The sequence below is a fragment of the Fodinicurvata sediminis DSM 21159 genome (assembly GCF_000420625.1).
GTDB classification, from domain to species: domain Bacteria; phylum Pseudomonadota; class Alphaproteobacteria; order Kiloniellales; family DSM-21159; genus Fodinicurvata; species Fodinicurvata sediminis.
Window position 1 is genome coordinate 53,935 of the sequence record NZ_ATVH01000015.1, and the last position, 114,381, is coordinate 168,315.

Here is a 114,381-nt window from a genome sequence, read left to right on the forward strand (position 1 = left end):
GAGGTCTACCAGGCTGGGGTGATCCTTTCAGGTGCGGCCTGGATCGGTGCCTTCAGCCTGTTCCTTCTGGCCTATGGGCCGATGCTCCTGCGGCCACGGGTGGATGGCAAGCCGGGTTGATCTGCTTCAGCTATCAGCTACTGCCGGACAGCGCCTGCAGCCGAGTGAAATCCAGCAGGGCGACTCGGTAGGTTTCACGGACCTCGATGATCTGCTCCTGGCGTAGGCGAGAAAAGCTGCGGCTGACGGTTTCCAGGGTCAGTCCCAGGTAATCGGCGATGTCGCCGCGGGTCATGGGCAGGGTAATGCAGCTCTCGTCGCTGTCATGACGCAGCTGGCGTTGCCGCACGTCCAGGAGGAAGGAGGCAACGCGTTCCTGTGCCGTTTTCCGTCCAAGCAGCAGCATCTGCTCCTGAGCGGCATCCAGTTCACCGCAGGCCATTTCGTAGAGGCGCTGACGCAGGTGCGGGTTGTCGTCCGACAGCTTCTCCAGGTCATCCAGAGCGAAGCTGCAGCTGTCCGTGGCCGTGATTGCCTCGGCACTGAAGGTGAAGCTGTTGCGCCGTGTCAGGCCGATGAAGTCTCCGGTGAAAAGAAAACCCATGACCTGGCGCCGGCCGTCTTGAAGCAGGCGGCTGAGCCGGACCGCACCTTCGGTGATATTGTAGGCAAAGGTTATGGGGGTGCCTTCGCGGACCAGTGTGGCGCCGGCGGGCGTATGGTGTCGCCGGGTAATACTGTCCAGGCGTGAAAGTTCGCTTTCTTCGAGGGCGCCGCAAAGCGACAGGGGGCGCACCTCACAGCTGTGGCAATCCTGTGCCGCACAGGACCTGGGCGCGCCTGGGTCAGAAGACACTGCCGTGTTCTTCCAGCCGGGCTGGCCGCGCTTTGCCCGGACCCGGTACAGGTCTGGTGCCGGCATGACAGCCTCTCCATAGGTGAAGTGCGAGCTGAGTTGAAAGCGTAAGGTAGAGTCAACCGCCTGTCCAATGGAAAGATGGATGCAATATACAACAATAATGCAAACGATTTTCAGGCGCAGAGCTGTCTGATCCAGATCAATGCGTCCGGCTGGCGCTGACTTATGATGCCTACAGAATGCATGAAACTTCAGGGGTCGGGACCACACATGACAAGTGCCACCGAAGGGGACAGGACGCCGTCGGGACAAACGACAGCCCTGGTGATGAGCACCACGGCCTTCACGGTCTGCTTTGCGGTCTGGACCATCTTCTCAATCATCGGAATCCGCATTCGCGAGGATCTGGGCCTGAACAGCACCGAGTTCGGCCTGTTGATCGGCACGCCGATCCTGACCGGTTCGCTGTCGCGCCTGTTCCTGGGCATCTGGGCCGAACAGTATGGCGGGCGGCGTGTCCTGGCCCTGGTGATGCTGGCAGCGGCCTTTGCCACCTGGGCGCTGACCTGGGCGGACAGCTATGGCACCTACCTGATCGCCGCCCTGGGTGTGGGTCTGGCGGGCGGCAGTTTCGCCGTGGGCATCACCTACGTGTCCAAGTGGTATCCGCGTGAACGCCAGGGTACCGTGCTCGGCATCTTCGGCATGGGCAATGTCGGCACGGCGGTCACCAAGTTCCTGGCGCCCTTCCTGATGGTCTCCTTCGGCTGGATGATGGTGGCACAGATCTGGGCCATAGCCCTGGCCGTCATGGCCGTGATCTTCTTCGTGACCACGCGCGACGAGCCCCAGTTGGCCGCCCGGCGGGCCAGCAAGCAGAAGCCCGATTCATTCCTGACCCAGCTCGAGCCGCTGAAGAACCTACAGGTCTGGCGCTTCTCGCTTTACTACTTCTTCGTTTTCGGGGCCTTCGTGGCCCTGGCCCTCTGGTTGCCCAGCTATTACGTGAACGTCTACCAACTGGATGTGGTGACAGCGGGCCTGCTGGGGGCCGCCTACTCCGTTCCGGGCAGCCTGTTCCGTGTGCTCGGCGGCGTGCTTTCGGATCGCTGGGGCGCACGCCGGGTGATGTACCTGACCTTCCTGGTCTCGCTTGGCTGTACCTTCCTGCTGTCCTATCCGGCCACGGACTACGTGGTGCAGGGGATCGAGGGGCCGATCGAGTTCACGCTCGCCATCGGTTTCATCCCCTTCACGATCCTGACCTTCATCCTGGGCTTCTTCATGTCGCTGGGAAAGGCGGCCGTCTACAAGCATATCCCCGTCTATTATCCGGACCGCGTGGGCGCCGTGGGCGGTGTCGTGGGCATGATCGGCGGCATTGGCGGGTTCGTCCTGCCGCTGGCGTTCGGGGTCATGAACGACCTGATCGGGGTCTGGACCAGCTGCTTCATGCTGCTGTTCGCGCTCATTGCCGTGGCGCTGACCTGGATGCACTTCGCCATCCGCCGCATGGAGATGCGGGAATCGCCCGAGTTGGGCGGACCCAAGTACCTGCCCGAGCTTTCGGGCAATCCGCCGCCGGCAGATCGGCCTGCGGCCAGTGGATCAGACACGTCTGCCACGCCGACGCGCTGGTCCCGCACCAAGGGAGGCGGTTCATGAGCGATGCATCACCCAAGCCCGGCAAGACCTGGCTGGAGCGCTGGGAACCAAACGACGAGGCCTTCTGGCAGGAGCAGGGCCGCAAGTTTGCCTGGCGCACCCTGATCCTGACCACGGCAAGCCTGGTCATGGCCTTCATTGTCTGGTTCGTTATCTCGGCCCTGGTGGTGCGTTTGCCCAATGCCGGATTCGATTTCACCAGCGGGCAACTGTTCTGGCTGGCCTCCATGCCGGGATTGGCCGGTGGAACACTGCGCGTGGTGCATACCTTCCTGACGCCGATCTTCGGGACGCGCCATGTGGTCACCTTCTCGACCCTGTCGCTGCTGATCCCTCTAGTGGGTTGGTTCTTCGCGGTCCAGAATCCCGAAACCCCCTTCTGGATCCTGATGGTCCTGGCCTTTCTGGCGGGATTGGGTGGGGGCAACTTCTCGTCCTTCATGCCGTCCACCAGCCTGTTCTTTCCCAAGCGCTTGCAGGGTACGGCGCTGGCCATCCAGGCAGGGGTCGGGAACTTCGGGGTCAGTGTCGTGCAGTTCCTGACGCCCTGGGTCATCGGCTTCGCCCTGTTCGGCAGCATCTTCGCCGCACCGCAGATCGGTCCGGATGGCGAGAAGATCTGGCTGCACAACGCGCTATTGATCTACGTCCCCTTTGTCGTGGTGCTTTCAGCGCTGTGCTGGATCTACCTGCGCAGCGTGCCGGTTCGGGCCAACCTGCGCGAACAGTTCGACATCTTCGAACTGAAGCACGGTCTGATCATGACGATCCTTTACATCATGACCTTCGGGTCCTTTGCCGGGCTGGCTGCCACCTTCCCCCTGCTGATCCGCGAAAGCTATGGAGGCTTTTCCGATTCCCCGGATCCTCTGCTCTATGCCTTCATCGGGCCACTGCTGGGCTCGATCATGCGCGTGGTCGCCGGGCCGATCTCGGACCGCTATGGCGGCGCCAAGGTCACACAGGTGGCCGGCCTCGGCATGCTGGCCTGCGCCATCGGGGTCAGCTTCTTCCTGACGCCGGAGTCGATGGAGACCTTTCCACTGTTCCTGGGGTTCATGCTGGGGCTGTTCTTCTTTTCCGGCATCGGCAACGCCTCGACCTTCAAGCAGATGCCCATGCTGTTCCCGGCTCGCCAGGCCGCCGGCGTGATCGGCTGGACCAGTGCCATGGCGGCCTATGGGCCCTTTGCCGTGGGCATGTTCTTCGGGGTCTCGCTGTCCCTTTTCGGGCGCACCACCGAGGTCTTCTATCTGCTGGCCACCTATTACGCCGCCTGCATCCTCATCAACTGGTGGTACTACGCCCGCCGCAACGCCCCCAACCCCTGCTAGGCCGCGCTGCAAGGAGAGATTCATGAGCCATTTTCTCGACAAACTGATCTACTTCCGCCGTCCCCGGACGGACTTCTCCAACGGACATGGCGTGACCACCCACGAGAATCGTTCCTGGGAGGAGGCCTATCGCAAGCGCTGGCAGCACGACAAGGTCGTGCGTTCCACCCACGGCGTGAACTGCACCGGCTCGTGCAGCTGGAAGATCTACGTGAAGGGCGGGCTGGTCACCTGGGAAACCCAGCAGACGGACTATCCGCGTACGCGCCCCGACCTGCCCAACCATGAGCCGCGCGGCTGTTCGCGCGGTGCCAGCTATTCCTGGTACCTCTATTCTGCGGCCCGCGTGAAGTACCCGCTGGTGCGCAAGCGCTTGATCCGCCATTGGCAGGAAGCGCGCGAGACCATGGAGCCGGTAGCGGCCTGGGCGTCCATTGCCGGTGATCCCGAGAAGATGCGAGAGATCCGCAAGGTGCGCGGACGCGGCGGTTTCGTACGTGCGGACTGGGACACGGTGAACGAAATCATCGCGGCGGCCAATATCCACACGGCCAAGACCCATGGGCCCGACCGTATTGCCGGCTTCTCGCCAATTCCGGCCATGTCCATGGTCAGCTATGCGGCCGGCACCCGCTACCTTTCGCTGATGGGTGGCACCTGCCTGAGCTTCTATGACTGGTACTGCGACCTGCCGCCCTCCTCGCCGCAGACCTGGGGCGAGCAGACCGACGTGCCGGAGAGTGCCGACTGGTACAACTCCACATTCCTGGTGATCTGGGGGTCCAACGTGCCGCAGACCCGCACACCGGATGCGCACTTCTATACCGAGGTGCGCTATCGCGGCACCAAGAGTGCGGTGATCTCGCCCGACTACAGCGAGGCCTCGAAGTTTGCCGATCTGTGGCTGTCGCCGAAGCAGGGCACGGATGCCGCGCTCGCCATGGCCATGGGGCACGTGATCCTGCGAGAGTTCCATCTGGACCGCGAGGTTTCCTATTTCCGCGAATACTGCCGCAAGTATTCCGACATGCCCTTCCTGGTGCGCCTGAACGAGCAGGAGGGGCGCCTGGTCCCGGACCGTTTCCTGCGTGCCAGCGACCTGGCGGATCAGGGCGGCGAGAGCAACAATGCGGAATGGAAGCCACTGGCCTTCGATGGCAAGACCGGCAAGCTGGTGGTGCCCCAGGGTTCCATCGGATTCCGTTGGGGCGAGAAGGGCAAGTGGAACCTGGAGGAACGCACTTCGGCCGAAAAGGATACCGAGCTGTCGCTTTCGCTTGCCGACAGCCGAGACGATGTGAAGTCGGTGGCCTTCCCCTATTTCGGCGGGGGAGAGAACCCGCACTTCGAGGGCAACCCGATCAATGGCAATCCGGGGACAGACGTGCTGGAACGCAACCTGCCGGTGCGCCGCATCGAAACGGCGGAAGGCCCGGTCTGGGTGGCCTCTGTCTTCGACCTGCTTTGCGGGAATTACGGGCTGGATCTTGGGCTGGGCGGTGAGAGTGTCGCTACCTCCTATGACGACAACGTTCCCTATACCCCGGCCTGGCAGGAGCAGATCACGGGTGTGCCGCGCCAATCGGTCATCGCGCTCGCCCGCGAGTTCGCCCGCAATGCCGAGGAGACCCACGGCAAGTCCATGGTGATCCTGGGGGCCGGGCTGAACCACTGGTACCACACGGACATGATCTATCGCGGCATCATCAACCTTCTGGTCCTGTGCGGTTGCGTCGGGCAGAGCGGTGGCGGCTGGTCGCACTATGTGGGACAGGAGAAGCTGCGCCCGCAGACCGGCTGGTTGCCGCTGGCCTTCGCGCTCGACTGGGGCCGGCCGCCGCGCCAGATGAACAGCACCAGCTACTGGTATGCTCACACCGACCAGTGGCGTTACGAGAAACTGGCGGTGGACGAGGTGCTCTCGCCGCTGGCCGAGCGGGCGAAGTTTTCCGGCAGCCTGATCGACTTCAACGTGCGCGCCGAACGCATGGGCTGGTTGCCGTCCTCACCGCAGTTGGAGGAGAACCCCCTTGAGTTGACCCGCAAGGCGAAGGAGGCGGACAAGGCACCGGCGGACTATGTGTCCGGCCGCCTGAAGGACGGCTCGCTGCGCATGAGCTGTGAGGATCCGGACGACCCGCGCAATCATCCCCGCAACCTCTTCGTCTGGCGCTCCAACCTGTTGGGGGCCAGCGGCAAGGGGCACGAGTACTTCCTGAAGCACCTGGTGGGTGCCGATCATGGCGTGCAGGGCAAGGAGCTGGGCGCCGAAGGCGAACTGAAGCCCGAGGAGGTCGCCTGGCACGACGAAGCGCCGGAAGGCAAGCTGGACCTGCTGGTCACCATCGACTTCCGCATGTCGACCAGCTGCATGTACTCGGACATCGTCCTGCCCACAGCGACCTGGTACGAGAAAAACGACCTCAACACCTCGGACATGCATCCTTTCATCCATCCGCTGTCGGCAGCCGTGGACCCGGTCTGGCAGGCACGGACGGACTGGAACATCTTCAAGGGCCTGGCCCGCAAGGTCTCCGAACTCAGCCCTGGACATCTGGGAGAGGAGGAAGACCTGGTGCTCACACCACTGATGCACGATTCCCCGGGCGAGTTGTCCCAGGCGCTGGACGTGAAGGACTGGAAGAAGGACGAGATCGAGGCCGTCCCGGGCAAGACCATGCCGGCCATGACGGTGGTCAAGCGCGATTATCCCAACCTCTACCACCGCTTCACTTCGCTGGGCCCGCTGATGGAAAGCCAGGGCAACGGCGGCAAGGGCATGGCCTGGAAGACCGACGAGGAGGTCGAGTTTCTCAAGCAGCTCAACGGCACGGTGCGCGATCCCGTCAGTGGCGAGGAACGTGCCAGGATCGAGAGCGACATCGATGCCTGCGAGGTCATCCTGTCACTGGCACCCGAAACCAATGGGCATGTGGCAGTCAAGGCCTGGGAGTCGCTGAGCGGCACCACGGGCCGGGATCATGGGCATCTGGCCCTGCCGCGCGAGGACGACAAGATACGATATCGCGATGTGCAAGCACAGCCGCGCAAGATCATCTCGTCGCCGATCTGGTCGGGTCTGGAATCCGAGAAGGTCAGCTACAATGCCTGCTACACCAACGTGCACGAGCAGATTCCCTGGCGCACCCTGACCGGACGTCAGCAGCTCTATCAGGATCATCCCTGGATGCGGGCCTTCGGCGAGGCACTGGCCGTCTATCGTCCACCCATCGACACCCGCACGCTGAAGGGCTCGCACGGCGTGCGCGAGAACGGAAACAAGGAAGTTGTGCTGAACTTCATCACGCCGCACCAGAAGTGGGGCATTCACAGCACCTATACCGACAACCTGCTGATGCTGACCCTCTCGCGCGGCGGACCGATCGTCTGGATCAGCGAGGTCGATGCGGCCAAGGCCGACATCGAGGACAACGACTGGATCGAGTTGTTCAATGCCAACGGGGCGCTGACCGCGCGGGCCGTGGTCAGCCAGCGGGTCAAGGAAGGCATGTGTCTGATGTACCACGCCCAGGAGAAGGTGGTGAACGTCCCAGGCTCGGAGATCACGGGCCTGCGCGGTGGCATCCACAACTCGGTCACCCGTATCGTCACCAAGCCGACGCACATGATCGGTGGCTATGCCCAGCAAAGCTATGGCTTCAACTACTACGGCACGATCGGATCCAACCGCGACGAGTTCATCGTCTGCCGAAAGATGAAAACCGTTGACTGGATGGAGGCCGAGGGCCTGCCCGGTCGCACCACCGCCACGCCGGCAGCGGAATAGGGAGAGCACGCCATGAAAATTCGCGCACAGGTCTCCATGGTCCTGAACCTCGACAAGTGTATCGGCTGTCACACCTGCTCGGTCACCTGCAAGAACGTCTGGACCAATCGCGAGGGCATGGAATACGTCTGGTTCAACAACGTCGAGACCAAGCCGGGCGTCGGCTATCCCAAGGACTGGGAGAACCAGGATCGCTGGAAGGGTGGCTGGCAGCGCAAGAAGAACGGCAAGCTGGAGCCGCGCATCGGCGGGCGCTTCCGGGTCCTGGCCAAGATCTTCGCCAATCCCGACCTGCCCGAGATAGACGACTACTACGAGCCCTTCACCTTCACCTACGAACACCTGCAGACGGCGCCGGAAAGCCCCACTATGCCCACGGCGCGGCCGGTCTCGCTGATCAGCGGCGAGATCATGGAGAAGATCAACTGGGGGCCGAACTGGGAGGAGATCCTGGGTGGCGAGTTCTCGAAGCGCTCCCAGGACTACAATTTCCGGGACATCGAGAAGGAGATCTACGGGCAGTTCGAGCAGACCTTCATGTTCTATCTGCCGCGGCTGTGCGAGCACTGCCTGAATCCCACCTGTGTCGCTTCCTGCCCCTCGGGGTCCATCTACAAGCGCGAGGAGGACGGCATCGTCCTGGTGGACCAGGAGAAGTGTCGCGGCTGGCGCATGTGCGTCAGCGGCTGCCCCTACAAGAAGATCTATTACAATTGGCAGTCTGGAAAGGCCGAGAAGTGCACCTTCTGCTATCCGCGCATTGAGGCCGGGCAGCCGACGGTCTGTTCCGAGACCTGTGTGGGGCGCATCCGTTATCTGGGGGTCATTCTCTATGATGCCGATCGCATCGAGGAAGCGGCCAGCACACCGGATGAGAAGGACCTTTATGAAGCACAGCTGGATATCTTCCTGGATCCACACGATCCCGAGGTGATCCGCGAGGCGCGTGAGCAGGGCATTCCGGAGGCCTGGCTGGAAGCGGCCCAGAACTCCCCGGTCTACAAGATGGCCATCGAGTGGAAAGTCGCCTTCCCGCTGCACCCCGAATACCGCACGCTGCCCATGGTCTGGTACGTGCCGCCTCTCTCTCCGATTCAGGGGGCGGCCGAGGAAGGCCACATCGGGTTCGACGGCGAGATTCCCGATGCCCGCAACCTGCGTATACCCATGCAGTACCTGGCGAACCTGCTGACCGCGGGCGACGAGGAGCCGGTTCTGAACGCCATCCGGCGCATGTTCGCCATGCGGATCTTCATGCGGGACAAGCATGTGCACGGGCGGCTGAACAATCACATCGCGGGCGAAGTGGACCTGCTGCCCGAACAGATCGAGGAGATGTACAAGGTCATGGCGCTGGCCGCCTATGAGGATCGCTATGTCATCCCGACCACGCATCGCGAGGAGGTCGAGGACACCTACGACCTGCAAGGCGGCTGCGGCTTTTCCTTCGGCAACGGCTGCTCGGAGGGGGACAGCAGTGATGTGCGGCTGTTCGGCAAACCGAACTCCATACGGGGCGCCTTGAAGAAAGCGAGCCTGTCATGAAAAGCTTCCGCATCCTGGGCCTGCTGCTGACCTATCCCGAGCGGGAGATGATCGCTGCACTGGACGAAATGGAGTCGGTCCTGCAGGCCGAGTGCCTTCTGGGCCGCAGGGAGCTGGACAGCCTGCAGCCGCTGTTCACGCGACTGCGCTCTCAGGACCTGCTGGACCTGCAGGCAGACTACGTCCACCTGTTCGATCGTTCACGCCAGCTGTCCCTTCACCTTTACGAGCACCTGCATGGCGACAGCCGCGGCCGGGGCGAGGCCATGACGACGCTGTCCACGGTCTACAAGCTGAACGGCTTCGAACTGGCGGCCAACGAATTGCCGGACTATTTGCCGCTGGTCTGCGAGTTCGCCTCGCTGATCGAGGAGAAGGCGGCGCGCGCCCTGCTGGCCGATGCCGTCGATACCCTGGCGGCCATGGAGCGCTGTGCCCAGGCACGGGAGACGGATTACACTGCCGTCTTCTCGGTCCTGATCGCACTGTCCGCCCGCACGCCCGACGAGGAGGAAATTGCGGCCGTGCTGGCCGGCATGGCCAGCGAGCCGGAGTCTCTCGACGAACTGGATCGCGACTGGGAGGAAGAGCCCGTGACCTTCGGGCCAGGGGCCCCTTCCTGCTCGGGTCTGCAGAACCATGGCCCATCGACCATGCCGGGACAGGAGCCCTGAAGCCATGAGTGAATACCTGAACTATGCCGCTTTCGGCCTGTATCCCTATATCGCGCTGGCGGTCTTCCTGATCGGCAGCCTGGTCCGCTATGACCGCGACCCCTACACTTGGCGGTCGGGGTCCAGCCAGTTGCTGCGCAAGCGTCAGTTCGCCTGGGGCAGCTACCTCTTCCACATCGGTATCATCGGCCTGTTTCTGGGACATCTGGTCGGCCTGCTGACGCCGATCGTCATCTTTGATGCGATTGGAATATCCCATGCCGCCAAGCAGATGCTGGCGATCGTGGCGGGCGGAATCTTCGGGATCATGTGCTTTGCCGGCCTGACCCTGTTGATTCACAGGCGGTTGACCGATTCACGCATTCGCGCCACCAGCACGAAGATGGATATCTTCATCCTCTTCCTGCTCTATGCTCAGCTGATCCTGGGCTTGATCTCGATCCCGATCTCGCTGGGCCATCCCGAGGGGGACCAGATGATGGCTTTCATGCTCTGGGCCCAGAAGATCGTGACCTTCCAGGGTGGGGCCGCCGAATTGGTCACCAGCGCGCACTGGGTGTTCAAGCTGCACATCTTCCTGGGCCTGACGGTCTTCCTGGTCTTCCCCTTCAGTCGCCTGGTCCATATCTGGAGCGCGCCGTTTGGATATCTGACACGCAACTATCAGGTCGTGCGCAGCCGCAAGGCGGGAGGTGCAAGATGATCCGGGTCAATGGCAGCGAGATCAGCGAGGAGGCCATCGGCCGCGAGATGCAGTATCATCCAGCCGACAGTCGCGAGGAAGCCTGGGAGGAGGCCGCCCAGGCACTGGTGGTGCGCGAGCTGCTGATGCAGCAGGCGGTGGAGCAGGAAGTGGTGGTTCCCCCTCAGGCAGACGAGGAAGACGAGTCCACCGAGGAGGAGCGGCAGATCGATGCCCTGCTGAAGCAGGAGCTGCAGATTCCCCAGCCGGACCGCGAAGCCTGCCGGCGTTTCTACGACAACAACAAGAACCGCTTCCGAAAGCCGGATCGTTTCCAGGTGGCGCATATCCTGTTGCCGGCTGCACCCGAAGACGAGGCTGCCCGTGAAGCGGCCCGGGTCCATGCGCAGGAGCTGCTGGATATCCTGCTGGAAACGCCCGAGCGTTTCGGGCCGCTGGCCCGCGAACACTCCGCTTGCCCCTCGAAAGAGGAAGACGGCGACCTGGGATGGGTCGTGAAGGGCCAGACCGTGCCGGAGTTCGAGACCTTTCTCTACGAGGGGCGGCCCGGAGAGCTTATCCCGACGCCCGTGCCGACCCCCTATGGCTATCACGTGGTTCACCTGAAGGCCCGGGAAGGCGGCGAGGAGATTGCCTTTGAGGAGGCGGAGGAAACAATCGCCGCCTATCTGCAGGAACAGACCTGGCGGCGTGCCGTGCGGCAGTACATCTCGATCCTGGCCGGCCAGGCGGAGATCGAGGGACTGGAGATCGAGGCGGCCGGCTCGCCCCTGGTTCAGTAGAGGGGCTTTCGGACATGATGGGCGCCGGCTGGGAGAAGGGGACGGGAAACAATCCGGCCGCTCCAGGCGCGCTGCTGCTGATGCCGGTGGACACCAGCCTGTTCGAAAGGCCTCTGGATCATCTGGCCGCCGAGAACGCGCGTCTCTTGAGGGTCTGTGCCCAGCTTGAAATCATTGCCCTAAACGCATCCCGTCTGGCCCAGCACAGCATTCCCGTCCTGGTGCCCTATCTGCGCTGGGACTACCCCGCGCATCTGGACTGGCTGGAACGCAGTTTCCTTCCCCTGCTGGAGGCGGCCTGCTTTGTGGGGGATACCGTGAGCGAACCGATCGCGCAGTTGAGCCTGGAACACGGCCAGGACCGCAGCAAGGCTGTACGCCTGGCCGGCCTGCTGGCGGACTACGGCCAGGGTTCGAGCGAAGGTCTCGAGACGAAGGTCAAGCTGGCCAGCGAGACCTTTGCGGATACGCAGAAGCGCCATGTGGCCTGGCTGGAGATGACGGTCTTTCCCCTGGCCCAGGAGCGCTTGACGGCAGAGCAGTTAAAGGAGCTGGTGCGCAGCCTGGAGGAACACTACAAGCGATAGGGGACGGCTGGGCGGACTCCTGTCGCCAGGGCCTGGGTCCGGGTTAGTTCACCGGCATGATGAAGCCGGTCTGACGGTCGATCTCAAGCTTTTGGACGAGGGAACCGTCCTGGGTGACGATCTCGGCTGTGATGCGGTTGTCGTCCGCCTGCTCGATATCGCCAAGCTTGATGTTGGGGTTGCCCTGCCAGGCGAGGCGCTGTTCCAGCATCTGCCGCACATCCCCTGTGGAGAGTGGTTCGGTCAGGGGCTGGCCTGTTCCGTAACCGGGGCCCATGCCATAGCCGGAACCCATTCCGTAGCCTGGCCTCATGCCATAACCAGGGCCCATCCCGTAACCAGGTCCGGGACCAGGTCCGGGACCAGGGCCATAGCCTTGCCCATAGCCAGGACCAGGCCCGTAGCCCTGCCGGGGTCCGTAGCTGCGTCGATCATCGTAGCCGGGGCCCATGCCATCGCCCATCATGGGATGCTCGTACCAATCCTGTGTGCCGTGATGCGGGCCCCAGTGATACATGCCGGAGTAACCATGGGGCCTTGCCTTGGTATCATGCGCCAGGGCTGCTCCAGCAGTTGCTGCCAGGCCGGCGGAGATCATTGCGGCCACCAGAGTTGTCTTGATCGTGTTCGTGTTCATTGCGCGCTCCAGGGAATGTCGTTGTTGCACGGATTACGCGTCCAACTATGAGAGCCTGCGCGGGACCTGCCTTGATGCAGGTTAACGCAAGGGCATGTTGTCGGGGCTTGAAGTGCGTCCCCATATGACAGGGAAGCGCAATGCGGCAGGAGAGGAGACAGGGTCATGAAAGTGGAGAAACTGGAGTTCACGGGACATACGGGCGAGGCCCTGGCCGCACGCCTGGATCGTCCGGAGGGGGAGGTGCGGGCGGTTGCGCTGTTTGCGCACTGCTTCACCTGTACGAAGGACCTGGCTGCGGCCCGGCGCATCGCCGCGCGGCTGGCGGCCCTGGGCATTGCGGTGCTGAGGTTCGACTTCACCGGACTGGGCCATTCCGAAGGCGAGTTCGCAAACACCAATTTCTCGTCCAATGTCGAGGATCTGGTGCTGGCGGCGCGGGAGCTGGAGGAACGCGACCTGGCGCCCGATCTGCTGATCGGTCATTCCCTGGGTGGGGCTGCGGTCTTGAAGGCGGCCGCCGATATCGCCTCGGCCCGGGCGGTGGTCACGATCGCCGCACCGACTGCCCCCGAGCATGTCCTGCGTCATCTGGGGGCCGACCTGGAGCGGATCCGCCAAGAGGGTTCGGCAGAGGTCCAATTGGGAGGACGCCCCTTCGTCCTGACGAAACAGTTCATCGAGGACATCGAGGAAAGCGTGCTTGCCCGGTCCATCGCGGACCTGGACCGTCCCCTTCTGGTCCTGCATGGCCCACGGGATGCGGTCGTCGGTATCGAGAACGCCAGCGAGATCTTCCTGGCCGCAAAGCATCCCAAGTCCTTCATCACCCTGGATGACGCCGACCACCTGATCAGCAAGGCCGACGATGCGGAGTATGTGGCCGAGGTGATTGCGGCTTGGTCACAGCGCTACCTGAAACTGCCGGCAGAAAAGCCGGCGGCCAACGCACCGGAGGGCGTGGTGCGTGTCAGCGAGGCCTCAACCAGCGGTTTTCGCCAGGATGTCGTGGTGGATGGCCGCTACCAGCTGACGGCCGACGAGCCCGCTTCTCACGGCGGCACCGAGGCCGGGCCCAGCCCCTATCAGTTCCTCTCCACGGGACTTGGTGCCTGCACGGCCATGACCATACGCATGTATGCGCGCCACAAGGACTGGCCGCTGTCGCATGTGTCGGTGGATGTGAGCCACGACAAGCGGCACGCCGAGGACTGCGCGGAGTGCGAAACGCGAGAGGGGAAGGTTGATGTCTTCCGCCGGAGGGTGTGGCTGGAAGGAGATCTTTCGGACGAACAACGCCAGCGCTTGCTGGAGATTGCGGACAAGTGCCCGGTGCACCGGACACTGCATTCCTCGTCCGTGATCAAGACCGAGCTTGCGGACGAGGAATGAGGGTGTCTTGTCGGGTGGGGGACGTTACGCCACCCACTCGCTGACAGGTGCGTTGGCCTCGTGCAGGGGCTGCGTGATGACGTCGACCAGGGTCGGGCCGTCGGCCTCGAAGGCGGCCTTCAGGGCACCGCGCAGGTCTCCGGGCTGTTTCACGGACCAACTCTTCAGTCCGAAGGCCTCGGCCACCCTGGCATGGTCGGTGCGGTCGAAGTCCACCGAGAAATAGCGTTCGCCGAAGCCGCTCTTCTGGCCGGCCTTGATCCAGCCATAGACGGCGTTGGAGGCCACCACCACGGTGATCGGTGCCTTCATGCGCACGAGGGTTTCCAGTTCGCCGGCGTTGAAGCCGAAGCTGCCGTCGCCCACGAAGGCCACGACACGGGCGTTCGGGCGCGCATAGCAGGCGCCCAGTGCGCCCGGCATGGCATAGCCCAGTGCACCGTGAGCGCGGTTCGAGATGAAACGGCGCCCTGATTCTTCCAGCCGGTAGTAGGCCGAGATATAGGGGCAGGGCGTGCCAGGATCGGCCACGATGACCGAATCCTTCGGAAGCAGCGCCTGCATCTCATGCACGATGCGTTCGGGCCGGATCAGGTCGTCTTCCAGGGCCGCCAGGCGGTCGAAGTCGGCAAAGCGCGCCTTCCAGAGTTCGGCGGCACGTCGCTCGGATGCCTGGCGCCGTTCGGTGCGGTCGCCGGCCTCGGCCTGCACGCGGTTCAGGATTTCCTTCAGCGCCGGCCGGGCATCGCCGATGACAGCGACATCGGTTGGATAGTTGGCCCCGATGACACCGGGATCGGCGTCGATGTGCACGATCTTGCAGCTGCCCGCCTGGGGATGGCGCCAGCGCTCGGTGGTGACCGATCCGGCGCGGCAGCCCACCAGCAGGATCAGGTCGGCCGCGTCGATCACCTCGCGCGCCGCCATCGTGCCGCCGTTGCTTCCCACGACCCCCAGGGCCAACGGGTGCTGCTCGGAGATGACGCCCTTGCCGCTGATGGAGGTGGCCACAGGCGCGCCCAGGGCTTCGGCCAGGGCCGTGAGTTCGCCGCTGGCGCCGGCATTGAGCGGTCCGCCACCGCAGATGATGATCGGGTTCTTGGCCTTCACCAGCAGTTCGGCAGCCGCATCCAGGCTGTGACCGTCCGGCGTCTGGGGGGCGGCCGGATAGTGCCCGAAGGTGTCGTCGGCCCAGACGGAGGCCTGGTTGACCGGCTGCTTCTGCACGTCGAAGGGCAGGCCGATATGCGCGGCCCCGGGCTTGCCGGTGGTCATCTGCCGGAAGGCCTGGCGCAAGGTGTTGGGAATCTGTTCTCCCTGGTCGATCACGCTGTTCCACTTGGTGACCGGGCGGAACAGGCTTTCCTGGTCCAGTTCGGTGAGCGTGTACTTGCCACGTCCGCCGACCCCGATGTCGGTGGTGACGCCAAGCACGGGAATCGAGGATTCGTCCGCTTCGACCAGACCCGGCAGGATGTAGGTCGCGCCGCCGCCGCTGGGGCCTTCACAGACGCCGACTCGTCCCGACAGGCGTGCATAGACATCGGCCATGTAGGAGGCTGAACGCTCGTCGCGTGTCAGGATGTGCGTCATCCCGTGGTCGAGCTGGTACAGGGCATCGTAGAGCGGCAGGCTGGTATCGCCACACAGCCCGAAGATGTGTTTCACGCCATGCTGTTGAAGTACGCGCACGAAGGCTTCCGCCCCCGTCATCCGGTTCGTCTTGTTGTCCGTGGTCAAGGGTCCACTCTCTTCTTGTTATGGGTCTTTCACTCAGCCGTGGTTCGCAGAACCGTTCATGGCCTGTGTCACGTAGATGTAGGCGTAGCCGCGCTTGAGCATCTCGACGATCTGGTCCATGCGCCGTGTGATGTGCTGGCGCATGACGACCGCGGCGGCTTCGGCTTCGCCGTCCAGCAGGTGTTGCACCACCTGGCGGTGCTCGCCCTGGGTGACATCGCGGCGCGTGTCGGTCATGTCCACCCAGCGCACGAAGTAGATGCGCGTGTTGATGCTCTTCAGGGTCTCCAGCATCTGCCGATTGCGGCTGAGCTCTGCCATCCACTCGTGGAACTTCATGTCCAGCGCCACCATGCGGTCCACATCCGTGGGGTCCGGCAGTTCCGCTGTCTCGAGCAGGAAGGCCTGGACCTCCTCCAGCTCCGCCCGGCTCGCCCGCTCGGCCACCCGGCGCACGATGCCAACCTCAAGCTCCTCGCGCAGCTCGTAGAGATCGAAGATCTCCTTGGTATCCAGTTCGCGGCAGGAGAAGCCCCGGTTCACCGAAAAGGTCAGCAAGTCCTCTGCCGTCAGGCGGTTCAGCGCCTCGCGCAGCGGCGTGCGGCTGACGTTCAGCTCCTTGGCCAGTTGAAGCTCGTTGATCCGCTCCCCAGGCCGAAGCGCAAAGGTCATCGCACGCTGGCGAATCTCGGTATACGCCCGCTCAACAGACGCACCGCGCGTCGAACGTGCCTCGCTATCCTTCGACATTGTCCTCAGTACGCAATAGTGTATGCAATATGCTGATAATCCTGCAACTGCACCCCGGTCTTGTCAACTTCCTTCCGCCCTCTTCAAGCCTCGTAATTTCAGGCGTCGCCTCGTTGATACAGGTGCCCGACCTAAGGGTACGCGCCCCCAGAATGGCATGCCATTTGAGGCTGAAGGGAAATCCGTGATCCGGCTGGTCAGATGGATTATGCCTGTTCGGCAAGCTGACCTGAAGATCAAAAACGACACTGGGGACACATCGGTCTTGGACGTCAACTGGATGGATTTCACCTACCTGATCGCCGCACTGGCCGCAGCCGGGGTGGCGGCGGGTATACTGGCCGGCTTGCTAGGGGTTGGTGGCGGCATCGTCATCGTGCCTGTCCTTTTCAGCAGCCTGCTTCTGGTCGGGGTGGATCCTGCCATCTGCATGCACATCGCAGTGGGCACCTCCCTGATGACCATTGTCGCGACCTCCCTGTCCTCGGCCCGGGCACATCATCGCAGGGGCGCTATCGATTGGACCCTGGCGAAGCGTTGGGCCCTGGCCATTGCCCTGGGCGCCGTGGCCGGCGGCCTGGTCGCGCGTTTCCTGGACAGCCAGGAGCTGTCGCTGTTCTTTGCGATCGTGGCGATGGCGGTCGCCATCTACCTGACGGTGCGCAAGGAAGGCTCACAGCTCTTTGCAGGACTGCCCAAGGGGGCGAAGGCACAGCCAATCCCGCTGCTGATCGGTTTTGTTTCCTCCCTGATCGGCATTGGGGGCGGTACCTTCACCGTCCCGGTGCTCAGTTCCTGTGGCTATCCCGTGCGTAACGCCGTGGCCACCTCATCCTTCTTCGGCCTGCTGATCAGTCTGCCCGGCGCTCTGACCTTCATGGCCTCTGGCTGGGGTGACCCGCGCCTGCCGCCCTTGTCGCTGGGGTATGTCAGCCTGTTGGGCTTTGTCATCATCGCGCCGCTGACGACCTTGGCGGCCCCCTGGGGGGCCAGGATGGCCCATGTCGTTTCGCCCAATATACTGCGCCGCCTGTTTGCCATCTTCCTGGCGCTCACAGCCATAAAGATGGGCTACAGCGCGCTGGCCTGATTTTCCGTCGATACCTGTTGTGCCGCGTTTCACCGGAAAGGACCTCACCCCATGACCCAGTTGCCCGCCCGCAATCAGATCTTCCTGGATCATGTTGCTCATTTTGTTCCTTCACTTGAGGATGCCAGTGCTGCCATGGAGGCCGCCGGCTTCGTGCTGACGCCCTTCACGCGTCAGCAGAACCGTACGCCCGAGGGTATGGTGCCATCGGGCATGGCCAACCGCTGCATCATGCTGGACGAGGGCTACATCGAACTGTTGACCGCAGTGAGTGAGACAGAGTTGTCCCGGCAGTTTCAACAGGCCGTGGAACGCTATGTGGGCCTGCACCTGATCGCACTGGCCTGCGGCGACGCCGAGGCGGCTCATGCCCATCTGGAGCGCGAAGACTTCGCACCCAATGAGCCGGTCAATCTGACGCGCCCGGTCGAGGGAGAAGAGGGCGAGGAGATGGAAGCCCGATTCACGGTCCTCCGCGTGAATCCGGGGATCATGCCCGAGGGGCGAATCCAGATCCTGGAGCACCATACCGAGAAGGCCGTCTGGCAACCGCGTTTCAAGGCACACGACAATGCCGTGCGTTCGCTCAAGGCCGTGCTTCTGGTGGTCGAAGACCCCCAGGAGGCCGCCGTTCGCTTCGGTCGATTCTGCGGCCGTCCCTCCGAGGCCTGTGGCGACGGGAAATTCAGGCTGGAGCTGGATCGGGGCAGCTGTGTCTTTCTGAGCCGCGAAGCGGCCAGCGCGCAATTACCCTGGCTGAAGGAAGGGCTACAGGCGCCCTGGATGGCCGTCCAGGCCCTTGGCTCCAGCGATCTTCCCAGGACGGTCGAACGCTTTTCGGCCGCCGGGTTTACCGTCATTGCCGGATCAGTCGAGAGCGGCGAGGTGACCTTCCGCCTGCCGGCTGCCCTGGGCGGCTACCTGAGCGTCGTTGCTCATGACGCTCAGCCTTCCTGGGCTGCCTGAGAGCGCCGGCTGGCGAACCACAGCCAGCCGGCCAGTACGGCAAATATCGCAAGGCCGACAATGGACGCCCAGAGGCTGGGGTGCAGCAATCCCCCCGCCGCCGGCAGCAGCAGCAGGCGTTCGACCAGGTGCAGGCGGCGGAACAGGAAACCTTCCAGCATCACGTTGAGGGCGATCACCCCGAACAGGGCCATGGCGGAAACCACCAGGGCATCCAGGATATTGGCATCGATGCCGAGGATCTCGGGATGGACCGCGAAGAGGAAAGGCAGCACGAAGCCGGGCAGTCCAAGCCGCACGGCCATGAAGCTGGTTCGGAAGAAGCTGCCGTCCGCGATCTTCGAGGTCACCAGACAGCAGATGGCCACCGGCGGTGTGATGGCCGAGACATTGGCGAAGAAGAAGACGAAGAAGTGGGCTGCCAGCAGCGGCACGCCGAGTTCGACCAGCGCCGGTGCGCCCATCAGGGCCACCAGGATGTAGGAGGCCGAGGTCGGCAGGCCCAGCCCGAAGGCAATACAGGCCAGGGCCGCCACCATCAGCAGCAGCGCAAGGTCGCCGCCAGCCAGCTCGAGCATCCAGAAGGAGAGTTTCTGGGCGAAGCCGGTAACGGTGAGGACCTCCACCAGCACGCCGATCACCGCGACGACGATGCCGATCTGGGCGCCACGCAGGGCCGCATCATAGGCGGTGCGCGCGCCGAGCTTGATGATGTTGACGATGATGTTGGCCAGGCCACGCCAGTGGAAGGCAAGTTCGCGCAGAACATAGAGCCCCAGCAGGATGCCGGCTGCGTGCAGGGAAACGCGCCCCGGCAGGTTGGTGATCAGCAGCATCGTGATCAGGTAGGCGATAGCGATGAAGAAGTGGGCATTCCACAGGCAGGTGCGCCACATGGAATGCTCCACCTCCAGTTCCTTCTGCATGGTCTCGTCGGCCGAGGCATCCAGGTCGAACTTCACGGCACGCAGGTGCACCGCGAACATCAGGTAGAGGTAGTAGATCAGTGCCGGGAAGGCGGCGGCGATGATGATTTCGCCATAAGGGATGCCAGTCAGTCCGACGATCAGGAAGGCGGCCAGGCCCATCATCGGCGGCGTGATCTGTCCGCCGGTGGAGGAGACCGCCTCTACGGCGCCCGCGAATTCCGGCTTGAAGCCGACTCGCTTCATCAGCGGTATTGTCAGCGCACCGGTGGAAGCGGCGTTGGCCACGCTGGAGCCCGAGACCATGCCCATCATGCCCGAGGAGATGATGGCAATCTGCGCCGGTCCAGCGCGGGTCTTTCCGCCGATACGGAAGGCCACCTGCATGATGAAGTCGATGCAGCCGGTCATCTTCATGGCGGCGGCCATCACCATGAAGGGAAAGATCGTTCCCGCCGAAAGCTCGGCCAGGCTGCCCAGCAGGCCGCTGAAGTAGGGAATCGAGGTATAGCCGATCAGGCGCTTGAGCGTGATGCCGCCATGATAGAGCAGGCCCTGGGGCAGGAGATCTCCGAAATAGCCGTAGAGCAGGCCCACGACGGCGATCGCGCTGACCACCCAGCCCCACTCGCGCAACGAGGCATAGAGACATATGCCCAGGAAGACCCAGGCGACAAGCATGTCGGTGCTGTTGGGCAGGAAGGAGCGCTGGCTGGTGAGCGCATGATGTTCGGTGAAGATGTAGAAGATCGCCACCGCTGCCACGATGGCGAGCAGCAGGTGGACAATCTTCGAAACCGCGCTTTTCGTATGCGCGGCGGCAAAGAGGAAGATCAGGGCCGCAGCCCCACCCACGTGCGCAATCTTGAACTGGCCGGACGGCAGCGTGTAGGTGAGTACCTGCACCACATGCGTCAGCACGAAGACAATCGCGGCCAGGCCGAAGAGCAGCGTGATACGCGGGTCGCCGGCATCCTCATCCGTGAAGATGCCGGCGAGACGCTGAAAGGGTCCTTTCATGTAGGGTCCTGCGGTCCTGTTTCCTTGAGCGAGAGCGTTATTATTCCGCTTCGGTCATGGAGTCGGACCAGAGGTCGTTCTCCTTGTAGTACTTGGCAGCGCCTTTGTGGATGGGGAAGCCGTCCACAAGGTACTGGGCACCGAACTCCAGGTTGATGTCCTTGAACTGGACGCCCAGGTCCTGGACCGAGTCGGTGTTCTCGAAGATGGCCTGCATGATTTCGTAGCCCACCTCCTCGGAGACATCCGGAGAAGCGGCGAGTACGCCGGAGAAGGAAGCCCCCTGGATATCCTCGTCGATACCTTCGGCGGAGCCGGCCGGGATCGTGCCGAACATGATGCCCGGGTTCAGTTCCTTCGCCTTTTCCATGACCTCGTCCGGAATCGGCAGGATGCGCACCTCTGTGGTCGAGGCCAGCTCGGAAAGGATCGGCGACGGACGACCGTTGGTCAGCAGCGAGGGGATGCAGTCCACGGAATCGCCGCGCAGGGCATCGTAGCTTTCACGCCAGGAGCCGTAGGTCCACTCGATATCGTCCAGGATACCGGCGGCCTCGAAGAGGACCCCCCACATGGTGGCCGTGGAACTGCCGGCCGGCGAGGGCATGCAGCGGCGCCCGCGCAGGTCCTCCAGGGTGTGGATGTCACTGTCGGCGCGTACCATGGGCGTGCAGTTGAACAGGGTATAGGCGAACATCTGATGGACCGTGATGGGCTCCGGATAGGGGTCGTTGCCCTCGAAAGCCGGCTGCCAGTCGGTGGAGGTCGTCTGGCCCATCTGGATGACGCCCTCATGGAACAGCTGCATGTTCTCGGTGCCGCCGCTGGTGGACATGGAGGCGTTCTCGATGTCGGTGTTGCGGTTCACCGTGTTGGCCAGGCCCTCGATGATGACATAGCCGGTCGAGCCCTGGGAGGACGAACCCCACTGAAGACTCTGCTGGGCGAACACGCTGGTGGTGTGCAGGCCGAGGCTACCGGCGGCAGCGCCCGCAGCGCCGAGGCGCAGCGCATCGCGACGGGAAAGCTCGGAAAGATTAAATCGGTTGGATTGGCGTGACATATATAGTCTCCCTATTATTGTGGATATACTTGTCTGTATACAGGAAATTATGCAGCATGAAGAGCCGGACGCAAGCCTAAATGCCATAGAGCATACCCCCGAATCTTCCTTCGATGCCAGTCCGGAAGCGGCGACTGAAAGCCAGTGGTTGCGGCGGACTGGAGGCCAATTCAACAATGACGAGACGAGAGAGCATAGAGCAATGACACGGCCAGGAGACTTCACGACACGTCCGGAACTGCGCGGCACCTTCGGTGTTGCCGGCTCCACGCACTGGACAGCCACTGCCGTGGCCATGGGTGTCCTCGAGCGTGGGGGCAATGCCTTCGATGCGGCCGCGGCCGGGGGGTTCGTGCTGCAGGTAGTGGAACCGCACCTGAATGGCCCTGGTGGCGAGGTGCCGATCCTGACCTATTCCGCCAACCGGGATAAAATCGAAGTCGTCTGCGGCCAGGGAACGGCCCCCGCCGCGGCTTCGGCCAAGGGTTTTCGTGACATGGGCCTGGACCTGGTGCCCGGCACCGGTCTTTTGCCCGCCACCGTTCCCGGCGCCTTCGGGGCCTGGCTGCGGATGCTGGCCGATCATGGAAGCATGCCGCTGCGCGAAGTGCTGGAACCCGCCATCTTCTATGCCGAGCAGGGCTTTCCGCTGGTGCCCAAGATCGTCAACGCGCTGCGTGCCGTGGAGCCGCTGTTCCGCAATGACTGGCCGAGTTCCGCCGAGGTCTATCTTTCATCCAACGGTCATCCGCAGGAAGGCGACCTGTTCCGCAATCCGGGCCTGGCGGCCACTTACCGCCGTATTGTCGAGGAAGCGGAATCTGCTGGTCGCGATCGTGAAACCCAGTTGGAGGGGGCACGCAAGTGCTGGTACGAGGGCTTCGTGGCCGAGGCCATCGACAGCTTCTACCGCACGCAGGAGCTGAAGGATTCCACCGGGGAACACCATAGCGGCCTTTTGACCGGCCAGGATATGGCCAACTGGCAGGCGACGGTGGAAGCGCCCGCGACTTATGACTATCACGGCCTGACGGTCGCCAAGTGCGGGCCCTGGAGCCAGGGGCCCTTCATGCTTCAGCAATTGGCCCTGCTGCGTGACCTGCCGTTGGGTGACCTGCCGCCGGACGGGGCGGACTTCATTCATACGGTCGTGGAGGCGGCCAAGCTGGCCTTTGCCGACCGCGAGGCCTGGTATGGAGATTCAGCCGGAGAAGTGCCGCTGGAGACCCTGCTCTCCGATGCCTACAACGCCGAACGGCGCAAACTGATGGGCGAGCGGGCTTCTGAAGATTTCCGTCCCGGTGCGCCGGATGGGCGCCGGCCGGTGCTGCCGGACTACGAGGTGGCCGGCGAGAACAGCATCGACGTGAACGCCATGCTGGGTGTTGGCGAGCCGACGGTCTCGAAAGCCGGCGAGGAGGAAACCGACAGCACGGGGGCACTGCGCGGGGACACCTGCCACATCGACGTGATCGACCGATGGGGCAACATGGTGGCGGCCACGCCCAGCGGCGGCTGGTTTCAGTCCAGTCCGGTGGTGCCCGAACTGGGGTTCTCACTGTCCACCCGCGCGCAGATGTTCTGGTTGCAGGACGGCCTGCCCAGTACGCTTGCGGGCGGCAAGCGCCCACGCACCACGCTGACACCTTCCATGGCGCTCAAGCACGGCAAGCCTTACCTGGCCTGGGGAACACCCGGCGGCGATCAGCAGGACCAGTGGTCGCTGAGCTTCCTGCTGCGCCATTTGCATCACGGCTACAACTTGCAGGAGGCTATCGATGCGCCCTCCTTCCACAGCGAACACCCGCCCAGTTCCTTCTGGCCGCGCCTGGCCAAGCCGAACGTCCTGCTGGTCGAGGGCCGCATGCCCAGGGCGACCGTGGAAGAGCTGAAGCGGCGCGGACATGACGTGAGTGTCGGCGAGGACTGGTCGGAAGGTCGCCTGTCGGCCTGTTCCCAGGAGACACGCAACGGCATGCGCTACCTGCGGGCCGGGGCCAATCCGCGCGGCATGCAAGGCTATGCCGCCGGCCGGTAAAGCCCCTAAGAGACTGACGTTATCACGAAAAGGAGCAGACAATGGATTTGGGACTGAAGGACAAGCGCGCCCTGGTTTTCGCCTCCACCAAGGGACTGGGCCGCGCCATTGCCACCGCCCTGGCAGCAGAAGGGGCGCAGGTGATCGTCTCGGGGCGCTCCGATACGGAGCAGGTGGCCCGCGAGATTGCCGCCGAGACCGGTGCCCAGGTGCAGGGCATTGCCTGTGATCTGCACGAGCGCAGCCAGGTGGACAGCCTGATCGACCAGGCGGAGCAGGCCATGGGCGGCATCGACGTACTGGTTCTGAATGGCGGTGGACCACCGCCCAAACCGGCCCTGGGCGTCGAGGACTCGGAATGGTCGCTCTGGTTCGAGCGCATGGTGGGGAACTTGATCCATGCCGCCACACGCTGCCTGCCGGACATGCGCGAACGCGGCTGGGGGCGGCTGTTGACCGTGGCCTCCTCGGCGGCGGTGCAGCCGGTGCCCAACATGGCGCTGTCCAACAGTCTGCGTGCCTCGCTGCTGGCCTGGAACAAGACGCTTTCGTCCGAAGTCGCAGCCGATGGCGTGACCTGTAACGTCATCCTGCCCGGACGCATCGACACCGATCGCGTGGCACAGCTGGATGCCGCCCGCGCGGAACGCGAGCAGCGACCCCTGGACGAGGTGCAGAAGAGCATCCTGACCGAGATTCCGGCGCGTCGTTACGGCCAGCCCAAGGAATTCGGCGAGGTTGCGGCCTTCCTCTGTTCCGAACGGGCCAGTTTCGTCACCGGTACCACACAGCGTGTCGACGGGGGGCAGATCCGGGCCATCTGAGCCCGGGCCTGCGCCGCAGCCGCCTCCAACAGATCAGAACGAAACGGATTCCATGAAGACAGTCGGACAGCTCGTCGTCGATTCCCTGGCCGCCCAGGGGATAGACCGCCTTTTCTGTGTGCCGGGGGAAAGCTACCTGGGCTTGATGGAAGCCCTGCACGGGCATGACCAGATCGACACCGTGGTCTGTCGCCACGAATCCGGGGCCGGGTTCATGGCCCTGGCCGATGCGCGCATGACCTGTCGGCCCGGCGTGGCCTGTGTCAGCCGCGGTCCCGGAGCCTGCAATGCGGCCATTGCCGTGCACACCGCCCAACAGGACGGCGTGCCCTTCATCCTCTTCGTGGGGCAGGTGGCCAAGGACGACGTGCGCCGCGATTCCTTCCAGGAAATCGACTACGGCCAGATGTTCGGGCGCATCGCCAAGTGGACAGCGGAAGTGACCGATCCGAAGCGCATGACGGAGACCCTGCTGCGCGCTTTCCAGGTCGCCACCACGGGCCTGCCGGGACCGGTGGTGATCGCCGTGCCGGAGGATGTGCTGACGGCCCAGGTGGAAGCGGCCACGGTTCAGCCGCAGGCCAGGGTTCAGGCCGCGCCGGACCCGGCTGCGCTGGAGCAACTGCGCGGCTGGCTGGCCGAGGCCGAGCGGCCCCTGCTGCTGGCCGGCAGCGGCCTGGAGAACGAGGCCGGGCGGGTGGCCCTGAAGGAACTGGCCGAGGCATGGAACCTGCCGGTGCTGGTCTCCTTCCGGCGCCAGGACCTGTTCGACAACGACCATCCGCTCTATGCCGGGGACATGGGCCTGTCCAATCCACCCAGCCAGCTGGAGCTGCTGCGGCAGTCGGACCTGCTGGTCACTCTGGGAGCGCGGCTGTCCGACATCACCAGCCAGGGCTACAGCTTTCCCGAGATGGTGCGGCCCGAGATGCGCCTGGCCCATGTGCATGCCGATCCTGATGTGCTGGGCATCCATTTCGCGGCCGACCTGGCGCTCGCTTGCGATCCAGTGATCTGTGCCGAGGCCCTTGGAACGCCGGCCGCCGAACTGCCGGACCGGCAGGACTGGCTGTCGGCTCTGGCGCGCGAACGCGCGAGGATCCGGGCCGTGACGGACAGCGAGCAGCCGGACGGCATCCCCTTCGCCCGGGTGGTGGAGACGGTCGGCACGCACCTGGGTGAGGATGCCATCGTCACGGTGGATGCGGGCAGCTTTGGTGCGCCGATCTATCGCGCCATTCCCTTCAGGCCGCCGCAGCGCCTGCTCTCGCCGATCTCGGGCGCCATGGGCTTCGGTGTGCCGGCGGCTGTGGCGGCGGGCCTGCGCATGCCCGAGCGGCCCATCGTCTGCTTCGTGGGCGACGGCGGTCTCTTGATGACCGGCAGCGAGCTGGCCGTGGCGCTGGAGCGCAAGCTGCCGCTGAAGGTGATCGTCGCAGAGAACAAGGTCTATGGCTCGATCCTGCTGCACCAGGAGCGGGACTACCCCGGCCACTGGACCGGCACCACCTTCACCAACCCGGACCTGGAGGCCATCGGCGCTGCCTATGGCTGCGAGGTGACGCGTCTGGAGAACCTCTCCGACTTGGAGCACCTGCCCGAGCTGATCGCCCGGCCCGGACCGCAGTTCATTGTGGTGACCAGCAGTGTGGAGGCCCTACTGGCCCCGGTGCGGCCGGGTGGGAAGCACGAGGGGTAGCCATTCGATCACCCGTTGCTCAAAGCGCTTGGCAAGGTTTGTGTATCCTGGGCAGACTGCACTGATTCGTCGTTCCGAGCTGGGACGCCATGGTTGGGTGCAGTGTGATCGGATCGGAGTGGTATAGTGAATAGCAGTCAGGTTTCTCGTAGCGAGGCGGCCTACCAGAAGCTGAAGGATGCCATCAAGAAAGGCGGCATGGCGCCCGGCACCCGGGTGCGGGAGGTCGAGATCGCCGAGCGTTTCGGGATCAGCCGGACGCCGGCTCGCGAAGCGATTCGCCGTCTCGAGTCCGAAGGTCTGATCTCCATCGAGCCGCACAATGGAGCTGTCGTTTCCAAGCTGGATCATCAGCAGACCATGGAACTTTACGACATGCGCGAGGTCCTGGAGGGCACGGCCGCCAGCTTTGCGGCGCGTCACGCGTCAACGGCCGAGTTGGAGGAACTGGAGGACCTCATCGCTTCGGAAACCGAGGTGGCGGAAGACCCTGATCAGTTGGCCAATCTCAACCGCCTGATCCATTCCGCGATCTACCGCGCCGCGCACAACCGTTTCCTGGAGAAATCCCTGCTGGGCCTGCGCGATTCCATGGCCTTGCTGGGCGGCACGACCCTGAAGGTCGAAGGGCGTTTCGAAGCCGCACATGCTGAGCATCTCGCCATACTTCAGGCCATTCAGAGCCGTGATGAGACCCGGGCCGAACAGGCCGCCCGCGCCCACATCCGCAATGCCCAGCGCATGCGCCTCAAGCTGATGCGCCAAGACCTGGTGCTGGGCGAGGAGGAATAGGAGCCTCACCCGGCGCTTATTCGCGACCTCAACAGTTCTCATATTTTCCGCAGTGGTGGTGCCGTCTCGAGGCGCAGTCTCGGGCACTGCAGGCCCGGGTTTGACTCTTAATGAATGCATTCGTATACATCAGAATTCATTCCCTAATCGCTTCCGCCATTCACCAATCAGAGGTAATCAGATGTCCGACGTCGAATCTCTTTCCCGGCAGGACTGGGATGTCGTTGTCGTGGGCGGGGGCAATGCCGCGCTCTGTGCCGCCATCGAGGCGGCCGAGGCCGGGTGTCGCGTGCTAATCCTGGAAGGGGCTCCCGAGCCCTATCGTGGAGGCAATTCTCGGCACACCCGCAACTTTCGCTGCATGCATCAGGAACCTCTGTCCGTGCTGACGGACAGTTATGGGGAAGAGGAGTATTTCGATGACCTGATGCTGGTCACCAAGGGCGAGACGGATGAGGATCTGGCGCGCCTGGCGATCCGGTCCTCGGAGGACTGCCTGCCCTGGATGGAGGCCCATGGGGTACGCTTCCAGCCCTCCTTGTCCGGGACACTGTCCCTCAGTCGTACAAACGCCTTCTTCCTGGGCGGCGGCAAGGCGTTGGTTAATGCCTACTACAACACGGCCGAGGATCTTGGGGTGTCTGTGGTCTATGAAGCCCAGGTGAAGCACGTCGAGGTGCGTGACGGCCGCTTCGAGGCTGTGCAGGCGGAGATCGCCGGCGCGCCCTGCCGCATCTGCGGACGGTCCATCATCCTGGCTTCGGGCGGATTCCAGGCCGACATCGACTGGCTGGCCCGGGCCTGGGGTCCGTCGGCGCGGAACTTCCTGATTCGGGGGACGCCCTATAACAGGGGTGTCGTTCTCAACGACATGCTGGAGCAGGGGGCGGAAAGCGTGGGCGATCCCACCCAGTGCCATGCCGTGGCCATCGATGGCCGGGCGCCCAAGTTCGACGGCGGCATTGTCACGCGCCTGGACTGCGTGCCCTTTTCCATCGTGGTGAACCGCGAGGGCGAGCGCTTCTATGACGAGGGCGAGGATGTCTGGCCCAAACGCTATGCCATCTGGGGACGCCTAGTGGCGGCGCAGCCCGACCAGGTTGCCTATTCCATCATCGATTCCAGGTCCATCGACCTCTTCATGCCCTCGGTCTTCAAGCCCGATCAAGCCGATAGCATCAAGGAACTGGCCGAGAAGCTGCAACTGCCGCCGGACAAGCTGAAGGAGACGGTGGCCCATTTCAATGCGGCCTGCAGGGAAGGGGATTTCTACCCGACCGAGCTGGACGGCCTTGCCACCCAGGGGATTTCACCGGCCAAGACCAACTGGGCGCGCCCGATCAGCGAGCCGCCCTTCTATGGCTATGTCCTGCGGCCCGGCGTGACCTTTACCTACCTGGGCCTGAAGGTGGACAGGACGGCCCGGGTCTCGGATGCACAGGGGCGGTACGACAACATCTGGGCCGCCGGCGAGATCATGGCAGGATCGATCCTGGGGCAGGGGTACCTGGCCGGCTTCGGCATGACCATCGGAACCGTCTTCGGGCGTATCGCGGGGCAGGAGGCCGCAGCTCATGTCAATTAATATCGTGCAGGGGGTGGAGACCGACCAGGAAACGGACGCGATTCAGGAAGCCCGGCGTCAGGTCGAGATCTGCAACGCCTGTCGCTATTGCGAAGGCTATTGCTCGGTCTTTCCTGCCATCACGCGCCAGCGCCTCTTTGCCGAGGGGGACCTGACGCAGCTGGCGAATCTCTGCCACAACTGCCGTGGCTGCTATTACGCCTGCCAATACACCGAGCCGCACGAGTTCGCGCTCAACATACCCAAGGTCCTGGCCGAGGTGCGCAGCGAAAGCTGGGAGACCTTTGCCTGGCCTGGCGGACTGGCACGCCGCTTCCAGGAAAGTGGCGTGGCCATGGCCTTTGTGCTGACCGCAGGGCTCGCTCTCTTCTTTGCTCTGATTCAGATTCTGCAGCCCGAGAGTGGCCGAGGTTTCTATGCCTATCTTTCCCACGGCCTGATGGTCGCGCTTTTCGCGCCGGCATTCCTGCTGCCGCTTGCCACGATTGCGATCAGCCTGAGGCGTTACTGGCATTCAGTGGGCGGGACGAGGGTGCGCTTGTCGCAGCTGAAGACCGCGTTCCTGGATGCCGCCCAGCTGCGGAATCTTTCCGGTGGCCAGGGACAGGGCTGCAACTTCGAGCAGGGTACGCGCTACACGGATCGGCGGCGCTGGTTGCATCAGGCTGTCCTCTACGGATTCCTGCTGTGTTTTGCATCCACCTCCTCAGCCACCCTGATGCACTATGTGATGGGCTGGGAGGCGCCCTACGGCTTCTTCACGCCACCGAAGCTGCTGGGTGTGCCCGGCGGCATCCTGTTGATGATCGGTACGGCCGGGCTTGCCTGGCTAAAACTGCGTGCAGCGCCGGAGCTGGGGGCCATGCGCGTTTGGGGGGGCGAGATGGCCTTCGTCCTGCTGCTGTTCCTGGTGGCAGCCACCGGGTTGGCGCTCTATGCGGCGAGTGGAACAGTGGCCGTTTCCCCTCTGCTGGCAATCCACCTGGGAGCGGTGCTGACCTTCTTCCTGCTGATGCCCTACTCGAAGATGGTGCATGGATTCTACAGGTTGGCGGCGCTGGTGCGCGATGCACAGCAGAAAGAAAACGCCTTATAAAGGAAGTACTGCCCGGTTTTGCGCCTGGGATCATGGTAGGGTGTTGCGCTCAGTAGAATAGTGTTCTATTTCTGAGACTCTATTATATCTTATTGGACAAGGAGCGAGTGGAATGGCACAGGCGCGTATCGGCTTTATCGGCCTCGGCGTGATGGGGGAGCCGATTTGCCGAAACATCATGGTCGGATCAGGTCAGCCCTTTACCGTCTTTGATCTGGCAGATGCGCCGCTGCAACGTATGGCTGGCCATGGGGCGAAGGTTGCTGCCAGCGTCCGTGAGGTCGTTGAAAACAGCGACATCGTTTTCCTGTCCCTTCCGGGCGGCCCGGAAGTGGAGCAGATCGTCCTGGGCGAGGACGGCGTGCAGGAAAACGGCCGCGAGGGCCAGCGTGTCATCGACCTTTCCACGACACCGGTGGACCTTACGCGGGACTTGGCAAACAAGTTGGCGGAGAAGGGTCTGCGCTTTGCCGATGCGCCGGTGGCCCGGACGCGACAGGCGGCCGAGGACGGTACGCTGAGCATCATGGTGGGAAGCGACCAGGCCCTGTTCGACGAAATCCGCCCCTATCTGGCGCATACAGCCTCGGAAGTTACGCATTGCGGCGCCGTGGGCTGCGGACAGGTGGTGAAGATACTGAACAACATGGTGCTCTTCGAGACTGTGGTGGCACTGGCCGAGGCCCTCAATATCGGCGAGGCGGCAGGGGTGGAGCGCACGACACTGTTCGAGACGCTCTCGAAGGGCTCGGCCGACAGCTTTGCCCTGCGCAATCACGGCATGAAGGCCATGCTGCCGGACAACTTCCCGCAAGGCGCCTTCCCGACCGACTACGCCATCAAGGACTGCAGCTATGCCCTGGCGCTTGCCGCGCATGTGAACATGAAAGCACCCGGTGCCAGTCATGCGCTGTCCATGCTGAGAACCGCCAGCGAGGCAGGATTTGGCAAGGAGTACTTCCCGGTTCTCGCGCGCGTGACCGGAAAGGCTTGAGTGCGAGCCAACCGGTGTACCCAAGCGGACATTCGAAAAACGGGTTGCATTCCCTTTCAGAATGCGGTCTATTTAACAGAATAAAGTTCTGACTAACGGAACACACGGGGGAGGACATGCCCGAGAACCCACAAGCGCTGTGCAAGCAGGCGCTTGTCTCGATACCTGAGCGGCTGGAGAGGGATACGCACCTGCAATGGCAGGGACGGCGCCTGACCTGCTGTTTCCTCGTGGGAGTCGACGAGACACCGTTCTATTTCGACGTCGAGCAGGGGCACATTGCCACCGTGACTCAGGGCCCTGTGCTGATGCGGTCCTGGGACTTTGCCCTGAAGGCGTCGGCCGAATCCTGGCTCGGCTACTGGGCAACTATCCCGAAGCCCTGGTACCACGACCTCCTGGCGCTCTCGAAAGCGGGAAAACTGACCCTCGAGGGCAATCTCCATCCCCTCATGTCCAATCTGCAGTACATCAAGGATCTCCTCGCCCTGCCACGCGGATCCGTGCCGGGAGGTGAGTCTTGACCGCCTATGTCGAACCCGTTGTCGGGCGTTACCTGCACCTGGAGATCGACGGCCGGCCGCAGCGCCTCTATTACGAGGAGGCGGGCGAGGGTATCCCCCTGCTCTGCCTGCACACGGCTGGTGCCGATGGTCGGCAGTTCCGCGCGCTGGTGAACGACGAGGAGATCACCCGGCATTTCCGCGTGATCGCCTTCGACCTGCCCTGGCACGGAAAGTCCAGCCCGCCGGTAGGGTATCACAAAGAGGAATACCGCCTGACGCGGGAGCTCTACGTCAAGACGATCTTGGCTGTTAGCGAGGCTTTAGGGCTGGATCGTCCCGTTGCCATGGGCTGTTCCATCGGCGGGCGCATCGTCCTGAACCTGGCAGCGGATCATCCTGAGCACTTCCGTGCCCTCATCGGCCTGCAGTCCGCAGATCACCAGACTTCCTGGTACGACACCGACTGGCTACACCGCAGCGACGTGCACGGAGGCGAGGTCTGTGCTGCCCTGGTTTCCGGCTTGATCGCGCCCGGCGGCTCCGAGGCCGACTGCCACGAGACGCTCTGGCATTACCTGTCCAGCGGTCCCGGCATATTCAAGGGTGACCTGTACTTCTACCGGGTTGACGGCGATCTGCGCGAGGTGACGCCGCGCATCGATACGGCGCGCTGTCCGCTGTACCTGCTGACCGGGGAGTACGATTTCTCCTGCACCCCGGAGGATACGCAGCGTACAGCCGAGAGGATACCCGGCGCCCGCGTGACGATCATGGAGAAGCTGGGTCACTTCCCGATGAGCGAGAACCCAGAACAGTTCCGGCAGTACCTTATGCCCGTGCTGCAGGAAATCCGTGCCGGTACTGATGCCGGTTCGTGAGTGTGAGAAGTCCCGATAATCAATCCCTGGGAGGAAACCGAAAATGAAGTTCAAGAGTACACTCGCGCTGGCCGTTGGAGCGGCCATTGCTTTCTCTGCGCCACCGACCGTGGCGCAGGAGAACAAGACCCTCAAGGTGGGTGCCTTGGTGACCCTGTCCGGCGCTGGCGCCAGCTGGGGCCGTGGTATGCTGGAGGCGACGGAGCTTGCCGCAAGCAAGTACAACGAGGCCGGTGGCATCGAGGTCGGTGGCGAGACCTATGACATCGAGGTCATCGCCTACGACGACAGCTACAAGGCCAACGAGGCCGTGTCGGCCGCCAACCGGCTCGTCTACGACGACGAGGTGAAGTACATCATCGGCACGGTTGGCTCGGCCCCGATACTGGCGATTCAGCCGATCACCGAGAAGGAGGGTGTCATCACAATGACGCTCGGCTTCACCAGTGAAGCGCTGTCTCCGGAGAAGCCCTATACCTTCCGCCCGAACCTGACGACGGCCGAGGTCGCACAGCCGCAGATCGATTGGATTGTGGAAAGCCAGGGTATCGAGACGGTCGGGGCCCTGTTCCCGAATGACGAAACCGGCGAGCAGATCGCCAAGGACGTTTCCGCTTCCTATGAGGAAGCTGGAGCTGAGATGTCCGCCATCGAGTTCTTCGAGCGTGACCAGGTGGACTTCGTGCCGTTGCTGACCCGGATCATGTCCCAGGGCGTGGATGCCATCGAGCTTGATGGAAACTCACCGGAAACTGCGGGGCAGATCGTGCAGCAGGCCCGCGACATCGGCTTCGAGGGGGCCATCATTCGCACGGGTGGCCCGGCCACAGCCGAGATCGTCAACGTGGCTGGAGCCGAGGCTGCGGAAGGCATGTTCGTTCATGCGGGACTGGATCCAAGCAAGGATTCCGTGAATGCCTACATTACGGAGTACGAGGAAACCTTCGAGCACTCCATGAACGGCTTCAGTCCCTTCTTCTACGATGGGGCGAACATGCTGTTCCAGGCCATGCAGGAGGCCGGTACCGTCGAGGACACCGATGCCGTCCGCAAGGCGCTGGAAAGCATCGAATCCTACGAAGGCGTTCTGGGTGAACTGTCCTGGACGGGCAAGGATCGCTACGGCATCGCCCATCAGATCGATGCCCCTTTCTATATCGCGCAGGTGCGTGACGGGAAGGAAGAGATCGTTGCGACCTGTGACATCGAGGGCTGCGAGTAAGTCCTGGTCTTGGTGAAACCGGCCACCGGGTGAAGTCCACCCGGTGGCCCTTTGCAAGGGCGTGCCACCGTGAGTTTCCTGATTATCCAATCCCTGGTGAACGGGGTCATCCTGGGGTTGCTTTACCTCCTGATGGCAATCGGATTCACCCTGGTTTTCGGCATCATGCGCGTGGTGAACTTCGCGCATGGCGAGTTCTACATGCTGGGGGCCTTTGCGGCCTATTTCGCCTTCGCGGTGGCCGGCCTGCCCTATCCCGTTGCCGTGGCGGGTGCCTTCGGCGGCGCAATCGTCCTGGGGGCAATCATCGAGCGTGTGGTCTTCAGGCCATTCCGGGGAGATGAACTGTCGGGCATGATCGCCTCGATAGGACTGGCATTGATCCTGCAAAACTTGGCGCTGATCGCCTTCGGCCCGGATCCTCTGTCCATGCCCAGCCTGGTGTCCGGCGCCTACAACTGGGGCGGCATCATCCTGCCGAAGTCCCGGGTGGTGGTGATCCTCGGCTCCATGGTGATCCTGGCCATCTTCTATTACTTTCTCATGCACACCCGGACCGGACGTGCGCTGAGGGCCCTGGTCCAGGACCGCGAAATCGCGGCTGCCTATGGCGTACGCGTGGAGTTGATGTATCCGCTCGGCCTGGCACTGGGCGCCGCGCTGGCAGCCATGGCCGGTGCCTTCATGGCACCGCTGTTCGGGGTTTCTCCCTTCGTTGGCGGTACGCCGCTGCTCAAAGCCTTTATCGTCGTTATCCTGGGCGGATTGGGCAGCATCCCGGGCGCCGTGATTGCCAGCATGCTGCTGGGCCTGATCGAAAGCACGACGAGCACCTTCTTTGGTGCCTCGACGGCGGATATCGTGGTCTTCGCACTCGTCATCGCCGTGCTACTGGTGCGTCCATCGGGCCTGCTTGGTCACAAGGAGGCCTGATCCATGGAAAAAAGCACAGCACAGACAGGCGTGACGCAGGCATCCTTCTGGACAGTGGGTCGGGGCGCGTTCGCGCTGGCCCTGCTGGCTGCTGCCCTGTTCCCTGTGATCAGCGGCAGTACCTTTCATTTCCACATCGCCATCATGATCTGCCTGGCCATCATCGCGACAATGGGTCTGGGCGTCATCGCACGTGTCGGGCAGCTGTCGCTCTGTCACGGGGCCTTCGTCGGTGTCGGCGCTTACACCTCCATGCTGATGGTGATGCGTCTCGATCTGCCCTTCATGGCAGGGGTCGTCGCGGCGGTGGTCGTTACCTCGCTGGTGGCGGCCCTGATCGGTGGTCCGCTGCTGCGTCTGCGCGGTGTCTACTTCGTGCTGATCACCTTCGCACTGAACGAGCTGTTCCGCCTGGTCATGCTGGAGTTCCCGGGCTTGTCGGGTGGCTCCAGCGGGATCGCCAACATTCCTGCGGCCAGTTTTGGCAGCCTGGTGCTGGACGAAAAGGCCACCTTCTATCCCCTGGCCCTGATCTCGGCCGTCCTGGTGGTGGCGCTGGTGGCGTTGGTGGATCGCAGCATGATCGGACGGCGTTTTTCGGCCGTGGAGGAAAACATTACCCTGGCTGAATCGACCGGGATCGCCACGGCCCGGACTCAGAACCTGGCCTTCATTATCGGCAGTGGCATTGCCGGTTTTGCCGGAGCCCTGATGGCGCATTACATTGGGTTCCTCTCTCCGGAAACATTCCACTTCGAGCTTTCGGTTTCCTACATCATCATGCTGGTGGTTGGTGGACGTCTGGCACTCTGGGGCCCGGTTGTCGGGGCGCTGATCCTGACACCGCTACCGGAATTCCTGCGTGGGGCCATGGAATTCCAGCACGTTTTCTATGGCGTGGCCCTGATCGTTATCCTGAGTTTCCTGCCCAATGGGCTGGTGTCGCTTCCCGAGAGGCTTGCAAGGTTGGGAGGTCGGAAATGACAACACCTATCCTTTCCGTCCAGGGCCTGACCAAGCGCTTCGGCGGTCTGGTGGCTTTGTCGGACGTTACCTTCGAGGTGCCGCCCGGTCATATCACCGGACTGATTGGCCCGAACGGGGCCGGCAAGAGCACGGCCTTCAACCTTATCAGCGGAACACTTCCAGCCACCTCGGGACAGGTCGCTTTCCAGGGTGAGACCATAACCGGAATGTCGCCGCACAGGGTTGTCGAGAAGGGTCTGGTGCGCACCTTCCAGGCGGCCACGATCTTTCCGCGTTCGAGTGTCCTCGACAATGTCATCCGGGGCGCATTGGTCCGTCATGCCGTTGGCTTCTGGCCTCAGCTCTTCATGACTGCCGCTGCGCGCAAGGAACTTGCGCAGGCCAGGACGGAAGCCGAAGCGATCCTGGAAAGCATGGGACTGGCCCAGCTGAGGGATGCCGAAGCAGGGACCCTGGCCTATGGCCACCAGAAACGCCTGGGTGTGGCGATCGGCCTGGCGACGCAACCACGGCTGCTGCTGTTGGATGAGCCGGCCGCCGGGCTCAATCCCGAGGAGGTTGACACCTTCAGTCGGATCCTGGGGCAGGTCCACAAGAGCTATGATCTGACGCTGCTGGTGGTGGAACACCACATGCGCCTGATCATGGAGATCTGCGACAAGGTCGTGGTGCTGGACCATGGCACGAAGTTGACCGAGGGCACACCAGCCGAAGTTCAGAACAATCCGAAAGTCATCGAGGCCTATCTTGGGAAAGAAGATGCTGGGACAGCTTGAGGTCAGCAACCTGGTCGTACGTTACGGTCCCGTCGAGGCCGTACGTGACTTGTCCTTTTCCGCTGACGCGGGCCAGATCGTGGCCCTTATTGGCGCCAACGGGGCTGGCAAGAGCACGACATTGAAAGCCATCATGGGCTTGTGCGAGCGCCAGCAGGGCAGCGTGCGCGTGGACGGAGAGGACGTGCGTCCCCGGCCCGGCGCAGCCCTTGCGCATGGTGTCGCTTTGTCTCCGGAAGGCCGGCGGATGTTCGCGCGCATGACCGTGCAGGACAATCTGTTGATGGGGGCCTATTCCGGACAGGGGCAGCGCCCGCAAAAGGAGGTTCTGGAGCAGGTCTACCAGTACTTTCCACGCCTGAAGGAACGCCGCAAGCAGATGGCGGGTTCGCTTTCCGGAGGCGAGCAGCAGATGGCGGCCATCGGTCGCGCTCTGATGGCCCAGCCGCGCATTCTGATGCTGGACGAACCTTCTCTTGGGATCGCACCGATCATTGTTGCCGACATCGCGCGGATTATTCGCGAGATCAACAAGGATACAGGCGTGACCGTGATTCTGGTCGAGCAGAATGCGCAGATGGCTCTGCAGCTTGCCTCTCGCGGCTACGTGCTGGAAAGCGGCCAGATCGAACTCTCAGGCACAGGGGATGAGCTGCTGGCCAACCCGGACGTCCGCAAAGCTTATCTTGGAACTTGATGGATAACGACAGAATGAGTGTGACAACAGCGCAACCAGATGCGGTGCGTATCGAACTGGGCCGTGACGAGATCTACCCCCTGTTGCTGGCTGGCCGCTTCATGGCAGGCGAAGCCACGGAGATGGAAGTGATCAATCCCGCCAATGGCCATGGTATCGGACGGGTGGCAACAGCCTCTCAAGGCCAGATCGACGAAGCCATAGTAAACGGTCGCAAGGCGGCGCTGGCACCCAATGGCTGGGCAGCGCGCCTGCCGCATGAACGGGCAGGGGTCCTTTATGCCATCGCTGATGACATCACCCGCAATGTGGACCGTATTGCCGAACTGCAGATGTACGAGAACGGCAAGACGCGCAAGGAATCGCGCGGCCAGGCGCTGAGTGCGGCCGGGACTTTCCGTTACTACGCCGGGGTTTGCGAAAGCCTGAGTGAGGAGATGCCGCCGGCACGTGGAGACTATTTCAACATCACGGTGCACGAGCCGTTGGGCGTAGTGGCTGCACTGACCCCCTGGAACTCGCCGCTGACCATGGCGGCGCAGAAGATTGCCCCAGCACTGGCTGCCGGCAATGCCGTGGTTCTGAAGCCTGCTGAGTCCACTTCACTCGTGACCTTGGCATTGGCCGATTGCTGCGTGGCGGCCGGCTTGCCCGAAGGCTTGCTCAGCGTTCTGTTGGGCGGCCGCGAGGTCGGCGAAGGCCTGGTCAACCACCCACGGGTGGATTGCATTTCCTTCACAGGCGGGACCGAAACGGGCCAGGCCATTGCCCGCAACGTGGCCGATCGGCTGATACCGTTGATTCTGGAATTGGGGGGAAAGTCCCCGCACATCGTCTTTGCCGATGCAGACCTGCCGGCGGCAGCAAAGGCCGTGGCCTCGGGCATCTTCGGTGGAACGGGTCAGTCGTGTGTGGCGGGTTCACGCCTTTTCGTCGAGGCATCTGCGGAGGATGAATTTCGTGAGCTGCTGATCGCCGAGGCAGAGAAGATGGTTGTGGCGCCGCCGGATACACCAGAAGCGGTCATTGGTCCCTTGGCTTCCTTTGCCCAACGCGACCGGGTGGAGTCCTATGTGAAGCTGGGCCTGGAAGAAGGTGCAAGAGTGAGTTTCGGGGGCAAGCGCCCGCAGGGGCCGAAGTACGCCGAGGGCGCTTATTATCTGCCCACCATCCTGGAGGGCCTGGACAACGCGGCGCGTGTGGCCCAGGAGGAGATTTTCGGCCCGGTTCTCTGCATGATGCCTTTCACCGACGAGCAGGACCTGGTTGCCCAGGCCAATGACAGCGCCTATGGACTGGCCAGTGGCATCTGGACCGACGACTACAAGCGCGCCTGGCGGGTGGCCCGTGGCCTCGAGGCCGGAACCGTATGGATCAACACCTACAAGCAACTGAGCATCGCCGCGCCCTTCGGCGGCTTCAAGCTGAGCGGCCTGGGCCGCGAGAAGGGCATCCAGGGCGTGCGCAGCTATCAGCAGAGCAAGTCCATCTACTGGGGTCTGTGAGAGGAAGGAATCTGCCTGGCTTTCGGTTCAGGCCGCGACCTGGGGGTAACGGCCTCCGAGGGATTCGGTGATCTCCTGTACAGCTTCCATCAGAAGGGGACGCATCCGGGCGACATTCTCCTCGGTGAAGCGCTCGCGAGGGCCCGACATGGACAGTGAGCCGACAAGACCGCCGTCGGCCCCGAAGACCGGTGCTGCGATTCCGGCGCAACTGGCGTCGCGTTCGCCCAAGGATAGAGCATGGTGTTGGGCGCGGATGCGCTCGGACTCTTCGCCCGCCTGCCCCTCGAAAGCCAGGATGACCTTCCCCGCCGCACCGCGGTTGAGGGGCAGGATATCGCCCACATGCACACGGTCAAGGGTCGAGTGATTGGAGTTCAGTCGGAAGAGGCACAGCCGGTTCTGGGCGTCGTGGCGGATGTGAAAAGAGGGGCTCTCGGTCCCGTCCTCCACCAGACGCTGGAAAATCGGAAGTACGTGTTCGCGTAGGGGATTGCGCCGCTCGTAGGCCATGCCCATGCGGTAGACCGTGGGGCCCAGGGCATAGCGTGTCTCAAGGATGCGTACGACATAGCCGTAGGCGTGCAGCGTCTCCATCAGGCGCAGGATCGTGCTCTTGTAGAGACCGGTCTTGCGGGAAAGGTCCGAGAGGGTCAAAGGCTCAGGTTCGCTCTCTAGTGCGGACAGGATCGACAGGGCGCGGTCGACGGCGGCCACACCCTTTTGAGGGACCCCGCGCTCTTCACCCTCTATGCTGCTGTCCTTCCGTGCCGACGACTTGTTCATAAGTTATTCCCGTAATACCGAAAGGGATTCGAAAAAAGTCAGGCGCAATGTCCCACTTCCCTCCTGGATTGGCGCGACAGGCCTGTTGCATGGAAGGGCGCCAAAGATAGCGATCCTTGCTGTTACGCTAGCAGAAACAGAATGTGCGTTCTAGCAAATAGAATGTATATACACAGTCTCTCACCTATACCTGGACTGGTATTGCTTGATGGGATGATGGCACCTTATTCCTGCCCACTTGATTATAGAAACCCTTGTCGAGCATGAAAATGACAGGGAGCGAAGCTTGCAGCTTCCGGGGCCTCACCATTACGCCTCCGGTCAGTGTCTCTGCATGGCAGGGATGAAGAATTCGCCCGACCGGGACCTTCCATCAGACGATAGGGTGTTTGCCAAGTGCATGGGGGATCCGTCCCGCCGTGCCCCGCGGCGTGAACGGGAGAGGACTGCTGGAACGTATCCGGATCGTCTGTGTGCTCTGTGTGGCTGCCATGCTGAGCCAGTTCTACCGCGCGGCCAATTCCGTACTGGCCGGTCCGGTGATGGGTGAGTTGGGGCTGGAGCCGGCGGCCTATGGCACGATGACGGCTGTCTTCTTCCTGGCTTTCATGGTCATGCAGGTGCCGGCTGGCGTGCTGTTCGACCGTTATGGTCCGCGGCTGACGGTAAGCGGCCTGCTGCTCTTCGCGGTGGTGGGTGCGCTGGTCTTCGCACTGGGCAACAGTCTGTGGGTGCTGATGCTGGCCAGGATCCTGTTGGGTCTCGGTTTCGCCGCGGTCATCATGGGTGCGTTCATTGTCATCTCGACCTGGTTCCCTCCACGCCACTTTGCCGTCGTCTCCTCGATCATCGTCTCGACCAGTCACCTGGGAAATCTGTTGGGCACGGCGCCGCTGGCCTATTCCACTGAAGCCATCGGCTGGCGGGCCAGCATCGCCGTCCTGGCCGGCGTGACGCTGCTGTTGGTTGTGCTGTTCTATCTGCTGGTCCGTGACAGTCCGGACAAGCGCCGGGATGGGGAGAGTCAGATACCCAGTTGGCGCGACCTGGGTCAGGGACTGATGGAGGTCCTGCGCATGCGGGACATCCAGCGCGCCTTCATCTTGGCCCTGGTGGGCTACCCCAGCATGATCACCATCCTGGGGCTCTGGGGCGGGCCTTATCTGTCGGATGTCCATGGCCTGGATTCCGTTGGGGTGGGGCAGGTCCTCTCCACCATGCCGGCCTTCGCTCTGGTCGGCGCCCTCTGTTTCGGACCGCTGGACCAACTGTTCAACTCGCGCAAGCTGGCGGCCTTGTCGGGTATCCTGCCCATGGGCCTGTTCCTGTTGGTGCTGGGTTTCCACCCCCACCCGCCGCTCACCCTGGTCGTCGTCCTGCTGGCGGCCATTGCCTTCTTCTCGGCTTCCAGCATGCTGATCATCGCGCATGGCCGCGGCCTGCTGCCCGACCACCTGGCCGGACGCGGCATGACCAGCATCAATGCCGGCGTCATGGGGGGCACGGCGCTGTTCCAGCTGACGACCTCGTTCCTGCTGTCGTTCTTCGTCGGTGCGGATGGTGCCATCAGTGAAAACGGCTTCCGCCTGATGTTTCTTGCCATGGGCACATTGGTGATGCTGGCCGTACTGGTCTATCTGCCCAGCCGGGATGTCCGGCCCCGGGAGGCCCGCTTCCAAAGCGCTGGCTCCAGGACAGGTGAATAACGCGGGTGGGGGTCCGCGACCATCTGCCTCTGGTATTTACAGTTACCTGTAGGCAAATGGAGGGGCGGAACAATCACACGACAGGTAGAAAGGAACAGGGCCCATGTACAAGACGATCCTCATTCCCGTTGACCTGACCCACCAGGACCGGGTCCCGTCCATGATGCAGGCCGCCCGGCAGATGGCGGACGACACGGCCTCGATCACCCTCGTGAATGTCATCGAGGATGTGCCCGGCTATCTGGAAGGCCAGTTGCCGCAGGGCGTACTGGACCGCCTGGTGACCCAGGCGCAGGGCGAGCTGGAGGCAATTGCCGGCAAGGTCGCGCAGGGCGTGGATCTGACCGTACGCTGTGGCCAGCCGGCCAGCGAGATCCTGTCCCTGGCCAAGGAGACGTCGGCCGACCTGATCGTCATCGCCTCGCATCGGCCCGGCTTCGGCGATTTCCTGATCGGCTCGACCGCGGCCCGCGTGGTGCGCCATGCGGATTGCTCCGTCCATGTCATGAGGTAGACTTCCCCCGTCAAGCGATTGCCTCGGGCGTTGCCCTGTCTGCGTCGGAACAAGTCGATCCGGACCGGCGGCGCCTGCAGGCCTGTCCTATCACCGGGAGCGGCAAAGGATGATGCAGCTTCGGCATCTGGCCCTGTTCTTCGTGTCCGCCGGCGCGATCCTGGCCCTGATCGTCTTTGCCGCTTTCTGGGGCGGGCTGGCCGAAAGTGTTTTTGCGGAGCTGCAGGCCTGGTTCTCGGCCACCACCGGCTGGCTGCTGATCCTGATCATGAACGCCGCCCTGCTGTTTGCGGTCTACCTGCTGTTCAGCCCCCTGGCTCGCATCCGCCTGGGCGGGCCCGAGGCCACGCCCGAGTTCAGCCGTCTGGACTGGTTCGGCATGCTGTTCGCGGCTGGCATGGGGATCGGCCTGCTGTTCTACAGCGTGTCCGAGCCGTTGCAGCACTTCACCGCCTTTCGCCCCCACCTGGACAGCGACACGCGCACGGCCCAGCTGTCCATGGAGGTCACCTTCCTGCACTGGGGCCTGCACCCCTGGGCCATCTATGCACTGGTCGGCCTGACCCTGGCCTTCTTCCACTTCAATGCGGGCCACGACCTGAGTTTCGAGGCGCCGCTGCGCGAACTGCTCTCGCCCTTCCGGGCCAAGGTGCTGGGCTGGCTGGCCAACCTGGCCGCCGTGATCGGTACGGTCTTTGGCGTATGCACCTCCCTGGGGCTTGGCACCAGCCAGGCTTCGGCCGGCCTGGCGCGCCTGACGGGGCTGGAGGCCGACCTGGGCCTGCAACTGTTTTTGATCGCGGTGGTCTGTGCCGTGGCGCTGCTCTCGGTCCTGACGGGCCTGGACAAGGGCGTGCGGCGGCTCAGCCGCATCAATCTGGTGCTGGCGGGCATCCTGATGCTGTTTGTCCTGGTCATGGGCGAGACCGTCTTTGTCCTGAAGGCCATAGGCGAGCACATGGGCGGTTATCTGAACGACCTGCTGATGCTGTCCACCTGGAACGAGACCTACAGCGGAACGGACTGGCAGTCGTCCTGGACGGTCTTCTATTGGAGCTGGTGGATTTCCTGGTCGCCCTTCGTGGGCATGTTCATCGCGCGGGTGTCCAGGGGGCGAACCATCCGCGAATACCTGCTGGGCGTGCTTCTGGTGCCGAGCTTCTTCAATTTCGTCTGGATGACGGTCTTCGGAGCCAATGCCCTGCACCTGGAGCTGTTCCAGGACACCGGCTTTGCCGAGATGGTGACCGCCGCGCCGACCGAGAGCCTCTACAGCTTCCTGGACTTCCTGCCCTTCAGCACGGCCCTGATCGGTCTGGCCGTGCTGGTGGTCCTGGTCTTCTTCGTGACCTCTGCGGATTCCGGTTCGCTGGTGGTGGCGACCCTGACCTCGGGCGGGAAGGACCCCAGCTGGCGGCAGCGGTTCTTCTGGATGGTGACGATCGCCGTGATCACCTCCGTTCTGCTGCGGGCCGGCGGCCTGGAGGCCCTGCAGTCGGCGACCATTGCCAGCGGCTTGCCCTTCGGACTGCTGCTGCTGACCTTCATCCCGGCGTTGATCATCGCGCTGAAACGCCCCTACATGAAGCCGGAACCGGTGCCGGCCAAGGCGGCCGAATAGTCCGCTGCGAGGGCGGTGGTCATCCGCCTTCGCCCGGCGTCAGGACGAGGCGGCCGACCACCTGGCCGCTGCGCAGCTCTTCCAGGGCGGCCTGGGCTTCGTGCAGGGGGCGGCATTCCACGGGCAATTCCGGCAGGCCCGTTTGCCGGACCAGTTCCACGAGTTCCTGCAACTCGGAAAGGTTGCCGTTGTAGCTGCCGCAGATGCTGAGTGCGCGCATGGGCAGATAGGGAATGGGCAGGTTGATGTCCCCGCCCATCAGGCCGACCACCACCACCTGTCCGCCCTTGTCCAGAAGGTCCAGTGCCAAGGTCAGGGACGCCGTGCTGCCCACCAGGTCCAGCACCGAGAGCACCTGGCTGTCCACCGCCGTGCGGATGGCGTCCGCGGCGTTCTCGTCATTGGGGTCCAGGGCCGCCTGGGCGCCGGCATCCAGTGCGGCCTGCCGCCGCCTGGCGTCGGGTTCGACCACCACGGCACCGGCCGCGCCCATGCGCTGCATCAGAGCCAGGGCCATCAGCCCCAGGCCGCCGGCGCCCATGATGACCGTGGGCGCCGTTTCGAGCCGTGCACCGAACTTCCTCAGCGCGCTGTACGTGGTCAGTCCGGAACAGGTCAGTGGGGCCGCCCGGGCCGGATCCAGGCCGTGGATATCGACAAGGTGGCGCGAGGCGGGCACCAGGATATGGTCGGCATAGCCGCCGTCGCGATTGACGCCGATGAAATCGGGTTGCAGACAGAGGTTTTCCTGGCCAGCCCGGCAGACACCGCACTGGCCGCAGCCGATCCAGGGGTAGGCCAGGACCGAATCGCCAGGTGCCACATCCTTGGCTTCGGGGCCCAGGGCCACCACTTCCCCGGCCGTTTCGTGGCCCAGCGTCAGGGGAAAGTGGATGCGTTCGCGGAACGAGAGGCTGCGGCCCTGACCCAGGTCATAGCCGCCCTCCACGATGTGCAGATCCGAATGACAGACTCCGGCACCGGTGACCCGCAGCAGCACTTCTTCGCCCTGCGGTTTCGGCAGGGGGTGCGTGCGGGTTTCGAGGGGCTGACCGAACTCCATGAGTTGGCAGCATTCCATATGGCTTTGTGTCATGGGTTTTCCTTGAGAGGCGGGTTTGGTTCAGTTTGCCGCCAGAGGGCCGTGACTCTCAAGGCACGTAAAGCATCAAAGCCTGTGGGAATCGCACTGACAGGGGCCTGCAGCGCAGGAATGGACGTCGATTGATTGTCCTGAATTAACGTGCGCACCACTAGAATCTGCACTTTTTGGCACTCCAGTTTTGACTGTGACGCGGGAGTCGGTATGATCGGCACCCTGCTATTGGCAGTAACACACAGGGAGGAATGACAATGAAACACCTGATGCTATCCGTCGCCGCGGGCGCAATGACCCTCGGTCTGGCCAGCACGGCCACGATCGATTCGGCCAGTGCCCAGGACAAGACAGAGGTGCGCTGGGCAACCTCGTCCACCGGCTCCTCCGGCTTCCGGGCCCTGACAAGCCTGGCCAACATGCTGAACAACCAGATGGACACGCTCGATATCACCGTCATGCCGACGCCGGGTGCGGCGGCTTCGGTGCGTGGCTTCGCCGGCGGACAGTTCGACGGCTACTACGGCGCCGACGTGGCTTTCCACGAGATCGCCAACAACGGCGGCCGTTATGAAGGTTTCGCCGACCAGGAGCACGAGCAGCAAATGACCCAGTCCTTCTGGGCCTATACCCTTGAGGTCGGCCTCGGCGTCCTTGCGGATGACACGGACGAGCTCCAGTCCTGGCAGGACCTGAACGGCAAGCCGGTCTTCACCAGCCCGGCTCCCTGGGACACCCGCGCGGCGCTTGAGCGTGCCATGCGGGCGGCCGGCGTCGAACACGAGTACGTCGAACTGGATACCGGCCTGGCTGGCCAGTCGCTGGAGGACGGCACGATCGAGGCCATGATCATCTATACCGCCGGCGAGACCAGCCCCTCGCCCTGGATTCAGGAAGCCATGATGTCGGCTGACATGGACGCCCTGAATCCCAGCAGCGAAGAACTGGACATGCTGGACGAGGCGGGGATCGGAACGGTGGAAGTTCCGGCCAGCGTCTTCGACGACCAGGTCGCCAAGCCGGCCATTTTGGTCCCTTTCTTTTATGGCTTCCACGTAGGCACCAACTTCTCCGAGGACGAGGTCTACGAGATGCTGGTCACCATCGAGGAGAATGCCGAGGAACTGGCCGAATCCGATCCCAGCTTCTCGCAGGTCCGCGACGACATGATCGAGATGCAGCTGCGCGGCATCCGCTCGGCGGGCGAGACCATTCCGATCCATCCGGGCCTGGCCAAGTTCCTGCGCGAGAACGATGCCTGGAATGCGGACTGGGATGGCCGTATCGCCAGCATGGACTGACATGACAGGCGATTTTCGCGCCTGAGTCCCGACGCCGTCGCGGTCTGCCGCGGCGGCGTCGCTCTTCGCCAGTCCCCCGTCAATTTGCGAGCACATAATGGCTGAGATTCTTCCTGCGGAAGACGTCGAGCGGACCCCGCAAACCCCGCTCGAGGCGCGTCTGCGTCTGGCCGCGGATATTCTGTTCTACGCCTTCAGCGTAGGCTTCTTTGCCTATCTCTTTCGCTATTACATGGCCGGCATCGGCGGGCCGACTCTGCTGGCCGTCTCGGCCGTGCCCATCGCGGTCTGTATCGTCTATCTGAACGACCTGAGAAAAGGGGGGCTCTATCCCGCGCTGGGGCCGGTCATCCCCTGGTTCTTTGCGCTCGCCTACATTCTTTTCAGCCTCTATTCGGTCTATTACCTCGTTACCGAATTCGACAATATCCGCATCTATCGAATCGGTATCTGGAACAACCATGACTTGGCCGTGGGTGGTGGCATGGCGCTGCTGATTCTGGAATATGCCCGCCGGCGCTATTTCGCGCTGTTCGTCATCAACATCATCCTGCTGCTCTATACCGTTTTCGGCTATCTGGTGCCGGGGACCTTCCACCATCCGGGCATGTCTGTGCGCCGCGTCGTGGGTGCCGTCAGCGTCGAAATGTCCACCGGTGTCTTCGAACGGCTGGCCCAGCTGGGCCTGACGCTCATCGGCTCGTTCATCCTGGTCCTGGCCGTGCTGCGCGCCTTCGGCTGTATCGATTCCATTCTGCGCGCCTCCGAGCGGATCGCGGCGCGCTCCCCCAGGCTGTTGCCGCAGGCCGCCATGATCGGTTCGTTTGGCGTGGCCGCCGTTTCGGGCTCCGGTGCGGCGAACGCGGCGACCACCGGCACGGCGACGATTCCCGCCCTGATCAAGGCTGGTTTCCCGCGCACCACGGCCGCGGCGGTGGAGACCGCGTCGTCCCTGGGCGGACAGCTGATGCCGCCGCTGATGGGCATTGCCGCCTTCCTGATGGCGGAGTACCTGCGCGAGAGCTATTTCGAGGTGGTGGCCCGCGGCTTCGTGCCGGCCATCGTCTATTTCATCGGGGTGGCCTTTGCGGTCTACCTGTTGGGCATGCGCTACCAGCACCGCGCGGTGGTGCCCGATGTCGGGCCCATGAGCTTCATGGACAAGGCGAACATCGCCAGCTATTTCCTGGCCGTGGCGGGGTTGATCTACCTGATGGGGATCGAACGCCACGCGGCCATGAGTTCGGCCCAGAACATTTTCCTGGGGCTGTTCGTGGCGTTGACCGCGGCCTTCGTCATCCGGCTGTTCCGACGGCGTGATTTCTCGGTCAAGACGGTCAGCCACCCCTTCCTGAAGCTGGTCGAGGCCTTTTCGAACATCACGGCGGATCTGACGATCCTGCTCGCTACGCTGGGCATTCTGACGGCCAGTTTCACCATCACCGGCGTGCCGACCAAGGTGGGCGTGATCCTGATGGAGGGTGCGGGGGTCAATCTGGCCGTCATGGGCCTGGTGGCCTTTGCCTTCGGCTATGTGGTGGGCATGGGCCTGCCGGTGGCGCCGACCTATATCATCACCGCCGTAGTTATCGCCCCCTTCATGATCAAGGCGGGCATGGACCCTTGGGTGGTGCATTTCTTCGCCTTTTTCGTGGCCGTGTTCGGCGAGCTTTCGCCCCCCACTTCGGTGGTGGCGGCCGTGACTTCGCGGATTGCCGAAGCGCCCTTTGTCCGAACGATGATGTATGCGCTGCTGCTCTGTATGCCCTTGATGGTGATGATGGCCGCGCTCTTCACAAAGCCGGACCTGGTGGCCGTGCCCGGACTGGCGCAGATCCCCGCCTTTCTGCTGGTGGTGGCGGCCACCCTGGCGCTCAGCCTGGCCTTTCAGGGGCGCTTTTCCCAGAACGACATGACCAACTGGGGTGTGCGCCTGGTGCTGATCGTGATCGCGCTGGTCACCATCCTGTCGCCCGACCGCACGATCTCCACCATTGCAGCCGTGCTGTCGGCGATCGCCACGGTGCTGGCCTTCCTGGCCATGAACCGCCTGGCCAAGGGGCCCGGCGTCATGCCGCAGCCGAAGGGTGAGGGGTAGGTGGTCCCGGTCGAGCCTTTCTCCCGCTCGAACCTTCGAAGGGGGCCCTGCTACGATCTGATCGGTGACATTTACGATTCCGCCGGCATGACCCGGCTGATGCGCTGAAGCACAAGCCGGATCGGGATGCCTATCTCCAGGCACTGGAAAGCGCGCAGTAGCAACTGAACTGTAGGCCGGTCACGGCCCTTGTCGCGCACGTCTCCATCTTGCAATCGACGGGCGTCAAGAGGGCGGGGAATCAGATCCCTACCTATGAGGTGTGCTGTGACACGCAGCTCAGCAGCTCACACATGGTGTCTGAAATTATGTCGCACGCAGAGATACAGCAGGCGGCGGCGTTTGCGGCCATGCAGGGTATCTCGCCGCCAGGCGCCCGGCGTTCTGCGCCTTGACGAGAAGCTCTTGACTCAAGGGCGCACATGAATGTTCTCTATTTGTTCCTATTCATGGAGAGAGCATCATGCGCAAACCGGAGACCATCGAGCGGCTCTACCTGGATTTCGACGGCTTCTTTGCGGCCGTCGAGCAGCAGGCGGACAGGCGCCTGCGTGGCCGGCCCGTGGGTATCGTGCCCTTCGATGGCACCGACCAGACGACGGTGATCGCCTGTTCACGGGAAGCCAAGGCGCAGGGCGTCAAGAATGTCATGCCGGTGCGGGAAGCCAGGCGGTGCTCTCCCGGCCTTGTGTTGGTGCCGCAGAAGCCGGACCTGTACCGCCGGGCCCACAATGCCCTGCTCTCGGAGATCGAGACCGTCATTCCCATCGACGCGGCCAAGTCCATCGACGAGCTGACCTGTCGCCTCGACCAGGCCGACCGGGAGGATCCGATCGACCTGTCCCGCCGGATCAAGGCCGCGATCCGGGACAACATCGGGCCCTGGATTACCTGTTCCATCGGCTTTGCGGCCAACCGGCAGCTGGCGAAGATCGCCTGCAAGGAAGGCAAGCACGGCAACGGCCGCTATGGCGATGGGCTTGCCATCTGGCATCCCAACGACATGCCGGATCCGCTGTTCTCGGTACCGCTCAACGACATCCCGGGCGTCGGCAGCAACATGAGGGCCCGGCTTCAGCGCGCCGACGTCTTCACCACGGAAGAGCTCTATGCCCTGCAGCCCAAGCAGATGCGCAAGCTGTGGGGCAATGTGACCGGTGAGCGCCTGTGGTACGCGCTGCACGGCTATGACATCCAGGCCCAGCCGGCCGCGCGCGGCATGTTCGGCCACGGCCGCGTTCTGCCGCCGGGCTCGCGCACGATCTCGGCCGCGCGCGAGATCTCCCGCCTTCTGCTCACCAAGGCGGCGCGCCGCCTGAGGCGCGAGAACTACTATGCCGGCGGGCTCTGGCTCTGGCTGTCGACCCGAAGCGGCCCCTGGCTCGCCAAGACGGACCTGCCCGTGGTGCGCGACGACCAGGCCATCCTCTCCGCCCTGGCCGGACTCTGGAAGCGGGTGGAACAGGCCTATCCACGGGGCGTGATGATCTTTCGTGTGGGCGTGACGCTCTATGACCTGTCGCCGGCTGGCGAACGGCAGCTTGACCTGCTGCTGCGCGACGACCGGGCCCGACAGCGCTGGGAGGACATCAGCCGGGCCATCGACGAACTGAACGCCCGCTATGCCGGCACCGTGGTCAGCCTGGGCCACTGGAACCCGCCCAAGGGCGGCCATGTAGGTGGAAAGATCAGCTATACGCGTGTGCCCTCGGCGGAGGACTTCTGGTGAGCGGCTGGAAGGAGAACATCCGTGTCGGCGACCTGGCCGACGCGCAGAAGCTGGAGGCGCGCTGCCGGCGGTGCGGGCATACGCACTACCTGACACGCGCGGTCATCTGCGTGTCGCCGGAGCGGGACTTCCTGACGATTGCCGAACTGGAGCAGGAGACGCCCTGCAAGGCCCGCGGCTGCCGCGGCCGGGTGCGGCTGTCCCTGGTGCGCCAGGACGACCTGAGTGGCTTTGTCGGCGGGCTTGCGTGAGTCTGGTGACATTGGAACGGATCCCTCTTTGATCGCTTGACCTGAGAGTTCCGTTTGTGGGGCGTGTGGCCCAAGCGTTCATTTTGGTCGTGGAGGAACAGCCAGAATATCGCACTCCACTTCCCTTAGAACAGCATCGGCAATGCTTCCGAGAAGGATGCGCTTTGCGCCAGATAGGCCACGCGTACCAATGATAAGCAGGTCAGGTTGTTCTTTGTCGATTGCAGACTTGATGGACTGGAAAGTTGGGCCATCTTCCAGGCGCAGATCGTATTGCAGGTCGCCGAGTTCGTTCTTGGAAATGAAGTCAGCAATCTTCTGGCGCGTTCTGGAAAGTTCCTGGACTATATGCTCTTCGATTTTCTCACGATCAATGTTTGCATGGATCATCATGCCCCTTGCCAACGGCTCGAATGCATGGATGAGTGAGACGGTAGCCTCATCAAGAAAGCCGAGTGCTTTCGCAGTTCTTAATGCATTTGCCGAAGCATCGGACATGTCGGTGGCCACCAGGATACGGCGATAGGGGCTTTCGAGCTCGCTGTTGACCATCAGCACCGGATGGTTGCCTGTACGCATAACGCGTTCAATTGTAGTGCCAACAAAAACATCGCGCAGGATTCGTTTCCGGTGTGCGCCCATCGCAATGAGGTCAGCACCGTTGTCCGACGCTATCCGGACAATTTCTTGGAACGGATCGCCGGCCTTGACGATGGCTTTGGGAGGGATATCCAGTCCAGCAGAGACTTCTGCTGCCATGCCCTCAAGAAATGATCTCGCTTGTTGGGTTTCCTGATCGACGACACTGGCTGGTTGATCGTCGTCAACTACGTGCAGCAATTGAAGCTCGGCATTGAAATGCCTGCAAAGCAAGGCCGCGCGATTTACCGAAAGCTCGGAACGAGTAGAGAAATCTGTTGGCGCCAAGAGTCGCCGCAATTGCATGTTAAGGCTTTCTTTGCTGACTATTGCATGTGGAAGTATGCGCGGAACCTTCTGAAAATCAAAGAAATTCGATAGAAGGTAAGAGCAACCAAGGTTAAGCTATCAACCTTATGAGAGGCGGGAATTGCGACTTCCATCGCTTGTTGGAGTTCAGCAAAGGCAAGAGGCTTTTACCGCCCTGGAGGGACTGTCCCGGTAGGGCTCGCTTTTACCGTTCCTTATTTCCCTGTTTTCCCGGGCAGAAATCGGCTAGTAGCTTGTGAGAGTTAGAATTTCTACTGGAGATACAGCTGACATGGCGGCGGTTGGGGCGGAATCGGCAGGCGCGGGTCAGGCTGTCACGGGCAACTCCGGCAAGACGGAGAGCCTGGCCGAGCGCGCCTATCGCCTGCTGGAGGAACAGATCGTCACGCTGCAGCTGAATCCGGGGCAGGTGATATCCGAAATGGAGTTGAGCCAGTCCCTGGGCGTTTCGCGCACGCCGCTGCGCCAGGCCCTGCAGCGGCTGGCCAGCGACAACCTGGTGGTGATGATGCCGCGCCGCGGCCTGTTCATCAGCGAGATCCACCTGAGCGACCACCTGAACCTGCTGGAAACGCGCCGCGCGCTGGACAGCCTGCTGGTGACAAGCGCCGCCAGGCGCGCCCTGCCGCAGCAGAGCCGTGCGATGCAGGACTGTGCCCAGGACATGCGCCGGGCTGCGCGTGCGGGGGATACGGCAAGCTTCATGCGTGCGGACAAGCGTTTCGACAGCCTGTTGATCGAGGCCGCGCGCAATCGCTTCGCCGCGTCGGCCGCCACGCCGCTCCACGCCCATTGCCGCCGTTTCTGGTACCTGCACCGCGTGGACAGCCACCTGCAGCAGGCGGCCGGCCTGCACTGCGCATTGATCGAGGCCGTTGCCGCAGGACAGGCCGATGCGGCGGAGTCCGCCAGTCATGCCCTAATCGATTACCTGCTGGAACTGTCGCAGCAGGCGCTGGGTGCGGCACAGGCATAGGAGGGACGCGCGGCAGGGACGGCGCTTTCTCCTTGATTTGATTGTATACAATCGCTACCCCTAGAGAACCGCATAGAGGGAGGAGACAAGCATGAAAAGCGACTGGACCGGTGTTTTCCCGGCTGTCACCACGAAGTTCCATGTCGACGAAAGCCTCGACATGGCCGAGATGGAGAAGAACTTCCGAGCCCAGGTGGAGGCCGGGGTGGACGGACTGATCGTCTGCGGCTCGCTGGGCGAGGCGAGCACGCTGGAGCCCGACGAGAAGCTGGAGATTGCAGCCCTGGCGCAGAAGGTCAGCGGCGGCCGTGTGCCGGTTCTGCTGACCGTTTCCGAGCGCCGTACGAAAACAGCCTGTGACGTTGCGGCCCGGGCCGAGGCCCAGGGCCTGGATGGCCTGATGGTCCTGCCGGGCATGCAGTACGTTTCGGATGCGCGCGAGACCATGGCCCACCTGCACGCCGTGGCGGATGCCTCGAAGCTGCCCATCATGGTCTACAACAATCCCGTCGCCTACAAGGTGGACGTCAGCGTGGAGATGTTCGCGGAACTGGCGAAGAACGATCGCTTCGTCGCCATCAAGGAATCCTCCGACGACGTGCGCCGGGTCACCCGCATCATCAACGCCCTGGGTGACCGCTACCGCATCTTCTGCGGGGTCGACAACCTGGCGCTGGAGGCCCTGATGATGGGGGCGGATGGCTGGGTCGCCGGCCTGGTAGATGCCTTCCCCGCGGAAACGGTGGCCATCTATCAGCTGTTCAAGGCCGGGCGCATCGAGGAGGCGCGCGAGATCTACCGCTGGTTCGTGCCGCTGCTGGAACTGGATGTCTCGACCAAGCTGGTCCAGAACATCAAGCTGGCCGAGGCCAAGGTCGGCCTGGGCACGGAGCATGTGCGTGCGCCGCGCCTGCCGCTGGTCGGTGAAGAGCGTGTCTATGTGGAAGCCGTGATCGATGCCGCACTGAAACGGCGCCCGAGCTTGCCGAAACTGGCGGCGTGAGCGCGGAAGTGCGGAGAAAGCGGGAGGATCAGGCTGAAGCCGAGGCGGCCGCCTGTTCTTTCTGTTCCCGGATGACCTGTGAGCGACGCTTCTTCTCGCTGTCGCTCTTCAACTGGCCACAGGCGGCAAAGATATCGCGGCCGCGTGGCATCCGGATCGGCGCGGAGTAGCCGAGCGCGGCCAGGCGGTCGGAGAAGGCCTCGATGGCTTTCCACGATGAGCACTCGTAGGACGTGCCCGGCCAGGGGTTGAAAGGGATCAGGTTAATCTTGGCCGGAATATCCTTCAGGATCTCCGCCAGGCGCTCGGCTTCCTCGAGGGAATCATTCACGCCGTCGATCATCACGTACTCGAAGGTGATGCGCCGGGCGTTGTGAACGCCGGGATAGTTGCGGCAGGCGTCCAGAAGCTGTTCCAGCGGATACTTCTTGTTGAGCGGGACCAACTCGTTGCGGGTCTCGTCGTCCGTGGCGTGCAGGGAGACGGCCAAGTTCACCCCGATCTCCTCGCCGCAGCGTTGCATCATCGGCACGACGCCCGAGGTGGACAGCGTGATGCGCCGGCGCGAGAAAGCCAGGCCATGGGAATCGGTAGCGATTTTCAGGGCCGTGGCCACGTTGTCATAGTTATAGAGCGGCTCGCCCATGCCCATCATGACGATGTTGGTCAACTTGCGGCCTTCCTTGGGCGAGGGCCACTCGTCCAGGGTGTCGCGCGCCAGCATGATCTGTCCCAGCACCTCGCCGGCGCTGAGGTTGCGCACCAGGCGCTGGGTGCCGGTATGGCAGAAGCTGCAGGTCAGCGTGCAGCCGACCTGGCTGGAAACGCAGAGCGTGCCACGGTCTTCCTCGGGAATGAAGACCATCTCGGCCTCGTTGCCGTCGGCGAAGCGCAGCAGCCACTTCCGGGTGCCGTCGGTGGACAGCTGGTGCGAGGTTACGTCGGGACGGCTTACCGCCATGTGCTGCACCAGCTTCTCGCGAAATCCCTTGGACAGCGAGGACATCTCAGCAAAATCGGTGGCACCGCGATGATAGAGCCAGTGCCAGAGCTGCTTGGCCCGGAATTTCGGCTCGCCCAGTTCAAGTACGGCCGCCTCGAGCTGATCGTAGGGCAGGCCGATCAGTTCGCGCGGAACTGCGTCGATGTCCGAGCCCTTCTGCAGAGCCTCAGCCGCCTGGTTTCGCGCAGGGGACAATGAGGCCCCTTCGCTTGGGGCAGCTGTTTCAGGCCGAGTGTTCATGGGCTCTACCTACGCTTCCTCTGCCCTGCATTCAAGGGGCCAGCATTCAAGGCTTCCAGGCTGCAAGGCAGCTGTCAGGAATTCGGGCAGGTGTTCTGCATGGCCTGATACGATGCGGTGAAGCCGCGCAGGGAATAGGTATCCGTGGTGAGGGTGCCGCGGTTCGATGTGCCCTTGACCACCATTTCCAGGCCGTTCTTCATGGCCTCGATCATCTCGTTATCGGCGTTGGGCTCATTGGGCAGCCAGGCGGCGTCATCCTGGGTGAAGAAGCGGAACTGTTGATTGCCGTCCAGTGTCACCTCGACCGCGCTGTCCTCCTCAAAGGTATAGCCGGCAATGAAGGAGACTTCGGGATCACGGTTGTCTGCGGGCCTGAGCGTGACGATGGCAAAGGCATTGCCGCGGCGGGTGTAGTTGCCCTCGGACTTTGTCGGCACGCTGGCAACAAAGCAAACCGGATTGCCGTTTTCCGTCGTGGAGTAGGCCGACCAGTCCCGATAATCTCCGATTCGCTTGACCGACTGGGCCGCGGCACCGCTCGCAAGGCTGGCGCTCGCCAGGGCCAGTGCGGCTAGGGTGAGCAGGCTGTTCCGTAGTCTCGCAGTCATCATCATCATCATGCCTGTTCCGGTCTATTGGCCTTTATATACCAGGACATTCCTGCCCCAAGGTTTGGATGCTTCGGCGCGTGAGCGCAAGCCCTTTCAGCGTCCTGCCAAAATGAAACCAAATTTCAAGCAGCCTGCAAGGCATCTTGCCTAAAATGCCGATCAACTGCGATTTTTACGACCTGTCGGTCTGGGGTAAAAAATGAAATTTTCGCCCCGCCCCGATTGATCCAGGCCGGTCGCCTCCACGTAGAAACCGACATGGAAGCGAGCCTCGATTTACTGGAGCGTCCGACGGAGTGTGTGCGGGACGGGATCAAGCCGGCGGTTGCAGCGGCGGCTGGAATAGATTTTCATGGCAGCATGAGTCTTTCCGACCCCTCTGCCGTCATGCGCCGCGATCACCATGCCGCCCTGATTCGTGCGGTGGCCGATCATGGCGACCGGACGGCATTCGCAGAGCTGTTCGATCACTTTGCACCGCGGGTGAAATCCTACCTTATCCGCCTGGGTGCCGATGACGGTCAGGCGGAGGAGCTGGTCCAGGAGGTCATGATCATGATCTGGCGCAAGGCGGCAAGCTTCGATCCCGCCCAGGCTGGTGTGAGCACCTGGATCTTCACGATCGCGCGAAACAAGCGGATCGATTCGCTGCGGCGGGATCGGCGCGGCGAGCTAGACAGTGAGGATCCGGCCCTGCATCCGGAAGCGGAACCGTCCGCTGACAGCCGGGTCGAGGCGCGCGAGGATAGCGAGCGCATTCGTACCGCGCTGGATCAGTTGCCGCCCGAACAGGCGGACTTGATCCGCATGGCCTATTTCGAGGACAAGGCCCACGGTGCCATCGCCCTGGAAAGCGAGTTGCCGTTGGGGACCGTGAAATCACGCCTGCGCCTGGCCCTTGGACGGCTGCGCAAGGCCCTGAAGGAGGATGAGATAGAGTGACGATGCCGGTTCATCACGCACCGGAAGAGCTGCTTTTCGATTATGCGCGCGGCGCGCTCAATGCACCGGCCTCTCTCATGATCGAAACGCATCTGGCCCTGGACCCGGAAAGCCGCAGTCATGTGGAAGACTATGACTCTATCGGCGGCCTGCTGCTGGAAGACCTGGAGCCGGAACCCGTCAGCTCGGATTGTTTCCAGCATGTCCTGGCGCGCCTGGAGCGTGAAAGCGAGCAGTCCCGCCAGGAGCAGGCAGGAACATCGCCGGCGGACGACCAGGAGGAGGGCGCTGCGAACAGCCTGCTGCCGCGGCCCCTGCGCCGCTACATCCGCAGCGATCTGGAAGATCTGTCCTGGCGGCGTGTGATCAATGGCCTGGAAGAGGCCGACCTGGATGCCGGCGAGGAAGACGGTAAGCAGTGGCGCCTGCGGCTGATGTGGATCGCACCGAATACCAAGATGCCCAAGCACACCCACAAGGGAACCGAATACACGCTTGTGCTTCAGGGTGCCTATCGGGATGAAAATGGCCGTTATGGCCGCGGTGACATGCAGGTGGCCGATGCGGGAATCGATCATCGCCCCGTTGCCGAGCCAGGCGACCCCTGTCTCTGCCTGGTGCTGACCGATGCACCGCTTCAGCTGACCGGGGCCTTCGGGCGGCTCCTCAACCCTTTCATCCGCTATTGAGGCCGGCTGCTTGCCGTCACGCCAGCCGGGTGTCGGCGAAGACCTGAAAGATTTCTGTCGGTAAGGAGTTCTTCACTTGCCGGCAGCTAGTATTCCAGCGATGACATTGCGCTATTATCTTGCCCTCTTGAGCCTGCCGGCCCTGGACCTGCTGCTGTCCGGGGCCTTCGTCCTGCTGGCAGGCATGCCGGGGGCCCTTATCTATCGCCTGCCCGAGGTCAGCGTCTTTCTAGTGGCCATGAACCTGTTGGGGGGCTGGTGGCTCCATCGCCCGATCGGTGCCTTCCTGGCCGGACGGGGCAGGGCGGACGAAGCCCTGGCGGCCCTGGAGCATCTGCCCCGTCGCGCCACACACTGGTGTCTGGCCGTAACCGTTCTCTTTTCTCTCAGTGCCTTCCTGGTGACCCCCGTCCTGCTGCATGATGTCAGCCTGAGCGGGGACAGCGTGCTGCTGTTGGTATCCCGCGCCTTCACCTGGTGTGTCCTGCTGCCCTATACGGCCTATTTCCTGCTGCAGGATTACGTCCGGCACCTGCGCCGCCATTTCTTCCGGGACTATGGCCTGGCGGCGGCACCGGGGCAGGCAACCTTGGGCGGCAAGATGATCCTGATCGCTGCACTTGGAATCCTGGTGCCGATTCTCTCACTATCGGTGAACCTGCTGTTCCTGCCCGATGTTTCGCCTCTGACGGGCCAGCCCCGCGAGACCATCATGGCCGTTACCCTGCTGGGCTCGACCGTGGCCTTTACCATAGCGCTGCGGGCCATCCTGCTGTCGGTGCACCAGAGCCTGGGCAGCCTGACCGAAGGCATGAAGCGGATCCAGGCGGGTGACTTCGAAACGCGCATTCCCATCGAGAGCGACGACGAACTGGGGCAGCTGGCCGACAGCTTCAACGGTCTTGCCGGCGCTTTGAAGGAAAGCCAGGACGAGGCGGAACAGCAGCAGGAGCAGCGCCAGAAGGCGGACCGTCTTTTTCACGAGGCGCAGAAACGTGACGCTGTCGGGCGCATGGCCGCCGGCATCGCCCATGACTTCAACAACATACTCGGCGTGATCCTGGGTTACGGCGACCTGCTGAAGGACAGCCTGTCGCGGGACGAGCCCAACAGCCGCAATGTGGAGGCCATCCTGAAGGCGGCCGAGAAGGGACAGACCCTGATAGGGCGGATCATGACTTTCACGCGCAGTGACAGCTCCGCGCACCAGGTCCTGGATCTACGCGCGGTGGCCAGCGAGACGGTGGAATGGCTGCGCGTGACCCTGGCGCCGGCGGAGTTGGAGATGAAAACGGCAACGCGGCCGCTGCCAGTCGAGGGGGACGCGATCGAGCTGCACCAGGTGCTGGCCAATCTCTGCGTCAATGCGGCCCAGGCCATGAAGGCGCAGCCGGGACGGATCGTCCTGGACATGGAGGAAGTGCGCATCGACGGCGGGCGGGCCGAGGGCTTGCGGGACTACGGTTCGCGCGAAGAGCCGACCCGCCTGGTCGAGAGCGGACAAGCCGGGGAAGCCAATCGCACCTGGATCGGGCTGTTGGCACCGGGTCCGCATGCCCGCCTGCGGGTCACCGACCAGGGCACTGGCATGGACGCGGAAACCCTGCAGCAGATCTTCGAACCCTACTTCACCACCAAGCAGGTGGGCGAGGGAACCGGGCTGGGCCTGGCAGCCCTGTTGGGCATCATCCTGGATCACAAGGGGGCCGTGACGGTGAGCACCTTGCCGGATCACGGCACCACCTTCGAAATCTACCTGCCTCTGTCTGAGGTCTGCACTGCTGCTGAGGAAACGAGCATGGAGAGCCTGCCCGCAGGCTAGGCGGAAAGGCGCGTCTGCCGCCGTTGGTGTGCGGATCTATTTCTTGCTGCGGATCTTCTGGGGCCCGTGGACATGCGGCTCCAGCGGGTCGGGGCGCGCCAGGCTGCTGGCCGGGCGCGGCGGGAAACGGCCGAGCGCGCGCACCCGGTCGTACATCACCAGGGCACCGGCTAGACCGACATTGATACAGAACTGGGTTGGAATCTTGACCACGGCGTCGCAGCGTTCCTGCATCTCCGGCGACAGGCTACCGCGTTCCGGGCCCAGGATATAGGCCGCCGCCACGGGGTGCTGGAAGCTGGGCAGGTCGATGGCATCGTCGGTCAGCTCGATTCCCACCAGGCGGCAGTTGCGCGGCAGGGTCAGAGAGTCGCTGTCCGGAAAGTGATAGATCGGCAGGTGCTCGGCCGCGTCCGAGGTGTCGGACAGGCGAACCTCCCGCTGCTTGAGGTTGGCAGCGACGGTGAAGAAGAAGCTGGCGCCGAAGGCATGAGCCGAGCGTTGCAGGCTGCCGAGGTTCATGGACTTGCTGATCCGCTCGACACCGATTCCGAAATATCCTCGCATGGGGGTGGAACTTGCACAGTCGGGCCGTCTTCGGCAAGGTCCATTTCACCAGCTCATGCCGTTTCCAACTTGATACGAACGTCCCCTTGAAGCGAAAGGAACAGTCCCTCCATGTCCGCGCCTGGTCCACAGACCGCTGCCGCTTCCGCCAACCCCGTTCTGGTCGAGGTGACACGCGGCGACATGGTGGAAAGTCGCCATCGCGCCGCGCTTGCCGTGGTGGATGCGGCTGGCAAGGTCCTGCTGTCGGCCGGGGACATCGAGCGCCAAGTCTATCCGCGCTCGGCCATCAAGCAGCTGCAGGCGCTGGCCCTGGTGGAAAGCGGAGCGGCCGAGGCCTTTGACTGTAGCGAGGAAGAGATCGCGCTGGCCTGTGCCAGCCACAACGGCGAGCCGCGCCATGTGGAGGTGGCGGGCGCCTGGCTGGACCGCATGGGCCTGTCCGCGGCCGACCTGGAATGCGGTGCGCACAAGCCCATGGGAGTGGCGGCAAGCGAAGCCCTGCTGCGCGCAGGCGAGAGTCCCACCGCACTGCACAACAACTGCTCGGGCAAGCATGCCGGCTATCTGACCACGGCGCTTCATCTGGGCGCGCCGCTTCAGGTCTATATCCGTATCGAGCATCCGGTGCAGCAGCGCATCCTGGGCATCCTGGAGATGATGAGTGGCTGCGAGCTGCGCGATGCGCCGCGCGGCATCGACGGCTGCGGCATTCCCCAGATCGCCATTCCGCTCAGCCACGTGGCGCTGGCCTTCGCCCAGTTCGCCAACCCGGTGGACCAGCCGGAGCCTCGCCAGGCGGCCTGCGAACGCATCTGTGCTGCCATGGCGGCCCACCCCTTCCTGGTGGCCGGCAGCGGGCGCTTCTGTACCCGCGTGATGGAGGCCACCAAAGGCCGTGTGCTGGTCAAGACCGGCGCAGAAGGCGTCTTTTCAATCATCGTACCCGAAATGGGCATCGGCGCGGCCCTGAAGGTCGACGACGGCACCACCCGCGCTGCCGAGGTCCTGGCCGGCCGCGTGCTGGAAAAGCTGAACCTGATCGATGACGCAGCCCGCGCAGAGCTCTCGGATCTCTTGACCCAGTCAGTGAAGAACGTCGTCGGCAAGGAGGTCGGGCAGGTCCGCGTGGCGCAGGACAGCCCCGTCTGAAGCCTCGCTACTTCAGCAACGGCTTTATGCGGTCCATGGCTTCGCTGATGCGGGCCGGTGAGCTGGCGAAGCAGAGGCGCACGAAGCCCTCGCCGGAGCTGCCGAAGGCGGCGCCGGGGGCCAGGCCGACGCCGGTTTCCTCGAGCAACTCCTTACAGAAGGCCAGACTGTCGTGCATGCCGTCGATGGCGAAGAAGCTGTAGAAGGCGGCCTGAGGTTGGGCAATGCGCACGCGTTCCAACTCCGACAGTGCTTGATAGACGATCTCTCCGCCTTCGCGGCAGCGCTGGACCATTTCCGCCACGAAATCCTCGCCGTCATTGATGGCAGTGAGCGCGCCGGCCTGCAGGAAGGTCTGGCCGCCCGATGTGCTGTATTCGATCAGGCGCCCGAAGATGTCGCCCAACTCCGCAGGGTGAACCAGCCAGCCGATGCGCCAGCCTGTCATGGCCCAGGCCTTGGAGAAGGAATGTATGGCGATGACGGGGTCGTCGGCGCGTGCCAGGCTGAGGAACGAGGGGGCTACTGGCCGGTCGTAGGTGAAGCGGTGATAGACCTCGTCCGCCAACAGCCAGATGCCGTACTCGCGGCAGAGCGAGAGCACCTGCTGCATTTCGTCACTTTCCATCATCCAGCCGGTCGGATTGCCCGGCGTGGCGATGAAGAGGGCCCGGGGGCGCTCGTTGTCCAGGATGCGGGCCAGTTTCTGCAGGTTGAGGGCGAAGCCGCCCTCGGGCTTTGCGTCCAGGCCCACTTCCACCGGCTGGCCGCCGGCGATCTTCACGGCCTGGACCACGTTGGGCCAGATCGGGGAGATGATGGCCACCCGGTCGCCAGGGCGGATCAGGGTCTGCATGCAGAGCATGACCGAGGACATGCCAGAGGCCGTGACGGTGACGTCCTCGGCCGAGAGCGCGGTGCCAAGCAGGCGGTTGTGGTAGCTGGCCAGGCTGTCCCGCAGCTCCGGCAGGCCGCGCTTGGGCGTGTAGAAGGTGTTGCCGGCCCTGAGCGAGGCAATGGCGGCTTCGCAGATGAAGCCGGGTGTGGGCAGATCGCCTTCACCAACCCAGAGTCCGATCAGGTTCTCGCGCCCGAAACCGGCTTCCCAGACCTCCTGGATCAGGGAGCCTTCCAGGCTCTCTGCCTCTGGCCGCAAGGGCGCCGTGAAGGCAAAGGACGGTCGACTGTCCGAAGTTTCCCCATCGGACGAGGACATGGGTCGCAGCGTCATGTTCGGGCTCTCCCATCATCTTGTTTGTGAGGGTCGTGAAGCGCCAGTGTCACGGAAGGGACGCTGTAGACGTATATCTTCACAGGCATGTCACAACCCAAGCCATAGCAGTTATCATATATTGCAATCGTGTGGCGTTGCAGGGAAGAGCGACTTTCGATGTGCCCCAAGCTCGATCAGCCCCCCGTTTCTTCCCAACCATGCAGCTGAGCCACACCTGCTTTTGCGAACCATTCGGTCCGGCTTTGACGTTTCCGATAGCCTTCCCCTGAAGCAGCAAAGCCGGAAACCTGGAACAGGTGGCCAGGTAGGCCGCCTGCCTTCTTTCTCCCGCTTCACAGGGGCATGACCTTTCATTCCTGCAGTTCCGGCCGGCCGCGGTATTCCTCGAGCGCCCCGGGGTTGGCGAGCGCCTCGCGGTTCTTGATCTCGCGGCCGTGCACGATATCACGCACCGCCAGCTCAACGATCTTGCCCGACTTGGTACGCGGAATGTCGTTCACCTGCACCACCCTGGCCGGCATGTGGCGCGGGCTGGCGCCTTCCCGCACGGTCTTGCGGATGCGATCGACCAGGCTCTCGTCCAGGTCCACGCCTTGGGCCAGCCGCACGAAGAGCACGACACGGGTGTCGTTGTCCCACTCCTGGCCGATCACCAGGGATTCCAGTACCTCCGGCAGTTTCTCCACCTGGCGGTAGATTTCCGCCGTGCCGATGCGCACGCCACCGGGATTGAGGGTCGCGTCCGAGCGGCCATAGACGACGATGCCGTCATGCCGGCTCAGCTTGACGAAGTCGCCATGGCACCACACGCCCGGGAACTGGGTGAAGTAGGCCTTGCGATAGCGTTCGCCGTCGGGATCGTTCCAGAAATAGATCGGCATGCAGGGGAAGGGCTTCACGCAGACCAGCTCGCCCTTTTCCTCGACCACCGGCTGGCCCTGCTCGTTCCAGACCTGGACGGCCAGGCCGAAGCCGCGCGTCTGTATCTCACCGCGCCAGACCGGCTGGGTCGGATCGCCCAGCACAAAGCAGGACACGATGTCCGTGCCACCGGAAATGGAGGCCAGGCAGAGGTCGGACTTCACCTCTTCATAGACGTAGTCGAAACTTTCGGCCACCAGCGGCGAGCCGGTGGAGGCCATCATCCGCAGCGCCGAGAGGTCGTGGGTCTGGCGCGGGGACAGGCCGGCCTTCTTGAGGGCGTCGATGTACTTGGCCGAGGTGCCGAAGAGCGTGCCCCGCTCGGCCTCCATGTAGTCGAACAGGACGTTGCCGTCCGGGTGGAAGGGCGAGCCGTCATAGAGCAGCAGTGTGGCCCTGGAGGCCAGCGCGCTGATCTGCCAGTTCCACATCATCCAGCCGCAGGTGGTGAAGTAGAAGACCCGGTCGTCGGGCTTGATGTCGCTGTGCAGCTGGTGCTCCTTCAGGTGCTGCAGCAGCGTGCCGCCGATGCCGTGGACGATGCACTTGGGTTTGCCCGTGGTGCCCGAGGAAAACATGATGTAGAGCGGCGCGTTGAACTCCATGCGCTGGTAGGCGATCTCGCCGGCCTGGTGAGGCGCTTGGAAATCCTCCAGCCAGATGCCCTTGTCCAGGCCGGTGTCGCCGCCGCTCTCGCCGATCAGCGGGCAGACGACGATGCGCGAAAGCGTCGGCAGCTCGGCGGCAAAGTCGCGCACGCGTTCCAGCACCGGCAGGGTCTTGCCGTTGTAGTAGTAGCCGTCGGGGCAGAACAGCACCTTGGGTTCGATCTGGCCGAAGCGATCCAGCACGCCCTGGTGTCCGAAGTCCGGCGAGCAGGAGGACCAGACGGCCCCCAGACTGGCGGTGGCCAGCATGGCCAGGACAGTTTCCGGCATGTTGGGCAGGAAGCCGGCCACGCGGTCGCCCGGCCCGACGCCTTCGGCGGCCAGGGCCTGGGAAAGCCGCGAGACGATCTCGTGAATCTCGCGGAAGCTCAGGCGGCGTGTCTTGCCCTGTTCCGTGCGGAAAACGATCGCATCGGCTTCATCACGCCGGCGCAGAAGGTTCTCCGCGAAATTCAGCCTGGCATTGGGAAAGAATTCGGTGCCGGGCATCTGGTTGCCGTTGCGCAGGATAGGCTCGCCCGGGCCGTCGCCGATGACCTCGCAGTATTCCCAGATCGCAAGCCAGAAATCCTCGATGTTCTCGATGGACCAGTCGTAGAGCGCCTTGCTGTCGGCAAGTTCGGGGCCACCGTTGGCGGCGAGATAGGTCAGGAAGGCCTGGATGTTGGACTGCCGGACCTGTTCGGCGCTGGGGGTCCAGAGGGGATGCTCGCTGTCTGCCTGTGCCATCTGTCTTGCGTCTATCGAAGTTGTTCTAATGGATGCTACGGGAGGCGGACTCTAGAGCAGGATGCGGATCAGGGAAAGCCCGAGACAAAGGATCACGGTGGCGGTCAGGGGACGGCGCATCGCAATGTACCACGCCGGGGCCTGACCACGGCGCACGGCCAGTACGTCGCCCTGGAGCAGGCCGAAGAAAGCCAGGATCAGCAGGATCAATCCGGGCAAGGGCGTCATTACCAGGGCGAACCAGCCCAAAAGGGCCGGTACCACGGACCAGCCCAAGCGGCTCCAGGTCATCGCCGCCCTGTCGCTGCCGTCCGTACCTGTCCCGGCCAGGGCCAGGCCCCAGTGGATGGCACCCAGGAAGGACAGTATGACGGCCGCATAGGCGACCTGGATGAAGAGCGCATAGTCGCTCCAGCCTCGCGGCAGGATCCAGACGGCAAGACTGCCCGCGATGAAGGGCAGCAGTCCCGCGAAGCCGAGAACCACTGCAGGACGGGGGAGTTGGGCAAGTGTCATGGGATTACCGCTGTGTGGAGGAGGTCAGGGGTTGGGTCTGCTGCAAAGTGGCCGCATGGCGACGAGTCCGATTATGGGGCCAAGGGCCATGAGGGCAAGAGTGACCGGCCAGCCCACGGCGCTCGCAAGCAGGGGGGTGACCTGCACCGTGACGATGGTCAGGCCGAAGCCGAGGGCGGTCTGGAAGGCCAGCAGACTGCCGGCAAGATGGGGTGGTGCAAAGTCGGCGACCAGAGCGGAAAACTGCGCCGAATCGGGTATCACGGCCAGACCCCAGACAAGGAAGAGCAGGAAGTTGAGCCAGATCGGACCGCCAAAGGCCAGGGCGCTCAGAAGGGCGGCACCGGCGCTGACGGCCAGGGCAGTCATGGCCACCTCGGCCTTGCCTAAACGGTCGGCCAGGCGTCCGGCCAGAACGCAGGCAAACCCGCCCAGGGCTATGGCCAGGAAGGCGGTCAACTTGGCAAGGCTTTCCGCTGCGACCACGTCGAGTCGGCTCATGTAGGAGGCGCCTGCCGCAGCCGCGACCCAGGCCCAGAGGGCATAGAGCTCCCACATGTGACCCAGGTAGCCGATATAGGCGCGGCGAATGCGGCTGTCCCTCCAGGCCAGGCTGATGGCCGCCGGCCGGAAGCGCGGCGCTGTGGCGTGGTGCGGACCCAGCCCGACCGCCAGGACCAGCAGGCCACCCAGGGCCGCCAACAGCGAGGCCGTCAGGATGGCCAGGCGCCAGTCGGCGCCGCCCAGGTAGGCGGAAAGATAGGGCAGTGATTTGCCGAGCGTGAGGCCGCCAACGAGCAGGCCGACAAGCAGCCCGCGATCCTTCAGACCCCAGCCGACGGCCAGCTTCATGCCGACGGGATAGACCCCGGCCAGAAGCGCCCCGGTCAGAAACCGGCCAGCGACGGCCAGGTCGCTGCCCAGAGGCGGCAGCAGCAGGACAAGGTTGATGGCTGCGGCGGCGAGGGCGGAAAGGCAGAAGACGCGCCGCGGGTCGAAACGGTCAGCCAGGCCCGTGATGGCAAGGCCCAGCGCCCCCAGCACGAAGCCGGCCTGGACGGCGCTTGACAGCAGGGCCTGCCGATCGGCGGACAGGGTCGTTTCCCGCGCCATGTCGGGCAGGACAGCCGCCGAGGTGAACCAGAGGTTCATGCCCACCGCTTCGGCGATGACCAGCACTGTCAGGGAAAGCCACTTGGAGGCTGTGCGCATTTCCGGAGTGTCCACTGCGCTCCAGGGTGGAGCGGTTTCACTCCAAGCTAGCAGCCTGCCAAAGGCGGGCCAAAGGAAACCTGGGGGATGGGGTTGAAAGCACGGGCTTTCCATCGGCTTGTATGCAGTTTATCCTGCCGCCGCTCAGAGGGGCACGCTGTCCAGCGTTGTGCAGCATCCTTTTGCTCCGGCTTCTGTGCTGAAAAACAAGATTGTGCATGCTTTCACGCGAAGCAGTGCCAGGGGTGCGGGTTCGCCCGTGTTGGCCGGGGGCTGTTGTCGCTTGAGCGCATGAAAACGAGAGACGTCTCTAATTGGGGAGGACATCCAGACGATGAAAAAGATGACAAGTTTGCTGGCCGCCGCGGCGATGAGCTTCGGGGCGGGCGCGTTCGCGGTGGGGGTGCAGAGTGCCGCTGCCCAGGACTACAAGGACGAATACAGCATCTCCACCGTGTTGCCCGAGCCCTTTCCCTGGGGCGTAGCCGCCGAGGAATGGGCCGACCTGGTGGAAGAGCGCACCGATGGCCGGATCAAGATGCGGGTACATCCGGGTGCGGAGCTGGTGCAGGGCAACCAGACACGCGAGTTCACGGCGCTGCGCCGCGGCTCCATCGACATGGCCGTGGGGTCCACCATCAACTGGTCGCCGCAGATCAAGGAGCTGAACCTTTTCTCGCTGCCCTTCCTGATGCCGGACTACGAGGCCATCGATGCCCTGACCCAGGGCGAGGTGGGTGACGAGATCTTCACGATCCTCGAGGACAATGGCGTGGTGCCGCTGGCCTGGGCCGAGAACGGCTTTCGCGAGTTGACCAACTCACAGCATGCCGTGCGCACGCCGGAGGACCTGGAGGGTCTCAAGATCCGCGTCGTCGGCTCGCCGCTGTTCAACGACACCTTCACCGCCCTGGGCGCCAATCCGACCCAGATGAGCTGGGCCGATGCACAGCCGGCACTCACCACCGGCGCCGTGGATGGGCAGGAGAACCCGCTGACCATCTACACCACACTGGGCATGGACGAGCTGGGCCAGGATTACATCACCCTCTGGGGCTACATGGCCGATCCACTGATCTATGCCGTCAATCCCGATGTCTGGGAGTCCTTCACCGAGGAGGACCAGGAAATCGTGCGCCAGGCCGCCATCGATTCAGGCGCCCATGGCATTGAGGTGGCCCGCGAGGGACTGGTCCCGCCGGACACCTCGCTGATCGATTCCATCGAGGAGAAGGGCGTCGAGGTGACCCGCCTGACAGACGAGGAGCGCGCCGCTTTCGTCGAGGCTACACGTGGCGTCTATGAGGAATGGGCCCAGGAAATCGGCCCGGACCTGGTGGAAAAGGCCGAAGAGGCCATCGAGAACCGCTGAACGAGAGAAGGGGAGGCGGCAGGCTTGTCGCCTCCCTCTTTCCAGAGTTTATCGTGCCAGATGACAGCTCGGTGAGGGCTGAAGGTCATTCATGAGTGACATAGAGGAAGAAGGCCAGGCCGCGGTGCCGGTTGAGGAACCGCGCATTCCCATTACAACGGAACGCGCCCTGGGGGCAGTGGCCATGGCGCTGATCTGCCTGATCAGCTTCGCCAATGTGGTTGTGCGTTACGTCACCGACTTTTCCTTTGCCTTTACCGAGGAATACTCGACCTTCCTGATGGTCTTCATGACCTTTGTCGGGGCCGCCCTGGCCTCGGCCGGCAATAATCACATCCGGATTGCAGTGATCGTGAACCGTCTGCCACCGGCCGGGCGCATCTTCTGCGAGATGCTGTCCGTGGTGGCGACCACGCTGATGTTCTCGCTGGTCATCTATTACGGTGGCCTGCTGGCATGGTTCGAATTCCAGTGGGGTGAAACCTCGCCGGGTCTCGGCTATCCACGCTGGATCTACACGATCTGGGCGCCCATGATTTCCATTGTCGTCATCCTGCGCGCCTGGGGCTTCGCCCTGCGCTACCTGCGTGCCGAGCGCAGAGCCCGGTTGGAGGGGACGGCATCGTGATAGCCCCCGAGTTCCTGCTGATCGGCGTCTTCCTTGTGCTGTTGCTCGCCGGGGTTCCGGTTGCGATCGTGCTCGGCCTGTCGGGTGCGGCGGGAATCCTTGTGGGGCTGGGGCCCACGTCCCTGGAGATGATCGGCACCAACGTCTACAACGGCATCGCCAAGTATCCCCTGATCGCCATACCGCTGTTCATCCTGACCGGCCTGGCGTTCGAGCGCTCTGGCGTGGCGGAGCGCCTGGTTCGCTTCGCCTCGGCCCTGGTGGGACCGCGACGCGGCGGCCTGGCGGTCGTGGCGGTCCTGGTCAGCCTGATCATGGGCGGCATGTCCGGCTCGGGCCCCGCCGATGCGGCCGCGGTGGCCACGGTGATGATCCCGGCCATGGCGCGCGCCGGCTATCCCCGCGCCTTCTCGGCCGGGCTGATCGCGGCCTCCTCGTCCACCGCCATCATCATTCCGCCGTCCATCGCGCTCATCATCTATACCGTCATGGTCCCGGGCACCGACCTGCGTGCGCTCTTTGCGGCCGGAATCATTCCGGGCATCCTCTGTGGCCTGGCGATCATCCTGCCGGCCGTCTGGCTGAGCTATCGCCACCAGTTCGGCTCGGCTGAGGCCGCCGAGGAGCGGCCGCCGCTTGGGCGCAGTTTCATGGATGCCCTGCCGGGGCTCCTGGCGCCGGTGATCATCCTGGGCGGACTGCGCATCGGCCTGTTCACGCCGACCGAGGCCGCTGCCGTGGCGGCGGTCTATGGACTGGGGGTCGGGACCCTGCTCTACCGTACGCTGGGCTGGCGCGAGGTCTACCGCATCCTGGCCGATGGGGCCGAGATCACGGCCGTGGTCATGATCATCATCTCCTTTGCCGGGCTCTTCGCCTGGGCGGGCAGCACGCTGGGCGTCTTCAACGCGGCGGCCCAGGGCCTGCTGTCGATTTCCGACGAGGCCTGGGTGGTGCTGGGCCTGATCATGATCTTCCTGCTGCTGGCCGGCATGGTGCTGGACGGCGTCTCGATCTATCTGATCACGCTGCCGCTGCTGATGCCCATCGTGCACGCCTTCGAGTGGAACATCGTCTGGTTCGGCATCCTGATGGCCATGAACATCGCCATCGGTCAGTTCACGCCGCCCATCGCCGTCAACCTGATGGTGACCACGCGGATTGCCGGGGTGGGCATGGAGGACACCATGAAATGGGTGGCCTGGATGCTGTTGTCGATGACCGGGATCCTGCTGCTGGTCGCCATATTCCCCGACATCGCCCTCTGGCTGCCTGAAGTTCTGGAGTTCCGCACGGGGCGGTAGGGCGGATTTCCCCTGGACGTGTTTGCCCTGAGAAATCAACGATGGTCATCAGGCCAGGGTTGCCTCGAAGTCCAGTTTTCAGGAAAACCCATGAACCTTGGATCAAGTGATGTCGGTCGACTGTCCAGCAGTTCGCGCAACTGGGATTTCCATCCTTCTCCGTTGCCTGGATCAATCTTCTTCAGAATAGCCGCGAGGACCACCAGCCGTGAATAGCAGGTGGTATTGTCTGCCAAGTCTTCCTCGTAAGCCTTGGCCTTCTTGGGCATATCCACACGCATCTCGGCATTCCATAAACGCCCATGGTGCGCGCAGATATTCCTGAGCGTTGAAAGGCAACGAAACCAGGAAACACAGATGCTTTCATCAAAGCCGAACTCCGAGGCTATCTCTTTGCGATAAGCTCGATGAAGGTCTGCATACCATCGTGAGATTTCGCCGAAGGTGGAGGCCTCAGTCAGACACCAGATAGCCGGAAGATAGGGCGTCTCATATTCTGTTTTGTAATGTGTGATAGAGAGGTGTTTTCCATTCTCTCCCTTTCGCCGGATACGAGTTACAGCTTCCTTGTTCTCGAAAAAGGTCTCTTCGTAATAGAAGTGTGGACCGCCATGAGAACCCATGACGTTGATGAGAGAGGCGCGTAATGCGACCTCGACGCGTTCAATAGCATCCAGGCACAGCAGCCTGAGTTTTCTATCGAAGTTATAGGTTTCGACCACCTTCTCGAAGGTTGTGCCGGGACGAAAGTTCTTTGAAGCTGTCTCGAACGGCCTCATGTAGATTTTCAGCCGATAGTATCCGATATATGTCAGGCAGCGTTTGGCCTGTTGTTCATGCTTGAATTCGAGTCCCTTGTCCTGAAGGAATGAGATCAACTCGTTCGTCGAAAGGACCGGCTTTGCAAATGTTCGCTGAGACATATCCTTGGGTATAGCTTCCAAGCAAAAATAAACCCCCTGGTGCGCATCGTTGAGAGGCGTGGGGGTTCTGATCATCAACATATTTGCTCTTTCCATTCCGGAAAGCAACGAAAATTTCAGTTTCTTCAGGTCATTCAAATTCCATCAACAGGCTCCGCCCGCCTTAGTGCGCCTCGGCCCAGGAAGGGCCGTGGCCGGCTTCGGCGACCAGCGGGACGGAGAGTTCCACCACGGGGTCGCAGGCCTTCTCCATGATCTCGGTCACGACCTTCGTGGTCGTCTCCAATTCCGCGTCCGGGACCTCGAAGAGCAGTTCGTCGTGCACCTGCAGGACCAGGCGCGCCTTCAGCTTCTCGGCCTCGAGGGCCGGTTGGACGCGGATCATGGCGCGCTTGATGATGTCGGCCGCCGTGCCCTGGATGGGGGCGTTGATGGCGGCGCGTTCGCCGAAGCTGCGCCGGGCCGGGTTCTTGTCCTTGAGCGCCGGGACGTGGATGCGCCGGCCGAACAGGGTGGAGACGTATCCCTGATCGCGCGCCAGCTTCTTCATGCTGTCCATGTAGGCGCGGATGTTGGGGTACTGCTTGAAATAGGCCTCGATGTAGCTCTTGGCCTCGGACTGGGCGATGCCCAGGTTGTTGGCCAGCCCGAAGGGCGAGATGCCGTAGATGATACCGAAATTGATGGCCTTGGCGCGCCGTCGGGTGGCCGGGTCCATGTCCTGGAGCGGTACGCCGAAAACCTGGCTGGCGGTCATGGCGTGAATGTCCTGGCCATCTGCGAAGGCCTGGCGCAGGGACTCCTCCTCTGCGATGTGGGCGGTCAGCCTGAGCTCGATCTGGCTGTAGTCCACGGCCAGAAGGGTATGCCCCTCTTCGGCCACGAAGGCTTCCCGGATCTTGCGTCCCTCTTCGGTGCGGATGGGGATGTTCTGCAGGTTCGGGTCGTTGGAGGACAGCCGGCCCGTGGAGGCCACGGCCTGGCTGAAGCTGGTGTGCACGCGCCCGGTCTTCTCATTGATCTGGCTCTGAAGCGCGTCGGTGTAGGTGGATTTCAGCTTCGAAAGCTGGCGCCAGTCCAGCACCCGGGCGGGCAGGTCATGGCCCTGGTTGGCCAGGCCTTCCAGGATGTCGGCACCTGTGGAATAGCTGCCCGACTTGCCGCGCTTGCCGCCGCCGTCCAGTCCCAGTTCGTCGAAGAGGATCTCGCCCAGCTGCTTGGGGCTGCCAATGGTAAAGCGCCGCCCGGCCAGCTTGTAGATCTCCTCCTCCAGCGTTTCGATGCGCTGGGCGAAGTCGTTGGACAGTCGGCGCAGGCGGTCGCGATCGACCTTGATGCCCACCAGTTCCATCTCGCAGAGCACATCCACCAGAGGACGTTCAAGCCTTTCGTAGACGGTGGTGAGTTTCTCCGGCACCAGGCGCGGTTTGAGCGCCTCCCAGAGGCGAAGCGTGATGTCGGCGTCCTCGGCGGCGTAGTCCAGCGCCTTGTCCAGCGGCACCAGGTCGAAGGTGACCTGGGACTTTCCGCTGCCTGCGACTTCCTTGTAAGGGATGGTCTGGTGGCCCAGGTGCAGTTCGGCCAATTCGTCCATGCCGTGCCCGTGCAGGCCGCCCTCCAGGACATAGGACAGCAGCATGGTGTCGTCGAAGGGCGTCAGGCGGATGCCGTAGTTGGATAGCACCCGCATGTCATACTTCAGGTTCTGGCCGATCTTGAGGACGGAATCGTCTTCCAGAAGGTCCTTCAGCGCCGCCAGGGCCGTGTCGAAATCGACCTGCTCCGGCCCCTCGTCCTGTTGGTCGAAGTCCAGGCCCTCCGCCTTGGGATTGCGGTGTGCCAACGGGATGTAGCAGCCGCTTTCGGCCTCCAGCGACAGGCTGACGCCCACCAGGTGCGCCTGTTGCGGATCCAGGGAGGTGGTTTCGGTGTCCACCGCCAGCCAGCCCTGCTCGCGCGCCCGTGCGATCCAGTCCTCCAGCTCCGAGAGTTTGGTCACCAAGCTGTAGCCGGTGGGTTCCTTGCGCTCCCGTGCCGGTTCCGGTGCCTCGCCCAGAAGGTCGCTCAGGCGGTTTATGATCGAGCGGAATTCGTACTTCTCGAGGAAGGAACGCAGCTCGTCGGGATCGGGCTCGTCCTTGACGAAGTCCTTGATTTCGTAGTCCAGCGGCACTTCGGCGTCCAGTTGGACCAGCTGGCGCGAAATGCGCGCCTGCTCGGCATTCTCGATCAGGCGTTCTCGGCGCTTGGGCTGCTTGATCTCCTCGGCGCGGGACAGCAGGGTCTCCACATCGCCGTAGGTGCCGATCAATTCGGCGGCCGTCTTCAGCCCGATCCCCGGCACGCCGGGAATGTTGTCCACGGAATCGCCAGCCAGGGCCTGGACCTCGACCACCTTGTCCGGGGCCACACCGAACTTCTCCTGGACCTGGTCGGGACCGATGGGCGTGTTCTTGATGGGGTCCAGCATGTCAACGCCATCGGTGACCAACTGCATCAGGTCTTTGTCCGAGGAGACGATGGTCACGTGGATGCCGGCCTCGCGCCCGCGGCGGGCCAGCGTGGCGATGATGTCGTCGGCCTCGTAGTTCTCGAGCTCAAGGCAGGGCAGGCCGAAGGCCTTGGTGGCCTCGCGGATGATGGGGAACTGCGGAATCAGGTCCTCCGGCGGTTCCGGACGGTTGGCCTTGTAGTCGTCGTAGATATCGTTGCGAAAGGAGCGCTTGCCTGCGTCGAACACCACCAGCAGGCCGTCGGCCTCGTTTTCCCGCATCAGCTTCATCAGCATGTTGGTGAAGCCATAGGCCGCCCCTGTGGGCGTGCCGTCGGCGGCGGACATCTGGGTCTTCAGGCCGAAGTAGGCGCGGAAGATATAGCCGGAGCCGTCCACGACGTAGAGGTGCTTCACGCCGTTGGCGGCGGCCTTGCCCGTGCTTTCGCTCATGCTGCGCCTGCCTTGCGGGAGGGGTTACGAGGCCTGGCGCGGCTCAATGACCGTCGCCGGCCGCCTTGCGGCCTTCTTCGGACAGAACGAAGTGACGCCCGCAGTAGGGACAGTCGATTTCGCCCTGGCCCTCCATGTTCAGCCAGACCCGCGGATGGCCCAGCGGTCCGCCGCCGCCATCGCAGGCCACGGTTTCTTCGTCCACGTAGTGCGTGTCATCTATTGCAGTCATTGCGCGGTTATCCTTGCTGATCCCCGTGGTTGGGCTGGTCCCCGTTGTTCGGGCGCAGATGATACCTGCTGAGCGGGCCGGATCAATGTCCATCGCTCACTTGCATGCGCATGCGCGTCGAATTAGTTAAGGTCGATCATGTCAAAGCTCCAGCAAACAAACGCCGCCGCGCCGTCCGCACCGGATCGCGCAGCGTTACCCGAGGCTGCCGTATCCGTCGAAGGACTCGGCAAGGTCTATCGTGGCGATTCGCGCATGCCCGAGAAGGTGGCCCTGAAAGAGGTCGACCTGGACATTCCGCGCGGATCCCTGTTCGGACTGCTGGGGCCGAACGGTGCCGGCAAGTCCACCCTGATCAACATCCTGGCGGGGCTGGTGACCAAGACTCATGGCACGGCCAGGATCTGGGGCTATGACATCGACCGGGACACGCGCATGGCGCGGGCTTCCATTGGCGTGGTGCCTCAGGAACTCAATATCGATCCCTTCTTCACGCCTTTCGAGCTGCTCGAGCTGCAGGCCGGACTTTACGGCGTGCCGCCGGGCGAGCGGCGCACCATGGAAATCCTGGATATGCTGGGATTGGCGGACAAGGCCAAGGCCTATACCCGAACCCTGTCCGGGGGCATGCGCCGGCGCCTGATGGTGGCCAAGGCCATGGTGCACGACCCGCCGATCCTGGTACTGGACGAACCGACGGCGGGGGTGGACATCGAACTTCGCCAGCAGCTCTGGACCCAGGTGAAGGCATTGAACGATGCGGGCACCACGGTCCTTCTGACCACCCACTACCTGGAGGAGGCAGAACAGCTCTGCGATACCATCGCGATCATCAATGACGGCGAGGTCATTGCCTGCGAGTCGACGGAGAAGCTGCTGAAACGCCTGGACAACAAGGAGCTGAGCCTGACGGTTTCCGAAGACCTGACGGAAGTGCCCGAGGCGTTGCGCTCCTTCGGGCCCGAACTGGTGGGCGGCCATCGCCTGATCTTTCGCTATCGCGCAAGCGAAAGCCCCGTGGCCGACCTTCTGAGCGCGATCAATGCCTCAAAGCTGAGCGTGGTCGATCTGCGCACCGAGGAAGCGGACCTGGAAGACATATTTCTCCAATTGACACGGAAAAAGAATTAGGCTGAATCCGATGTTCTTCATGCACATTGGAATGCAACCTTGTCCAGGCACGCTTTCTCATCCGTCCTCCTGATCGCAGTGGTGGCCATGCTGTTGTCCGCTTGTGCGCCGCGCAATGCCCCGTCCGGGCCCGGGGATGCCGAGCCCGAGATCATGATCGAGACGGAGGCGACGCGCGGAGCGTTCATCACGCAGGACGGACTGGAATTGCCGCTGCGCGCCTGGCTGCCCGCTGACGGAAAGCGGCCGTCAGCGATCATCCTGGCCGTTCACGGCTTCAACGACTATTCCCATGCTTTCGAGGAAGCGGGACAGAGTTTCGCCGAGCAGGGCATTGCCGTCTATGCCTATGACCAGCGTGGGTTCGGCGATGCCCCGCACCGTGGCCTCTGGCCGGGCAAGGAGGTTCTGGCCGAGGACTTGCGCACGGCCGCCAATCTGTTGCGCAAGAGAAATCCGGGGGTTCCTCTGCATGTCCTGGGCGAGTCCATGGGGGGTGCCGTCGCCGTGGTGGCGGCCACGACGGAAGCCGGCCTGCCGGTGGACAGCCTGGTGCTGTCGGCGCCAGCGGTCTGGGCCCGCAGCACGCAGCCCTGGTACCAGCGCGTGGCTCTCTGGGCCGCCGTTCGGACTGTGCCCTGGTTCAAACCCTCCGGTGCCGGTCTGCAACGCCAGGCCTCGGACAACATCGAGATGCTGCGCGAGTTGGGGCGCGATCCTCTGGTGCTCAAGCGCTCGCGCGTCGATGCCATCTATGGGCTGGTGAACCTGATGGACGCAGCCCTGGCGGCCGGATCGAATCTGGAGACACCGACCCTGGTGCTGTACGGCAAGAAGGACGAGATCGTCCCGCGCAAGCCGGTCGATCGCTTCTGGGAGGCTTTGCCCAACAGAGAGGGCCACCGCTACGCGCTTTACGAGGACGGCTGGCACCTGCTGCTCCGCGACCTGCAAGCCGATGTGGTGATCTCGGACATCGCGGCCTGGGTGGAGGAGGAAGACAGGGGGCGCCTGCCCTCCTCGGCCGAAGTATTGACCAAGCAGGCACCGGCGTCCTGAAGCGCCATGCCCTCTTGTTCTTTGGCGGAGGCTTGGGTAGTGTCGCGCCCGATAACGGCGTTGCCCGTTCGCGGGCCCGTAGCTCAGCTGGATAGAGCGCTTCCCTCCGGAGGAAGAGGTCTGGGGTTCGAATCCCTACGGGCCCGCCATTTTTCCTTATTTTTCAGTAAGTTATGAAGAAATGAACTTCCGTTCCTTCCGAAAGGAAGGTGCTATGGTAGCGAGTCCTATATGTCCATACCGGACACATGGTTTACAGTTCCATGAGGGCGGCCGGCGCAGACTTTTGCTGCGCCAGATAGGAACCTTGTCAGCGTGTTAAACCAAGGCTGATAGTCGTTCTGCCGTCTCAGGCATACGTTTCAAACTTGACTTGATTCGGTCTCGCCAACGCGGACCACGCGATAGCGCGTCTTCATAGGCTTCTGCGAGTTCGTCTGGACGGTCCTCGAAAAGAACCGCCACAAGGAACTCGGCTTGGGCCCGGTCCTTTCGGGACTTCCACTGATTGGGCCCGCTGCGGCGCCGATCGGCCACGATCAGCTTGTGAATCGCGAAACGCTCGGGCCGGGGCACCTGGACAAGAACGCCGGAGCGGTAGAGAGCAACCGCATGGATCGGGTCCGCGATCAGAAAGTTCAGGTAGTTCAGGGCCTGGGCACTTACCCCCAAAGCAGGTAGCGGCTTAACCTTTTCGTCGCCGAAGGCCGGCGTCAGGAACTCGACCATTGCTTCCGAGTGGCTCTGTCGCCATTTCCAAACCTGTCGATCGTTTATACCGGGAACCGGGTCGAACTTGAGCAACTTGAGGATCTCGGCAGGGTTCTCTTCGACCTTGTCTTCCAATACAACCGAGAGCCGTTCGAAACTGGCGAAATCAATGTCACCGGTTTGGGCCAATTCCTCATAATCCATGCGCACCCCGAGCTCGCCCTGGTAGAGGCTGTAGGCCGATGTTCCCACGAGGGTGCCACCAAGCCGGAACATTCCTGCTCGAGAAAAGGCGAGAAGTATCGAACCAGTCTCCCGGTCCGTCGTTATGAAACCTTCGGCCCGGAGCGTCTTGGCGAGCCTGGTCATCCGCTTTCGTCGGGCTTCCTTGTCAGTTTTCAGCGTTTCCGCGCGTTCCAAGCGCGCCCGCAGCTCCGGTTTGTCTTCTCCCAGGTACCGGCTCATCATCTCGGTGCCGATCCGGAAGCGCTCGTAGAGATAGGTTCGACCGTTACGTTGCCGCTCCTCAATGGTGCCCACCAGGTTTGAAGCCCTTTCGTCGAGATGGAGACGGAGCAGGTCCTGGTAGGCCACCACCGCCGGACGACTGTGCGCAGAAATTTCCATGTCTCGCCGCTTCTTGCTTTGTGTGCATCAATCTAGAGTTTGATGCACACAAAGGTTTTGTGCATCAAAAAAATTACTGATGCGTACAAATCTTTCCGGACGACAGGCTGTCTCGACTGTGGGTGTAATTCAGTGCTTGCGCAGGGCGTCGAGACTCCAGGGGCCCGGGCCCGCGAAGACGAGGTAGAGGAAGATGAAGCAGTAGAGGATGGCGGCATCGCCACCGTTGTTGACAGGGAAGGCGCTCTGGGGTGCATGCGCGAGCCAGTAGGCGAAGGCCATGAGGCCCGAGGCCAGGAAGGCGGCAGGGCGCGTGAAAAGCCCCACCACCAGGAGAGCACCGCAGAACAGCTCGATGGTGCCGGCAATCCACGAGAGGGTGAAGGGGGCGGGGGAACCGTCGCTGGGCGGAAAACCCAACAGCTTTTGGGTGCCGTGCGCCAGGAAGATGAGCGCCGCCATAATCCGTAGGATGCTGAGCATGCGCGGGGCCCAGGTGTTCAGGCTATTGCTCATGATGTCTCTCCCTGGAAGGCAAACCTATTCTGGCAGCATAGCCTATCGGAAAGACTTTAGCTTTGGGAAGATGTCCTTGTTTGTCGCCAGACTGGAGGCCTCATGCAGGTGCACGGTTATGGTGGTTGGCAGGGCTTTCCTCTTGCGCCTCCCGGCGGCTGCCCAGGCGTTTCCAGACGCGCTCGTGGAAGAAGTAGAGGACGGTGTTGGCCAGGGGCTCGATGAGCGCGATGCCGCTGGCGATCGCGAAAGAGCCGGTCAGCGCGAACGCGATGCTGAAGCCCACCAGGATATGGAAGAAGCCGTAGCTGAGTGTCTTGGCAAGATCGCGTTTCATGGGTGTCACCTTGGACTCTCCTTTATTCCTTAGAATGATTATAAGAACGATTTGCAAATAATCAAGGGATTTCAGGCCAGCCCGGTGAAGAAAGTTGTTCATGGGGGAACGATATTGTTGGGCGCGGCGGGTGTGCAGCGCCCCCGGTTCCGCGGGCTGTCGGGACAGTCGACTCTCGGCCCCATTCAATCGGCCGAACAGTCTTGTTTCGCGAAGAGGACTGGCCGGATCAGCCGGCGCGGCGTTTCTGGGCCTGGCGCATGCGGGCCTCCTGGACCTCGGGCTCGTCGAAGAGCTCGGCCAGCCGTTCCAGCATGATGCCGCCCAGCTGCTCGGCATCGACAATGGTAACCGCCCGCTTGTAGTAGCGCGTGACATCGTGGCCGATGCCGATGGCCGTCAGCTGCACGGGACTGCGGGTCTCGATGTACTCGATGACCTCGCGCAGGTGCTTTTCCAGGTAGTTGCCGGGGTTGACCGACAGGGTGGAATCATCGACCGGGGCTCCGTCCGAGATCACCATCAGGACGCGCCGGGCTTCGGGCCGGGCGATCAGACGGTTGTGCGCCCAAAGCAGGGCCTCGCCGTCGATGTTCTCCTTCAGGATGCCTTCGCGCAGCATCAGGCCCAGGTTCTTGCGCGAACGGCGCCAGGGATCGTCGGCAGCCTTGTAGACGATATGGCGCAGGTCGTTGAGGCGCCCGGGCAGGGGCGGCTTGCCGGCAGACACCCAGCGCTCGCGCGCCTGGCCACCCTTCCACATGCGGGTGGTGAAGCCCAGCACCTCGACCTTCACGCCGCAACGCTCCAGCGTGCGCGCAAGGATATCCGCGCTCATGGCTGCCACAGAGATCGGCCGGCCGCGCATGGAGCCAGAGTTGTCGATCAGCAGGGTGACGACCGTGTCCCGGAAATCGGTGTCCTTCTCGTGCTTGTAGGACAGGGAGTTGGTCGGGTTGGCTATGACCCCCGCCAGCCGTGCCGTGTCCAGCAGGCCCTCTTCGAGGTTGAACTCCCAGGCCCGGGTCTGCTTGGCCATCAGGCGCCTCTGCAGGCGATTGGCCAGGCGCGCGATGACGCCCTGCAGGTGCGCCAGTTGCTGGTCGAGCAGATGGCGCAGGCGCTGCAGCTCGTCTGGATCGCAGAGCGTGGCTGCGTCCACCACCTCGTCGAATTCGGTGGTGAAAGCGCGATAGGCTTCCGCGGGTATGGAGTTGCGGCGATCGTCCCACTCGGGTGGACGGTTGGGGCTGCCAGGTTCCTCTGCTCCTTCGCCCTCATCGTCTTCACCTTCGCTTTCGACGGCTTCCTCACCCTCCTGGCCTTCGCCGCTGTCCTGCTCCTCCATCTCGCTGCTCTGACTGGAGTCGGACTCGTCGGAATCCTCTTCGCCGCCTTCGCCGCGTGTCTGGTTGTCCTCGCCGGCGTTGTCCTGGCCTTCCTGATCGCTTTCGCTCTGCTCCTCGTTGGGCTCGGGTTCGCTGCCGGCGTCCAGGTCCAGGTGCTGCAGCATCTGGCGGACCTGGCGGGCATACTCCTCCTGATCGCCAGCGGATTTCTGCAAGGCATCGATGTCACGGAAGATCTGCGGATCCAGATGGTTGCGCCAGCTTTCCACCAGTCGCTGGGCAGAGGGCGGCAGCGGCTTGTCCGCAATGGCCTCGCGGGCCATCAGGCGCAGGACTTCGGAGAGCGGGACATCGTTGTGGTCGCTGACCTGGTTCAGGCCCCGGCTACGGTAGTTTTCCTCCAGCGCCGCATCCAGGTTCAAGGTGCAGCCTGTCATGCGCCGCATGCCCAGTGCCTCGCAACGCGCCTGCTCGACGGCATCGAAAACGCTGCGCGCTTCGCTGTCGGACGGCTGCTGCGCGGCATGAACGCCGCTGTCGTGGTAGCGCAGGCGCAGGGCGATGGAGTCGGCCTCGCCGCGCACCAGGGCGACATCATCGGGCGGCAGGTCGCGTGCCGGCATGGGCAGGCGTGCCTCGTTTCCCTGCAGGCCGCGACCCGATGGCGAGAAGTTTGCCGTCAGGTCGTCGCGCTCGGCTATGGCCCGCATGGTTGCGGAGGTTACGCGCTTGAACCGCTCGATTGGGGAGTCACCCGAACTCATGCTGCTCTCCGTCCCTCAAGCCCCTCAGACCAGGGTGGCCTGAACGCCGGTTTCGGGCAGCTCCGTACCGAAGCAGCGCTGGTAGTATTCGGCCACCGTGGTGCGTTCGATCTCGTCGCACTTGTTGAGGAAGGTCACCCGGAAGGCGAAGCCAACATCCTGGAAGATCTCCGCATTCTCGGCCCAGGTGAGCACGGTGCGCGGGCTCATGACCGTGGAGATGTCGCCGTTGATGAAGCCGCTGCGGGTCAAGTCGGCTACGGCCACCATGGCACGCACGCGCTCGCGGCCTTCCTTGCTGTCATAACCGGGCAACTTGTTGAGGACGATTTCCTCCTCGGCCTCGTGCTCCAGGTAGTTGAGCGTGGCGACGATGTTCCAGCGGTCCATCTGGCCCTGGTTGATCTGCTGCGTACCGTGATAGAGCCCGGTGGTGTCGCCCAGGCCGATGGTGTTGGCCGTGGAGAACAGACGGAAGGCGGGATGCGGCCGGATGACCTTGTTCTGGTCCAGCAGGGTCAGCTTGCCTTCCACCTCGAGCACACGCTGGATCACGAACATCACGTCGGCACGGCCGGCGTCGTACTCGTCGAACACCAGGGCGGTGGGGTTCTGAAGCGCCCAGGGCAGCAGGCCTTCGCGGAACTCGGTGACCTGCTTGCCATCCTTCAGCACGATGGCATCCTTGCCGATCAGGTCGATGCGGCTGACGTGACTGTCCAGGTTGATGCGGATCGTCGGCCAGTTCAGACGGGCGGCCACCTGCTCGATATGGGTGGACTTGCCGGTGCCGTGATAGCCCTGGATCATGACGCGGCGGTTATAGGCAAAGCCGGCCAGGATGGCGAGCGTGGTGTCATGGTCAAAGCGATAGGTGGAATCGCTGTCCGGCACGTAGTCGCATTCCTGGGAAAAGGCCGGCACCATCATGTCGCTGTCGATGCCGAATGTCTGGCGCACGGAGACCTTGATGTCGGGTGCGCCCTTCGGCATTTCGCTGGCGCCGTTCTCTGTCATTTCGGACATGATACTGATATTTCCTTGGACTTTCTGTTGTGACTCAAGTTGGTGCGTGGCCCTTCAGAGATAAAGGGCCTTGAGGATACCGTAGGCCTCGTTCACGGCCTTCATGCGATTCTCGGCGACCTTGTCCCCGCCGTTGGTGTCCGGGTGCAGGCTTTTCACCAGCTCCCGATAGCGCGTGCGTATGGCCGCCCAGGTGATGGGTGCGGACAGCCCCATGGCTTCCAGGGCACGGTCCCGATCTGAGACGGGCTGGGCGTCGGCCTGCTGGTCCTGACCGCCAGCGCGGTGCCGTTGTCTCTGGCGCCGGCGCCGTCCAGCCAACTCCTCAGCCTGGGCACGTGCAGCAGCTTCAGCATCGCGCAGATCTGCAGCGCCGCTACCCACTCGCCAAGTTGGACGGTCCCAAGTGTAGGCCTTCCGGCGGTCGGCTTCAACGTCCTGGGGATCCATGTCGCGATGATAGTCCCAGGCGGCATTGTAGGCGCGCACGTGCTCCAGGCAGAACCAGAGGTATTCGTTCAGCCTGTTGCGCGAGGCAGGCGCCCTGTATTCTCCAGCCGCCCCGCAATCGGGGTGGTCGCAGACACGAGTCCTCTTGCCAGCCTGCTGCGTAGCGGTTTGCAGGCCTTCCATCCGTGGCGTGCGTGACGTCATGTCATGAGTATGAGGGGCGCTCCTGCTGCTGACAAGGTGCCCGCCGGCGCCCAATCAACGTTTGGCTTCATTTCTCTGCCGATTGGTCGCGTTTTCCCATGGTGTCCGGCTGGGCCCTGAGGTCCGCCATATTGACCAGGGCCAGCCCGGCAACGATGCCCAGCAGGCCCATCAGCAGGCTGGGCGTCAGGGCCTCGCCCAGCAGCAGGGCGGAACTGCCCACCCCCACCAGGGGCACGCCAAGAAGTCCCAGCGAGGTGGAGATGGCCGGCAGGCTGCGCGTGACGGTGATCGTCGCCCAATAGCAGAAGCCGGTGGCGATGGGACCGTTGTAGGCAATCACGACCCAGGCCTTGGTGGAGAGATCGGGTCTGTAGTCGCCTTCGAAGATCAGGGCCAGGGCTGTCAGCGGGACCAGGGCCACCATCATCTGCCAGGGGATGACCTGAAGCACTGAACTGCTCCAGCGGTGGCCGCGGACGTGCAGGATGGCGATGGCCCAGCCGACGGCTGCCAGCATCAGGATCAGATTGCCGGTCACCACATCAGGGTCGCTCCAGTCCAGCGCCAGGGGATTGAAGAGCGCGATCAGGCCGGCCAGGCCAAGAAGGAGTCCGCCCACTTTCAGGCGCGAGGGACGCTCGCCCAGGATCAGGATGGCGGCCGGCGCAACCCACAGCGGCGTGGTATAGGCCAGCACCGAGGAGCGCCCGGCCTCGACGTACTGCAGGGCGAAGTTGATGGCGCCCAGGAAGAGGGCCACCTGCAGAAGCCCCACGGTGAAGATGACCGGCAGGTCGCTGCGGCGTGGAAGGGAAATGCGACCGAGTGCGGCCAACAGCGCCAGCAGGGTCACCATGCCCAGGAAAAGGCGGCTGACCGCGAACCAGAAAGGCGGTATGCCCTCGTCCAGTCCGATCTTCATGATGGGCCAGTTGCTGCCCCAGAGCAGGATGATCGCACCGAGCAGGAGGTAGGCACCACGCAGGGACATCTTCGTACCCTCAACGCTGATAGCTTGACAGGTGGCCGGCGGGTTCCCAGCCTTGCAGGACAGCCGCCCGATGAAAGCGGCGATTGAGCGTTAACGCGGGAAAGCCCAGATGTCCATGCCCAGCGATGGTTCCACCGGTGCCGGCCAGGCGCCTTCCATGAAACAGCGGATCGCGGAGAAACTGCGTGCCGGCCTGGCGCCTCAGCGCCTGGAGGTCGTCGATGACTCCCACAAGCACGCAGGCCACTCCGGCTGGCAGCCGGGCGGCGAGACGCATTTTCGTGTGGAGGTGGTTTCGCAGGCCTTTGCGGGCGAAAGCCGTGTTGCCCGCCAGCGCCGGGTCTATGCCCTGCTGTCCGAGGAGATGTCCGAGCGTATCCACGCCCTGCAGCTCAAGACCCTGACGCCGGACGAGGATGCCTGACAGGGAAAGAGCCCTGCCGAGACCTGAACCGGTCTCGACAAGGCTCTGACAGGACCGGGCCGGAGCGTGAAGCCTGCAGCCCGGAGTTCTGTTGAATGCTTACGAGCCGAAGGAGCTCATGCGGCTGGGAAAGCCTTCCATGACTTTCGTCACCAGTTCCCGCATCTGCTCTTCCTTGCGCGGGGTAAAGGCCGCACCGGCCAGACCGCCGCCTGCAGCACCAGCCGCGCCACCGACGAGGGCGCCGGTGGTATCGTGTTCGGTAACCGCAGCCCCGGTCACGGCACCCGCAGCAGCGCCGAGGAAGGCACCCACGGCCTGGTTCATCCCATCACCTGTTGTGCCGGAGCCCGAACCGGTCCAGACAATTTCGGCTGTCTGCACGTCCACCGCCCGGGCGCTGAGGCTCATGTCCTCCCTGTAACTTGGGATGCTGATGATCATGGCGAGGTCGGTGTTCAGGATGCGGCCGATGCGGGCCGCCCCCGTCGCCGTGGTGCGCTCGCTGAGCTGGAAATCCTGCTCATCGATGATTTCACGCACGCGCTGGCGCTCGATCGGCGAATAGCCTTTGCTCATCAGGTCCTGGGTCATCATGTTGCTGACCTGGGTCCGGGCCGCCTCGTTGGCGCCCAGGCCTTCCACGGCCACGACGGCGATGCGCGAACTGTCACGGAAGTTGTAAGTCTGGTTGAAGGAACTGCTTCCTTCGGTCTGGGCACAGCCCGCGAGTACAAGTGCCGAGAATATAATCCCGATAGTGGCGAGAATCCCGTTCCTCATGTTTGCCCCCTGAAACAGAATTGATGATAGCCCGGCAGTATGAAGGGGTGAATTCCCGAGTCAAATCAAATTCCCGCCAAGGCGGTGCTCCTTAAAAGTTTCGCCCCAGCAGTGGTCAATCACGGCGTGTTGCCCTATTCCCCCGTGTATTGATCCGGCCAGAATTCCTTGACCAGCGGGCCGTCGGCCGAGAAGGCGTGGCAGCTGTTCACCAGGTCCGTACGGCGCGGTTTGCCGTCGCGGTTGGAGGGATCGCTTTTCGAGACGTAGGTCTGGTAGGCCACGGTGCCCATGGCGCCCAGCATCTCGGTGATATGGGTACAGCCACCGGCGCCGCCGACTGCCTGCCGAAGGGCCTTGCGCCAGCCGGGGCCGATCCTGGCGCCGATCAGGTTTCGGTAGTTGGGGGTTACACCCGGACAGATGGCAAAGGGCGAGGCTGTCGTGTCGGCGGCGATGTCGCGCACCACGAAGTCGTCATCCAGCGTCAGACGGACGGCCATTTCGTGCAGTGGCTCGCCCGGCTGTATGGTGCCGCGATGCTGGTTGTTGAAGGCGTAGTGCTTGGTGTCGACGATGCGCCCCTCGATATCCCAGAGGCCGTCGCTGCGGCGAAAGCCCTCGAAGTGATAGCGGCGCGTGTGCAGTGGCTCACGCTCGACGGGTGGGGGAAGCGGCATGCGATCTCTATCCTTGGCACTGCTCTACAAATGGCCAGAAGGCATAGCGCCGCCTCGGCGGTGACGCAAGACGCCGGCCGGAAAGGCCCGGCTCAGCCGCCGGTTCCGTAGCCAGTGTCGAACAGCAGGGCGTCACGCTGCTGCAGGTCCTGCTCCAGCTCCTCCTGGACCGCGGCAAAGAGGTCACGGATCGAGACGATCCCGATCAGCTTGCCCTTGTCGATCACCGGAAGGTGGCGATAACCGCGTCCGCGCATCAAAAGCAGCGCCTCCATGGCCGTTGCATTCGGAGCCAGGGTGTCCGGGTCCGGAGTCATCACCTCCTCGAGCGAGGTGGCGTCCGGGTCGAGTCCGGCGGCCACGACACGGCGCAAGAGGTCGCGTTCGGTAAAGATGCCGGCCAGTTGCTCGTCCTTCAGGATCAGGATCGCCCCGATGGAGCGTTCGTTCATGACGGCTGTGGCCGTGCGGACGGTGGTATCGGCGGAAAAGGTCGTCAGCTTCTGGCTGCTGACGATATCAGGGACAACACGGCGTTGCATGGCGCCCTCCTGTAGCATGTTCACCGGGAGGATACCCGGTCAACGCTGACATACAGTCTGGAAGCCTCGCGAAGGGTGGTCAAGCGACTTGCTTGTGACGCTTTCCTTGCCCCGAAAACGCGCTCCGCGCGTACGTTCAGTCGCGCTCGTCCTCGCTGATCTCGTCCTCGTCCTGGGGCGTGACACGCAGCAGGGTGATCTGGTTGCGCTGGCGCCCCAGGATCTCGAAACGACAGCCATGGAAGGAAAAAGCCTGACCGACATCGGGAATGCGGCGGGCCTCGTGCAGCACCAGTCCGGCGATGGTGGAGGCTTCATCGTCGGGCAGTTGCCAGTCGCATTGCCGGTTGAGGTCACGGATGGTGACCGTTCCGGCCACGATGGCCGAACCATCGCTCTGCACCTCAAGCCCTTCGATGTGCAGGTCGTGCTCGTCGCTGATGTCGCCGACGATTTCTTCCAGGATATCTTCCAGTGTAACGATGCCGCGCATCTCTCCGTATTCGTCGACGACAGTGGCAAAGTGCTCCTTGCGTGCGCGGAAGGCCTGCAACTGCGAAAGCAGGTCCGTGGATTCCGGGATGAACCAGGGGGTGCCGGCGATGGCCAGGAAATCCAGATTCTGGATTTCCGGCGCCTCGGTCTGCAGGGCCCGGAAGAGCGCCTTGACGTGCAGGACGCCGACAATGTTCTCGGGCGAATCCTTCCAGAGTGGCAGGCGGGTATAGGGGCTCTCGCGCACCTGTTCGAGCAGCTTTTCGGGCGGGTCATCGGCATTGAGTGTCAGTACGTTGCGCCGGTGGACCATGATGTCGGCAACCTCGACGTTGGCCAGGTCCAGTATGGAGCGCATCATTTCGCGCTCGTGGCGGCTTTCCTCTTCATCCGTGCCGGTGTGCAGGTCGATGGCCCCGCGCAGTTCCTCTTCCCAGCGTTCACCGGCGTGACCGGACTCCGGACCGGCACCGAGCATGCTGAGAACACGCGTGACCAGGAACTGCACCAACTGGGTAATCGGGCTGAACAGAACGACAATCACACGCATGACAGGTGCGACGGTGACCGCCGTCTTGTCGGCGTGATAGATTGAGAAGGTCTTGGGGAAGACCTCGGAGAAGATCAGCACGATGGCGGTCATGCCGAAGGTCGCATAAACCACGCCCGCTTCGCCAAAGAAGTAGATCAGGACCGAGGTGGCGAGCGCCGAAGCCAGGATGTTCACCAGGTTGTTGCCCAGCAGAATGGCACCCAGCATGCGCTCCTTGCTGTCCCAGAGCTTCAGAACCGTTTCGGCGCCCTTGTTGCCCTGGCGGGCCAGGGTGTGGATGCGTGGTCGGGAAGCCCCGGTGAGCGCGGTCTCGGAACCGGAGAAGAATCCCGAGAGCACCAGGCAGATCACGATGCCCACCAGGCTGAGAATGATGGAGGTTTCCATGGTCGAGATTGGTCCGTTGCAGAACGTCTAGTTAGAGCCGGTTATCAGCTTTGAATCACGGCGGTTTGTGAGATTTCCTCGGCCAGCAGGTGCAGGATATCCTCGGCATGCACCTCCTGTGTCAGGAAGGCCTGGCCAATGCCGCGGGCCAGCACCAGCGTCATGCGGCCGTCCGCAACCTTCTTGTCCTTGCGCATGTGGTCCAGCAGGACTTCGGGATTCCAGCAGCGCTGGGCCAGCCGCTCGAAACTTGTGGGCAGGCCAACCGCCGCCAGGTGACGGCGGACCCGGTCGGCATCCTCGGGCGGGCAGAGCCCCATCTGGGCAGAAAGTTCGAAGGCCAGAACCATGCCGATGGCCACGGCTTCGCCATGCAGCAGATCCCCATCATAGCGACATTCGGCCTCCAGCGCATGGCCGAAGGTATGTCCCAGGTTCAGCAGGGCGCGCACGCCGCCCTCGCGTTCATCGGCGGCAACGATCCGTGCCTTGCTGGCGCAGGAGTTCAGGATAGCGTGGCTGCGGGCCGCCGGGTCGCCGGCAATCAGACGACGGCCGTGCCCCTCCAGCCAGGTGAAGAAGCCTGGATCGTCGATCAGGCCGTATTTCACCACCTCGGCATAGCCGGCCAGCAGTTCGCGCCGGGACAGGCTGGTCAGGACTTCAGTGTCTGCCAGCACCAACTGGGGCTGATGGAAGCTGCCCACCAGGTTCTTGCCCTGGACCGTATTGATTCCGGTCTTGCCACCCACGGAGGAATCCACCTGGGCCAGCAGGGTGGTCGGGATCTGGATAAAGGGCGTGCCGCGCAGAAGGATTGCGGATGCAAAGCCGGTCAGGTCACCGACGACACCGCCGCCAAGGGCGATCAGGGGCGTCTTGCGCTCCACGCCGGCCTCAAGCAAGCGCTCGCAGAGTTTTTCCAGCTGGCCGAAGGATTTCGTGGCCTCGCCCGCAGGCACCACAAAGGCCTCGAAGTCGATGCCCTCGCTTTCCAGGGAGCGCTCCAGGCTGGCCAGGTGCAATTCGGCCAGCGTTTCGTCGGTGACAATCATCACCTTGCGCCGGCCAACGATTTCAGCGATGTGCCGGCCGGCCGTGGCCAGCAGTCCTTCGCCCACCAGGATATCGTAGCTGCGCTCTCCCAGCTCAACGGGCAGGCGTTCAGGCGCGTTCAAGAGGGTCCTCCTTCGTTCGGCCCACAGGCTCAAGGCTGGCGACCACTTCGTCGACCGTGGCATCTATCGGACCCTCACGGCTTTCCACCGTGATGTCGGCCTCAGCATAGACCGGATAGCGGGTCTCGATCAGCTCTGCAAGGACCTGGCGGGGGTTGCCCTTCTTCAGCAGGGGACGGTTGTCCCGTTTGGACGTGCGCCGCGCCAGAACGTCGAGCTCTGCACGAAGCCATACGGCCAGGCCGTGTTGATGGATTTCCGCCCGGGTTTCGGCGTTCATGTAGGCCCCGCCGCCCGTGGCTATCACCGCCGGCTTATCAGACCTGAGCAACCGTGCGATCACCTTGCGCTCGCCGGTGCGGAATGCCTCTTCGCCGTCGCGGGCGAAGATTTCGGGTATGCTGCAACCAGCCGCGGCCTCGATCTCGCTGTCGGCATCGATGAAGGACAGGCCGTAGCGTGTGGCCAGGCGACGGCCGACACAGGACTTGCCGGCCCCCATCAGGCCGACCAGCACGATCTTGTTGACGCCCTTCTGTTCCAGAATTTCAGGCAACCGGGGTTCCGGGCCACTGTTCATGTTCCTCTGCCTCCCGCAGATGTTGCGTCAGCGTTGCGTGACGCGTACTTCACCGATATCTTGTCGCACCGTCCCTGGCAGGGGATATGCCGCAGTTTGGCCACAGTCAAAACCTAGCATCCAGGATCAAAATCCATCATTCTGGCCTGCAAAAGACAGGCTGTCGGTGAATTTGAAAAGCTTCACCTTTCCATCAATACATCGGGAAGTCCTTATGGGTCGAGTCGGCGTCGTACTTATTCTTCTCTTGCTTCTTCTCATCGGCGGAGGAGCGGTGGCCCTGATGGCCGTGGACATCCCGCCGCCCACCGAGACGATCGAGAAGGAAGTTCCGGAGGACCGTTTTGGCCGCTGAGGCTAACTGTGCCAGCGCAGGTCTGTCACGCAGAGGACAGCGACTGGCCCTGATCGCAGGCCTGGGGATTGCGATGCTGTTCGCAGGATCCTCGGTTCTGGCTCAGGACGGCCCGCGCAGTCTGTTTCCGGAGGGCGATTCCTCGCGCTCGGAACGAAGGGCACCGGACAGCGATCGTTCGAATGACAGCTGGAGCCTGCCGAATTCGAACGACGGATACGGGTCAGGATCCAGAGACATGCCTGCGCAAGGGCGCGGCGAACGTGATGGATTCGGCAACGAGAACAGCTGGCGCAGCCCGGATCGTTCCCCTCAACCCAGCGGTTCCGCCGAGGGGCAGACACGGCTGCGCGGCGGTATCCTGGTCGATGAACTAAACGATCGCTTGCCCGAGACGCTGGGCCCCCTGGCAGCAGGCAACGGTGGATTGGGCCTGGATCTCTGGCAGGGCAGCCAGCGTAGAGACATCATAGAACTGCTGCGCGAGCAGCCGCGCGGTCAGCGCAATCCCGCGGCGCGCGATCTGATACGCCGCCTGCTGCTGTCTTCTGCCCGTCCGCCGCGCGAGGGTGAAAGCAGCGACCAGCCGGAGCTTCTTGATGCGCGCGCTCAGTTGCTGATGGCTCTGGGAGAATACGACAACCTGGTGAATCTGCTGGTCCAGATTCCGGGCCTCGAGAAGGCTCCCGAGTTGGCCCAGCTGCAGGTCGAGGCAGCCCTGCTCGCCGATGAACCCGAGGCCGCCTGCCCCATGGTGCGGCGCGCGCTGTCCCTGCACCGAAGCCGGACCTTCTGGCCCAAGGCGCAGATCTATTGCCAGATACGCAATGGAGAGGAGAGTGCTGCCGGTATCGGAATAGGCCTGCAGCGTGAGGTTGGCAGCAGCGACAGGGGTTTCCTGAACCTGGCCGATGCCGCTCTGGGCGTGGGTGATGTGCCGCGACTTTCCGAGCCTTCTGCGCTGGACCTGGCGCTGCTGCGTTGGATGGGGGCGGGCGAGGCCCTGGTACCAGAGGACCTTGCGCCTTCGCTGATGGCCGGGGGCGTCCTGCTTCAGGGACTGGAAGCGGACCAGCGCCAACGATTGGCCGAGGAGGCGGCCCGTCGCGGCGTCCTGCCCCTGCGGCTTCTGAGAGAGGCCTATGCTGCATCCTCTTTACGGGACGACGGGGGCGGCGATCCCTTGCGCCAGGCGAGTCAGGCCGAGGGGCCAGAGGCACGCGCCCTGTACTATCAGGCCCTTCGCCGTGCCAGCACCCCCGAGGCCCGTGGCGAGGCGCTCCAGGCACTGATGGACTCGGCCCGCCAGGTGGACCTGGAGCCGCAGATTGCTGAAATTGCACTGCCCGTACTTGAACAGATGGATCCGGAACCGGCAGTTGCCTGGTTGGCGCCGACCGCAGTGCGGGTTGCCCTGCTGACCGGTCACTTCGAACGGGCCCGCGCCTGGATGGAGGTGGTGCGGCGTACCGGAAACGGATCCGAGGCACAGGCCAGCCTGGTGGAGCTCTGGCCCCTGTTGCGGCTGGCCGGACTGGAGGGTCTTGATCCCGGCATGACGGGAACCGATTGGGCGGAAACGCGTGTTTCGCGCGGTGCCGGACGCGAGGGGACGCGCGCCCTGTTGCAGTTCTATGAGCGCGCGCAGGAAGCCGTGTCGGGACGCGGGGGACTGGAGAATGCCAGCGCGCGCCTGCGCCGTGCCGTGCAGGAGGATCGGCGTGGAGAGGGCCTGCTGCTCAGCCTGCGGGTTTTCGGACAGGGGCGCATGACGGATATCTCCACGCGTTCCCTGAGCGAAGCCCTGGCAGCGCTTAACCAACTGGGCTTTTCGCGGGAAGCGCGGCAGCTGGCCATGGATGCCCTGGTCACACGCGGACTCTAGGGGGCACGGAGGCGGCGGAGGCCATGGCACGCAAACCCGGACGCAAGGCCGCTGCTCTTTCCCTGTCGCCATCACTGGAAAGCTTCCTGGAAATGCTGGTGGCCGAACGCGGCGCCAGCCTGAACACGCTCGAGGCCTATCGCCGTGATCTCTGTGACCTGGAGGCTTTCCTTTCCGCGCGAGGGGTGAAGCTTCAGGATGCAGCGGGCGAGGATCTGCGCGCCTATCTCACGCAGCTGTCTGAAGCCGGCATGGCGCCACGCACCTCTGCCCGGCGTCTGTCCAGCCTGCGTCAGTACTATCATTTCCTCTTCACCGAAGGACGGCGGGGGGACGATCCGGCGCTGAAGCTGGAATCGCCGCGCCAGGGACGGGTGTTGCCCAAAGTCCTGGAGGAGGCCGAAGTGGACCGTCTCATGACGGCGGCCCAGCAAGGAAACAGGCCCGAAGACCTGAGGCTCAACCTGGTGCTGGAACTGCTCTATGCCACCGGCATGCGCATCAGCGAGTTGATCAGCCTGCCATACGCCGCCGTGGCCCGCGATCCCCAGGTGCTTATCGTGCATGGCAAGGGTGGGCGTGAACGGATGGTGCCGCTCAACGAATCGGCGGCGGATGCACTTGGAGACTACAAGGACGTGCGCGCACACTTCCTGCGCCGGCCCGGACAGGAGCGCTGGCTGTTCCCCTCGCGTTCGGCCAGCGGGCACCTGACCCGGCACAGGGTCGGGCAAATGCTCAAGGAGCTTGCGGTCGCTGCGGGCATCAGCCCCGCCCGGGTCTCGCCCCACGTGCTGCGCCATGCCTTTGCCAGCCACCTGCTGGCCCATGGCGCTGACTTGCGCTCGGTGCAGCAGATGCTGGGCCATGCCGACATCTCGACCACGCAAATCTATACCCATGTCCTGAACGAACGCCTGAAAACGCTTGTCCATGGCCATCATCCCCTGGCCCGGGGCATGGGCAAGCCGGAGCGGAACGGTTGAAATTGGTAATACCACTTGCTAAACGCGACAGGAATTGGATCGCGTGCGATAACAGAAGTGCTGTCCCCACAGTCACGGCAACCCCCGATGAAGGAAGAGGAAGGACCCCGAGATGAGCTTTACACCGATCGAGCAGGCCCCTGCCCGCCTGAACCGCAGTGAGCTGGCGGTTCCTGGCAGCAACTATCGTTTCCTGGAGAAGGCCGCGGATGCGCCGGCCGATGTGATCTTCCTGGATCTCGAGGATGCCGTGGCGCCCGATGACAAGGAACAGGCGCGCAAGAACATCATCAAGGCCCTGCAGGACCTGGACTGGGGCAAGAAAACCCTCTCGGTCCGCATCAACGGCCTGGACACGCACTACATGTACCGTGACGTGGTGGATATCATCGAGCAGGCTGGCGAGCGCCTGGACCTGATGATGATTCCCAAGGTCGGAACGGCCGCGGACATCTATGCCGTCGACATGCTGGTCACCCAGTGCGAGCAGGCCGTCGGCCGCAAGAAGCGCATCGGCTTCGAGATGATCATCGAGACCGCCCAGGGCATGGCCAACGTCGATGCCATTGCCGGTGCCAGCAAGCGCAACGAATCGCTGCACTTCGGCGTGGCCGACTATGCCGCCTCGACGCGTGCCATGACCACGAACATCGGCGGGCCGAACCCGAACTATGGCGTGCTGACCGATGACGATGGTTCGGGCAACCGCGATTTCCACTGGGGTGACATGTGGCACTATGCCATTGCCCGCATGGTTGTCGCTGCCCGTGCCAATGGCCTGCGTCCCGTTGACGGCCCCTTCGGCGACATCGAGGACAAGGAAGGCTACAAGGCCCAGGCGTTGCGCGCGGCCGTCCTGGGCTGCGAAGGCAAGTGGGCCATCCACCCGTCGCAGCTGGAGCTGGCCAACGAGCTCTTCGCACCCAGCGAAAAGGACGTGGAGCGGGCCAACAAGATCCTGGCAGCCATGGAGCAGGCACAGAAGGAAGGCCGCGGTGCGGTCACACTTGACGGCCGCCTGATCGACATCGCCTCCATCAAGCAGGCTGAGGTTCTGGTCAACAAGGCCAAGCAGGTGTCCGACGCCGGCTGACGCCCGACGTCGAAGCAGGACGGCAAGACCCCGCGGCAGTTCATCATGCCGCGGGGTTTTTGCTTTTTGGTGTCGCGTTCCAACATGATTGCGGGGACCCGACAGGCGAGACCCAAAAGGCAGGGAGGGACGACATGAGTGAGCCACTGAGACTTCGCGATTTCGGCTCGTTCCATGTCGGTGGTCGCAGGCTCGAAGTGTCCGGCCAGGATGTCCGCATGGTGGATACCGGCAATCCCGAGGCGCCAATACCGTGGGATCGCAATGGCCGCTATCTGGCGGATCAGATGTACGTGCAGTATCTGCTACCGGAAGCGCGCCGTTCGGAGGTTCCGGTTGTCTTCCTGCATGGCGGCGGCCTTTCGGGAACCACCTTCGAAACCACTCCTGACGGCCGCCCCGGCTGGGTCAATCTTTTCGCGCATGCAGGCCATGACGTCTACAATACGGATACTCCCGAACGCGGTCGTGCCGGCTTCCTGCCGTATGAAGGGTTTCGCGACGGGGAGCCGGAATGCTTCAGCTACGACACACCGCTCGGGACCATGAGGATTGCGGCAGATGCCGGGGCGCGCGCGGAGGATCCCGAACTACGGCTGCTGCCGAACTGCCAGTTTCCCATTGAACAGTGGCCGGCCTTCGCCAGCCGCTTCAGCCCCTTCTGGCTGCCCATGGGGCAAGGGGTGATGGAGGCATTGGAGGCGCTGCAGACGCGTATCGGCTCATTCGTCCTGCTCGCCCATTCTGCGGGCTGCAAGTACAGCCATGCCTATGCGGAACGTCTCCGCATCATGTGGAGATGCTGATTTCCGTCGAGCCCCTGGCGATGGGGCAGGCAGCGGAGCGGACCTGCCAGATTCCCCAGCTGGTGGTCTGGGGCGACAATATTGCGCTGGACCCGCTTGGCCGCTGGCCGAAGATCCGGGCTGAGGCCGAACGTTACACTGAGGCTGTGAGCGCGAACAGCGGTCAGGTCGAGGTGCTCGACCTGCCGCAGCTCGGTCATTCCGGGAACACGCACCTACCCATGCTGGACAGGAATTCGGAGCAGGTTGCCCGACTGATCCTGGACTGGATGAAGCGGCAGGAAGGTCGGACTTCCTGACCAGCTCAGCGCCCAGTGAACACTGCGGGCCGTCTCTAACATCCCGCCTCCGGTTCATAGGCATGATCGAAGAAACGCTCCTCGAGTTCCATCATGTGGCAGAAGGTCCGGCACATCTGCTGCTGCACCTCGGGCGGTGCCGTTGTACCGACGCGCGAGGTCTCGTCGCGCAGCCAGGTGACGAAACGCTCGAATTCTGGCACGGCATGCAGGTCGATCCACTCCGCCATCCAGAATTCCTGAGGCCGGCGATCGCCACAGGCCAGGCCCCATGTCAGGTAGCTCCATTCAGCCGCCAGCAGCGTTGCCAGCACGAGCGGGTAGGAGCCGCTGCGCCCCGAGTCCTGCAGGACCGAGAGCAGTTTGGCCGTGACGGGCGCAAGTTGGGGGCTGCGCCACTCAGATTCGGGAACCTCCAGGGCCTGGAAGGAGCGCAGGAAATAATCGTTCTCCTCGCTGGTCACGGCCGCCAGGAAGCCGGCGAAGGGCCGCTTCTGCGGCATGGACGGGGCATAGGCCACGGCGTAGCCGAGCAGGCTGACGAAGCTGTCGACGAAGGCATAGTCCTGGACCAGGTAGCGGGCACAGATCTGCGGATCCAGGGTGCCCTCCGCCAGTTCCTCGGTGAAGCGGTGCGCCGTTGCCTTTGTCCAGTAGGGTTCGGCCGATTCGCGCAGCCAGTCATGGAAGGCAGCGTTCGGATTCGCATTCAGGAAAGTTTCGAAATCCTTTGTAGAGGTCATGGCTGCTCTCCTTGCTCGCGGGACAGGTCTGTGACGTAGTCGCTGAGCGGTGGGGGGTCGGTAATGACGCCGGCTTGCTCAAGGAAGGCGGCAAAGCGGCGATAGCGCGCCCAGTCCACGGCCGCCGGGCGCAGGGCAAAGCGGGGCAGGGTGTCGGCCCAGGCGCGCCGATTGAGTTCGTCATCCAGATCATCCTTGTAGCCGATGAAGAGCTCCCAGCTTTCCTGCGGATGATTGATCAGATACTGGACACCACGCTCCAAAGCCTCGACGAAGGACGACAGGCGCGGATCCTCCAGATTGTCGCGGTTCGCCAGGACGATCAGTTCGTCATAGGCAGGCACGCCTTCCTCCTCGACATAGAAGGCACGGCCTTGCGCGCCTTCGATATCCAGCTGGTTCAGTTCGAAGTTCCTGTAGGCGCCGATGACGGCGTCGACCTGCCCACTCAGCAGGGCGGGACTGAGCGAGAAGTTCACATTGACCAGTTCGACATCCTCGAGGGACAGGCCGTGCCGCGCGAGTATGGCCCCCAGGACCGCTTCCTCGACACCGCCCACGGAGTAGCCGACCTTGCCCCCTTTCAGGTCGGAGATCCGTTCTATCGGACCATCCTCCAATGCCAGAAGGGTGTTCAGCGGCGTGGCCACCAGTGTGGCGATGCGTGCTAGGGGCAGGCCCTGTGCTGCCTGGATGTGCAGGGTGGGCTGGTAGGATACGGCCAGGTCGACCCGTCCCGCAGCCACCAGCTTGGGCGGATCGTTGGGATCGGCCGGTTCGGTGAAGCGAACCTCGATCCCGGCATCCTGAAAGAAGCCTTTCTCCTGAGCCACGATCAGGGGCGCGTGGTCGGGATTGACGAACCAGTCCAGCAGGACTTCGAGCGGTTCATCGCTTTGGGCGTGGGCGGCAGCGGTCGATAAAAGCAGGAAAAGGCCTGCAAGTAGGCCTGGAAGTCGGCGCAAGGTAATCCTCCCTCAAATTGCGCCGGCGTGATCTGGACGGGTGAGGGAGAGGCGAATCCGTCCGCCTTTGCTATGGCGAACACGCGCGGACTGTCCCTTCCGTTCCCTAACGCCGGCATGATCCGGATCAGGTTCTAAGGGTTTCCGCCTTGTGATTGCGGACTCTCAGCCCTCATGTCGCATGAGGACACCCCCAGGAAGTTATCCACAGTCTGTTCTGACCTTCGCTTTCCGTCAAGCAAAGCCCCGCGGAAGAGATTGTGAGTCGCCCGGCAGCCCGTATAAATTGAAGGTGGGATGAGGCCGTGTCGCGGTTACGATAAATGCCACCGTCGCGGCTTGCACTGCCCGTGCCCCTGTGATACCAACCGCTCGCACGAACGGGGGCAAACCCGTTTCAAGCGTTTCATTTTTTGGTCTCAAGGCAGAGGCGCCGCCTCATTGAAGCGGTGCTCTGCGAACGGGGTTTTAGCGAAAGCGAGCGGTTCAACATGCCCAGAGGCATGTTGCGGACTGTTTTCTTTCCGGGGAGCGACTGGGGTTTGGCAGGAAATACGACCTCCAAAGACGGTCTGGCAGGGCGCTACGCCCTTGCTTTGTTCGATCTGGCGGACGAGGCGAAGTCCCTCGACGCCGTGGCCGAGAATCTGCGTGAGCTCAAGAAGCTGATTGAGGAAAGCAGTGATCTGCAGAACCTCATTCGCAGCCCTCTCTATGGGCGCGATCAGCAGGCCAAGGCAATGCAGGCAGTCCTCGAGAAGGCCGGGGTCGATGACCTGACGCGCCGTTTCGTTCTGGTTATTGCGCAGAATCGCCGCCTGTTTGCACTTCCCGAGATTATCGAGGCCTATCTTGCCGAGCTGGCGCACCGCCGCGGCGAGATCAGTGCCGATGTCACCGCTGCCACGTCCCTGACGAAAACGCAGGAAAAAGCGTTGCTCGACACCATCGCCAAGTCGGTGGGGGGCAAGGTGCAGCTCAATGTCAAAGTCGATCCGGACCTGCTTGGTGGTCTGATCGTCAAGGTTGGCAGCCGTATGGTCGATACGTCGATCAAGAATAAGCTGCAGAGACTTCAGTTCGCGATGAAAGGGGTTGGGTGATGGACATCCGCGCCGCGGAAATATCGGCGATCCTCAAGGAGCAGATCGAGAATTTCGGTGCCGATGCCGATGTGGCCGAAGTTGGCCAGGTTCTCTCGGTCGGGGACGGTGTGGCCCGTGTTTACGGGTTGGACAATGTTCAGGCCGGTGAATTGGTCGAATTCCCGGGCGGCGTTCAGGGCATGGCCCTGAACCTGGAGAACGACAACGTCGGTGTCGTTCTGTTCGGTGAAGACCGGGGCATCAAGGAAGGCGATACCGTCAAGCGCACGGGACGCATTGTGGACGTGCCGGTCGGCAAGGAGTTGCTGGGCCGCGTCGTGGACGCCCTGGGCAACCCGATCGACGGCAAGGGTCCGATCAAGACCGAGCAGCGTTCCCAGGTCGAGGTCAAGGCGCCTGGTATCATCCCGCGCAAGTCGGTGCACGAGCCGGTCCAGACCGGCCTCAAGTCCATTGACACCCTGATCCCGATTGGCCGTGGCCAGCGTGAGCTGATCATTGGTGACCGCCAGACCGGCAAGACCGCGATTGCCGTCGATGCCTTCATCAACCAGAAGCATACCAATGCGGACGCCGAGGAATCGAAGAAGCTCTACTGCATCTATGTTGCGGTCGGTCAGAAGCGTTCCTCTGTGGCCAAGCTGGTGAAGACCCTGGAAGAGCAGGGTGCGATGGAATACTCCATCGTGGTGGCGGCGACGGCCTCCGATGCCGCGCCGCTGCAGTTCCTGGCACCCTACACGGGCTGTGCCATGGGCGAGTACTTCCGCGACAACGGCATGCATGCCGTTATCTGCTACGATGACCTGTCCAAGCAGGCCGTCGCCTATCGCCAGATGTCCCTGCTGCTGCGCCGCCCGCCGGGCCGTGAAGCCTTCCCGGGTGACGTCTTCTATCTGCACTCCCGCTTGCTGGAGCGTGCCGCGAAGATGGGCGACGATCACGGCGCAGGCTCGCTGACGGCCCTGCCGATCATCGAGACGCAGGCAGGTGACGTGGGCGCCTACATTCCAACGAACGTCATCTCCATTACCGATGGTCAGATCTTCCTGGAGACCAGCCTGTTCTACAAGGGCGTGCGCCCGGCTGTGAACGTCGGCTTGTCGGTCAGTCGTGTGGGTTCGGCCGCGCAGACCAAGGCGATGAAGAAGGTGGCCGGCACCATCAAGCTGGAACTGGCACAGTTCCGCGAAATGGAGGCCTTCGCTCAGTTTGCCTCGGATCTGGACGCCTCTACTCAGAGGCTTCTGGCCCGCGGTGCGCGCCTGACCGAGCTGTTGAAGCAGCCTCAGTACAGGCCCCTGCCGTTCGAGGAGCAGACCTGCGTGATTTATGCCGGTGTGCGCGGTTTCCTGGATGACGTTGCCGTCAACAAGGTCCAGGACTTCGAAGCCAAGTACCTCGACGAGATTCGAGACAAGGGCAAGGATATCCTGGAGACGATCCGCAAGGAAAAGGACCTGTCGAGCGAGTCCGACGAGAAGCTGAAGTCCTTCCTGGAAGACTTCGTCAAGACCTACGTCTGATCGGTCCTGTGTCACGGAAAGTCGGTTGAAGCGATATGGCTAGCCTCAAGGAGCTCCGCTCCCGGATCAGCAGCGTCAAGTCGACGCAGAAGATAACCTCGGCCATGAAGATGGTTGCGGCGGCGAAGTTGCGCCGTGCCCAGGAGCAGGTCGAGGCATCGCGCCCGTACGCAGAGCGGATGGCCCGCATGCTCGGATCCCTGGCAGGTTCCGTGCAGGGCAGCAATGGTCCCAAGCTGTTGACCGGCACTGGCAAGGACGACGTCCACCTGCTGATCGTTGCCACGGCCGACCGAGGTCTTTGTGGCGGCTTCAACAGCTCGATCGTGCGGGATGCCCGCAAGCATATCGAGCAGCTGAAGTCTGAGGGCAAGACGGTCAAGATCATCTGTATCGGCCGCAAGGGGCGTGATCAGTTGAGGCGGCAGTATGGCGACGATATCCTGGAAACCATCGAGGGTGTCACCAAGCCGCGTCCGAGCTTCGACAAGGCGCATGCCATTGCCCAGGACGTCCTGACCCGATTCGATCAGGGTGAATTCGACGTCTGTACGCTTTTCTATGCCCGCTTCAAGTCGGCGATCAGCCAGATCGTGACCCGTCAGCAGCTTGTGCCCTTCGATGATGAGCACAGTGCAAGCCTGGAGGCGGCTGAGGAAGAGGCGCAGGCTGAAAAGCAGGCCGGCTTCGTGTATGACTACGAACCGGATGAAGAAGAGATCCTGAAGGAGCTGTTGCCGCGGAACCTGGCGGTGCAGATCTACAAGGCGATCCTCGAGAACAACGCCAGTGAGAACGGGGCGCGGATGACCGCAATGGACAATGCGACCCGGAATGCCGAGGAAATGATCAAGGACCTGACCCTCGTCTACAACCGGACGCGTCAGGCCGAGATCACCAAGGAACTGATTGAAATCATCTCCGCCAAGGAGGCGATGTAGCGCTGTCTAGGCAGTGCTGGATCGCAGTAGAGGCACGATAAGGAGCAGACACGATGGCCAAGAACCTCGTCGGAAAGATCACCCAGGTCCTGGGACCGGTGGTCGACGTGCAGTTCGACGGTGACCTGCCGGACATTCTCAACGCGCTGGAAACCGATAACCACGGCAACCGCCTGGTTCTGGAGGTTGCCCAGCATCTGGGTGAGCATGGTGTGCGCACCATCGCCATGGACGCCACCGAGGGCTTGGTGCGCGGCCAGGAGGTGACGGATACGGGCACGCCAATCGAGGTTCCTGTCGGGCCCGAGACCCTGGGGCGCATCATGAACGTCATCGGCGAGCCGATTGACGAGCGCGGTGAGCTCAAGACCAAGAGCAAGGCGCCGATTCACCGTTCGGCCCCGACCTATGCGGATCAGAACACGGATGCAGAAATCCTGGTAACCGGAATCAAGGTCATCGACCTGCTGGCACCTTACGCCAAGGGTGGCAAGATCGGCCTGTTCGGTGGTGCCGGTGTCGGAAAGACCGTGCTGATCATGGAGCTGATCAACAACATCGCGAAAACGCACGGCGGTTATTCGGTGTTTGCCGGCGTCGGCGAGCGTACCCGTGAAGGCAACGACCTCTATCACGAGATGATGGACTCCGGTGTCATCAAGACCGATGGCGGCGATTCCAAGGCAGCCCTGATTTACGGCCAGATGAACGAGCCGCCTGGCGCACGTGCCCGTGTCGCCCTGAGCGGGCTGACCGTGGCCGAGTACTTCCGCGACGAGGAAGGCCAGGACGTTCTCTTCTTCGTGGACAATATTTTCCGCTTCACACAGGCGGGCGCCGAGGTCTCTGCACTGCTGGGCCGCATTCCCTCCGCGGTGGGGTATCAGCCGACGCTCGCCACCGACATGGGTGGACTGCAGGAGCGCATTACCACGACAAACAAGGGTTCGATCACCTCGGTGCAGGCCATTTACGTGCCGGCCGACGACCTGACCGACCCGGCACCGGCAACTTCATTTGCGCACCTTGATGCGACCACGGTGCTGAGCCGCCAGATCGCCGAGTTGGGCATCTATCCGGCCGTTGACCCATTGGACTCCACCAGTCGCATCCTGGAGCCGGATGTGGTCGGCAAGGAACACTATGACGTGGCCCGCAAGGTCCAGGAGACACTGCAGCAGTACAAGCAGTTGCAGGACATCATTGCCATTCTGGGCATGGACGAACTGTCCGAGGAAGACAAGCTGACGGTTTCGCGCGCACGCAAGATCCAGCGCTTCCTGTCACAGCCCTTTGACGTGGCCGAGGTCTTCACGGGCTCTCCGGGCGTGCAGGTGCCGCTCGAGGAAACCGTCAAGGGCTTCAAGGGCCTGGTGGAAGGTGAGTACGACCACCTTCCGGAAGGCGCCTTCTATATGGTCGGCACGATCGACAAGGCTGTCGAGAAGGCCAGGAAGCTGGCTGAAGAGGCTGCCTGACGGCAGTTCCAAGGCAGCACAAGGCCCGACAGACAGGATAGAGACGGCAGGTCATGGAAAAAACGCAGTTCGAACTGGTTTCACCGGAAAAGCTTCTCCATGCGGGAGAAGTGGCCATGGTGGTGGTGCCTGGCGCTGAAGGCGACTTCGGTGTCCTGCCCCGCCATGCCCCGATGATTTCCACCGTTCGGCCGGGTGTCATTTCCGTTTATGAGGAAAACCGCAGCACGGTCAGTAGGCGCATCTTCGTCGGCGGGGGCTTTGCCGAGGTGACACAGGAACGCTGCACGGTCCTGGCGGACAGTGTCGAGGCCTATGACGACATTGATCGTGGCGAGACCGAGCGGGCTCTGAAGGATGCCCGTGAAGACCTGGAAGACGCCAAGAACGAGGTTGAAAAGACTGAAGCCGCAAAGCAGGTCAAGGTCCTGGAAGAAAAGCTGCGGGCGCTAGAGACATTCTGAGCTGGCGTGCGTTCACCGCACAAGCCGCCGCTTGCGCCAGGACGCCAGCGGCGGTTTTTGTTTGTTCTGTCATATGCAGAACCAGTTTGGCGCATGATGCCGCGCCAGGGGAATAGAAGCTCACTCTTGCGAGCTATCCTGCTTTTTCCTACATATGCGGGAACGTAAGAAGGGGTTCATGGACTTCAGGAAGGGCGGATAGCATGTCGGCTGGGCACTGGACTCTCGATGACATAGACTGGAACAGCTTCGATCGCTCCAAGATCGATACCGAGATGGTCAAGTTGATCAAGGCTGCCAGCCTTGTGGAATACAACGGCGATGATTATGCCGACTACCTCTGCAATGTTTTCAGTGATGACACCGAGTTTCAGCAAGCCGCCCGCCAATGGGCATCGGAAGAGGTGCAGCATGGCGAGGCGCTGGGCCGCTGGGCCCAAATGGTCGATCCCGAGTTCGATTTCGACAGCGCCGTAAAACGATTCCGCGATGGCTTCACTGTCGATGTGGATGCCAGCTCATCCGTGCGCGGTTCACGCTGTGGCGAGCTTGTGGCCCGCTGTATCGTCGAGGTGGGAACTTCCTCTTATTACGGCTCGCTGGCCGACAGCACAGACGAACCCGTGCTGAAGGATATATGCCAGCGGATTGCCGCCGACGAGTTGCGTCACTACAAGCTGTTCTATACGCACCTGCGCCGCTATCTGGACCAGGAGCGCATCGGCAAGATACGGCGCCTGATGATCGCCTTGGGACGCGTGCGCGAGACCGAGGATGATGAACTGGCCTATGCCTATTATGCGGCCAATACGCCAGCGAACGAGGACTATGACCGCAAGCGCTGGAGCAAGGCTTACATGAATCGGGCACTTGCCATCTACAAGCCGGTCCGTGTCGAGCGGGCCGCTGCCATGACCTGCAAGGCGGCTGGACTGAATCCACGCGGACGCACGGCGCAGCTGCTCTCGAAGGCGGCCTATCATCTCATGAAGTCGAAGCAGCAAAAAGCTGAAGCCGCGACGGCTGCTGCCGCCTGAAACACTGCTGCTGCCTGAAACACTGCTGCCGGGTGATACCGGTCGATCTGTAGTTCAGGCTCCGCGTGTGCGGATCCGCTCGGCCAGATGGCCGAATTCGTCCGCCACCCGTTCGTAGAGTTTCCGCTTGAAGGGCACGATCAACTGGGGTGTCTCGGGCAGAGGGCGCCAACTCCAATTCGAGAATTCGGCATGCGGACCGCCGATATCGATTTCGCCCTCATCGCCCAGGAACTTCAGCGCGTACCATTTCTGCTGCTGGCCTCGAAAACGTCCACGCCAGATCTTGGGCACCAGGTCGTAGGGCAGGTCGTAGCTGAGCCAGTCCCGGCTTTCGGCCAACAGTTCCGCGTTGCGTACACCGGTTTCTTCTTCGAGCTCGCGGAAAAGCGCCGCTTGCGGGTCCTCGTCGGGATCGATGCCGCCCTGGGGCATCTGCCAGGCATCGCTGACCATGTCCATGCGTTGCGCCGTGAAGACCTGTCCATCCTGATTGAACAACACGATTCCCACACCCGGACGATAGGGGAGCCGTTCGATCTCCTCCGGAGTCAGGCTCAGGTCGGTATCGGGATCATAGGGCGAGTTGGAGTTGGACATGGCAATCGAAACTTCTCTTGAACCAGGATCTTGGGGGGCACTACTACTGACGAAGCAAGGCACTGAGCGGGGCCAGCTGTACGCCACGCTCGGGCAACTGCTCGCTCCAGGCCTGGAGACGTTCCAGGCTGACGGGATAGGGGCGAGCCACGGCCACGGCCTCGCCTTCCGACAGGGCGGTACGTTCGATGGCCGATAAGCCGGCATCGATCACCGAGCGGCTGGCGGCCTGCTGGTCCAGGGTGCGATCACTGAACAGCAGGGGCAATTTGGCCAGCTGTGCGCTCTCGCGCATTGCCTGATGGCCTTCTGCAGGATTGCCCAGGAAAACCAGGCCATCCTGCGCCAAACGCTCGAACAGAAGGTCGATGGCTCCGCGCCCCGGTGTGAAACCACCACCGCCCGTGCCTGCCACACCCAGATAGGCACTGCCCCGTGACAGGACCCACTGCAGACGCTCGGCATTCTCCTGTGGTCCCAGCTCGGTCAGGATCGCCTGCGGACCCGGATCGTCTGCCGGAAAACCCTCAGGCTCCATGGGCAGGTCCAGCAGGACCTCGTGGCCCTGAGAACGCGCCAGGGCGATCCATTCGTCGAGGCGCCGCGCATAGGGACTGAAGGACAGGGTGATCTCAGCCGGCAGTTGTCGAATGGCGGTCTCCGTTGCGGCTTCCGACAAGCCGAGCCCGGTGACGACGATGGCGATCATCGGTTGGTCGGCCTGGGGAGCGAAAGGCTGCGCATAGCGTTGCCAGGCCTGGCTGCGGTTGCTTGGCGCCGTGACCTCCTGTTCGCTCTCGCCCGTTTCTGTTGACTCGTCCGGCTGGGGGGGCTCGCCCTCTTCCTCACTGGAAGTCGTGGCCTCTGCATCTTGTGCACCGACCTCTTCGTCATCCCCGCTGAGGCTGCGTCCAGGTATGGGGGGCGGCGGGAGGCCGGGTGAGGCCTGAGGCGGTGCAAATGCCGGCTGCTGACGGTCGGCCGCGCCGTTTGTCTGCGTCCCCGCGTCCTGTTCGGTTTCGCCGCCTTCCAGTATCGCAGCCGATTCCTCGGCCAGTACGCTTTCCTGAACTTCCGCGCTGCCTGTCTCCTCGACAGCGGTCTCCCCGCTTTCTTCCGTTTCCGCTATTTCTTCCTGGATCTCAGCCTCTTGGGCTTCGGGTATGGCCGAGGATTCCGGGATGGCCGGGAGTTCCGGTGGAGGCTCACTGTCCTGCACCGGCTGTGTTTCGTCGCCGCCAACGGCAATCAGGGGGGCATCCTGTACCCTGGGTGCGGATTGGGTCCCCTCTCGCAACTCTGGAGGACGGGTCAGGTCCTGGCCATCTGCTGTCTGCTCCAATGCGCGTTCCTGTCCGGATCCAGTCTCGGCCGTGTCGGAGTCCGCTGTCTCAGATCCGGTCCTGTCGGATTGATGGGTCGGCTCATCGATCGCTTCAGGCAAAACCTCCTGATAGGCAAACTGCTCCCTGGAGTGGGAGGCCGGATCCGGTGGACGCGTAAACAGCCAGGCCGCCAGTGCCCCCAGGCCGGCAAGCAGTATGCCCCAGCCCAGAAGCAGCGCGATCAGCCCCGTTCTTCGCCCTTTGCGTTCAGCGGCCACGTTCTTCCCCGACCCCCCTGATCATCCGGCTGCCTTCGCCGGGCTCAGTTCATTTCCAGTTGGCTAAAGAGTGACAGGCCACGCAGGAGGTCGAGGGCCCGTGCCAGCTGGTAGTCCTGCTCGGGATCGCCCTGATCCTCGGGCGAGACGACCTGTTCCTCTTCATCCTCGCTGTTGCCGTCCTGCTGGGAGTCCGGTGCTTCAATCTCCGTGGGGGTTCCGTTGTCCAGGTGACGCGGCAGATCCTCTTCACGGCGGATGCCGCCATTATCGAGTTTCTCCAAGCGGGCCTGTTCCACCGTGATGTCCGGCTCGATCCCCTTCGCCTGGATGGAGCGGCCACTGGGCGTGTAGTAGCGTGCCGTGGTCAGGCGCATGGCTCCGTTGCCAGACAGCGGAACGACCGTCTGGACGGAGCCCTTGCCGAAGGAGGTGGTGCCCAGGACGATGGCACGGCGATGATCCTGCAGGGCCCCGGCCACGATTTCCGAGGCCGAAGCCGAACCGCCGTTGATCAGGACAACGATGGGCAGGCCTTCCGCCATGTCTCCGCCTTCCGCATTCCAGCGCTGGGCGTCGTCCTCGTTCCGGCCGCGTGTGGACACGATCTCGCCCCGGTCCAGGAAGGCGTCGCTGACGCTGATGGCCTGTTCCAGAAGACCGCCAGGATTGTTTCTCATGTCCAGGACAATACCTTTCAGGTCATCGCCCAGCTCATCGCGGATTTCATCGAAGGCGTCCTCAAGACCGCTGGTGGTCTGTTCCGTGAAGGAGGTCAGGCGGATATAGCCGATATCTCCCTCGACGCGGCTGCGCACGGATTGCACCTGGATGATGTCGCGCGTGATCTCCAGATCAAACGGTTCTTCGTTGCCACGCCGGATCGTGACTTCGATCGTCGTGTCTACGGCGCCGCGCATCAGCTTGACAGCATCGTTCAGGTTCATGCCCATGACGGGTTCGCCATCAATATGCGTGATCAGGTCTCCGGCCTGGACGCCGGCGCGGAAGGCCGGTGTGTCGTCGATGGGGGATACGACCTTGACCAGTCCGTCCTCCATCGTGACCTCGATGCCCAGTCCCCCGAACTCGCCGCGTGTCTGTTCGCGCATATCCTTGAAGCTTTCGCTGTCGAGATAGCCCGAATGCGGGTCCAGGTCGGCGAGCATGCCCTCGATCGCGGCCTCGATCAGTTCGCGATCGCTGGTCTCTTCCACGAAATCTGCGCGTACGCGCTCGAAGACTTCACCGAAAAGCTTCAGTTGTTTGTAGGTATCGTCATTTTCCGCATTCTGGGAAAAGGCCGGCGCGCTGATCAGGAAAACAGCGGCCAGTGTCACGGATAGGAGAAATCGCATCAGCCTTGCGCCTCATTTCTGCTTGTTTCGAGCCACGGCAGGGGGTCGATCGGTTGGCCGGCCCGCCTCAACTCTATGTAAAGTTCCGGGTCTTCGTCACCCGTTTCCTTCATGGAACCGACAGGTTCGCCTGCCATGACCCACTGGCCGGCCTCTGCCGTCAGGCGATCGAAGCCGGCCAGGAGGGAATGATATCGTTCGTCGTGCTCTATGATCAAGATAAGCCCGTACCGGCGAAAGGGGCCAGCGTAGGCCACCTTGCCGTCAAAGGGGGCCACGACCTGGGCAGCCTTGCGTGTGCGCAGGATCACACCTTCGGAATCCTCGCCTTCCAGGTGCGGGTGTCGATCACCGAATCCCGCTGTGATACTGCCACGGGCCGGCATCACAAGGCCACCCGGCTGGTCCGGGAAATTGCGCAGATTTGACGGCGGCCGGCTTGGCAAGGCGGCTTGCTGACGTTCGCGTGCTTCCTCGGCTTCCTGTTCCGCGGCTTCAGCTTCCTGCTTGGCGCGTTCCTGGTCAGCGCGGCGCTCCTCTTCGGCGCGCTGGGCTTCCTCGCGCAGCCGCTGGGCACGTGCGGCCGCCTCTGCCGCTGCCCGTGCCTCGGCCGCGCGACGCTTGCGTTCGCGCTCGGCCTCGGCCTCAAGGCGCGCAATCAGGTCGCGCAGATCGTCGGCTTGTCCGGCAAGTTCCTCCAAACGCTCTTCGGTACGTGCCCGCTCGGCACGGGCCTCTTCTTCGAGTGCACGTTTGCGCTCGGCCAAGCGTTCCAGCTGCTGCTGCTGATCTTCCAGCTGACTGCGCCGTTCGGTCAGTTTGTCGCGCTGGCTGAGAATCTCGTTTTCCAGAGCCTGCTGTTCCTCCAGTTCCCTGCGTATCGTTGCCGCCTGTTCCTCCATCTGTGGGATGGTCTCGCTGAGCAGCATGGCGCTGCGCAGGCTGTCGAGCGGCTGTCCGGGGGCACCGAGCACGGCGTCGGGTGGAAAGACGGCGATGCGCTGCAGGGCGGCCAGGGTGTCGCCCAATTGGCTCTTGCGGCGCGTCAGGGAAACATCCAGGCGCAGGGCCTGGACATGATGGACCGCCAGCAACAGCTCCAACTGGGTGATCTCGGATTCCAGTTCCTGGACCGAGCCGGCCACTTCAACGCTTTCCTGGCGGACGTCCTGGATTTCCGTTCGCAGGCTTTCCGCCTGTTCCTCGAGTTCCCGTGCCCGCTCACGATCGCGCTCCAGAGCGCGTTCGACCTCTTCCAGCTGTTCACCGGCTTCTTCTGTGTCAGCTTCCTCGCCCTCCTGCGCCGCGGCGAGCCCCGCGAACGACAGCCATAGCCCGACCGCAAACGGCAGGAGAGCGGTCAGTTGGAGAAGGTGGGCGGAACGTGAAGGCATCCCCCGGATACTAGAGCAGGAACAGTTCCAGTGAAACGGGCAAGATGACCTGTCAGGCCAGTCGATCGTCTCGCGATCTCACTTGCCGTCCAGAAAGCGGTAGGTCTTCGGCATGCCGTTCTCGGTTTCGAAGACCATCGGCACGCCGGTGGGGATTTCCACGCTCGAGATTTCCTCGGGGCTGTGACAGTCCAGGGCCACCAGAAGGGCGCGGACGGTGTTGCCGTGTGCGCCGACCAGCACATTCTTCCCGGCCTTTAGCTCGGGCAGGATCTCGCGCTCGAAGTAGGGGCCGACCCGCTCGACCACGTCCTTCAGGCTTTCGCCGCCGGGGGGGCGCACGTCATAGCTGCGCCGCCAGATATGGACCTGTTCGTCGCCGAACTTCTCGGCCGTTTCGGCCTTGTTGAGGCCCGCCAGGTCGCCATAGTCGCGTTCGCGCAGGTCGTCGTGTTTGGTGATCTGCCACACGCCGTCCTGGCGCAGATGCTCGTTGGTGCCGCTGGCCTCGAGCGCGATCTCGGCGGTATCATAAGCCCGCTTCAGGGTTGAGGCAAAAACCCGGTCAAAGCGGATGTCCTTCAGCAAGCGGCCGCCTTTTTCGGCTTCTGCCCGGCCCTTGTCGCTGAGCTCGACATCGACGAACCCGGTGAAGCGGTTCTGTGCGTTCCAGTCGCTCTGCCCATGGCGCAGCAGTACCAGACTTCCCATGACGTGCATTCTCCGTGTTGCTGTTCCGATTGACGGCCCCGGTGGGGACCGGTCCTTGAGGGTGCCCCTTCTTAGCTTTCCTGCCCGGCAAAGGGAAGGGGGCCCAGTATTGCCTTCAGTCTGCCCGATGGTAGGGATGGCCGCTCAGGATGGCGTTGGCGCGGAAGATCTGTTCGGCCAGCAGCCCACGGACCAGCTGGTGCGGCCAGGTCATGCGCCCGAAGCTGAGGACCTTGTCCGCGCGTTCGCGCAGCTCGGGCGAGAGGCCGTCGGCGCCGCCGATCAGGAACACGGTCTCGCGCTGCCCCTCCTCGCGCCATTGGCCCAGAAGCCCGGCCAGTTGGGCGCTGTCCAGGTTGTCGCCACGTTCATCCAGCGCGATGCAGTGCGCTCCGCCCGGCAAGGCGCGGGCCAGCAGTTCGCCTTCACGTGCCTTCAGGCGCTCGGGCTCGAGGTTACGCTTCTCTTCCACTTCCTGCAGCTTGAGCGGCCCCAGCAGGGCCCCCTTCTTCAGGCGGCTTGCATAATCTTCGTAGAGGGCGCGTTGGGGCCCGGAACGGAAACGGCCAACGGCAAGTATCGTGATCTGCATGACAGGAAACTTTGTCGTGAAGGACGGTCATGTCCCGTAAAAGGGCTCATGCCGTCCGCGCGGGACGCAGGTGCAACCCTGCCCCTTGGCCGGACATTGACCATTGTTGCCGGGACCTGTGCGACAGAATCTGCGCGACCGGGACCTGTTTGGCCGGCTTGAGTCGCCTCGGTCTCAGGCGTCGGTTTCGTGCGTCTCGCCGGACACCGTTCCGCCCCACATCTTCTCGAGATTGTAGAACTCGCGAATCTCGGGACGGAAAAGATGGATCACCACGTCTCCGGCGTCGATCAGGACCCAGTCGCAGTGAGTCAGGCCTTCAACGGCCAGGTCCTTCAGACCGGTCGCTTTCAGCCGTTCGCGCAGGTGTTCGGCAATGGCGCCGACCTGTCGGGCCGAACGGCCGCTTGCGATCACCATGTAATCGGCGAACGAGCTTTTTCCGGAGAGGTCAATGATTACGGGCTCCACGGCCTGATCCTCATCCAGGGAGGCCTGGACCAGTTGAATCAGGCTGTCGGAATCGGTGCCGGGCACGGCCTTCAGGCTGCCGGGCAGATTTTCGACGCTGGTTTGCGTCATGGCTTTGTCGAGTATGACAGTCTTACTCCTTGTCTGGGCGAAGGCTCGCCTGGGCAAACGCCTCGCCGGTGGCGGTTTTTCCGGTGCCGTCAGCCAGAGCGCTGCGGCGTTCTCTCAGTGCCGTTGCCGAAAGGGGATTGAGCCGTATGTGCAGAAAGGTCCATGCCGGCGCAGATCGCCTTGGAAGCGTGGCGGCCCGTTGTTCCGCAACTCGGGCACTTGCGAACCGCTGCGCTGCCTTGGCATACAACACAGATAAAGAATAGGATGGACGATCAAGGACCGCAACGGGGAGCGTGTTAAAGATTTCGGTCCAACGCCCCCAGCGATGGACCTGAGCCAGGTTGTCTGCCCCCATCAACCAGACGAAATCGACCCCGGGAAAGCAGCGGCACAGCGCCTTCAGCGTGTCTGCCGTCACACGGGTGCCCAGTGCGGTTTCCAGGGTCGTGACCCGCAGACGCGGGTGTTGCGCGATTTGTCGCGCCGAGGCCAGGCGTGCTTCCAGCCCGGCCATTCCGGCCGCCTCCTTGAGGGGGTTCTGCGGGCTGACCAAAAGCCAGACCTCATCCAGCTTCAGGCGCTTGCAGGCTTCCAGGGCAATATGCCGGTGTCCCTGGTGGGCCGGATTGAAGGACCCGCCCAACAGGCCGATCCGGCGGCCAGGCTTGGGCAGGGGGGCGCCCAGGGCCTGTCCGAGCATGGCTGGTGTGGGGCAGCGGACAGGTTTCGGGCGATTTCGCGACATGGATCGGGACGGCGCTCTTAAAGGAAGGGTTCAGGGACGGATGGCGCCGTTGCTGCGGACCAGGTACTTGTAGCTGGTCAGCTGGTCTGCCCCCACGGGGCCGCGGGCATGCAGCTTGCCGGTGGCAATGCCGATCTCGGCTCCCATTCCGAATTCCCCGCCGTCGGCAAACTGGGTCGAGGTGTTCTGCATGACGATGGCAGCGTCCACCCGGACCAGGAAGCTGTCCGCGGCCTGGGCATCCTCGGTGACGATGCACTCCGTGTGTCCCGAGCCATGGCGTGCGATATGCGCGAGCGCCTGCTCGAGCCCATCGACCAGCCGGACGGAGAGGATGGCATCAAGGTACTCCGTGTCCCAGTCGGCATCCGTTGCCGCTGTGACGGATGCATCCAGGGCGCGTACGGCAGTGTCTCCGCGCAATTCGCAGCCCTTGTCCCGCAGGGCCTGCAGGATCGGCGGCAGGAGCTGCTCTGCCGCGCTGCGCTCGACCAGAAGGGTTTCCATCGCCCCGCAGATACCGGTGCGCCGCATCTTCGCGTTCAACACCACATGCAGGGCCTTGTCGGGATCGGCGGCCGCGTGCAGGTAGCAGTGATTGACGCCTTCCAGGTGGGCGAGGACGGGTATCCGGCTTTCCTCGCTGACGCGTTCGATCAGGCTGCGCCCCCCGCGGGGCACGATCAGGTCGATGCAGCTGTTCAGGCGCAGAAGGTGTCCGACCGCGGCCCGGTCCGAGGTGGGCGGGCGCTGCAAGGCTGTCTCGGGCAGGCCGGCCGCCAGCAGGCCTGCGCGCAGGCAGTCCAGTATGACCCCCGACGTGTGATGGGACTCCGAGCCGCCGCGCAGGATCGCGGCGTTGCCGGATTTCAGGCAGAGTCCGCCAGCGTCCGCGGTCACATTTGGACGGCTTTCATAGATGATGCCGATCACGCCCAGCGGCACCGAGCGACGCTCGATCGCCAGGCCGCTCGGCTGTTCCCAGGCGGCCAGGGTGCGCCCCAGCGGATCGGGCAGGGCGGCGATATCCTCCAGCCCCTTGGCCATGGCCTCGATACGCCCCTCGTCCAGCGCCAGGCGGTCCAGGAAAGCGCCGGTGGTTCCGCGATTGCGGGCCTGGTCCAGGTCCAGGCTATTGGCCGAGAGAATGGCGGTCGTGCCGGCGCGCAAGGCAGCGGCGGCTTCACGCAGGGCCGTGTTGCGCTGCTCCGTGCTGCTGATGGCCAACTCCTGAGCGGCCATGCGTGCCTGGCGGCCCAGTTCCGTGATCTGGTCTTCCAGGCCCGGTTCAGTCCGGCTTTCAAGTGTCTCTGCGGTCATCCGGCAGCTCCCTTTTCCAGGGTTGTGAGCACCAGGTCGTCACGGTGAATCATTTCCTCGCGCCCACGGTAGCCAAGGATGGTTTCGATGTCCCGACTCTTGTGACCCAGGATGCGCCGGGCGTCGTCCGCGCCGTAGGCCGAGAGCCCGCGAGCGATCTCTTCGCCTGCACCATCGCAGACCACGACGGAGTCCCCTCGCTCGAAATTGCCCTCGACCACTATGACGCCCGCAGGCAACAGGGAGCGCCCGTCCAGCAGGGCCTGACGCGCGCCGGCATCGATGTGGATGCGGCCGCTGGGCTTCAGGGCGCCGGCGATCCACTGCTTGCGGGCGGCCAGTGGCTCGGTTTCGGAGAGGAACCAGCTGCAACGTGCGCCCTCGGCCAGGCGGCGCAGGGGTGCTTCGGCACGGCCATCCGCGATGGCCATGTGACAGCCGGCGCCCACGGCAATGCGTGCCGCGGCCAGCTTGGTCACCATGCCGCCCGAGGAGTGGCCCGGCGGCGCCTGGCCGGCCATGGCCTCAATATCGGCGGACAGGCGCGGGATCTGTGGGATATGTTCGGCCTTCGGATCGCTGCGGGGATCGCTGGTGTAAAGGCCGTCGATGTCCGAGAGTAGGATGAGGGCCTCGGCATTGATCATGGCCGCGACCCGGGCTGCGAGACGGTCGTTGTCGCCGAAACGGATCTCACTGGTGGCGATGGTGTCGTTCTCGTTGATGACCGGAAGGCTGCGGTGGCGCAGCAGTGTGTTGAGGGTGTTGCGCGCGTTCAGGTGCCGGCGGCGCTCCTCGGTGTCGCCCAGGGTCAGCAGTATCTGCGAGACCGTGATGTCGTGGGCGGCCAGGCTTTCCTGGTAGGCATGGGCCAGGCGCAGCTGGCCCGTGGCCGCGGCCGCCTGTTTCTCCTCCAGCTTCAGGCGCCCGTTGCCCAGGCCCAGATAGTGCCGGCCCACGGCAATCGCGCCGGAGGAGACCACGATCACCTCGCGTCCCTGGCCATGCAGGTCCGCCAGGTCCCGGGCCAGGCTTTGCAGCCAGCCATGACGGATGCTGCCATCGCTTTCCTCGACCAGCAGGGCCGAGCCGATCTTGACGACGATGCGCCGGGCGCTGTCCAGGGGCGAGGTCTCAGTCATCGTCGCGTTGCGCGCTCAGCTCCTCAAGGGCCTGCTGGCGCGCAGCCTCGGCTTCGGCCTCGGCGGCACGGTAGCTGCGGATATGCTGCTGCAACAGGCGCAGGACCTGCTTTACGCCCCGCCCGGATATGCCGGAGATTGCATGGACCTCTTCGCCCGAGGCCTCGGCCAGGGCTTTCTGGCGCGTACGGATGGTTTCCTCGTCCAGCGCGTCGGTCTTGTTCAGCGCCAGAACCTCCGGCTTCTCGGCCAGGTCGCCGCCATAGGCCGCCAACTCATGGCGCACGGTTCTCCAGGCGGCGATCGGGTCTTCCTGGGTGCCATCCACCAGATGTAAAAGAACGCCGCAGCGCTCCACATGGCCCAGGAAGCGGTCGCCTAGCCCCGCGCCCTGGTGTGCGCCCTCGATCAGCCCGGGAATGTCCGCCAGCACGAAATCGGCCTCGTCGTTGCGGATGACGCCCAGATTGGGGTGCAGGGTGGTGAAGGGGTAATCCGCCACCTTGGGCCGGGCGCGGCTGACGGCGGAGAGGAAGGTGGACTTGCCGGCGTTGGGCAGGCCGACCAGGCCGGCGTCCGCTATCAGCTTCAGGCGCAGCCAGACCCAGCGCTCCGCACCCGGCCAGCCGGGATCGGCGCGGCGTGGCGCCTGGTTGGTGGAGGACTTGAAGTGGGCATTGCCGAAGCCGCCGTCGCCCCCGCGCAGCAGAGTCATGGACTGCCCGACCTCGGTCAGGTCGGCCAGCAGGGTTTCCTTGTCCTCGGCCAGGATCTGGGTGCCTACGGGCACCTTGATGGTAATGGTTTCTCCGGCCGGTCCCGAGCGGTCGCGCCCCATGCCGTGGGTTCCACGGCCGGCCTTGAAATGCTGTTGATAGCGGAAGTCGATCAGGGTGTTCAGGCCGTCCACCGCCTGAAAGACGATGTCGCCGCCGCGACCGCCGTTGCCGCCGTCGGGTCCGCCGAACTCGACATACTTCTCGCGCCGGAAGGAGACCGATCCGCCTCCGCCGTCACCGCTTTTCAGGAAAATCTTGGCTTCGTCGAGAAACTTCATGCGGAGAGGCTCATGTCAGCGCCCTGGTTTAAAACGAAAAAGGGGGAATGGCGTACCATTCCCCCGAATCCTCGAACGCGGCAGGGTCCGCGATCTACTCGGCCGGCTCCTGGATCGGCGTGACCGACACATAGGTGCGGTTTTCCGCACCCTTGCGATAGGCAACCTTGCCTTCGATCAGGGAGAAGATGGTGTGGTCCTTGCCCAGGCCCACGTTCTCGCCCGGGCGCCACTTGGTGCCGCGCTGGCGAATGATGATGTTGCCGGCGCGAACCTCTTCGCCACCGAACTTCTTGACGCCCAGGCGGCGACCGATTGAGTCGCGCCCGTTCTTGGAACTGCCGCCTGCCTTTTTCTGTGCCATTGCAGCTTACTCCTCGGTCTTTTCCGCAGCCGCCTTCTTAGGGGCCGCCTTCTTGGCCTTGCCCGCGCCGACGATTTCCGTCACGCGGATCCGGCTCAGCTCCTGGCGATGCCCGTTCTTGCGACGATAGTGCTTGCGGCGGTGCTTCTTGAAGACAACGATCTTGTCGCCGCGCGTCTGCTCGAGAACCTCGGCCTTGACGCTGGCGCCGGACACGGTCGGGCTGCCCACCTTCAGGTCGCCTTCGGCGCCCACCATGAGGACTTCGTCCAGAGACACACTGTCTCCGGCGTTGGCAGACAACTTCTCGACCGTGAGAACGTCGTCTTTGGCGACTTTGTATTGCTTGCCGCCTGTCTTGATGACTGCGTACATGATGAAATGCCTGCGTTCGGACGTAAAAAACGACACGGAAATCCAAGCCTTCCGTGCGAGAGGGGCGAATATAACCCTGACAGACGTGGTGTCAACGCCTTTCCCGGGTGTTTTCAAGGCTATCGCATGAGGTAATCACTTCGAAGCTCGCTATTCCCGAAGGCTGATAAGAGGACCTCCGTCATCACGCCCCGCAAGATTGGCATCGTATTGATGGGAAAGTGCACGAGCCGTGGGACAGTCCGGTCAGCTCAAGCCGTTACCGATCCGGTAAGGCCTTCACAGCTTGATGTCCGGTTCAGCTTCGTCTGATGCAGCATTCTGCTCAACCAGAGCTTCCTTTGCAGCCTCTTCTACAGCCAGAAGATAAGCCAAATCGGAAACCAGGACGCGCATCGCGCCCACAAACCCGTTTTTGTCTCTTTCCAGTACGGCAATCACAAATGTTCCCTCGCATTCCTTGCTGCCGATAGAAAAGTTACCAACCGGCCAGAAGGCATTGGATGGCGGCGCAGGAACCGGCTCTCCATTATCATCAAAGCCCTCAAATTCCGAAGGGAAGCCAGGATGACCGTTGTTCCTCCGTCCATCAGCTTTATACGCCAGATTGCCGGTCTTGCTTTCCAAGGTTTTACGACAGGTAAACGCATGCGTTTTCGCATTTTGCTGGCGTGTCGATTCCTTTATCAAGTCCCCCATCGACTGCTCGCCGGTATTTGCGGCCGGCTCGTACGGAGCGGCATGCCACCAGAGAAAGCCGCTCTCGTTCTCCTGGACCGGCGCATCGTATTTCTCGATGAGAAGTCCTTTGATCGCCTCGAGAGACGGCCTGCTCTCTTCCGGGAATGTAATTGTCCTGGCGGCACCCGTAACCGGGTTTTCGTCAAGTAAGGGCTCATGAAAGATCGTCAACAGATCAGACCCGCCTTCACTGATAAGAACGGTGGATTCCGCCAGTGGTATGGACGGTTCACGAATTTCCGCATGGCTCTTCATCCATTCTTCGCGGTGCCCATAGATGATGCGGTCCGGATCGAACTCGTCTCGTACACCAGCAAACACATCATCAAAACGCTGACCTACATGAATGCCGAGAAGATCATGCTCGGATGCATTCACGGGCTGCGGTAAAGACGCGCTCTGCTGTGCAGCGTCAGGAGCTGCTTCCGTCGTGCTCTGCATAACCTCTTGCACCTCCGAAGGAGACGTCAGAGGAATGCGGGTCAGGATATCAGCGTCACGTCTGATCGCAGGATCGCTATCCTTCCTGATAATCACAATTTCCGCTACGCGAGTGTCGAGCGGGAAAACTTCACTGCCGACATCGGCTTCCGGCTTCTGCGCTGCCAGTCGGGCCCGGAACGCGAAGTCACCCGAACCTTTCCGTTCAAGCAGATCGCGTGCCTGCTCTTCCGGCATTTTGAAGCGCACACCGGAACTATTCACATTCGTAAAGCGTAGCAGGTCACTACGGGATATCCTCTTTTCGTTGCCGGTAACCTCTTTCGGATAGGTGAGGCTTAGATAGTCAAGCCCGAAGGTCCCGTTCTCCAAATCATAATCGGACGGGTGACCGTGGCCCGACATCCAGAAGCCGTCCAGATCGACAGGCTCTGCCGTAGAACCCCATTCCTGGATTGTATCCTGCCGCTCGAAACTGTTCTGGGCTGAAGACGGGTAGACCATCGCAATGATGTCGCTCCTGTGGGCACCTACAGCATCGGCCACTGCCGAAAGTATGTCGCGTGGACGGGCCAAGCTGACAGGTTCACCGGCCGGTTCGACGGGCTCGGAAAAGGATTCAGGTTGCACAAGGGGTAAATCCTCGGGCGCGAAAGCAGCCAGTTGCTGGCCGGTATCGGTGCGGATGTTCATGCCAAGCACAGTGCCGTCGAAGATGGCATTGCCTTCCTCGTTCCGCTCAACGCCGGTGATACGGTAGGCCACATCAACGGCCACGCGATCATGATTAAGTTTCATCTGTTCGGCTTGCGCGGCGCCCATCTCTATTTTGGGCACCAAGAGAGTCCGGTCGGTTCGAATCCGGGGGTAATTCATGCTGACGCTGCTGATCAGGCCGATCCGATTATCGCGGTTCATGAAGGCACTCGCGTCGTAGAAACCGAAACCGCCACGAAGCCTGAACAGGTGCGGTTCATCGTCGTCATCTCCATGATATGAAGGGAATATGAGTTGACCGCTGTCGAAATCATATTCGTGGTTGCTGATCACAACTCTGGTTGAGAT

Annotated in this window: 106 protein-coding genes, 1 tRNA gene and 1 riboswitch (2 of these 108 cut by a window edge); of the genes, 59 read left to right on the top strand and 48 right to left on the bottom strand. The window is 63.0% G+C overall.

Annotation, left to right across the window (positions count from 1 at the left end):
* Positions 1-120, top strand: partial view of an NnrS family protein gene (locus tag G502_RS0110720; protein WP_022728666.1) — the 3' end only. It extends 1,098 nt beyond the left edge of the window; the window shows 120 of its 1,218 coding nt (coding positions 1,099-1,218); its start codon lies off the left edge, out of view; its stop codon occupies positions 118-120.
* A 13-nt stretch (positions 121-133) separates the two neighbouring features.
* Here G502_RS0110720 and G502_RS19745 read toward each other — a convergent pair whose 3' ends face one another.
* Positions 134-922, bottom strand: coding sequence for a helix-turn-helix domain-containing protein (locus tag G502_RS19745; RefSeq protein WP_022728667.1), 789 nt, complete (start codon positions 920-922; stop codon positions 134-136).
* 207 nt (positions 923-1,129) lie between these two features.
* Here G502_RS19745 and G502_RS19750 point away from each other — a divergent pair, with 207 nt between their 5' ends.
* The 8 genes from G502_RS19750 to G502_RS0110770 are packed head-to-tail and all read left to right on the top strand — an operon-like array spanning position 1,130 to position 11,936.
* A complete protein-coding gene (locus tag G502_RS19750) occupies positions 1,130-2,524 on the top strand; it encodes an MFS transporter (protein WP_081649769.1) in 1,395 nt (464 codons plus the stop codon).
* Positions 2,521-3,858, top strand: coding sequence for an MFS transporter (locus tag G502_RS0110740; protein WP_026989345.1), 1,338 nt, complete (start codon positions 2,521-2,523; stop codon positions 3,856-3,858). The genes G502_RS19750 and G502_RS0110740 overlap by 4 nt, the downstream gene beginning before the upstream one ends.
* Before the next feature lie 22 nt (positions 3,859-3,880).
* Positions 3,881-7,645 (top strand): nitrate reductase subunit alpha, encoded by a 3,765-nt coding sequence (locus G502_RS0110745; protein WP_022728668.1) that lies wholly within the window; start codon positions 3,881-3,883, stop codon positions 7,643-7,645.
* Positions 7,646-7,657: 12 nt separating this feature from the next.
* Positions 7,658-9,190, top strand: coding sequence for a nitrate reductase subunit beta (gene narH / locus G502_RS0110750; protein ID WP_022728669.1), 1,533 nt, complete (start codon positions 7,658-7,660; stop codon positions 9,188-9,190).
* The gene (narJ, locus tag G502_RS19755; RefSeq protein WP_022728670.1) at positions 9,187-9,864 is read left to right on the top strand and encodes a nitrate reductase molybdenum cofactor assembly chaperone; all 678 of its coding nucleotides are present in this window, start codon (positions 9,187-9,189) and stop codon (positions 9,862-9,864) included. The genes narH and narJ overlap by 4 nt, the downstream gene beginning before the upstream one ends.
* A 4-nt stretch (positions 9,865-9,868) precedes the next feature.
* Positions 9,869-10,567, top strand: coding sequence for a respiratory nitrate reductase subunit gamma (narI, locus tag G502_RS0110760; RefSeq protein WP_022728671.1), 699 nt, complete (start codon positions 9,869-9,871; stop codon positions 10,565-10,567).
* Positions 10,564-11,349 carry a peptidylprolyl isomerase gene (locus tag G502_RS19760; RefSeq protein ID WP_022728672.1) on the top strand — a complete coding sequence of 262 codons (786 nt, stop codon included), beginning with the start codon at positions 10,564-10,566 and terminating at the stop codon, positions 11,347-11,349. The genes narI and G502_RS19760 overlap by 4 nt, the downstream gene beginning before the upstream one ends.
* Positions 11,350-11,363: 14 nt before the next feature.
* Positions 11,364-11,936 (top strand): hemerythrin domain-containing protein, encoded by a 573-nt coding sequence (locus tag G502_RS0110770; protein WP_022728673.1) that lies wholly within the window; start codon positions 11,364-11,366, stop codon positions 11,934-11,936.
* Positions 11,937-11,979: 43 nt separating this feature from the next.
* On the opposite strand, the gene G502_RS22540 is transcribed toward G502_RS0110770, so the two are convergent.
* Positions 11,980-12,573 (bottom strand): hypothetical protein, encoded by a 594-nt coding sequence (locus G502_RS22540; RefSeq protein ID WP_081649770.1) that lies wholly within the window; start codon positions 12,571-12,573, stop codon positions 11,980-11,982.
* A 165-nt stretch (positions 12,574-12,738) separates the two neighbouring features.
* Here G502_RS22540 and G502_RS0110785 point away from each other — a divergent pair, with 165 nt between their 5' ends.
* Positions 12,739-13,965: a bifunctional alpha/beta hydrolase/OsmC family protein gene (locus G502_RS0110785; RefSeq protein ID WP_022728676.1), complete on the top strand. Its 1,227-nt coding sequence runs from the start codon at positions 12,739-12,741 to the stop codon at positions 13,963-13,965.
* A gap of 24 nt (positions 13,966-13,989) precedes the next feature.
* Here G502_RS0110785 and G502_RS0110790 read toward each other — a convergent pair whose 3' ends face one another.
* Both G502_RS0110790 and G502_RS0110795 read right to left on the bottom strand, forming a co-directional pair.
* Positions 13,990-15,705: a thiamine pyrophosphate-binding protein gene (locus G502_RS0110790; protein WP_022728677.1), complete on the bottom strand. Its 1,716-nt coding sequence runs from the start codon at positions 15,703-15,705 to the stop codon at positions 13,990-13,992.
* A 33-nt stretch (positions 15,706-15,738) separates the two neighbouring features.
* Positions 15,739-16,455, bottom strand: a complete 717-nt coding sequence (locus G502_RS0110795; RefSeq protein WP_022728678.1) for a GntR family transcriptional regulator — start codon at positions 16,453-16,455, stop codon at positions 15,739-15,741.
* Between the two features lie 265 nt (positions 16,456-16,720).
* Between G502_RS0110795 and G502_RS0110800 the strand changes: the two genes are divergently transcribed.
* Positions 16,721-17,545, top strand: a complete 825-nt coding sequence (locus tag G502_RS0110800) for a sulfite exporter TauE/SafE family protein (protein ID WP_211217830.1) — start codon at positions 16,721-16,723, stop codon at positions 17,543-17,545.
* Between the two features lie 51 nt (positions 17,546-17,596).
* On the top strand, positions 17,597-18,511 hold the full coding sequence (locus G502_RS0110805; protein ID WP_022728680.1) for a VOC family protein: 915 nt from the start codon (positions 17,597-17,599) through the stop codon (positions 18,509-18,511).
* On the opposite strand, the gene G502_RS0110810 is transcribed toward G502_RS0110805, so the two are convergent.
* Together G502_RS0110810 and G502_RS0110815 are read right to left on the bottom strand one after the other, a co-directional pair.
* Positions 18,490-20,457, bottom strand: a complete 1,968-nt coding sequence (locus G502_RS0110810) for a TRAP transporter permease (protein WP_022728681.1) — start codon at positions 20,455-20,457, stop codon at positions 18,490-18,492. The two genes, G502_RS0110805 and G502_RS0110810, sit on opposite strands and share 22 nt — an antisense overlap.
* A 40-nt stretch (positions 20,458-20,497) precedes the next feature.
* Positions 20,498-21,520 (bottom strand): TAXI family TRAP transporter solute-binding subunit, encoded by a 1,023-nt coding sequence (locus G502_RS0110815; RefSeq protein ID WP_022728682.1) that lies wholly within the window; start codon positions 21,518-21,520, stop codon positions 20,498-20,500.
* Between the two features lie 49 nt (positions 21,521-21,569).
* Between G502_RS0110815 and G502_RS0110820 the strand changes: the two genes are divergently transcribed.
* The 15 genes from G502_RS0110820 (at position 21,570) to G502_RS0110890 (ending at position 38,052) form a co-directional block, all read left to right on the top strand.
* A complete protein-coding gene (locus tag G502_RS0110820) occupies positions 21,570-23,558 on the top strand; it encodes a gamma-glutamyltransferase family protein (protein WP_022728683.1) in 1,989 nt (662 codons plus the stop codon).
* Positions 23,559-23,599: 41 nt separating this feature from the next.
* Complete coding sequence (locus G502_RS0110825; RefSeq protein ID WP_022728684.1) at positions 23,600-24,382, top strand: SDR family oxidoreductase; 783 nt, start codon at positions 23,600-23,602, stop codon at positions 24,380-24,382.
* Between the two features lie 52 nt (positions 24,383-24,434).
* A complete protein-coding gene (locus tag G502_RS19765) occupies positions 24,435-26,081 on the top strand; it encodes a thiamine pyrophosphate-binding protein (protein ID WP_022728685.1) in 1,647 nt (548 codons plus the stop codon).
* A gap of 126 nt (positions 26,082-26,207) precedes the next feature.
* Positions 26,208-26,873, top strand: coding sequence for a GntR family transcriptional regulator (locus tag G502_RS0110835; protein WP_022728686.1), 666 nt, complete (start codon positions 26,208-26,210; stop codon positions 26,871-26,873).
* 181 nt (positions 26,874-27,054) lie between these two features.
* Positions 27,055-28,458 (top strand): FAD-dependent tricarballylate dehydrogenase TcuA, encoded by a 1,404-nt coding sequence (gene tcuA / locus G502_RS0110840; RefSeq protein ID WP_022728687.1) that lies wholly within the window; start codon positions 27,055-27,057, stop codon positions 28,456-28,458.
* On the top strand, positions 28,448-29,554 hold the full coding sequence (gene tcuB, locus G502_RS0110845; RefSeq protein ID WP_022728688.1) for a tricarballylate utilization 4Fe-4S protein TcuB: 1,107 nt from the start codon (positions 28,448-28,450) through the stop codon (positions 29,552-29,554). The genes tcuA and tcuB overlap by 11 nt, the downstream gene beginning before the upstream one ends.
* Before the next feature lie 112 nt (positions 29,555-29,666).
* On the top strand, positions 29,667-30,548 hold the full coding sequence (locus G502_RS0110850) for an NAD(P)-dependent oxidoreductase (protein WP_022728689.1): 882 nt from the start codon (positions 29,667-29,669) through the stop codon (positions 30,546-30,548).
* A gap of 116 nt (positions 30,549-30,664) precedes the next feature.
* Complete coding sequence (locus tag G502_RS0110855; protein WP_022728690.1) at positions 30,665-31,072, top strand: hypothetical protein; 408 nt, start codon at positions 30,665-30,667, stop codon at positions 31,070-31,072.
* Positions 31,069-31,932: an alpha/beta fold hydrolase gene (locus G502_RS0110860; RefSeq protein WP_022728691.1), complete on the top strand. Its 864-nt coding sequence runs from the start codon at positions 31,069-31,071 to the stop codon at positions 31,930-31,932. Before G502_RS0110855 ends, G502_RS0110860 begins: the two co-directional genes overlap by 4 nt.
* 43 nt (positions 31,933-31,975) lie before the next feature.
* Positions 31,976-33,154 carry an ABC transporter substrate-binding protein gene (locus G502_RS0110865; protein ID WP_022728692.1) on the top strand — a complete coding sequence of 393 codons (1,179 nt, stop codon included), beginning with the start codon at positions 31,976-31,978 and terminating at the stop codon, positions 33,152-33,154.
* Positions 33,155-33,223: 69 nt separating this feature from the next.
* Positions 33,224-34,087 (top strand): branched-chain amino acid ABC transporter permease, encoded by an 864-nt coding sequence (locus G502_RS0110870; protein ID WP_022728693.1) that lies wholly within the window; start codon positions 33,224-33,226, stop codon positions 34,085-34,087.
* A 3-nt stretch (positions 34,088-34,090) separates the two neighbouring features.
* Positions 34,091-35,071 (top strand): branched-chain amino acid ABC transporter permease, encoded by a 981-nt coding sequence (locus tag G502_RS0110875; RefSeq protein ID WP_022728694.1) that lies wholly within the window; start codon positions 34,091-34,093, stop codon positions 35,069-35,071.
* Complete coding sequence (locus G502_RS0110880) at positions 35,068-35,850, top strand: ABC transporter ATP-binding protein (RefSeq protein WP_022728695.1); 783 nt, start codon at positions 35,068-35,070, stop codon at positions 35,848-35,850. The genes G502_RS0110875 and G502_RS0110880 overlap by 4 nt, the downstream gene beginning before the upstream one ends.
* Complete coding sequence (locus tag G502_RS0110885; RefSeq protein WP_022728696.1) at positions 35,834-36,547, top strand: ABC transporter ATP-binding protein; 714 nt, start codon at positions 35,834-35,836, stop codon at positions 36,545-36,547. Before G502_RS0110880 ends, G502_RS0110885 begins: the two co-directional genes overlap by 17 nt.
* Positions 36,548-36,561: 14 nt before the next feature.
* Positions 36,562-38,052: an aldehyde dehydrogenase gene (locus tag G502_RS0110890; protein WP_022728697.1), complete on the top strand. Its 1,491-nt coding sequence runs from the start codon at positions 36,562-36,564 to the stop codon at positions 38,050-38,052.
* A gap of 27 nt (positions 38,053-38,079) precedes the next feature.
* On the opposite strand, the gene G502_RS0110895 is transcribed toward G502_RS0110890, so the two are convergent.
* Complete coding sequence (locus tag G502_RS0110895; protein ID WP_022728698.1) at positions 38,080-38,838, bottom strand: IclR family transcriptional regulator; 759 nt, start codon at positions 38,836-38,838, stop codon at positions 38,080-38,082.
* A gap of 419 nt (positions 38,839-39,257) precedes the next feature.
* Between G502_RS0110895 and G502_RS0110900 the strand changes: the two genes are divergently transcribed.
* The 3 genes from G502_RS0110900 (at position 39,258) to G502_RS19770 (ending at position 42,679) form a co-directional block, all read left to right on the top strand.
* The gene (locus G502_RS0110900) at positions 39,258-40,544 is read left to right on the top strand and encodes an MFS transporter (protein WP_155957841.1); all 1,287 of its coding nucleotides are present in this window, start codon (positions 39,258-39,260) and stop codon (positions 40,542-40,544) included.
* 103 nt (positions 40,545-40,647) lie between these two features.
* Positions 40,648-41,058, top strand: a complete 411-nt coding sequence (locus G502_RS0110905) for a universal stress protein (RefSeq protein WP_022728700.1) — start codon at positions 40,648-40,650, stop codon at positions 41,056-41,058.
* Positions 41,059-41,167: 109 nt separating this feature from the next.
* A complete protein-coding gene (locus tag G502_RS19770; RefSeq protein ID WP_081649771.1) occupies positions 41,168-42,679 on the top strand; it encodes a BCCT family transporter in 1,512 nt (503 codons plus the stop codon).
* Positions 42,680-42,698: 19 nt separating this feature from the next.
* Here the strand turns inward: G502_RS19770 and G502_RS0110915 are convergent, their stop codons facing one another.
* Entirely contained in the window at positions 42,699-43,775 is a 1,077-nt protein-coding gene (locus G502_RS0110915; protein WP_022728702.1) for an alcohol dehydrogenase, read from the bottom strand.
* Positions 43,776-44,032: 257 nt separating this feature from the next.
* Between G502_RS0110915 and G502_RS0110920 the strand changes: the two genes are divergently transcribed.
* From G502_RS0110920 to G502_RS0110940, 4 genes are all read left to right on the top strand, one after another.
* On the top strand, positions 44,033-45,076 hold the full coding sequence (locus tag G502_RS0110920) for a TAXI family TRAP transporter solute-binding subunit (RefSeq protein ID WP_022728703.1): 1,044 nt from the start codon (positions 44,033-44,035) through the stop codon (positions 45,074-45,076).
* Positions 45,077-45,173: 97 nt separating this feature from the next.
* The gene (locus G502_RS19775; RefSeq protein WP_022728704.1) at positions 45,174-47,174 is read left to right on the top strand and encodes a TRAP transporter permease; all 2,001 of its coding nucleotides are present in this window, start codon (positions 45,174-45,176) and stop codon (positions 47,172-47,174) included.
* A gap of 463 nt (positions 47,175-47,637) precedes the next feature.
* On the top strand, positions 47,638-48,903 hold the full coding sequence (locus tag G502_RS0110935; RefSeq protein WP_022728706.1) for a Y-family DNA polymerase: 1,266 nt from the start codon (positions 47,638-47,640) through the stop codon (positions 48,901-48,903).
* A complete protein-coding gene (locus G502_RS0110940; protein WP_022728707.1) occupies positions 48,900-49,154 on the top strand; it encodes a hypothetical protein in 255 nt (84 codons plus the stop codon). The genes G502_RS0110935 and G502_RS0110940 overlap by 4 nt, the downstream gene beginning before the upstream one ends.
* Positions 49,155-49,232: 78 nt before the next feature.
* Here G502_RS0110940 and G502_RS0110945 read toward each other — a convergent pair whose 3' ends face one another.
* Entirely contained in the window at positions 49,233-50,099 is an 867-nt protein-coding gene (locus G502_RS0110945) for a universal stress protein (RefSeq protein ID WP_022728708.1), read from the bottom strand.
* Between the two features lie 295 nt (positions 50,100-50,394).
* Between G502_RS0110945 and G502_RS19780 the strand changes: the two genes are divergently transcribed.
* On the top strand, positions 50,395-51,099 hold the full coding sequence (locus G502_RS19780; RefSeq protein WP_022728709.1) for a GntR family transcriptional regulator: 705 nt from the start codon (positions 50,395-50,397) through the stop codon (positions 51,097-51,099).
* Between the two features lie 91 nt (positions 51,100-51,190).
* Positions 51,191-52,102, top strand: coding sequence for a dihydrodipicolinate synthase family protein (locus tag G502_RS0110955; protein WP_022728710.1), 912 nt, complete (start codon positions 51,191-51,193; stop codon positions 52,100-52,102).
* A gap of 28 nt (positions 52,103-52,130) precedes the next feature.
* Here G502_RS0110955 and rlmN read toward each other — a convergent pair whose 3' ends face one another.
* Positions 52,131-53,300, bottom strand: coding sequence for a dual-specificity RNA methyltransferase RlmN (gene rlmN, locus G502_RS19785; RefSeq protein ID WP_022728711.1), 1,170 nt, complete (start codon positions 53,298-53,300; stop codon positions 52,131-52,133).
* 119 nt (positions 53,301-53,419) lie between these two features.
* Positions 53,420-53,956: an invasion associated locus B family protein gene (locus G502_RS0110965; protein WP_026989355.1), complete on the bottom strand. Its 537-nt coding sequence runs from the start codon at positions 53,954-53,956 to the stop codon at positions 53,420-53,422.
* Positions 53,957-54,217: 261 nt separating this feature from the next.
* Between G502_RS0110965 and G502_RS0110970 the strand changes: the two genes are divergently transcribed.
* The 3 genes from G502_RS0110970 to G502_RS21495 all read left to right on the top strand — a co-directional run bounded on the left by G502_RS0110970 (position 54,218) and on the right by G502_RS21495 (position 57,412).
* Entirely contained in the window at positions 54,218-54,901 is a 684-nt protein-coding gene (locus G502_RS0110970; RefSeq protein WP_281170029.1) for a sigma-70 family RNA polymerase sigma factor, read from the top strand.
* Positions 54,902-54,903: 2 nt separating this feature from the next.
* Positions 54,904-55,590, top strand: a complete 687-nt coding sequence (locus G502_RS0110975) for a ChrR family anti-sigma-E factor (protein ID WP_022728714.1) — start codon at positions 54,904-54,906, stop codon at positions 55,588-55,590.
* Between the two features lie 76 nt (positions 55,591-55,666).
* Complete coding sequence (locus G502_RS21495; RefSeq protein WP_155957842.1) at positions 55,667-57,412, top strand: sensor histidine kinase; 1,746 nt, start codon at positions 55,667-55,669, stop codon at positions 57,410-57,412.
* Between the two features lie 36 nt (positions 57,413-57,448).
* Here the strand turns inward: G502_RS21495 and G502_RS19795 are convergent, their stop codons facing one another.
* Positions 57,449-57,979 (bottom strand): RNA methyltransferase, encoded by a 531-nt coding sequence (locus tag G502_RS19795; RefSeq protein ID WP_022728716.1) that lies wholly within the window; start codon positions 57,977-57,979, stop codon positions 57,449-57,451.
* A gap of 111 nt (positions 57,980-58,090) precedes the next feature.
* Between G502_RS19795 and G502_RS0110990 the strand changes: the two genes are divergently transcribed.
* Positions 58,091-59,131: an asparaginase gene (locus G502_RS0110990; RefSeq protein WP_022728717.1), complete on the top strand. Its 1,041-nt coding sequence runs from the start codon at positions 58,091-58,093 to the stop codon at positions 59,129-59,131.
* A gap of 7 nt (positions 59,132-59,138) precedes the next feature.
* Here the strand turns inward: G502_RS0110990 and G502_RS19800 are convergent, their stop codons facing one another.
* From G502_RS19800 to G502_RS0111010, 4 genes are all read right to left on the bottom strand, one after another.
* Positions 59,139-60,362: a pyridoxal phosphate-dependent aminotransferase gene (locus G502_RS19800; protein ID WP_022728718.1), complete on the bottom strand. Its 1,224-nt coding sequence runs from the start codon at positions 60,360-60,362 to the stop codon at positions 59,139-59,141.
* 353 nt (positions 60,363-60,715) lie between these two features.
* On the bottom strand, positions 60,716-62,683 hold the full coding sequence (locus G502_RS0111000; RefSeq protein WP_022728719.1) for an acetoacetate--CoA ligase: 1,968 nt from the start codon (positions 62,681-62,683) through the stop codon (positions 60,716-60,718).
* A 51-nt stretch (positions 62,684-62,734) separates the two neighbouring features.
* Positions 62,735-63,199, bottom strand: a complete 465-nt coding sequence (locus tag G502_RS0111005) for a DUF3429 domain-containing protein (protein WP_022728720.1) — start codon at positions 63,197-63,199, stop codon at positions 62,735-62,737.
* Positions 63,200-63,223: 24 nt separating this feature from the next.
* On the bottom strand, positions 63,224-64,411 hold the full coding sequence (locus G502_RS0111010) for an MFS transporter (RefSeq protein ID WP_022728721.1): 1,188 nt from the start codon (positions 64,409-64,411) through the stop codon (positions 63,224-63,226).
* Between the two features lie 334 nt (positions 64,412-64,745).
* Between G502_RS0111010 and G502_RS0111015 the strand changes: the two genes are divergently transcribed.
* The 3 genes from G502_RS0111015 (at position 64,746) to G502_RS0111025 (ending at position 67,715) form a co-directional block, all read left to right on the top strand.
* Positions 64,746-65,783 carry a DctP family TRAP transporter solute-binding subunit gene (locus tag G502_RS0111015; protein WP_022728722.1) on the top strand — a complete coding sequence of 346 codons (1,038 nt, stop codon included), beginning with the start codon at positions 64,746-64,748 and terminating at the stop codon, positions 65,781-65,783.
* 91 nt (positions 65,784-65,874) lie between these two features.
* Positions 65,875-66,411 (top strand): TRAP transporter small permease, encoded by a 537-nt coding sequence (locus G502_RS0111020; RefSeq protein WP_022728723.1) that lies wholly within the window; start codon positions 65,875-65,877, stop codon positions 66,409-66,411.
* Positions 66,408-67,715, top strand: coding sequence for a TRAP transporter large permease (locus tag G502_RS0111025; RefSeq protein WP_022728724.1), 1,308 nt, complete (start codon positions 66,408-66,410; stop codon positions 67,713-67,715). Before G502_RS0111020 ends, G502_RS0111025 begins: the two co-directional genes overlap by 4 nt.
* Positions 67,716-67,750: 35 nt before the next feature.
* Here G502_RS0111025 and G502_RS0111030 read toward each other — a convergent pair whose 3' ends face one another.
* From G502_RS0111030 to G502_RS0111040, 3 genes are read right to left on the bottom strand one after another with little or no spacing between them, the layout of a single operon-like run.
* Complete coding sequence (locus G502_RS0111030; RefSeq protein WP_081649772.1) at positions 67,751-68,776, bottom strand: Abi family protein; 1,026 nt, start codon at positions 68,774-68,776, stop codon at positions 67,751-67,753.
* A 25-nt stretch (positions 68,777-68,801) separates the two neighbouring features.
* Positions 68,802-71,582 (bottom strand): DNA polymerase I, encoded by a 2,781-nt coding sequence (gene polA, locus G502_RS0111035; RefSeq protein ID WP_022728726.1) that lies wholly within the window; start codon positions 71,580-71,582, stop codon positions 68,802-68,804.
* Positions 71,583-71,625: 43 nt separating this feature from the next.
* Entirely contained in the window at positions 71,626-71,814 is a 189-nt protein-coding gene (locus G502_RS0111040; RefSeq protein ID WP_026989361.1) for a zinc-finger domain-containing protein, read from the bottom strand.
* Between the two features lie 138 nt (positions 71,815-71,952).
* Between G502_RS0111040 and G502_RS0111045 the strand changes: the two genes are divergently transcribed.
* The 3 genes from G502_RS0111045 to G502_RS0111055 all read left to right on the top strand — a co-directional run bounded on the left by G502_RS0111045 (position 71,953) and on the right by G502_RS0111055 (position 74,153).
* Entirely contained in the window at positions 71,953-72,945 is a 993-nt protein-coding gene (locus G502_RS0111045) for an ABC transporter ATP-binding protein (RefSeq protein ID WP_022728728.1), read from the top strand.
* Positions 72,946-72,984: 39 nt separating this feature from the next.
* A complete protein-coding gene (locus G502_RS0111050) occupies positions 72,985-74,004 on the top strand; it encodes an alpha/beta hydrolase (RefSeq protein WP_026989362.1) in 1,020 nt (339 codons plus the stop codon).
* Positions 74,005-74,076: 72 nt separating this feature from the next.
* Positions 74,077-74,153: transfer RNA gene (locus G502_RS0111055), tRNA-Arg, on the top strand.
* A gap of 169 nt (positions 74,154-74,322) precedes the next feature.
* Here the strand turns inward: G502_RS0111055 and G502_RS0111060 are convergent.
* The 7 genes from G502_RS0111060 to G502_RS19810 all read right to left on the bottom strand — a co-directional run bounded on the left by G502_RS0111060 (position 74,323) and on the right by G502_RS19810 (position 80,982).
* A complete protein-coding gene (locus tag G502_RS0111060; RefSeq protein WP_022728730.1) occupies positions 74,323-75,342 on the bottom strand; it encodes a nucleotidyltransferase family protein in 1,020 nt (339 codons plus the stop codon).
* A 129-nt stretch (positions 75,343-75,471) separates the two neighbouring features.
* Positions 75,472-75,858 (bottom strand): DoxX family protein, encoded by a 387-nt coding sequence (locus G502_RS0111065; protein ID WP_022728731.1) that lies wholly within the window; start codon positions 75,856-75,858, stop codon positions 75,472-75,474.
* Positions 75,859-75,958: 100 nt separating this feature from the next.
* Positions 75,959-76,195 carry a DUF2061 domain-containing protein gene (locus G502_RS0111070; protein ID WP_022728732.1) on the bottom strand — a complete coding sequence of 79 codons (237 nt, stop codon included), beginning with the start codon at positions 76,193-76,195 and terminating at the stop codon, positions 75,959-75,961.
* Positions 76,196-76,424: 229 nt separating this feature from the next.
* Positions 76,425-78,308: a cobaltochelatase subunit CobT gene (cobT, locus tag G502_RS0111075; protein ID WP_022728733.1), complete on the bottom strand. Its 1,884-nt coding sequence runs from the start codon at positions 78,306-78,308 to the stop codon at positions 76,425-76,427.
* A gap of 24 nt (positions 78,309-78,332) precedes the next feature.
* Entirely contained in the window at positions 78,333-79,334 is a 1,002-nt protein-coding gene (gene cobS, locus G502_RS0111080; protein ID WP_022728734.1) for a cobaltochelatase subunit CobS, read from the bottom strand.
* 54 nt (positions 79,335-79,388) lie between these two features.
* Positions 79,389-79,988, bottom strand: a complete 600-nt coding sequence (locus tag G502_RS19805) for a J domain-containing protein (RefSeq protein WP_245560754.1) — start codon at positions 79,986-79,988, stop codon at positions 79,389-79,391.
* Positions 79,989-80,055: 67 nt separating this feature from the next.
* Entirely contained in the window at positions 80,056-80,982 is a 927-nt protein-coding gene (locus G502_RS19810) for a DMT family transporter (protein WP_022728736.1), read from the bottom strand.
* Between the two features lie 109 nt (positions 80,983-81,091).
* Between G502_RS19810 and G502_RS0111095 the strand changes: the two genes are divergently transcribed.
* Positions 81,092-81,406, top strand: a complete 315-nt coding sequence (locus tag G502_RS0111095) for a BolA family protein (RefSeq protein WP_022728737.1) — start codon at positions 81,092-81,094, stop codon at positions 81,404-81,406.
* Between the two features lie 99 nt (positions 81,407-81,505).
* On the opposite strand, the gene G502_RS22830 is transcribed toward G502_RS0111095, so the two are convergent.
* The 6 genes from G502_RS22830 to G502_RS0111125 all read right to left on the bottom strand — a co-directional run bounded on the left by G502_RS22830 (position 81,506) and on the right by G502_RS0111125 (position 86,604).
* Entirely contained in the window at positions 81,506-82,189 is a 684-nt protein-coding gene (locus G502_RS22830) for a CsgG/HfaB family protein (protein ID WP_022728738.1), read from the bottom strand.
* 134 nt (positions 82,190-82,323) lie between these two features.
* The gene (locus G502_RS0111105; protein ID WP_022728739.1) at positions 82,324-82,869 is read right to left on the bottom strand and encodes a DUF2889 domain-containing protein; all 546 of its coding nucleotides are present in this window, start codon (positions 82,867-82,869) and stop codon (positions 82,324-82,326) included.
* A gap of 92 nt (positions 82,870-82,961) precedes the next feature.
* Positions 82,962-83,411: a CBS domain-containing protein gene (locus tag G502_RS0111110; RefSeq protein ID WP_022728740.1), complete on the bottom strand. Its 450-nt coding sequence runs from the start codon at positions 83,409-83,411 to the stop codon at positions 82,962-82,964.
* A 136-nt stretch (positions 83,412-83,547) separates the two neighbouring features.
* The gene (locus G502_RS0111115) at positions 83,548-84,846 is read right to left on the bottom strand and encodes an HlyC/CorC family transporter (protein WP_022728741.1); all 1,299 of its coding nucleotides are present in this window, start codon (positions 84,844-84,846) and stop codon (positions 83,548-83,550) included.
* A 44-nt stretch (positions 84,847-84,890) separates the two neighbouring features.
* Positions 84,891-86,024 carry a 3-dehydroquinate synthase gene (gene aroB, locus G502_RS0111120; RefSeq protein ID WP_022728742.1) on the bottom strand — a complete coding sequence of 378 codons (1,134 nt, stop codon included), beginning with the start codon at positions 86,022-86,024 and terminating at the stop codon, positions 84,891-84,893.
* Complete coding sequence (locus tag G502_RS0111125; protein ID WP_022728743.1) at positions 86,011-86,604, bottom strand: shikimate kinase; 594 nt, start codon at positions 86,602-86,604, stop codon at positions 86,011-86,013. Before G502_RS0111125 ends, aroB begins: the two co-directional genes overlap by 14 nt.
* Before the next feature lie 214 nt (positions 86,605-86,818).
* Here G502_RS0111125 and G502_RS22445 point away from each other — a divergent pair, with 214 nt between their 5' ends.
* From G502_RS22445 to G502_RS21500, 6 genes are all read left to right on the top strand, one after another.
* Positions 86,819-86,959, top strand: coding sequence for a hypothetical protein (locus G502_RS22445; protein ID WP_022728744.1), 141 nt, complete (start codon positions 86,819-86,821; stop codon positions 86,957-86,959).
* Positions 86,949-88,844, top strand: a complete 1,896-nt coding sequence (locus tag G502_RS0111135) for a hypothetical protein (RefSeq protein WP_022728745.1) — start codon at positions 86,949-86,951, stop codon at positions 88,842-88,844. Before G502_RS22445 ends, G502_RS0111135 begins: the two co-directional genes overlap by 11 nt.
* Positions 88,845-88,867: 23 nt before the next feature.
* Complete coding sequence (gene xerD / locus G502_RS19820) at positions 88,868-89,830, top strand: site-specific tyrosine recombinase XerD (RefSeq protein WP_022728746.1); 963 nt, start codon at positions 88,868-88,870, stop codon at positions 89,828-89,830.
* Positions 89,831-89,942: 112 nt separating this feature from the next.
* Positions 89,943-90,923: an HpcH/HpaI aldolase/citrate lyase family protein gene (locus G502_RS0111145; protein WP_022728747.1), complete on the top strand. Its 981-nt coding sequence runs from the start codon at positions 89,943-89,945 to the stop codon at positions 90,921-90,923.
* A gap of 134 nt (positions 90,924-91,057) precedes the next feature.
* A complete protein-coding gene (locus G502_RS19825) occupies positions 91,058-91,729 on the top strand; it encodes an alpha/beta hydrolase family protein (RefSeq protein ID WP_051152170.1) in 672 nt (223 codons plus the stop codon).
* Positions 91,717-92,028, top strand: coding sequence for an alpha/beta hydrolase family protein (locus G502_RS21500; RefSeq protein ID WP_162140973.1), 312 nt, complete (start codon positions 91,717-91,719; stop codon positions 92,026-92,028). Before G502_RS19825 ends, G502_RS21500 begins: the two co-directional genes overlap by 13 nt.
* A 35-nt stretch (positions 92,029-92,063) precedes the next feature.
* On the opposite strand, the gene G502_RS0111155 is transcribed toward G502_RS21500, so the two are convergent.
* Entirely contained in the window at positions 92,064-92,771 is a 708-nt protein-coding gene (locus G502_RS0111155; RefSeq protein ID WP_022728748.1) for a TenA family protein, read from the bottom strand.
* The gene (locus G502_RS0111160) at positions 92,768-93,736 is read right to left on the bottom strand and encodes an ABC transporter substrate-binding protein (protein ID WP_022728749.1); all 969 of its coding nucleotides are present in this window, start codon (positions 93,734-93,736) and stop codon (positions 92,768-92,770) included. The genes G502_RS0111155 and G502_RS0111160 overlap by 4 nt, the downstream gene beginning before the upstream one ends.
* Before the next feature lie 86 nt (positions 93,737-93,822).
* A riboswitch (TPP riboswitch) is annotated at positions 93,823-93,941 on the bottom strand.
* Positions 93,942-94,278: 337 nt separating this feature from the next.
* Here G502_RS0111160 and G502_RS0111165 point away from each other — a divergent pair.
* The 6 genes from G502_RS0111165 to G502_RS0111190 all read left to right on the top strand — a co-directional run bounded on the left by G502_RS0111165 (position 94,279) and on the right by G502_RS0111190 (position 100,288).
* Positions 94,279-94,839 carry a F0F1 ATP synthase subunit delta gene (locus G502_RS0111165; protein WP_040488180.1) on the top strand — a complete coding sequence of 187 codons (561 nt, stop codon included), beginning with the start codon at positions 94,279-94,281 and terminating at the stop codon, positions 94,837-94,839.
* Positions 94,839-96,368, top strand: coding sequence for a F0F1 ATP synthase subunit alpha (gene atpA / locus G502_RS0111170; RefSeq protein ID WP_022728751.1), 1,530 nt, complete (start codon positions 94,839-94,841; stop codon positions 96,366-96,368). Before G502_RS0111165 ends, atpA begins: the two co-directional genes overlap by 1 nt.
* A 35-nt stretch (positions 96,369-96,403) precedes the next feature.
* The gene (locus G502_RS0111175) at positions 96,404-97,309 is read left to right on the top strand and encodes a F0F1 ATP synthase subunit gamma (protein WP_022728752.1); all 906 of its coding nucleotides are present in this window, start codon (positions 96,404-96,406) and stop codon (positions 97,307-97,309) included.
* A 53-nt stretch (positions 97,310-97,362) separates the two neighbouring features.
* Positions 97,363-98,787, top strand: a complete 1,425-nt coding sequence (gene atpD, locus G502_RS0111180; protein ID WP_022728753.1) for a F0F1 ATP synthase subunit beta — start codon at positions 97,363-97,365, stop codon at positions 98,785-98,787.
* A gap of 53 nt (positions 98,788-98,840) precedes the next feature.
* Positions 98,841-99,251 (top strand): F0F1 ATP synthase subunit epsilon, encoded by a 411-nt coding sequence (locus G502_RS0111185; protein ID WP_022728754.1) that lies wholly within the window; start codon positions 98,841-98,843, stop codon positions 99,249-99,251.
* A gap of 203 nt (positions 99,252-99,454) precedes the next feature.
* Positions 99,455-100,288 (top strand): acyl-ACP desaturase, encoded by an 834-nt coding sequence (locus tag G502_RS0111190; RefSeq protein WP_022728755.1) that lies wholly within the window; start codon positions 99,455-99,457, stop codon positions 100,286-100,288.
* Positions 100,289-100,342: 54 nt separating this feature from the next.
* On the opposite strand, the gene G502_RS0111195 is transcribed toward G502_RS0111190, so the two are convergent.
* The 14 genes from G502_RS0111195 to G502_RS21510 form a co-directional block, all read right to left on the bottom strand.
* On the bottom strand, positions 100,343-100,888 hold the full coding sequence (locus G502_RS0111195) for an RNA pyrophosphohydrolase (RefSeq protein ID WP_022728756.1): 546 nt from the start codon (positions 100,886-100,888) through the stop codon (positions 100,343-100,345).
* Positions 100,889-100,931: 43 nt separating this feature from the next.
* The gene (locus tag G502_RS21505; protein WP_022728757.1) at positions 100,932-102,491 is read right to left on the bottom strand and encodes a divergent polysaccharide deacetylase family protein; all 1,560 of its coding nucleotides are present in this window, start codon (positions 102,489-102,491) and stop codon (positions 100,932-100,934) included.
* Between the two features lie 44 nt (positions 102,492-102,535).
* On the bottom strand, positions 102,536-103,849 hold the full coding sequence (locus G502_RS0111205; RefSeq protein WP_022728758.1) for a S41 family peptidase: 1,314 nt from the start codon (positions 103,847-103,849) through the stop codon (positions 102,536-102,538).
* Positions 103,849-105,243 carry a murein hydrolase activator EnvC family protein gene (locus G502_RS0111210; RefSeq protein ID WP_022728759.1) on the bottom strand — a complete coding sequence of 465 codons (1,395 nt, stop codon included), beginning with the start codon at positions 105,241-105,243 and terminating at the stop codon, positions 103,849-103,851. Before G502_RS0111210 ends, G502_RS0111205 begins: the two co-directional genes overlap by 1 nt.
* A gap of 78 nt (positions 105,244-105,321) precedes the next feature.
* Positions 105,322-105,954: a 2,3-bisphosphoglycerate-dependent phosphoglycerate mutase gene (locus tag G502_RS0111215; RefSeq protein WP_026989369.1), complete on the bottom strand. Its 633-nt coding sequence runs from the start codon at positions 105,952-105,954 to the stop codon at positions 105,322-105,324.
* Positions 105,955-106,069: 115 nt separating this feature from the next.
* Positions 106,070-106,546 (bottom strand): 23S rRNA (pseudouridine(1915)-N(3))-methyltransferase RlmH, encoded by a 477-nt coding sequence (gene rlmH, locus G502_RS0111220; protein ID WP_022728761.1) that lies wholly within the window; start codon positions 106,544-106,546, stop codon positions 106,070-106,072.
* A 174-nt stretch (positions 106,547-106,720) separates the two neighbouring features.
* The gene (gene rsfS, locus G502_RS0111225) at positions 106,721-107,128 is read right to left on the bottom strand and encodes a ribosome silencing factor (RefSeq protein ID WP_022728762.1); all 408 of its coding nucleotides are present in this window, start codon (positions 107,126-107,128) and stop codon (positions 106,721-106,723) included.
* Between the two features lie 22 nt (positions 107,129-107,150).
* Entirely contained in the window at positions 107,151-107,876 is a 726-nt protein-coding gene (locus G502_RS19835) for a nicotinate-nucleotide adenylyltransferase (protein ID WP_322098903.1), read from the bottom strand.
* Positions 107,877-107,906: 30 nt separating this feature from the next.
* Entirely contained in the window at positions 107,907-109,196 is a 1,290-nt protein-coding gene (locus G502_RS0111235) for a glutamate-5-semialdehyde dehydrogenase (protein ID WP_022728764.1), read from the bottom strand.
* Positions 109,193-110,338 carry a glutamate 5-kinase gene (gene proB / locus G502_RS0111240; protein WP_022728765.1) on the bottom strand — a complete coding sequence of 382 codons (1,146 nt, stop codon included), beginning with the start codon at positions 110,336-110,338 and terminating at the stop codon, positions 109,193-109,195. The genes G502_RS0111235 and proB overlap by 4 nt, the downstream gene beginning before the upstream one ends.
* Positions 110,331-111,395, bottom strand: coding sequence for a GTPase ObgE (gene obgE, locus G502_RS0111245; protein WP_022728766.1), 1,065 nt, complete (start codon positions 111,393-111,395; stop codon positions 110,331-110,333). The genes proB and obgE overlap by 8 nt, the downstream gene beginning before the upstream one ends.
* Positions 111,396-111,489: 94 nt before the next feature.
* On the bottom strand, positions 111,490-111,759 hold the full coding sequence (gene rpmA, locus G502_RS0111250) for a 50S ribosomal protein L27 (RefSeq protein WP_022728767.1): 270 nt from the start codon (positions 111,757-111,759) through the stop codon (positions 111,490-111,492).
* 6 nt (positions 111,760-111,765) lie between these two features.
* Positions 111,766-112,134 carry a 50S ribosomal protein L21 gene (gene rplU, locus G502_RS19840; protein WP_022728768.1) on the bottom strand — a complete coding sequence of 123 codons (369 nt, stop codon included), beginning with the start codon at positions 112,132-112,134 and terminating at the stop codon, positions 111,766-111,768.
* A gap of 279 nt (positions 112,135-112,413) precedes the next feature.
* Positions 112,414-114,381 carry the 3' portion of a peptidoglycan-binding protein gene (locus G502_RS21510; protein WP_081649774.1) on the bottom strand. Its footprint extends 1,470 nt past the window's final position, so 1,968 of the gene's 3,438 nt are visible here — the last part of the coding sequence; its start codon lies off the right edge, out of view — the gene reads right to left on this strand; the stop codon is at positions 112,414-112,416.

Bases quoted from the DNA above. Each gene is read 5' to 3' on its own strand.
- G502_RS19745 (WP_022728667.1), bottom strand. From the start codon at position 922: ATGCCGGCACCAGACCTGTACCGGGTCCGGGCAAAGCGCGGCCAGCCC.
- G502_RS19750 (WP_081649769.1), top strand. From the start codon at position 1,130: ATGACAAGTGCCACCGAAGGGGACAGGACGCCGTCGGGACAAACGACA.
- G502_RS0110740 (WP_026989345.1), top strand. From the start codon at position 2,521: ATGAGCGATGCATCACCCAAGCCCGGCAAGACCTGGCTGGAGCGCTGG.
- G502_RS0110745 (WP_022728668.1), top strand. From the start codon at position 3,881: ATGAGCCATTTTCTCGACAAACTGATCTACTTCCGCCGTCCCCGGACG.
- narH (WP_022728669.1), top strand. From the start codon at position 7,658: ATGAAAATTCGCGCACAGGTCTCCATGGTCCTGAACCTCGACAAGTGT.
- narJ (WP_022728670.1), top strand. From the start codon at position 9,187: ATGAAAAGCTTCCGCATCCTGGGCCTGCTGCTGACCTATCCCGAGCGG.
- narI (WP_022728671.1), top strand. From the start codon at position 9,869: ATGAGTGAATACCTGAACTATGCCGCTTTCGGCCTGTATCCCTATATC.
- G502_RS19760 (WP_022728672.1), top strand. From the start codon at position 10,564: ATGATCCGGGTCAATGGCAGCGAGATCAGCGAGGAGGCCATCGGCCGC.
- G502_RS0110770 (WP_022728673.1), top strand. From the start codon at position 11,364: ATGATGGGCGCCGGCTGGGAGAAGGGGACGGGAAACAATCCGGCCGCT.
- G502_RS22540 (WP_081649770.1), bottom strand. From the start codon at position 12,573: ATGAACACGAACACGATCAAGACAACTCTGGTGGCCGCAATGATCTCC.
- G502_RS0110785 (WP_022728676.1), top strand. From the start codon at position 12,739: ATGAAAGTGGAGAAACTGGAGTTCACGGGACATACGGGCGAGGCCCTG.
- G502_RS0110795 (WP_022728678.1), bottom strand. From the start codon at position 16,455: ATGTCGAAGGATAGCGAGGCACGTTCGACGCGCGGTGCGTCTGTTGAG.
- G502_RS0110805 (WP_022728680.1), top strand. From the start codon at position 17,597: ATGACCCAGTTGCCCGCCCGCAATCAGATCTTCCTGGATCATGTTGCT.
- G502_RS0110810 (WP_022728681.1), bottom strand. From the start codon at position 20,457: ATGAAAGGACCCTTTCAGCGTCTCGCCGGCATCTTCACGGATGAGGAT.
- G502_RS0110815 (WP_022728682.1), bottom strand. From the start codon at position 21,520: ATGTCACGCCAATCCAACCGATTTAATCTTTCCGAGCTTTCCCGTCGC.
- G502_RS0110820 (WP_022728683.1), top strand. From the start codon at position 21,570: ATGCAGCATGAAGAGCCGGACGCAAGCCTAAATGCCATAGAGCATACC.
- G502_RS0110825 (WP_022728684.1), top strand. From the start codon at position 23,600: ATGGATTTGGGACTGAAGGACAAGCGCGCCCTGGTTTTCGCCTCCACC.
- G502_RS19765 (WP_022728685.1), top strand. From the start codon at position 24,435: ATGAAGACAGTCGGACAGCTCGTCGTCGATTCCCTGGCCGCCCAGGGG.
- tcuA (WP_022728687.1), top strand. From the start codon at position 27,055: ATGTCCGACGTCGAATCTCTTTCCCGGCAGGACTGGGATGTCGTTGTC.
- tcuB (WP_022728688.1), top strand. From the start codon at position 28,448: ATGTCAATTAATATCGTGCAGGGGGTGGAGACCGACCAGGAAACGGAC.
- G502_RS0110850 (WP_022728689.1), top strand. From the start codon at position 29,667: ATGGCACAGGCGCGTATCGGCTTTATCGGCCTCGGCGTGATGGGGGAG.
- G502_RS0110855 (WP_022728690.1), top strand. From the start codon at position 30,665: ATGCCCGAGAACCCACAAGCGCTGTGCAAGCAGGCGCTTGTCTCGATA.
- G502_RS0110865 (WP_022728692.1), top strand. From the start codon at position 31,976: ATGAAGTTCAAGAGTACACTCGCGCTGGCCGTTGGAGCGGCCATTGCT.
- G502_RS0110875 (WP_022728694.1), top strand. From the start codon at position 34,091: ATGGAAAAAAGCACAGCACAGACAGGCGTGACGCAGGCATCCTTCTGG.
- G502_RS0110880 (WP_022728695.1), top strand. From the start codon at position 35,068: ATGACAACACCTATCCTTTCCGTCCAGGGCCTGACCAAGCGCTTCGGC.
- G502_RS0110885 (WP_022728696.1), top strand. From the start codon at position 35,834: ATGCTGGGACAGCTTGAGGTCAGCAACCTGGTCGTACGTTACGGTCCC.
- G502_RS0110890 (WP_022728697.1), top strand. From the start codon at position 36,562: ATGAGTGTGACAACAGCGCAACCAGATGCGGTGCGTATCGAACTGGGC.
- G502_RS0110895 (WP_022728698.1), bottom strand. From the start codon at position 38,838: ATGAACAAGTCGTCGGCACGGAAGGACAGCAGCATAGAGGGTGAAGAG.
- G502_RS0110905 (WP_022728700.1), top strand. From the start codon at position 40,648: ATGTACAAGACGATCCTCATTCCCGTTGACCTGACCCACCAGGACCGG.
- G502_RS19770 (WP_081649771.1), top strand. From the start codon at position 41,168: ATGATGCAGCTTCGGCATCTGGCCCTGTTCTTCGTGTCCGCCGGCGCG.
- G502_RS0110915 (WP_022728702.1), bottom strand. From the start codon at position 43,775: ATGACACAAAGCCATATGGAATGCTGCCAACTCATGGAGTTCGGTCAG.
- G502_RS0110920 (WP_022728703.1), top strand. From the start codon at position 44,033: ATGAAACACCTGATGCTATCCGTCGCCGCGGGCGCAATGACCCTCGGT.
- G502_RS19775 (WP_022728704.1), top strand. From the start codon at position 45,174: ATGGCTGAGATTCTTCCTGCGGAAGACGTCGAGCGGACCCCGCAAACC.
- G502_RS0110935 (WP_022728706.1), top strand. From the start codon at position 47,638: ATGCGCAAACCGGAGACCATCGAGCGGCTCTACCTGGATTTCGACGGC.
- G502_RS0110945 (WP_022728708.1), bottom strand. From the start codon at position 50,099: ATGCAATTGCGGCGACTCTTGGCGCCAACAGATTTCTCTACTCGTTCC.
- G502_RS19780 (WP_022728709.1), top strand. From the start codon at position 50,395: ATGGCGGCGGTTGGGGCGGAATCGGCAGGCGCGGGTCAGGCTGTCACG.
- G502_RS0110955 (WP_022728710.1), top strand. From the start codon at position 51,191: ATGAAAAGCGACTGGACCGGTGTTTTCCCGGCTGTCACCACGAAGTTC.
- G502_RS0110965 (WP_026989355.1), bottom strand. From the start codon at position 53,956: ATGACTGCGAGACTACGGAACAGCCTGCTCACCCTAGCCGCACTGGCC.
- G502_RS0110970 (WP_281170029.1), top strand. From the start codon at position 54,218: ATGGAAGCGAGCCTCGATTTACTGGAGCGTCCGACGGAGTGTGTGCGG.
- G502_RS0110975 (WP_022728714.1), top strand. From the start codon at position 54,904: ATGCCGGTTCATCACGCACCGGAAGAGCTGCTTTTCGATTATGCGCGC.
- G502_RS19795 (WP_022728716.1), bottom strand. From the start codon at position 57,979: ATGCGAGGATATTTCGGAATCGGTGTCGAGCGGATCAGCAAGTCCATG.
- G502_RS0110990 (WP_022728717.1), top strand. From the start codon at position 58,091: ATGTCCGCGCCTGGTCCACAGACCGCTGCCGCTTCCGCCAACCCCGTT.
- G502_RS19800 (WP_022728718.1), bottom strand. From the start codon at position 60,362: ATGACGCTGCGACCCATGTCCTCGTCCGATGGGGAAACTTCGGACAGT.
- G502_RS0111000 (WP_022728719.1), bottom strand. From the start codon at position 62,683: ATGGCACAGGCAGACAGCGAGCATCCCCTCTGGACCCCCAGCGCCGAA.
- G502_RS0111005 (WP_022728720.1), bottom strand. From the start codon at position 63,199: ATGACACTTGCCCAACTCCCCCGTCCTGCAGTGGTTCTCGGCTTCGCG.
- G502_RS0111010 (WP_022728721.1), bottom strand. From the start codon at position 64,411: ATGCGCACAGCCTCCAAGTGGCTTTCCCTGACAGTGCTGGTCATCGCC.
- G502_RS0111015 (WP_022728722.1), top strand. From the start codon at position 64,746: ATGAAAAAGATGACAAGTTTGCTGGCCGCCGCGGCGATGAGCTTCGGG.
- G502_RS0111020 (WP_022728723.1), top strand. From the start codon at position 65,875: ATGAGTGACATAGAGGAAGAAGGCCAGGCCGCGGTGCCGGTTGAGGAA.
- polA (WP_022728726.1), bottom strand. From the start codon at position 71,582: ATGAGCGAAAGCACGGGCAAGGCCGCCGCCAACGGCGTGAAGCACCTC.
- G502_RS0111040 (WP_026989361.1), bottom strand. From the start codon at position 71,814: ATGACTGCAATAGATGACACGCACTACGTGGACGAAGAAACCGTGGCC.
- G502_RS0111045 (WP_022728728.1), top strand. From the start codon at position 71,953: ATGTCAAAGCTCCAGCAAACAAACGCCGCCGCGCCGTCCGCACCGGAT.
- G502_RS0111060 (WP_022728730.1), bottom strand. From the start codon at position 75,342: ATGGAAATTTCTGCGCACAGTCGTCCGGCGGTGGTGGCCTACCAGGAC.
- G502_RS0111065 (WP_022728731.1), bottom strand. From the start codon at position 75,858: ATGAGCAATAGCCTGAACACCTGGGCCCCGCGCATGCTCAGCATCCTA.
- G502_RS0111070 (WP_022728732.1), bottom strand. From the start codon at position 76,195: ATGAAACGCGATCTTGCCAAGACACTCAGCTACGGCTTCTTCCATATC.
- cobT (WP_022728733.1), bottom strand. From the start codon at position 78,308: ATGAGTTCGGGTGACTCCCCAATCGAGCGGTTCAAGCGCGTAACCTCC.
- cobS (WP_022728734.1), bottom strand. From the start codon at position 79,334: ATGTCCGAAATGACAGAGAACGGCGCCAGCGAAATGCCGAAGGGCGCA.
- G502_RS19805 (WP_245560754.1), bottom strand. From the start codon at position 79,988: ATGACGTCACGCACGCCACGGATGGAAGGCCTGCAAACCGCTACGCAG.
- G502_RS19810 (WP_022728736.1), bottom strand. From the start codon at position 80,982: ATGTCCCTGCGTGGTGCCTACCTCCTGCTCGGTGCGATCATCCTGCTC.
- G502_RS0111095 (WP_022728737.1), top strand. From the start codon at position 81,092: ATGTCCATGCCCAGCGATGGTTCCACCGGTGCCGGCCAGGCGCCTTCC.
- G502_RS22830 (WP_022728738.1), bottom strand. From the start codon at position 82,189: ATGAGGAACGGGATTCTCGCCACTATCGGGATTATATTCTCGGCACTT.
- G502_RS0111105 (WP_022728739.1), bottom strand. From the start codon at position 82,869: ATGCCGCTTCCCCCACCCGTCGAGCGTGAGCCACTGCACACGCGCCGC.
- G502_RS0111110 (WP_022728740.1), bottom strand. From the start codon at position 83,411: ATGCAACGCCGTGTTGTCCCTGATATCGTCAGCAGCCAGAAGCTGACG.
- G502_RS0111115 (WP_022728741.1), bottom strand. From the start codon at position 84,846: ATGGAAACCTCCATCATTCTCAGCCTGGTGGGCATCGTGATCTGCCTG.
- G502_RS0111125 (WP_022728743.1), bottom strand. From the start codon at position 86,604: ATGAACAGTGGCCCGGAACCCCGGTTGCCTGAAATTCTGGAACAGAAG.
- G502_RS22445 (WP_022728744.1), top strand. From the start codon at position 86,819: ATGGGTCGAGTCGGCGTCGTACTTATTCTTCTCTTGCTTCTTCTCATC.
- xerD (WP_022728746.1), top strand. From the start codon at position 88,868: ATGGCACGCAAACCCGGACGCAAGGCCGCTGCTCTTTCCCTGTCGCCA.
- G502_RS0111145 (WP_022728747.1), top strand. From the start codon at position 89,943: ATGAGCTTTACACCGATCGAGCAGGCCCCTGCCCGCCTGAACCGCAGT.
- G502_RS19825 (WP_051152170.1), top strand. From the start codon at position 91,058: ATGAGTGAGCCACTGAGACTTCGCGATTTCGGCTCGTTCCATGTCGGT.
- G502_RS0111155 (WP_022728748.1), bottom strand. From the start codon at position 92,771: ATGACCTCTACAAAGGATTTCGAAACTTTCCTGAATGCGAATCCGAAC.
- atpA (WP_022728751.1), top strand. From the start codon at position 94,839: ATGGACATCCGCGCCGCGGAAATATCGGCGATCCTCAAGGAGCAGATC.
- G502_RS0111175 (WP_022728752.1), top strand. From the start codon at position 96,404: ATGGCTAGCCTCAAGGAGCTCCGCTCCCGGATCAGCAGCGTCAAGTCG.
- atpD (WP_022728753.1), top strand. From the start codon at position 97,363: ATGGCCAAGAACCTCGTCGGAAAGATCACCCAGGTCCTGGGACCGGTG.
- G502_RS0111185 (WP_022728754.1), top strand. From the start codon at position 98,841: ATGGAAAAAACGCAGTTCGAACTGGTTTCACCGGAAAAGCTTCTCCAT.
- G502_RS0111190 (WP_022728755.1), top strand. From the start codon at position 99,455: ATGTCGGCTGGGCACTGGACTCTCGATGACATAGACTGGAACAGCTTC.
- G502_RS0111195 (WP_022728756.1), bottom strand. From the start codon at position 100,888: ATGTCCAACTCCAACTCGCCCTATGATCCCGATACCGACCTGAGCCTG.
- G502_RS0111205 (WP_022728758.1), bottom strand. From the start codon at position 103,849: ATGCGATTTCTCCTATCCGTGACACTGGCCGCTGTTTTCCTGATCAGC.
- G502_RS0111210 (WP_022728759.1), bottom strand. From the start codon at position 105,243: ATGCCTTCACGTTCCGCCCACCTTCTCCAACTGACCGCTCTCCTGCCG.
- G502_RS0111215 (WP_026989369.1), bottom strand. From the start codon at position 105,954: ATGGGAAGTCTGGTACTGCTGCGCCATGGGCAGAGCGACTGGAACGCA.
- rlmH (WP_022728761.1), bottom strand. From the start codon at position 106,546: ATGCAGATCACGATACTTGCCGTTGGCCGTTTCCGTTCCGGGCCCCAA.
- rsfS (WP_022728762.1), bottom strand. From the start codon at position 107,128: ATGACGCAAACCAGCGTCGAAAATCTGCCCGGCAGCCTGAAGGCCGTG.
- G502_RS19835 (WP_322098903.1), bottom strand. From the start codon at position 107,876: ATGTCGCGAAATCGCCCGAAACCTGTCCGCTGCCCCACACCAGCCATG.
- G502_RS0111235 (WP_022728764.1), bottom strand. From the start codon at position 109,196: ATGACCGCAGAGACACTTGAAAGCCGGACTGAACCGGGCCTGGAAGAC.
- proB (WP_022728765.1), bottom strand. From the start codon at position 110,338: ATGACTGAGACCTCGCCCCTGGACAGCGCCCGGCGCATCGTCGTCAAG.
- obgE (WP_022728766.1), bottom strand. From the start codon at position 111,395: ATGAAGTTTCTCGACGAAGCCAAGATTTTCCTGAAAAGCGGTGACGGC.
- rpmA (WP_022728767.1), bottom strand. From the start codon at position 111,759: ATGGCACAGAAAAAGGCAGGCGGCAGTTCCAAGAACGGGCGCGACTCA.
- rplU (WP_022728768.1), bottom strand. From the start codon at position 112,134: ATGTACGCAGTCATCAAGACAGGCGGCAAGCAATACAAAGTCGCCAAA.